This window comes from Duncaniella freteri (genome assembly GCF_004766125.1).
Lineage (GTDB): Bacteria > Bacteroidota > Bacteroidia > Bacteroidales > Muribaculaceae > Duncaniella > Duncaniella freteri.
In genome coordinates this window covers 2,183,641-2,271,962 of the sequence record NZ_SJSA01000001.1, presented here as the reverse complement: position 1 = coordinate 2,271,962, position 88,322 = coordinate 2,183,641, and the positions used below count along the sequence as shown (strand labels likewise).

Genomic DNA, 88,322 nt, shown 5'->3' with positions numbered 1-88,322 from the left:
GTCCGAGACATGCATACGTATACCCAGCTCCAAAGTGTCTGCCCTTCCATCGAGCGAGTCAATGCTCATCTGCTGGTCTCCTGTCCGTATCATGCAGTGCTGAGATCTCTTTGTCCTGTGACGAGTCCTTCTATGGATGACCTCAACTTCGGCATTCAGTGAATCAATCTCCGTTGTTGCCTCTCATTCTCGGTCTCCAGATCCTCGATCACACCCGGATATATTGTCAAAACGGCTCATCCCGATGTCTTCTTGTGCGTCTCATAATCTCCCTTTAGTTCAATGTTTGCCGTTCCAGCTCATGCCCTTCCGAAGCGACATACTTCTGTTGAGCTGCTCCGCTAGCCCCCTCCACCTGTATTACGGGGATAATGCTTTCCTCCTTGTGCACGTAGCTATCGAGCCAGTCGGCGAACTGCTCCTCCGTCGGGTACTTCCCACGACGGAACCACGCTTTTAGCTGTGCTATTGTCCTTATTGCCATAATCTCGGGGTATTATTTATGTCTACTTAACGCGCATTTATGTATGCCAGCACATATATTGGGGGGCGGTTCTCGTGAGCTCTCACCCTTGCCATAGTCCAGTGTGTTTATCCCATGAGGTGAACACTCGAATATTGTTGTGGCATTAGGCCAGGAATTGCTGCCGTGCCCTTTCCAGTCTCCGCTTCCCCCTTTCCACAGCATTCTCCTCATGGCTGTGACGGGGTATTGTCTCCTCCGTGAGCGTCACTTTCTTCAGTCCGCCGCCGGTCCCGGGGCTCTCATAGTCCCGTCACTGTCATGGAGACCGACAACGAAACGTCCCCTCAGGTCAGTACCCTGAAATAACCATCCTGGGTCGTGTACCTTACGCCGTTCGCGTTTACCGCAGTGTGTTGAATGTCGAGCCAATGGCATTGAACAGCTCCGGATGATCGGACTTCCTTAATGGCTGTCCGTCACATAGCACATAGCCTTGTGGCACCCGGAACCGGCCCACATCTGGACTATCCCCAACGGGTGCCGGCTGAACGGCCGCCCAGCTCATTGCGGAGCGACCGGTTCTCGTCCATCAGTCCCTTTATGCTCTTAATGTCTGTGAAGCTCTCCCAGTGTAGTTTTCCTCTCCTATGCCGGGCGCAAGACTCCGGCGCGTGTAGGCTTTCGGGTAGTCCGTATTATTGCACTTACCGGGATTGCTTCTTGTTTCACATACATGCCGCTTGTGGTCGGTCCGCCATCCCAGGGCAGAACCTCACCCTCCGGCGCGTTCTTGGTCCTTACGAATACATAGCCAGCCCCCTGCGGTCCCCTCGCTGTTGGGCTCGCAACCCCAGAGAACCACACGGTCGCCTCCTATGTTGCCGGCAATGGCTGCAAGTGCCACCATTTTTTGCAATAGTCCAGCGTCTCGCAGTCCAGAGGAAAATCTTTGTTTGCCTGTGTCAGAAAATTACCTAATATTTTGTCCATTGTCATTTATGGTTTTATAGCGTAGCGTTTGCCCGCCAGTTTATACATGTTCAATATTGCCCGTAGTCTCTTTCCGTCTCGGCCGTCCACAGTTCCTCCGGCACCGTCACCCAGAAGTCATAACCGCTCGTGCCGTTGAATCCCTCCCGGTGTATGCTCACCCGCGCCCCGCGCCTCCCGCGGCACCATCACCCACCCGTCCATATCGCGAAGCCATACCGCCGCAGCTTCCCGGTTTCCGACACTGTCGCTGTCCTCTATCTCTATGCGGCGCAGTCCCGGGTCAAACTCATCATTAAGTGCCCCGCACAGCTGCACACCTGCCCGTTATGTCTCAGCCGGTAAGCTTGTTGCGCTCCTGTATGCGCGCAGCTCCTGGAGCAAACGCCCCAGCGGGCTGACCCCGGCATATATCAGAGCCCCGGAAAGCGGGCGCCGTAGCCACGTCGGCAATGTCAGCAGCGCCAGCCGCTTGATATTTACGTTATAGGTTCTGTCAGCCTTGTTCGTCATACGCTTTCATGTTTACAGTTATCGCCCCTGGTCTGAAATAGCCCGCTGCGGGGGTCAGACGCGCGTTAATCTGTGTCGTTGTACTCTCGTTTACGGCCTGCGCGGTGCTACCCCGCAACTCCACTATTTTCACCCCCTCTACCTCTTGCAGGCGGTCAACGAGGGCCATATTCGTATATTCGCCGTTAAAAGGCAAATTCTCAATATAATCGCAGATCACATCACGGCATGCGGTTTGAACAACGGCAGGATCCAGCATAGCATTGTAGTAGATATCCACAGTACAGTCGAATGTATCCGCCTCCATATTCACAAGTGCGGTGCGCACGCCGGCATCCTTAATCTCGTTTATATAGGCTTTCAGCTGCTTTTCCTGTTCCGCTGTTATCGGTTTGCGCACTCCGCCACTCTCTCCGGCTACTTTTATTGTCAGCAGACTGGCATCCTTGCTCTCCATAGCGACCGCATGTTTTACGACACACGCCGCCGCTATATCCCCCTCAGTCATTCCGGTAGTGTCGTATGTGTCGCTGTCCTGTTCAAGCTCGTGGCCTGCCATGAAGCGGAGCACCTTATCGCGGTACCATTTCGGGCGGTGGGCTATAAGTTCCTCCAGTTCCGCCGTTACCTCCGCTTTGTGCCTGCTTACAAGCTGCTCGACGCTCCAGGCACAGACCGCCCAGACATAAAGCAAAATATTTTCAACACTTGCCGCACCGAATATGTCGCCGAACTCTGAGCCCGGGGTAAACCCGTACAGTTCCGCCGCAGACTCATTGCGCATAAACTCGCGTGCGATCTCTGTTTTAATTTCGTTAATATTGCGTGCCATTTTACTACTCATTTAATAGCTGTTTAATCGATTTTTAATCGCTCTGCCTAAGCAGAGAAATGCTGTTTAACTCACGATAAAATCTATTTCAATGCCCATAAAGCCAATACCGCCGTAAGGGCAAGCCGCCATATCTTCCGGGCTTATTTCGGTTGCCGGCTCCACCTTGTGCGCCTTGTAAAGTTCAACGGTTCGGGTGTCTCCACCCTCCACCGGTACCGGAACTATCAGCACACTCCCATCCTCCAGCCGGTCGGTTATGCTCATACCGTTAGCCTCTGCCAGTGCGAGCACCGTTTCAATGTGTCCGCCCGTTTGCAGGGCAATATCAAGCAGTGTTTGCCTCTCTTTCGCTGTCGTTCTCATCGTTCTATGCTGATAGTTCCGTCAGTCTCCATTACTACACGCTCACAATCGACCCCGCAACCGCGTAACATCTGGCGAACCTCACCGGGCCACATTACATCGGGCTGACCGGCGCGAAGTCTGCCGGCTTCACCGCCTAAAAGGGGGTGCTCCTTAATGTCTCCGCGCATGGTGGTGACAACCGCCTCGGCGGTTTGCCCCTCGGTGTCTCCAATCGCTATGCGGCCGTGTTCGGTCAGCAGGTCGCCGGTGATACTGTCAATTAACATGCCTTTCATCGCTGTTGTTATTTTTTCGGTTGCTCATAATCGGTGCTGAATATCTCGTAATCTTCATCGCTGACCGCGCTGATTTCAACTACCTGATAATTGGCTTCTGTCATTTGGCTGAGGGAATAACTTCTAATCACAAGCCGCCCGATATTCAAAGCGTCTAAAAATTCGCTGTGAACTCTCAGAGCCTCATTTGCTTCCAACAGCTTGCGAACTTCCCGCACCTCATTGGTCGGCCATTTATCGGCTATCTCTCCACCCTCGACACATTGCAAGCCCAGCACGATATTAACCGCCCAATCGCCGGCGTTTATATACTCTTTCACCGTGCCGTCTCTACCGGTCAGAGCCGTGCTTATAATCCTATGTTCTCGGCTGGCTGCTGCCACTGCATCGGCAAATGTCAGCCCCACGCCGTTTTCTCGCTCCAGTCTGAGGGGGCAGAGTACCCAGCGCCCCTCCCAATATTCCGGGTCGGTGATAGGCTGCCCAATCTCGTGCACGGTTATGCCGTCACGCTCAGGACTTCCGCCCAGTTCCTTGAAGCGTATAAGTTTTTTAGCCATGTGCTGCCCCCAGCTCATAGCTGCAAGATCTATGCTGACAGGTAATTTTTTACCTCCTAAGCTCGGTTGTGGAATTAGGCTCATGACATTGCTAATTGTGTGTCGTTTAGCGCTCCCATAAGGGTCTCCAAAATAACAGCCTTGACCTTTTCGGTACTTTCGCCGACGGTCGCGGTGTGTATCTCGAAGCGCTCGACAAGTTTGTCAATATTTACAGTTATGTTTCTTATTTTTCCGCCTCCGTCACTGCCGGATCCTTTGCCGCCTGTTCCACTCGCACCGCTCAGAGTGTTGCCGGTGGGGTTGACTTCCGGAACAGTCACCCCCGGAACCGTCGCACCGCTTCCGTTGGTTGTTGGCTTGTTTCCTTTGGGACTCTTTTTGCCCTCTTTTTGGGCGGACTCTGCCATTTCGGCATTGTAAGCCTCATTAAACGCCTGACCCACCTGTTTGCCGTAGTCACTGAAACCGGCTTTTAACTTTTTCAGGGCTGCATCTATTCCGGAGGGGGATAAATTGAACGCTGCTTTTATCAGGTCGCCGATTGCTCCAAAAGTGTTTTTAGCAAGTTCGCCGATACCGGTAAAACAAGCCTTGAACGCCGCCCATGTCCCTTTGAGCACTGCCCGGAATTTAGCCGACGTGTTCCAGAAGTAAGCACCTATCGCTATCAATGCAGCAATGGCCGCAGCTATCCAGCCAACAATCGGAATGCTCATAATTGCGACCGAAACGGCGCGACAAGCTGCCGAGGCAGTAGTGGCAAAAGTTCCGAAAGCTGTTGAAGCAATGCCGGAGAATGTGGCGGACGCTGTGCCACTCGTCACAAGTGACAATATGAGTGCGCCCAGACCTTTCAGAGCGTTAAAAACTCCTACGGTGGCAAATCGAATTAACCCTATTGTTGCGCGTCCCATATTACCGATAAAGCCCAGTGATACCATGTTGGTAGTTGAGAGTGTGCCGTTCATCAGCGCGAAGTTAACGCCGGCTGCACGAACCCAACCCACAACACTGCTCCACATACTTGCCCATTTGAGATTTTTAATTAACAGCATTAGTCTCCAGCCTGCTGTAAGTAATGGGGCAAGTTGAGCAATCGGCACAAGTGCAGAAGTCAGGACACCGCACCATAACGAAAAATCGCCGGTGGCTTGGAATATGGTAATTTTGAAGTCCTCAAATTGTTGGTTTACTCGTGCCTGTCGCTCGGCATAGCTGTCCATGACAATAGCGGCCTGCTCGGTCGCGCTGTTGGTTCCAGTTACGGCGGTCGTGAAGTCTTGCAGGCTTTCGGTGCCTTGTATAAGGGCACGGGCGGCGTTGGCATTTTCCACACCAAAGAATTTTGACAACAGCGCGGAGTCGTTAAGCATCGGTTTCAGCATCTCGAGGCGCTCTTTAAGGCTCTTGGAGTTGTCGCCCAGAGCCACAACATCAATGCCGGCCTTTTCAAGCTCCTCCCGTGCCTGCTTCTCGACGAAGCGGCCTTTGCTGAGCTGGCCCAGAACGTTTCGCAATGCGACACCTCCCTCGCTGGCTTTTTTGCCCGCCTTGTCAAGTACCTGGATTGCGGCGTTTGTTTCCTCGAAGCTCACATTTGCAGCCTTGGCAGCCATACCGCACTGCTGGAGCGCCGCGCTTATCGCCGGAAGTTCCGCCGATCCTGCCTGTCCGGCTGCCGCCATTACGTTCATCATGCGCGCCATTTCCCCGGCTGCCGCCGTCGGGTCCTCCATGCTCACCCCGTACTGGTTCATCGCCGTGGTAAGCACCTGAGCCGCCGCCACGCCGTCCCCGCCCATCAGCTTGCTGGTCGTCTGTATGCAGTCGCCCATCTCCCTGAGCGCGTCCGGGTATTTGCCCAGCTCCGGCGTCAGCTGCGAGAGCAGCAGTTTGTAACCCTCAACCGCCACGGCGGCGTCAGTGCCGAACGCCTTTGCGCTCTGCCGCGCGAATGTCTCGATCTGTTTCAGACCCTCGCCCGTAACGCCAGCAACAGCGCTTAAATCGTGCATCTGGCTGTCCAGCTTTATGCCCGCACTGCTCAGACCGCCTATTGCCTCGCTTAGGTTCCGCGCCATGTCCGTAGCGTATGAGAACGTGGCAAGCGACGCAGCAAAACTGCGCCCGCGACTTTCGGCGACCTCCGCCCTTGCGGAAAATTCGCCGGCCGCTGCGCTCATGCCGCTTATCTGCGCCACAAAATTGCCGCCTATCCTAAAAATGTAGTCAAATACGCTTGCCATGTCGTTTTTATTCGCTATATTTGTAGCACCTTACCAAAGTAACAAGACCATGTTTACCAAAATAATCATATCAGTTTTGGCCCTGCTGTGGAAACTCTTCGTAGTCCTTGGCTTTATCGGCTTGTTCATCTGGCTGTGGCGCGGGTTTCGGAGCATGGTTAAGGGCGACGGCCCTGGCTCGCTGCCCTGGCTTTAGGGCTTCTCTCCGAACAATGACGCGATAAGTTCTGCCCGGTTCCGGTTCCTCCATCGCTCCAGCCATAGTGCCTCGCAGTAGAGCCGCGCCCATTCCTCCTCCGTCTCAATCTTTTCAATATCAATGTGCAGGTTAGCCCGGATCAGGGCGCACCCCTTGGCGAAGCCGTCCTCCTCGTCAGACTCCGCCAGTGTGTGCGCCTCTACAAGTTTTTTATTAGACCCTGGAAGCCGTTGAGCACTTCACCCAACTTCTTTTGAACAGCCATGAAGAGCAGCGCATCGGTGCGCAGTTCCTTACTACCGCCCAGCCAGCAGTTGTCGAACATCACTTTACCGGCTTCCACTTCGTCGCTTTTTGCAACCTTGGTTACAGCCTTGAGAGTCTCCAGAGTGGGACGCTTGAAATAGCCGATATGCACCTCGTCGCCGTCCTGAATTTCAACTGCGAAACTTTTGCGGTGCTGAGCCTTGAAAGCGTCAACCTGTGCTTCGGTCAAATCGCCGTTAAATACTTTAGGGGTGTTGTTAACCTTTTCCATGCTTTTTAATCGGGGGTTAAATGGTTTTTTAATCGATTTTAAATCGCTCTGCCTAAGCAGAGAATAACTGTTTAAGTTTGATTATTAGTGACCGTTAAGGGGGTCAGCCCTTAACGGCCTTAAAAGGGTGCGAAATGGGGATTATGCAGCTTTGCCCCATTCGATATGTGAGGGAACGAGCGGAAGTTCTACCTCCTGCCCGGTGTCTCCCTCTTTCCACTTGCGAGTATTGCTTGAAATATGGCAGTTGCGGATCTTGTCAGTTACCACGACCCCATTTTCAGGCAAATAACTCACCTGTATTTCAATGGGTGGGAGGTCTTGCAGTCGTCCGTTCACGCTCTGGGATTGAAGCGCCACAACTTCCTCGTGGTAGAGGGTAATTTTAGCGGAGGGGGTTATACGTCCTTTTGCACGTCCCACCGGGTGACGCCCTGCGCCCCACTTGTTAACGATTTCCTGCTCATCGCCATACTCCACACCTGTAATGCCGGTAACAGGCACACCGCCGACAAGTACGACAATATCAGCCCACGCAACTAACATGCCGTTAACCATAGGCACGCCGTTTTTAATGCTTACGTTCATTGCTTTTGCCTTTTGTGTTTAGGTTATACGGATTTAGCGAACCCGATTTTAATTCTCACATGTCGCATAACCGGGACTGCAACATTCTTGATTACGAACTCTACCAGGCTGGTGCTTGCGACATCCTGCTCCGGGTCTATCTCAACTTTGTAGCCGCTAAGTTCCCCGGCTCGTTCCATAGCCTCGAGGGCTTGGTTTGCCACAGTTTCCAAATGCGCCACGGTATAGCTTGCCAACTGTCCGGTGGAAGCGTCAACATATACGTTGCCGCCGAGTTCCGGCTTTACGTATGTGCGTATGCCGCGCACAGCCTTATCCATAGTTCGCACGCTCTCAATGGCTGCGTAGTCGCTGATTGCGGAGTCCATTGTGTGGCTGTCATTCATATAGCTTCCGGCTTGCCCGGTATGAGTGATAAAGAACAGATAACGCGCCGTGTCAAGTGTCTCGAGCAATGCTTTATCCACATCGCGCAACAGTGTACCGTCACCGAAAGCCGGGAGACTTACACCGGTGGGGAACTCTTTGATCCATGCAATACACTGGTGAACCTTTGCGCTGCTAAGCAAGCCCATAACGACACCCAGACCGCTGACGCTTGCTTTCCCGGTGTTGGTCTTGTCGTTAAACAGGTCTGCTCCTTTGCCGCTTCCTGCCTGACCTATCACCACGCTGACGCGGCTTTTATTCTCACCCGCAAGGTTAACCGGCATTGTGTTGAGCGTGCCCACTTTCGGGGCGTACACGACAGACAGTTCCGCCTCCTCCCCGGCAAGTGCGTCCGCGACACCCTGCAGGGCCGTGAGGTCGTCACCGCTAAGGGTGCGGTCGCCACACCATACGCCGATCTGACGGATACGGCCGGCCGCAAAGTTCTGCACTGTCTTAAGCTCGGCGAATGTCTGGGACTCACCCTGCGGCTTCTCGAAGATCGCCACATACAGGCTTACAGCCGGGTTAATTCGGTAAAGTTCGCTGAGCTGATAGTGAAGCACACGCACGCCCCAGCTTGCTGCATCCTCCTTAATACCCGCAGCCTCCGCCGCGTCAATGGTGCTGAGTGGCTGCACGTGGTCGGTTTTGAACGCGGCCGGAATATCTGCCGCCGGAAGATAGACCACAAAACCGGTTATATGGTCCTCACCGGGCAGAGACTTGGGGACATTGCCGTTCTGTCTCTGTATATTCAGACTTGTTGCCATTACGCTTCCACTTTTAAGGGTACTGCCGAAAATCCCAGACTTTTGCCGTGGTTTCGGGCGTCAGTTTCCTGTTTGAAACACTGGCCGTCGGCTGTCACCCATACTGCCGGGAGACTGTGACGCCGGCACGCTGCTTTACCCACAGCAGTAAGGGCGTCAGTTTCCGCCTTTGCTTTGGCGCGGGCTGCTTTCAGTTTTGCGACCAGTTCCGGCTCGGGCTGGTTCTTGCCTTTGCCTGACTTTTTCGCCGAAGCTGTCTCTAAGGTTGCCGCGACGTGTGCCATCTCCTCCGCAGTGACGGCGCCGGCTTCATTAATCGTTGCCAGATTTTCCGCTGCGATTTCGGCTGTGGTCTTTTCTTTTGTTTCGTTGCTCATATCTTTTTACGTTTTAGATTATATATTTTCCACCCTGCTACTGACAGGATCAGAACTGCAGCCAATATCAGGGTGGCGACTTTCAACCGTTCCCACAGGCTCGGGGCTTTGGTAGCTGTTACCGTCACTTCGTCAAGCGTGCCGCCGTCAATGGTCTGCACCGCTTCGGTTTCGGTCTCGGCTTTCTCCTCGGCGGTAATATCTGCCGCCTCATTACTCTGCTGCTCCTCGCCGTGGGTCTGCCGGATCTTGGCTTTTAACGGTCTTTGTCCGGTGTCCGGGTCGGGTTGCTTTTCAGTGTCGTAGACCTCAATCTCCGTAACCGTCAGCCCCCGGGTTTGGGTCTCCCTCGTCAGGGTCGCCTCTTGGTGTTGGGTGTGCACCTCGCAACCTTTGGCGCTCGTCGTCACATGCTCCGTTGTTTCCGTCCTGGTGTGCTCCGCGACCTTTCGGTGTGAGCAGCAGCTCGAATTTGACAGGGCAGCTATCAATATGACGACAGCCCCAAATGCGCTCCAGTGCGTTGTTGAGTCTTTGCACATCTTTGCGTAAGTTAGTTATTTCGGCTTTGAGCGGCGGCACAATACTTTCCATCAGTATGTCCGCAGCCTTTCGCACGTTTTCAAGCTCATTGCTTTTGACCTCTGCGAGCTTATTATTCATTTCAGCCCTCAGCGTCTTAAGTTCAATGCGGTATTTAGTGCGCTCCAGTTTGCGGCCAACCCATGCCCCTACGGGACCAGATACCGCCGCAACAAGCGCCGATACTATGATTGTTATTATTTCGCCGCTCATTCATTGTTCCAATGCTTTGTCGGCTGCGCTCGGCATAGCCGGAGCAAGCTCCGCTCTGCTCTCACTGGCACGACAATTCATATTGTTACTGTTTAATACCCACTTTTGTGAGCCATTTTTTTACATCGAAGCCGGGGCACGGTTTATTAGCAAATTCGTTATGACCGTGAACAGTAGCGCCGGGGTATTTCTTGAGAAGTTCTTTAACCAACTTTACAAGCGTAGCCTCTTGTGCCGGGGTTCGTGTGTCCTTCCCGATATTTTGCCAATTCGGGGTCTTACGTGGCGGACATCCGCCAACGTAACACACACCGATTGACCGCGTATTATGTCCGGTGCAATGCGCTCCGGCCACTGCCTCGGACCGCCCGGGGCGGATTTCCCCGTTTAGTCCGATAACATAGTGGTAGCCTATATCAGAAAAGCCACGCGCCAAATGGCTTGCTTTTATCCGGGTATTTGAAAACTCCTCACCCTCCGGCGTTGCCGTATAGTGCAGAATGATTTCATCGACCTTGCGCTTTCCGGGTGTCGCGCCCATAGCTGCAAGTGTCTGCGCTCCGGCTATTCCGTCAGCCGTTAACCCCTTACGCTTCTGAAACTCTTTGACGGCTTCCTCGGTCAACGGTCCGAAAATACCGTCAGGTATGAGGTTTAACCGCTGTTGCAGGGCTTTTACCTCCGCGCCTCTGCTTCCTTGTTTCAGTGTAGCCATAGGTTTTTTACGCTTTTGCGCTGACTATTGCCATACGACAATTGGTCTCAGACAAAGGCAGACAAATGCCGTACTGGTCAAAGTTAACGAGGTTGCGGTGGTTCTGAGGGTCGTTCTCGGCTTTACTCCAGTAGAATGTTGTTGAGCCTGCGGCTTTCATCATTCTGCCGGCATAGAACGCAACGGAGCTCTGCGAGTCGGTCGCACCGGGAACAGCACCCCATGCAAGTTTTTTACCTGCCGAGTTGTAATAGGGTGTGCCGTCATATTCGTAAATGTCAAAACCATACAGGCGGCCGATTTTGCCCTCGGTCTGGTTAATGTTGTAATGGTCTTTGAAACGCTGCTCTGTCTGGAGCAGGTCGTTCACATGGTCGGAACAGAGCACCAGCACGCGATCCTGCTTGGGTATACCCATTTTGTCAAAGCTCCTTTTGACTGCCAAAAGGTCAGCCGAAGTCATGAGCTTGCGACCCTCTACAGCTTCGCCGGTAGTGAAAAGCACAGGCACGCCGGTTTTATTCTCATCCGGGGCAATGGCGTGTATTGCACGCTGACCGAACGCCTCGACCAATACATCGCGGTGGCGTTCCTGAACGCTTGCCATTTTGTCGTAACTGATAGCGTGCAGCTCATCATTGGTCACAGGGGTTGCCTCGGTTGTGAACTTGTCAAGACTCACAGGCTTGTCCGCATCCTCCAGAGCAGTAACAGGAATTGGGTAGGTGGTATTATTTACAAGCACCGTGGGGTCACCGCCGATTTCAACGAAGTGGATAACGTCGTTATTTACATACTGGTTATAACTGCGGATTCTTGCAAGCCAGCCCCACGACTCCAGGGCGGTGCGGAACTGTTTGATCTGCTCACCGGTCCATATCTCTTTGAGGACACCGGCACGGAATGAACCCGCGGGGGCTGCCTGACCTAATGCAAGTGCCAGAACATTGCCGGCGATTGCTCCGGTTTCAGGGGCGCAGCCGATTGCCACAGCACAGGTAGCGCCGGCGGCGGCATTGAACGCAACGGCCATAATCATGCAGCTGACTATGCCGAGCAGCTTCTTAAAAAAATTGCTTTTCGATTTCATTGCTGTTGTTGATTGTGTTTATAGGGTTTATTTATTCGCTTAGGGGCGGGCAGTCTACGCCGTACTCTTCTTTATACAGGCGCATATATTCCGCGGGCTGGTCTTTGCGGAGTGCAATGAGTTCGCTCTGCGGCACTTCGCTTAACTTGGTGTATTTCTTAGGCTGTTCACCTGCACCGGGGGCACTCTGTTTGTTCAGGTTCAGTGTGTCGGTGGGCTTCTGCTGTCCGGGCATAGCCTTGAATGTGTCTGCGAGCATTTCTGCGCCGGCGGCTTTACCGAGCTTAATGTAATGTTCACGCTGCGCCGCTAAAATCTTTCTGTCGGCAATAGCCTGATCCACGTACTGAGTTACGGACGCAAGCTGCAAAGTTTCGGCGCTGTCCGCCTTGGTTTTCATCAGCTGGAGCGCGGCTGTTACCTGCTCGTCGGACGCATCCTCGGGAAGTCCTAAGAGGATTAACTGGTCTTTGTTCATCGCTGTTTTTATTATTTTATTATTGTTATTGATTTCCTCCCCCTCGCCGGGTTCATTCTCCGGCGCGGGCTTGGGTTCGTTCAGTTTCAAGAGCGGAAGTGTCGGGGCATCCTCACCGGCGGCGAGCTTCAACTGCTTGCCGTCTGCTCCACAGAGTTGCAGGGCTTCATCATTGCCGCCAATATCCACAATGCTAACCTCGATAAGTTTGCACCGTGTCACCGTTGCACGTGTCTGCCCTTCCAATGCTAAAGCCGGGTCTGGGTTCACTTCGGTAGGCTCCAGGGCTGCCGAAGCCATGCGCAAAAATCCGCTTTCCCATTTGCTCTCTATCTTCCGGGCAAATTCATCGTTTTGGTCAAATATCGGGGTGCCTATCAGCTTCCCCTCCTCAACTCTGAGGTTGTCAATTTTGCCGATAGGCATTGACTGACCGTCGAAAGCACGGCGGTGCATCCATAGCAAAACCGGGTTGCGCTTGAACTGCTCCAGGTCTATGCCCGAAGTCAGCACACGCGTGCCGTAGCTGTTTACTGCCTCAGTTGAGATTATTACTTCTTTCATTGTAGTTGTCTCGTTTCACTTATCGTGCTTGCCACGCTTTGTATTTTAAAATATTAACTCTCGCAAAGAAAATGCCCGGGGCACTTAGGGGCTTGGTCCGGAGGTGGTGGGTGTGTCCCCTGTGCCCGGGGCGGTTGTCCTAATCTTTTTTACCTTGGTGGCGGAGGCAGGACTCGAACCTGCGACCTTTGGGGAATGAGCCCAATGAGCTACCGGCTGCTCTACTCCGCTAATCGGCTTGCCGCTTTGCTATGCAAAGAATGTATTTAAGTCGTTCAGCGGTGCAAAGTTGAGCATTGTTCACAACCCTAACAAAAAGAGTGTAAAAGTTTTACACTCTTTTTTACCATAGCACTTTTTTACCCCAACTTTGCAGTGTGAATTATCGTGCAAACCGAACGCAGAGCGGAGTTTACTCCTGCTATGCTGAGGTGCCGCCGATAATGCGAAATATCGAAAACGCCCCCGCAGTGTGGGTGTTAACTTAAATTCTCGGTTTATTATGAATGGCAACTAAAACCAAAAAGGAACGCGAACAGCAACGCGAACACGCGCGCCTCCTATATATGCAGGGGGAGCCTCAGAAGTCTATTGCTGAAAAAGTCGGCGTATCTGCTCAGACTGTCACAAAATGGGTTGCGGAGGGTGGCTGGGAACAGGCACGAGCCGCCGCCAACATTACGAGACAGGAACTGGTTAATAAAATTTTTAACTCCATAAATGTGTTACTGGAGGATTTGGCAAATGACCCCAGCCCGGAGAAAACAGCCGCCAGCGCTGACAAACTTGTGAAGTTTGCCGCCACTGTTGAACGCCTCGACAAAAAAACTTCCGTGGTTGACATTATAGAGGTATTTATGGCTTTCAGCAAATGGCTGCAATATCGTATGAGCTTCGACCCGAATGTCACCCCGGAACTGCTCAAAACCATTAACCATTATCACGACCTTTTCATCTCTGAAAAATTAAAAGAGTCTTTCTAAAGTATGACAAAAGCGGAATTAAAAAAAGCGATTGAGGAATGGAAACAGCACTGCGAAACGGTGCAGGCTGCCACTTCCATTAACATCATAGAATCGCCGGCACAGCGTCTCGCGCGCATTGCCCGGCTGCGCTCTGATTATACCGCTTTCGTTGATTACTATTTCCCACACTGGACTATTAACCCCGAAACCGGGAAAGCTACCCCTTGCGCTAAATTCCACATTGACGCGGCCAATAAGATAAAAGCCAACCGAAACCTCAAAGCCGGTTTTGTCTGGCATCGTGGTGCGGCTAAGTCTACCAATATGGACGTATTTGTCCCTATGTGGCTAATGTGTCAGGAACGCCGCGAAATTAACGTTATGGTCATCGTCGGCAAGTCTGAGGATAACGCTAAAACTCTGTTGGGTGACATTCAGGCGGAGTTACAGTACAACCAGCGTTATATTGCCGATTTCGGGGAACAGTACAACGCCGGATCCTGGGAGGAGGGAGAATTTGTAACGCAGACGGAAGTCGCATTTTTTGCCCGTGGTCGCGGTCAGTCTCCGCGTGGTCTGCGCTACCGCTCACACCGTCCGGATTACATCGTTATTGACGACCTCGACGACGACGAACTGGTGGAAAGTCCGGCGCGTGTCTCTAAGCTGTTCGACTGGGTGCGCTCGGCTCTGTTCGGTACTCTCGACGGTGGGCGCGGCCGCTTCTTTATGGTCGGTAATATGATTGCCAAAAATTCAGTGCTGGCGAAGTGGTGCGATATTAAGAGCGTACACGTTACCCGTGTAAACATCTACGACAAAAACGGCGATATTTCCTGGGCTGCCAAATGGACCCCGGAGGAAGTGCAGGCAATTGCCGACGTCGCCGGTTATCGTGCATTTCAAAAAGAATACATGAATAACCCGATAATTGAGGGTGCAGTGTTCCGCAACGAGTGGATCCGCTGGGGTAAGCGCCCTGCCTGGTCTAAGTTCTCGGAAATTGTGCTTTATATCGACCCCAGTTTCAAAGGCTCAAACAAAAATGACTTTAAGGCGGCGAAACTCTGGGGGAAAGCCGGGACTCAGCTCTGGCACCTCCGTGCTTTTGTCCGTCAGTGCTCCGTTGCCGAAATGGTACGCTGGTGTTACGACCTTTACGAATGGGCGCGCGCTCAGGGTATCGCCGTGCGCTGGTACATGGAGGCGAATTTTATGCAGGACACCATCCTCGATGAATTTATGCGAGAGGGTGAACTTCGCGGCTACCAGCTCCCAATGACCGGCGACAAGCGCAAAAAGCCTGACAAGTTCCAGCGCGTTGAAGCTGTTTCGCCACTGTGGGAGCGTGGGTTCGTCTATTACGACGAGAGCCAGCGAGACGACCCCGATATGCTCGCCGGCATCGACCAGACCCTCGCATTTGAAAAGGGTATGCGCGGACACGACGACGCACCGGACGCCGACGAGGGCGCTATATGGATTTTACAGAGAGATACCCGACAAAAGAAAATTGTTTCATCCACTTCAATAGGGTTGCGACCTAACGCAAAAAATGTATCATGGTAATATTTGAATACTTCCGCGCCCTCCTGTTCGACTGGCGCAAAAAACGCGCGATCCGTGAAGCTCAGCGCTCCGCTGACCTCCACCGTAAAAAATTCCTGGTGCTTGTGCTTCATGGGCGCCCGGTCTGCGTATCTATGCAGGGCGTTAAAAAAATGATCCGGCAAAAGCGCCTCCCCGGCCTGACTGCCGAAAAAGCCCGCGAAATTGCAATTTATGAAGCTATGCCCAAAACTTCCGGCCTATGTTCCTGACTCTTGACGACTACCGGGGCGTGTGCGACGAATACGAGCTCAAGCAGATAACACAGAACGAAGAAACACGCCTGACCGCCGAAGCCGCCGCCCTGGAGCAAATCGGTTCTTATCTGCGTTATCGCTACGATATGACCCGGGTATTTGCTTCTGAGGGCTCAGAGCGTAACGCTATGCTCGTACAGTGCGCCGTAAATATTTCCCTTTGGCTAATGGTTCACCGTCTCCCTCAGAATATGGGACACGAACGCCGGGAATGTCTCTATAACGACGCTATCAAATGGCTTCGCGATATTCAAGCCGGCAAAGCCTCCCCCGACTTACCTCTCTATGAGAGTGAGGACGGGGACGACGCACGCAACCCGGTGCGCTACGGCTCTATGAAACCAAACAGATACGACTATTAAACACCCGTTAAATACCGTTTAACCCATGTTTAAGCTGTGTGCTAAAATTGAGATAACCGGCGAGCGCTGCTGGGACATCGGCTTTGTCTCGGCGGTGGAGATTGTACGCGACACTGAGAAGCTCACAGCCGAAGCCAAAATAACACTCCCTAAAAAAATGAAGTGGAACGGCTCGGCTGAAATTCCTGTGCATCGTGGCGACTCCGTGCGTATTTATCTGGGATATAACGGTAATTTACAGCTTGCTTTTGTGGGTTATGTCCGTGACGTAGGCTTCAAAACTCCGGTTGTCATTACCTGCGAGGATGATATGTTCAAACTCAAACAAATGCCGGCACAGAAAAAAGCCTACCGCTCTGTTACTATTGAAACGCTTCTTAAGGATCAGGGCATAACTTACCGGCTCAATGTTATGGGCGAACAGTCGCTCGGTGCTTATCGTGTCACCGCTGACACTGTGGCCGCTTTGCTCGGAAGATTATCAGAACAGGGCATCCGCTCATTTTTCCGATATGAGAACGGCGAGCCGGTTCTTTACTGTGGCGTGCTCTTTGACCGCGACAGTACTCCCTCGCAAGTGTTCCGCTCCGGGCTTAACATCATTTCAGACCAGAGCCTCCAGCAGCAAAAGGCTGAAAATATGCGCCTGCGCGTTAAGGCGGTCAGCCTTATGCCGGATAATAAAAAAATCAAAGTTGAGGTCGGCGACGCCGACGGCGAACACCGCACGCTCCACACCTACAACAAAACCGAAAGCGAGTTAAAGGCGTGGGCCGAACAGGAAATTAAACGCCTTAAACGCGACGGCCTCACCGGCTCTTTTACGACTTTCGGGGCTTCGCTTGTTGACTGCCTCGACGCTATCGGGCTAATTATCGACGGCAAAAAAGCCGGAGTCTATCAGGTCAAAAAGAATGTAATTAAATACGGCACGTCCGGCTACCGTCAGGAAATAACGCTCGGGCTGCGTGTCGGCGACTAAATAAACAGTTATGGCAGATTTACGAAATATCATCAGAGAACTGGCAAAGACCGACGGCGAGACTGTCGCGCTGGTCTGCACCGTGGACGCCGTGGACGAAAAAGCCCGCACAATCGACTGCACCCCGCTTAATGAGGGCGCCCCGTTGCTCGGTGTCAATCTACAAGCAAATCAGGGCGCGAATTACGGCTTTTGGCTTTATCCGGAAGTTGGCAGTTTTGTTATTGTCGGCTTCGTCGCAGACGGTGCCGCCGGGGTGGTTCTGAGCACTGAGAAAATAAAACAGGCCGAAGTCGTCATCGGTGACACCTCCGCCGTCATGGACGCTGACGGCTGCCGTATTAAAACCGCCAATATGTCCGCCAACATCAACGCCGACAATATAATTTTTAACGGTGGCAAACTCAACGGCCTTGTTAAAATCGACGACCTCACAAAGCGGCTTAACACAATCGAAAACGAGATTAACAAGTTAAAGGGTATTATGGCCGGTTGGGTCCCTGTTGCTCAGGACGGCGGCGCAGCTCTTAAAACTGCCGCTGCCGACTGGAGCGCCGACACCCTTTTGCTGACAAAGCGCAGTGATTACGAAAACGAAAAAATTAAGCAATGAACGGACTGCAAATAGACACAACAACCGGCGACCTCCTTGTCGCACCCTCCGGCGCGCTCATCGCCCCGGCTGACTCTTTCATTGCTGAATTTGTCATCCGCTCCCTCCGCGGCGACATCAAGGAACACCCCCTCCTCGGTGCAGAAGCGCCCCTAATGCTCGCCGGCACTCCCGACCCGTTCTGGCCGGGCAACACTAAAAAAATGCTGCAAGCCTGCGGCCTCCCTGTCTCTAACCTCACACTATCCCCCGACGGGGTGGTTATAATCTCTTAGCCTATGCAGTTTATTGTTTCAGACCGTCAAACACTCCTCGACGCCGCAGTTATCGCGCTTGGCTCGGTCGCCGGTGTGTTCGCCCTCGCTCAGCGCAACGACATCAGTATAACGGCCACACTCGCCGACGGCCTCCCGCTCATCTTTGAGCTCGAGGACGTTGTGGCCCCGGCTGTCCGCTCGGCCTATGCCGTGCAACACATCAGCCCTGCCACCGACATACCCCGCGCCGATTATCTGGAGTTGCTCTACCAGACCGGAACACGCCGCCCGCCTGTCGCCCAGAAGTTCGACCCCGATAACGTCGGCATTGTGGTTGACAAAATCGACGAAGTGATCGCCGACCTTAACGCCGGCCGACCGCTCAACATTCAGAGCAAAAACGAACTTACACGAATTTTTCAGGACCCTTTCGACGAGGTGTTCTCTTAACTCTTTTAATCCCTCAAAATGGAACCACTCACCCAAAACGACCTCAAGCAGCTTGACACGGCCGCGCTGCTGCTTCAAGCTCAGGCCATACGCGACGCGGTGGCCGCTAAAACCGTGTCGGCCCGTCAGGTTGGCGAGCTGTTCTGCGGCCTCATTGAAGCCTGCGACGACATCAACGCTGCCGTCAGCCTCTTTTTATCGGTCAACCTCCCGGAGATTTTGGCCGACATCGACAAACGGCTCGCCGGGGCTGACACTGCCGCAGCCGACACACGCGCGGAGCTCCAAAAGTCCGAAGCCGCCCGCGCCCGTATCGACTCGCTCATCTCCCAGCTATCCGGCCAGAGCCTCGCGGCTCCGCTCCGTGTTGACATCATCAGCGCGCCCCGTACTGTAACGCTCGCCAATCCCGTGCGCCAGCAGATACGCGCCCGCCTGTTCCCCAGCTTCGGCCTCGGCTCTGTCCTCTGCATGGGCGACCACCAAGCCCTCGACGTTTCGCCCGACGGCTTCATCACCCCGCTGCGTCTCGGCCGCTCTTATGTCAATGCCGTGGCTACCTCCGACACATCGGTTTACAAAACACTTTGCATCGATGTTGTGCCACCGCGTTGCCGTCTCACGGCCTCCGGCGCGCTACGTCTCGACGGCAAAGGTAATTTAAGACTCACATAATGGCAACCGAAACACGACATATAAACTACAAAAGCGACTTTGTCCTCCGTGAGCGCTTCCGCGACGCTGCCGGCAAAATCGTGCCACTCCCCGACGGGGTGGACTTTGTGCTGACATATACAGTTAAGCACGGCCATACTTTCACGGCCTCGCGCTCCGGTGACGCTTATAAAAATTGCCTGCCCGACGGTGACGCCCTGCTTGTCATTTTCAAGGATCACGGCTTATGTGAGGGCACGCTGCGCCGTGAACTGCATTTGCAGCTAATTAACGACCTTATGCCCGACGGCCTGCAAAATGTATATTACCCCGCCGACCCCGGCGTAGAGCTCTGGCAGTTCGCCACCGACTCCCCGGGCGTCGTGGAGTGCGACCTGTTGGCGGCATACACCCGCGGCCTGCCGTTCACTTATGAGGATTTCACGCCGGAGCAGTTGGCCGCCCTCAAAGGCGACAAGGGCGACCCGTTCACATGGGCCGACTTTACCCCCACACAGATTGAGATCCTGAAAAAGCCGGCGACCGAAGCCGCCGACCTCGCCAACACAGCAGCCAAAAAAGCAGACACCGCCGCAAATGAGGTGCGCGAACAGGCGCAAAAACTTGCCGACACATCGTCCGAAGCGGTCAAGACTTGCAATGCTGCCACCCAAGCCTCAAAAGCCGCCACAGGGGCCGCAGAAACAGCCACAGAGAACGCCCGCAACGCTGCCACGGCAACCAATGCCGAGCGTGAGCTTACAGAACAGAGCCGCCAACGCCTCGAAGCCGTGCCCGACCGTGCCGAACAGGTAGCCGCGCCAATTCCCGACGGGCTGCGCGTCATCAGCCCGGGCGTTGTCACTCTTGGCAACGACGTGCCCCAATATATCCGCGCCCGGGTGCTTCCCGCCGGTGCGCTTCAAAATGTAATTTTTCAGGCTTTCGGCGGAGCTGCCGGAGTGGAGCCCGACGGGCGTGTGCTGCCATTCCGCCCGGGTGTCGCCCAGGTGCATGTTATCCCCACGCTCGGCACTCGCTTTTACCAGACTGTTGAGCTGCGCGTTGTCGCTCCCTCCCTGCGTCTGGCCGCCCCGGGCGCGCTCCGCCTCGACTCTGCCGGCAATATTCGTTTAACTTGACATTTCACCGCAATGGCTAATTTTTTAGATAACATCCGCGACTATTTCAGCCGCCCCACACGCTCCCAGCTTCAGACGCTGGCGCGCGCCGTCGCCTCCAAAAAGGGGGTGCAGATTTCGGCAATGCTCCAGCAGCAGTCCGACTCCCTGACAAAAAAGGACATTGCCGACTGGCGAGCCGCTAACCAAATGGCTATCGACTACGAAAACCCAAACCGTTGCCGCCTTTATGATATTTACGCCGATTGCGTCCTCGACGCCCACCTCTCCGGCTGTATCGCCCAGCGCAAGGGCAAAGTGTTGCAGAAAGATTTCCGCCTCGTGGACCAGAACGGCAAGGAAAACACCGCCGCCACCGAACTGCTGCAAAGTGAGTGGTTCGCCGATTTCCTCAGCCTGTGTCTGGATTCTATCTACTGGGGGCCGACCCTCATACAGTTGGGCGACATCATACGCGACGGCGGCCCGCTCCGTTTCAATAATGTGGAGCTTGTGCCGCGTAAGCATGTCATCCCTGAATATGGGGTTGTCGTGCGCTCCCCCGGCGACGACTGGCGCGGCGGCATTTCCTACCGTGAGGGCGACGTGGCTAACTGGTGCGTGGAAGTGGGCAAGCCGCGAGACCTCGGCCTGCTACTGAAGTGCGCCCCCTCATGTATCAGCAAAAAAAATATGCTGGCCTACTGGGACGTATTCGGCGAGATCTTCGGTATGCCTATGCGCATAGCCCGCGTTAACTCTCTCGACGAAGCGGAGCGCGCAAAGGTGGAGGCGTCTCTGCGCGACATGGGCGCGGCTCAGTACATCGTGGCGAGCGACGGCACCGAAATTGAAATTAAGGAAAGCAGCCGCGGCGACGCTTACAACGTCTATGACCGCCGCGTGGACCGCTGTAACTCCGAACTGTCTAAGGTGGTGTTAAATCAAACAATGACTATTGACTCCGGCTCCTCGCTCTCGCAGTCAGAAGTGCACCTTGAAATTTTTGAGCGCACCACCGAAAGCGACGCCACAATGTGCGCCCACATCATCAACGGCCGGCTCCTCCCGCTCATGGTCCTGCACGGCTTCCCGGTCAAGGGCCTGCGCTTCCAGTGGAACAATGCCGCCGCGTTCTCTCCGGCTGAAAACCGCGAAAACCTGCGCCTCGTACTTGAATATTTCAACGTGCCGGGCGAACACATCACCGAAACACTCGGCATCCCGGTGGAGTCTCCGCGCGAAGCCAAAACACAGCCCGACCGTTTTTTCGACTGAGCCGCACCCGGTCGCTTCTGGGAGTGGCCGGGCTGCGGCGCTCATATCTCGCGTTTAACGCCGCTTTGGGCGATTTGTATAGCGACGACCTCCTGCGACTCGCAGACGCGCCAGACAAGCCCGATTTTGACGACACGGCATTTTTTGACGCTGCCGGCATGGTCTATAATGCCGGTGGCTTCGACGCGTCGCAACTTTCCACCCCCGAAGCGCGCCGCCTCATCGCAGAGACTCTCAAGCAGATTAACCGCGCCATTTCCTCCGGCGTCTCCTATGAGGTGCCGGAAACGGTGCGCCATGCCCTCGAAAACAATGCTTTTATTTTCTCCGGCTTCAAGGCTTACCACACGCTCCGCGAGGTGGGCTTGTCGCTCACTACCGACACCGGCGAAATAAAGCCCTTTGAGCAGTTCCGCCGCGACGTGGAAAAAGTCAACAACCAATATAACCACAATTACCTTTATGCGGAATATAACCACGCGGTCGGGGCTTCTCTTATGGCTGAACGCTGGCAAAAGATTGAAGCCGACGGCGACAAATACGACCTGCAATACCGCACGGCCATGGACGACCGTGTGCGTGAGGATCACGCCATTCTACATAACTTGTCGTTATATATAGTGATTATCTTTCTGATATTTAAGAGCATAGTCCTATTGCTTTGTACGAAATATGTACGATTTAGATAAAATGGGGATAACGAACGAAAGGGATTTGGGAATTTTTAGCAGTTGTTAGGGATTATTATTTGCGGTTGATTTCGTCTTTTGATGGCCTGAATAGGTCGATTGATGTGTCATATTATTACATGGACTGGGGAAAAGAAACAGAATTGTGAGGTTCGGATGCAGATTTTTCTTTTGCCCCGCCATTCTATGTATGTGCGTTGGAACGTGAGTATAGTTAAGTATGGATGTATATACATAGACCTATATTATAATCCCACTTTGGGCTTAAAATATTCACCGGACAGCAAATGGAAGATTACAAATTTACTTTCATATTCTGTGGCAAGTCCTCAGAAATACAGTCCTGTATGGCAGTATTCTCAAAGATTTTTTGTAACTTTGCATCGCAATACCTGTACGCGGAAGCCCGATAAGGTTGGCTCAGGTGCAAGTCTGAGCTACTGAAGGGTAATGCGGGCGGGGTTGTTGACATATTTTAATAGAGCGTCTTTGTGCGCTTTGTTCTTGACTCTGAGAAACTTTCCACAATCTCAATTCCAGTCAAAGACAAAGGCAACTAAGTCGCTCACGGATGGTAATAGTCCGCCATGTGTCATTTTGATACATGGTATTACTATATACCTATACGTGGGCTTCTGCGTTGCTCGTCTCGACTGGATAGGCACGTGGAAAGGCCGCTCGGAGTGGGACGAGCAAGGAAAGTGGATCCCACGTTTCTGTTTCTATATGCCATGACATTGTAAACCAATCAACCGAATAGGGATTCTTCGGGCGGACGATACACCGAAGATGAAATTAAAAAACAAGATAATATCTTATAGCGCAATCTCATGTTTGATGTTTTGCGTTGGAGTGTTTATGCAAAGTTGCGGCTCCAATGTGAACACTAATATGAATGAGCATTTCACTGAAGATGGATTCCTAATTACAGATAGTCTTGACACAAATTTCAACCGGGCGATGCCCTCGTCCGTTAAATTCTATGTTGAGGTTTCTGGGAGCATGAATGGATTTTTCAGAGCAAATAAGCCAACGCAGTTCAAATCCGATGTTTGGAATGTGTTGAATTCTTTTTCATCTCTTGCTCCTAATGTTTCGATTCTAACAAATGATGGCTCTCAAGGTGCAACACTTCTATTAGGAGACTTCAGAACCAATATGAACACAGGTGCTTTTATATCATCGGCCTCTACAAAAGTTCCCCTAATGCTTCAAACCATTATTGAGAATCTGAACACTGATGCGGGCGAGGTCGCTGTACTTATATCAGATATGAAATATAGTCCGGTTGGAGCAGCTGCCCCTTCTGTCTTAATGTCTCAATACACAACGGACATAAATGGTATCATTGGCAGATTTGGCAAGGCAATAAGTATTATTGGTGCCACTTCTGATTATTTAGATAAAGGCGGCAACGAGGTTTGCAAGAGATCTCCTTATTATTTCGTTATCCTCGGAGAACAAGAAAATGTTGCGGAGATAAGAAACTATATATCGTTGTTGCTTAAGAAAAAGGGGCATTTGGTTGATAATATTGAGAGTGGTTTTAATTACGGACACCCGGATTATTCATTCGGAATTTCCAACAAATGTTACCAATTCGAGAACGAACCTACATTTATCGGTTATGAAGAAGCCGATGATGTTGATACTTGCACAATAAAGCTAAAAGTTCCCCTTGAAAATTATCGTTGGCTAATGGCTGATGAAAATATTTTTCGGGATGCGCTTAAAGTAAGGTCTCTATACGGCTCCACCGTAAATATTGGAAAAATTGATATTGATGTCAAAGATGTAACCGGCTCTGACAAACAACTTAACCGTGAAGCAACTGCTACTATTGATTTGAAGATTTTCAATATGCCAACTGATTCGGAAGTAATTGAATGGAATCTCGAGTTACCCATTACAAATTACGCATTATTTAATGAATTCTTTGATGAGGCTGATGACGAGAATGACCCGAATAAATCATACTCTGTATTAGACTTTCTAACAGGAATTTTTCAAGGAGGAGTTGTAACACACGATATGAAACCGAACTATATACTCGTATCTAAAAACGATTAAAGTATGAAACTACTACCATTATATAAGTGGATTGTCGGCTCGCAAAACGATTTCACAAGACAGTTCCAAAATAATGACCAACTATTCAATCAAGCAAGGTCCTTTTGGAATAAGCTTGATGGATCAATGTGGATTGTGATTATTTGTATGCTCGTGTTAGGTATTGGTGTTGCAGCCTATTACTATACTTCATACAACAATGCTCCGGGACGACATTATAAACCTATAAAGTGGATTTATTTCTTAATAGCTACTTTCTTTTTAACATTGCTTTTCACATATGGTATTGAGTACCTTGTGTGTGAACCCAAATTAAACGGTTCTTCCACATTAGAATTTATGGTTGCCATCGGAAATGCACTATATGCCTGTATAGTTTATTTCATAACTTCTGTGATATGGTGTAATGCATTGCCAACTAACGCATATCGTCTCTTCAAATTCTAAATGACATGAAAAAGGTATTTGTTTTTTGCATAGGCGGAACAGGAATAAGGGTGATGAAAAGTATCACTATGCTTATGGCCGGAGGCATGGACACAAACGGATACGTTGTGGTTCCTATCATTCTTGATCCTCATCTTGATTTGGAAGAGAAGAAGAATCTTCATTCTTTAATTGCCGAATATCAAGAGATATATCGTCGTTCGATAAATAATGGCAATCAGACATTAAATCCTTTGTCTGGATTCTTTGGCTCGGACATTCGTACAATAGACGATTTGAATAACCAGACAAATGACACTCAGGAAACTGCCGGTAGTAAAGAGAAATTCAGATCATATATTGAGCTTGCCAATCTTGGGACAACCGACATCAATAATTTTTTAGTTGAGACCTTGTTTTCAACTAAAAATCTAAATAACCCCTTATCTGTCGGATTTAAAGGCAATCCTAATGTTGGTACTGTTGTCCTCGGCGAGATGATTGAGGGTGCTGAATGGTTCAAGTCGTTCAAACAACACTGTGAAAAAGATGACCGTGTGTTCATTATCAGTTCAATCTTTGGAGGAACTGGAGCATCTGGTTACCCCCTCCTTGAAAAGAAAATCCGTCTTTCTGAAAATGAACCCGCAGTTAAAAACGCTCTTATGGGGGCTGTTACTGTCCTGCCTTATTATGGGCTTAAGGATCCAGCGACTACTGGCAGTGACATTGATTCTGCGAACTTCTATACCAAGACCAAAGCGGCATTGGCATACTATCATGGGACAGTAAAAGCAGACTATCTATACTATGTAGGAGAAACGAGCCTTAAGCAAGTGTACGAAAATGATGAGAAGAAGCAAGATGACAAGGCAAATTTCATTGAACTTGTAGCAGCATCTGCTCTTTTCGATTTCCTGAAAAGAGGTGAGCCAACACGTCAACAGTTCCTTTCAAGAGCAATTGACGATGATAAAGAATCCTTGGATTTAGTCTCAATGGGGGCTGGTTATAAGGAACTAATCAAAAGTGTGGCTGATTTTATGCTCCTTAGATTACTTGTAGAGGAACTTCCGGAAGAAAGTTTCTTCCCGTTGAGTAAGAATAGAGGATTCAACTCATCATTCTATGGAGATTCCGCTTTCCAATCATTATTACGTTTTTGCAACGGTTATTATAATTGGTATTTGGAACTTGCACAAAACAAAAGAGCTTTCGCTCCTATCAATTTTGACAACCCAAAGAAAATGAGCGGATGGATAAAGACAATTGAGCTTGATGCCAAAGATGATTCTTATTATTTGCTTGAGATGACAAAAGTTAGTAATAAGAACAAGTCCAAGGACCATGAGAACAAATTCAGATTCTTTCTGCAATTTGCCTATGATGCCATAGATAAATACACCAAGAAGATTTACAAATAGAATATGTCAAGAATAGACCTAAACATAATAGACAGAGGAATCAAAGGCACGGAATGGATTGCCGAAGATGTTAGTCTTACGCCCGAACATCTTGATGAAGTGATGGAGCAAAAGACTGACAATAGCGGTGCTCTTAATTCTTTGCCAACACCTTTCGCTCGTTTCTTTGTAGCCCGCGAGGCATTTCGTCGTGCAATGGAGGAACATACGAATCCGAAAAAAGAAGCTGGTTTTGCATATCGTCAAATGGTTTCGGACATTCTTGATGTGTACGAATTACTGTTTAATCTGAAGTATCATAAGAACACTTGGACTGCTGGACAGAAGCTTGAGCTTCGAGAGTGGAACAGTGCCGAAAATCTCAAGAAGATAAAGAAGCTCATGCCAGTCTTATATAGTTCGATAAACGAATATTACAAGACGGACATTGGTGAGGACAAATTGTATTTTCTTGTCTTTACAGAGAATGGTAAAGATTTGCTTTTGGCAAGCACATCGCCAATGACAGGTTTCATCACTCCTCCTGATATGGACAAAGCCATCATAAAGGAGAATGGAGCAAATGTTGTCCATATTGCAGGAGAACAATATGCAGATCTGCACATACATCGTAAATCAGGAGGTGAATACTTTCGTGACATCAAGATGTTTGAAGAACGTGATGAAGACTTCAAGAATTACATGTATAATGAGGTCTTCGGATCAGAGACCGTAGATGACAAGTTCAAAGCGATTAAAGAATACATCAGAAGTTTCAAGAATGATACAGAAATTCGTAATGACTATCAATTACGACTAACAGGTGTAACGACAGATCAGAACGATGAACTTGTCATAAATGGGCTAAGAATCATGACGTCTGACGAAATTGATGTCAATAGTTTCTTTACTCCAACGCTAATCAAGGTTCCTTACAGAATTTCCAGAGACCACTTCGTTGCCGTAACTTATCAAAATGACAGTAGTGATCGTGATTATGATTATTTGCTTCCGTTTAAGCCCGAAGTCCTATCTCTTTTCCCTGAGAATAAGATAGATTCTGATGTTCATATAAACAGGAACTCTGTAACTGTATATCTTAGATACAATGGAAAAGAATACAAAAAGGAATATGGGAAAGAGGCATTAAATCAGGCATGGGGAACCATAATAGACTATAAAGCAGACTCAATCTCGTTTGATTTAGGAATATTCCCCAATATTCTCTCATCTAAGGCCAGCGAGAATAACTACTTTAAGGTAATGGTAATTGGTGCGGACACAGATCCCGAACCTCCATATTTCAACATAGATGAGATTTCTCTTCAGTTCTATAAGGATGGAGAACTTGTGAGAGAACAAGACAATCTTTCATCTGGTGTTAGATTTGGAGTTCGTCCCGCAGTAGTGCGTTCCCGGCAAAAAACAGACAATACTGAGGGAGGCACAAAATTCTATGAAGTATTCAACACCGATTTCAATGCCATAGAGATAGAGGTGCTGGGTAACACGGGGCTTGTTATACCTATATTCAAGCGTAGTACAGAGACAAACGACACGTTTACATATGCTATCGACCTTGGCACTTCTAATACGTTCATCTCGAGATGCAAGAATGGCGAAAACAATATGCCTGAATTGTTTAAGATGGAACGACCTATGGTTAACTATCTCCATGAAGTCCCATCAGATAAGCAGGTCTCATTGACCAATAGAATAGAGGGAACAATCTTTGATTTGGCTAAAAACCGCATCAAAACGGAGTTTATGCCTGCATATATTGATGGCGTTGATTACAAGTTCCCGATTAGAACTGCATTATGTGGTCTCTTGAAGAAGACTGATGACCCTGAGTTGTTTGACAATCATAACATAGCTTTCTTCTATGAGAGGGTTATGCCTGATGAGGATCAGAGAATTCTCACTGACATCAAGTGGGTTGAAAATGATGCAATGCTTCGTGTTTTCATTCGAGAGTTGTTACTCATAATAAAGGCTGACGTTCTTCAGCACAACGGTGATTTAGACCGCACAAAGTTGGTGTGGTTTAGACCATTGAGCTTTATGGGGAATATGAGAGAAACATATAAAGACGTATGGAATAGCGAGGCTGAGAAGATTTTAGGGATTCAGGCTAATCAAATTTCTTGTTTCTCAGAATCAGAGGCTCCCTACTATTTCTTTAAGAAGAAAGACTATATAAAGGACTCCGAAGCTGTAACAGTAATAGATATCGGCGGCGGCTCAACCGACTTTGTGTATTTCCGCAACAATCAACCCTTGATGGCTAATTCAGTACATTTTGGGTGTGATGTACTTTGGGAAAATGGTTTCATGGAATTTGATAATGAGAGGAAGAACGGAATCTATCGAAAATACGCTGATACTCTCAGGTTCAAGCGACAAGATCTTGAAGAGCTGAACATCAATTTCAAAGATATCGAAGCAACTAAAACAAAGGATATTATAAATTTCTGGTTAAGTAATTCAGAATTTTGTGATATTAAGAAGTTGTTAAGTCGTGATTTCAAGGCGGTATTCATATATCATCTTACATCCATATTGTTCTATATGGCATCAATGTATAAGGACTATGGATATGCCGCTCCACGTTCCGTGATTTTCAGCGGCAATGGTAGTAAATATATCGACAGCTTCATTAGTTCAGACAAGAAAATACTCAAGAAGATTATTGACCTTACTTTTGCAACTGTGTTTGGTGGAGATCATGATGTCAAACTGGAATTACCGGCAGAACGTAAGGAGGCAACTTGCTATGGAGGCTTGTATCGCGATTCAAATGCTCTTGATGTACCGAGTAAGACATATCAAGGGGATTTGTCGCAAAACTACAATACAGTAGGAGACATCAATAAGAACATGCAAGAATTGCGCAAGGAGTTATTGCATAAGTATGATGTCATGAACTCACTCTACAAAAGAGTCTTGGATTTATTAAAACAAGAACATATAATCGACAATACAGCCAATACAAAGGTATATGTGGATGCTGCCATGAAAGATTTAGGTACTCCATTTAAGACCTATTATCAATCACAAGTAAAGGAAGTCTATCAAGAAGAAGTGCCTTTATTCGATACAGTATTCTTCTTGCCTATTATTGACAGGATATTTGATTTAACTAATTTGAAAGCATAAATGAGCTTCATTTTCACCATACTCATTTCGATACTGGTATCGCTGATATTTGTCGGTCTTCAGATTCGATTCTTCAATGAGACCCGAAAGTATCGTATTCTTTTTGAAAACTTTTTCAAGAAGAAAGAACCTTACGGCACGTTCTCTAAGAAGGTTGGGGATGAATACATTCCACAACTGACGGAGGTCGGGGAGCCAAATTCTGACCTTAATAATCTCATTATGGAAATAAACCATTATATTGAGAAGACTAAAGGCACGACTGACTTTTCCGTAATACAAAATAAGGTTGAAAGAAAGCTGACCATGAGGTATGACCAATCTACCGCAAGGCTGTCATTTCCAACTTATCTTGGCCTCATGGGAACATTCCTCGGAGTATTCATGGGAATATTGATGTTTATCGGTGGCTTTGATGGAGCCGGGAATATATCAGATGATTCCATAAAGAATCTTTTGATTGGAGTCTTGGTTTCTATGTTTACAAGTCTAATTGGCTTGGCTCTAACTACGTACAATACCGCGGAATCCGGTGGAGCAAGAAAGAAAATAGAAGAAGATAAGAACGAATTCTTTGATTTTGTACAAACCGAACTCATGCCTTCGATTGACGTAAGTATGGTAGTCGCAATAACAAAACTTCATGAGACCGTAGATAAATTTGAACCGGCATTTGATAAAGTAATCAATCGTTTTCAAAATACGTTCGATAGATGCACAAAAGCATTTGGTGAAGATTTTGAAAAACACGTTAATGCTGTATCCAATGCTGTTGAAGTTATGGGTGAGAACATGGATAAAATCAATCAGAACATACGATTGCAGGAGATGCTTTTATCCACTCTGAAAAGCAACGAGATTGTACGTGGCTTAGATAGATATGTCGAAGCAGCCAACCATTTCATTGGAATTACTAAATCACTTGATAAGTTTGAGGAAGCAAGACGCATGATGCTCGCAGCAGCACAAGAGGCGATTGTTATTCAAAATAAATACAATGACTCACTGCGAGTGCCAAGAGAGATAGCACTGAAAGTCAACTCAATACTTGACCGAATCACAAAATTTGAACAGTCTATAAATGATGTTGGTGAATCATTGGCTAATCGACATGTGTTAGGGAATCAGGTTATTGAGGCGATACAGCGTCAAGTTCAAGGTATTTCGAAGAAAGGAAAAATTGCCGACAAGTTCCTTGAAATGGCAGATGGTAAACTTGAGGACTTATTCAGAAGACAAACGGAAGTTCTGGAAAGTATGAACGATCGATATAAAGATGCAATCGAAGGTCATATAGAAGGATTCGAGAATATGATTAAGGCTCAAACTTCACAACTTGAATCGCAACATGAAGAATTCATAACCGCGATTAAAGAAAAATTCAATATTGAAGATATTCGTGAGGAATTTACCAACCTAAGGAAATTAGAGATCATAGAGAAGCGATTGTCTGAAATTATAGGAGGAATCGTGAGTCCCAATAATGTCGAGGACATTCAAAAAGAGATTAAATCAGTGGAAACACAACTCCAAGATTTGAAAGTAGAGCTTGAAGCCATCAACAAGAATACCAGAGATAAAGAGAGTAATGGAGGTGGTGGTTTCTTCGGATTTGGACGACGTTAAAAATTGACTAAATATGGACGGTAAGAATAACGGTTCATTCTGGCCAAGTTACGTTGATGTTATGACGACATTGTTCGCCATAACATTGGTATTGTTCGTTGTGTCATTCGCCCGATTTAAGATAAAGGAAACGGAACTCAAAGAAAGCAACGAGATATTACAGACTCTCGTTGATGAATACGAAAATATCATTACTGTCTATTCTACAGTAAGTAAAATTGACTCAACGGAATATTTTGGGTACAATGAACAATATCTAAAACACTTGTTTACTGTTGATGTTGAGTATCAGACAAAAGAGTTCCATATTGACAGATTGAAGTTAGATAAGACGGATACTGTTGCTGCTAATAAGGTCAGAAGAGATATTCTTATAGCCGGTAATCTCGTAAAGTCAACAATTCAAAGTATTGAAAAATCAGATTCTGTAGATAGTAACATCAAATTTCTTGTTGTTATTGAAGGTCAATCGTCAAGAATTAGATTTGATGAAGGCCCATGGATGAATAATTACACATTGTCGTATCTAAGAGCACAGTATCTTAATAAATTTTGGAAAGAAAACGGAATAGATATAGATGCGATACCACGATGTGAGTTGATTATATCTGGCAGTGGAGAACAAGGCGTTCCTCGAAATATCCCAAATGAATCTAAACTACGTAATTCTTTCCCAAATCAAGCAGACTATCAGAAAGCCTGGAATGAAATTGAAATGGGGAATCAAAGATTTTTGATTCACATTGTTCCGGTTATCGGCAATATTGATGTTTCAAAAGAAAAAATAGACCATCTAAAAGGGAAAAGACTGTAATGGAACAACAAGATTTAAATGCTGAATATGGACGGATATTTGGCGTTGTCCATTATCCAACCCTTTTTGATAAGGATGATTCGGCATACAGCGAACTTCGTAAAGAAATCATTGATACACCTCGGTTGTTTACCTCGACAAATAAGTTGCCATTTGAAAGCATCTACGATTTTTCTATTGAACAAGAAATTGATTGTAATAGAGATTATCTTGAACAAAAACCGGGTAATACTGACCTATATGATGTCATTGTTGGGATTAGGAATCATGTCACAACAATTATTACCGGCATCTTATCTGTTTTAGGAGGGTACAAGCAAGCTACTGAAACATCTCAGTTCACGAATCCTTCAAAAAACAATCATGTATTTTGGATAACGAAAGCTGGTAGATGTAGAGCCTATGGATACTTTGACAAAGAGACTAAAAACTTTTATATTGGAGTAGGTAGCTTAATTTCAATAATTGATGATTCTGATTATATTGCATCTTCATCTTATAGGAATAGACACAGACTCATTGATAAATATGGCGTGAATATCGGAAACTATGTCAAAATTAAGAAGGATGTTAAATGCCGAACAGCGGTTGCCGCAGCAAGATATACTTTAGGAGCAATGGTTAATCTTGACTTATGGAAAGATTCGCAAGGCAAAACGTTATATGAAGTATATCCAGACTATTTCTTTCGTTAAAATGAATACCGAACCACAGAATTTAATTCCATTCTGCGGTTCGGTCTTGTTCTATTCAGATATTTGTGCTTGCTCTTGTTTGATGATTACGTTTCTGAGGCTATCCTGCTTATGTGTATTGTTGCCGAACATTATCTTTTCACGTGGAAGGATATAGTCATTCATATATTCCTCTGACATGATAGAGCGGTAGTTTCGGTAGAGCCATTCGACTTTTTCAAGCCGGGTGTTGTTGAGATACTGGCGGCGGTTGAAGTGTAAGGACGCTACGGAGATACCTATGAATGCCACCATTGCCAGTATCCATATTTTCGGACGAAGACCCCATACGGGCATATTGATATGATACTTCCCGTAATTGCGGAGGTCATGGGCCGCATCCTTCATGAACTGTACTTCCTTTGTTAGTGCGGCGTTTGCAAGATTCGCCGATCCTTTTGCCAGAGCCTCGTCAATCTCCTTGCCCACGTTGATATTTATTGCACGGCTGATTTGTTTTGCAATTTCTTCAGCAGGCACAGACACACTTATATTCGTTTTGCGGAAACTAAGGTCAATCGCTTTCATCTGATTTATCAGAACCTCCTTTATATCCTCATAAGAAGGAATTTGGCTGACAGTCTCGCCGATTTCGGCGACTTTCTCGCATAGCGGGACTATGTCGGATATGCGTGGCAGGTCTGTGGGCAATCCAACGTGTGCGGAGGTGTTTTGCGACTGCACATATTGGACTGAGCGTATCTGCCTGACAGCATCATCCATTATCTCACGGAGCGTTTCGGGAAGATTCTCAAACTGCGCCATTGAAGCTGCAAGTTTCTCATACTTGCGCCTGAGGATGGCGTAATCCTCTTCAAGATTCTGTTTAGCCATAATTTTATCTTCTCATTGATTTGCCATTTTTTCTTTTGCGCTTCGCTTCCTGCCGATCCATTTCGTTCTTGAATGCCATTTCCTCGGCATTTACTGACGGGCCAAGTGTAAACAGGTCTGACAACAAGCATCCTCCGACATTGACAGTTGCTTCCGCAACACTTCCAAGGGCGTCAACAATAGATGATGAAGGAGCATCACGTCTTGTCGATGCCTGATGAAGACCAATACCTGAATGATTATTCCGTAGCCGTTCAAACCGAGCATTGAGCCTGCCGTAACTGTAATCACGAGAAATATCGGAGGCCTTGAAGCGATGGTCACCCATTCGGAAAGACACTCCCTCAATGACATCTGAATTTCTGCGCTGCTTGAACTCCACCGAGATATTTCTCACAGCAAGGTTTCTTATCAGGTCATTCCAACTTCGGGATGAGGAAAGTGCATCTGATACCGTCATGCGAATTTCAGCCTTGGCGAGTTCCTTACCATGAAGATTTTCGGTCGACTGATGTTGGTTCTCACCGCCAAATGTCAGACCATATTTCAATTTCAGTGACTTGCACACGGCTATATTTCTACGGTAGTTATGCCCCGATGTTATACGCTTGCCGTCCTTGCCAATCATGTTATAGATGATATGGAAATGTGGCGAGCCTGTTTCAAGATGCCGCACGATGATGTGCTGTGTCTTATCAAGCCCCATGCCTTTGAGATAATCTCGAGCAATTTTCATCATCAGTTCATCGGTCAGCCTGTCTTTGTCGGCGGAATGAAAACTCACCGAGATGTGTCCGGCAGGAGACTTCACTCTCGGATTCAGCGAAGCCCCGGCTTCCATGCTCGCTATAATCTGTTCACGTGTCTCACCGATTATACCCTGCGAACCGATGATGCGCCATGTGTCGGAAGTGTAGATATTATGGTCATGGTTAACACGCATGACGTAGTCGACACATCCGGCAAAAGAGCGGCTTTTGAGATTTTTCGCTATCATTGGATATGTTGTTTCAGAATTTGATTTTGTTGAGAAGCCGTGAAAGCTGCCCGATTATACTCTCAATTTTCGGAGCCATTGACACCAATCCGACCGTATGGGCGAGCTTCAAAAGTTGGTTGAAGTTCACTCCGATTTTTAGAATCTGACGGATGTATTCCTTCTCATCGGGCGACAGCCTCGGAGAAATTTTAGCGTTTAATGTCGCTTCGCGGATGTACTCCGTCACCGTCATTCCTGCGAGTTCGGCACGGAATATCAGACGCTCGTCCTGTTCCTCGTCAAACCTCACCATGTGTGGCTTGCTCTTCTTCTTTTCGCCAAGAGAGGGACGGCCTGTTGTCTTCGGCTTCCTAATCTTTATGCTTGTATTATTTCTCATCTTCAATAAAAAATTGTTGATAAAATATCGACCATCGGGAGCGGAGTGGCAAGCCGTTCGGATAGTTGCTCCGAACCCTTTTTGATTTCAAAAAGGTTACCTTGCCACTCCCTTAAAACTTATTGTTTCAGTGAGTGTCGGCTACGCCGTGCACTGACGGTTTTGCTCCCTGCGGTCGCTATAGTGGTACACCAGTTTGATTGGCTGATCAGTCAGGACTTCAACTGATTGAGACTTCAGTTATCTGCCTAATCAGGCAATCAGCATTGTGCATGATTGGGGTCGTGATTGGTTGACTAATCAGTCATGCAATTCTCCACTCACAGACGCAATCCGTTCTTATAGTTGTGCCGGATGAGATAGTCATTGAAGTCACTAAACTGGCTATACTCAGTAGAGCGGTCAATCACTCGCTCGCCGAATGCTTCTGACAATACTGATAGCACTCGATGCCCTGCATCATCGTTATCAAGATAGCAGTTGATAACTTCGTACCGACTGAGATGCGACATCGCCTTGTTGACATTGGCAACCGAGTTCAGCACGATAGAATCTGTATCTGGAATTGCCGATATTGTCAAAGCAGAGAGGTAATCCAAGAATCCCTCGAACACGGCACATTCGATTGACACGGTGTTGCAATAATCAGGATTGTTCGGAATGCTGATATTTTTGGGTGAGATACAACCTTTGAAGTATCGGTTGCGCAACTCAACTCCGCTGGATATATTCGGGAATGCCACAGCAAAATACGGTCTGCCATTGAGGGTGTAATGAGCCTCCTTGCAATTCGCCTTGGCGATGTGTGCCGGGATACCCCGCTCTTTGAGGTAAGCGAGAAGTGCGGGATTTCCCAATGGCACGATTTTTATGTTCTCAAAACTCGGAGCATAGTGTCGCGGGGCATAAGAGGAAGCGACTGTCTGCGCCGATGGTACAGGGCAACACTTGACAATGCAGTCCATGAGATAGCGGATATCTTCGGAATGGTAGAGTTCCGCTGCAAGGTCAATTATGGTGCCTCCTTTTGCGATTCCGAAATCATACCAAGTGTTCTTATCAAGCTGCACTTTGAACGATGGTGTGTTTTCCTGTCGCAAAGGTGAGCGATACCACAATCCGTTGCCTCGTCTGTAAGCCGGTTCATAGCCGAGTTGGGACAAGAAGGTGGCTAAAGGGATTTTCTTAATCTCTTCTATCATGAGGGGTAAAATATTTTAGGTTGGATGGATATTGTGTGCTTCCGCAGTATAGGCCTTATATATACACTTCTGAACTATACTGTACTAATTCAATAGTAATATTGTGGGTTGAAGCGATAGGCCTTCGTTGCCTCGTCAATCTCAATCATCCGCTTGTTTGTAAGGAACCTTTTCAACCGTGAGATGATTGAATAACTGCGCTTGTAGCCGATTGAGGCATATCCATCGGTAAGTGCTGCTATCACAGCCTTGTATCCTTTAATGTCGCCATTGGCAAAGGTCGCCTCCAATGCCTGACGATGTTGCGCATCCGACAGTTCTCCATAGTTGAAGCCACGTTTGACCGTCTTTTTCCCGAATTCATGATCGTGTTCCTGTTTGGGCAGTCCTTCGTCATCAACCGAGAACGCCATAGGCTCCATGTCTATTGAGCGTATAAGAGGTGCGGTTACTTCGCTGATGGAGTTGTCATCAATGCTCTTGGCTATCTGGAGCACAGTCTCAGCCTTGTTGTTGAGTTCCGTGCCGATATGACCTCGCACATTATCGTCCGCCTTGTTCTGGTGAAGCACCGTGTGGATGTGTATCTGATAGCGGTCAGTCCATGACATGAGGCGAGTTATCACGTTGGTGGCTTCGGTGGCATTGTTGATGTCATACATCAGATCCCGGATACCGTCAATTATTACCAATCCTATGCCGGGAGTTGTGGATATTGCATATTCAATCATCGCCAATCTTTGCTCCGGAGAGTAAGGACGCAGGGAAGCAAACTTGAAATTTTTAGGGTGGCTGTCAACCGGAAGTCCGGCAAGCCGCAAAATGCGCCATATCACACGCTGGCAATGGTACGGACTCTGCTCAGTGTCAATGTAGAGGATTGTTCGCTTGTTCTCCGGCAATTCCCCGATGTATGCCATCACTTCGCCGTTCTTCAATGCCGCCGCGGTCAGTGCGGTCACGTTGAAAGTCTTTCGGCTCTTGGCTTTCCCGGTGGACGCGCTGAAATTGCCGAGAGTGCCGATTACCGCTCCATTGCAGTACAATACCTCCGTATCAGCCTTGCAGTTGTCGGTTATTTGCAACAGCGAGTTCTCCCACATCTCCGCCGGGGTCGGCGGCTGTGGCTGTTGTGTAGTGACAGGTTTCATCGGCGGGCGGCTTTGGACGTTGATACTGGCTCAAGTATGCCAATGGTGTTGCCATTAAGCAGTTTGCTCTGCGCCCAGTCAGCGAGTTCGGCAATACGGAAGTGGAGCTTAGTCCCGAACTTATAGAACGGCATGGAGCCGGATGAAGTCAGCTTATAGACCTGACTTTTCTTGATTTTGTAGCCGTTGGCATTGAGGTACTCCACCGCTCCGTCTATGTCAACGGAGTCGGCATCGTTGTAGGGCTTGGCGAGTGACATTATTTCGGTCATGCACTCCTTGACCGCCGATTGAATCATGTCCTTGACCTGATGAATCGGGATGACGATAATCTCGTTCATTTCGCAGATATTTTAATTTGAATTTTCTTAATTTTGTTAATACCTGCCGCGATTCACGGCCTCGGAACTATTCCGACGACCATATAACAACATAACTCATGTCGTTGGTTTTCTCCTTTTTGCGAATGGCAGAAGATTGGCAAATGAATGTCAGTATTCTGTCTGCAATCGGGAAAATCGGGGCAAATATTGGAATTTATACGTCAACCTCTGTTGACTTTGCAAAGTTGGCGATTCCAATCTTTGCGGATTGTAGAGTATATGTAGAGTCTATAATTGATTTTGTAGATTATCTGTTATGGCTCAGTATTTTCTCTACCGCCTTGACCTCTGTCGATGTTGCAAAGTTCGTGATGAAAATATCCACGGATGGGGTACTACCCCAAAATATCCCAAAATTGTATGGTTCATGGGATAAAAAATATCGGTACGACCTCGTAATTTGTTGAGGTTGTACCGATTAACTATTGGCGAAAATTTTGTCAGTCTCTCAATTTTGGGATACTAAATTGCTTAAAGATCTGACAATCACAATGAAAAGATGCGTTTAAACGCTGATTTCAGTGATCACAACGTTATTTCCCCAAGGCTGTCTATCGCCTGTTGCTTTCTTGAATCAACCACATGGAGATATTTCTCCGTCATTTTCAAACTCGCGTGTCCCATCAGCGATGACACGGTCTTGATGTCAGCTCCATTGTCAAGGATATTCACTGCGAAACTGTGACGGGCGCAGTGCCACGTGATATGTTTGTTGATTCCTGCGGCTCTCGTCCATTTATAAAGATGACGGTATATGGTGCGCCCCTCCGATGTTAGAGGGAAAATCAATGTACTGCGGTCTTCAGGCAAGTCTCCGATAAGTTTCATCAGATGTTCGTTCAGCGGCATTGTCACTCCACTATGTGCGCTCCTCCATTCGATTTTCTTCTGATTGAAGCGCAGTGTCATGGTCGTGAAGTCAATGTTGGAGTAAGTCAACCTCTCGATGTCACACTTGCGTATGCCTGTAAAGCAACTGAACAGGAATGCACGTCTTATCATCAGATTCTCTCCGGGATAATGCGTTATCATCATTCGCCGTATCTCGTCCATCGTCAGAATGTCCTTGGTCAAAATATTGACATCAAACTTGATGGACACGCCCTTGCATGGATCTTTCTTCATATATCCGGCATCAATGGCGTTAAGTACGACTCGATGAAACCAATGAAGGGATTTCTTCGGGCCCTCGCCAGTGCCGACTTTCTTGCAATATTCAGCAAATGCCATCACCATTTCTGTGTCTATCAAGTCCATTCTCAGAAATGTTGAGAATTTCTTGTATTTTGGGGAGGATTCCAAGAAACCTATAAGGCGGCTGTAAGACGTCTTGTATCCAGACTTGACGCCTTTAGTGAATGTTGTCGAGTTGCAATGCTGCTCACGGAAGTATTTGAGGAAGTCAATCTCAGTTTCGCCTTTGAGTCGATAGCCCTCACGGGATTCAAGAAACTCTTGTTCTTTTTCAAAACGTATTTTCTCCGCAAGCTGTAAGGTGTTCTTGTTCTGCAACCGCTCCTGGGCGTTGCGTGGTTTCAGCCAAATATAGAGATTCAGTTTCTCCCGGCGGCGCACATGTTTGATAGAATATTTCACACGACCTTTTGACGGGCCAGACTCGTAGATTACCTGCTCACCATTCTCATCAAGAACAGGAGTTTCGGAGCGACCGAGATAATATTCGAGAGAGAGACTTGCCCTGCCGTCCTGAAGTTCCAGTTGGACAAGTTTCGGATTTTGTCTGCTTTTATTTTCGACTTTCGCCATAAATCATTAAATTTGTGGTGTTAAGCAAAGATAGCGACAACTTGCCGAACGCAAAAATCGCCCTCAATATCTATTAACACTTGAATTGTACGAAATGTGTACGATTGGCGAAAAATAATCAAAAACAACGAAATTCACAGCAACGTCCAATTAACCTAACTGCCTAATACTCATTGCTGTTATCTTCCTATCGCTTTCTTGACTTTCCTCCTGCATTAACATAACACGACGCTGCCACCCTCTGACCCGTTCTGGGAAATGTATCTGCCGCCCAATGGCTGGAATTGTCGCTGTACGGCGGTACAGGTCCGCAAGGGCAAATATCCCCAGAGCGACCCGGCCCTCTCCATGCTCCGGGGCAACAACTGCACCGAAGCGGCCAAACAGCAGATTTTCCGCTTCAATCCCGGCAAAACATTAGAACTGTTTCCAGCCAAGCACCCATATTTCAAAGGGCCGAAGCCGCAGCAGGTAAAGCAGGCCATTGAGGGCTACACACCTGCGGAGTGGACCCCTAAAACAGTGGCCGAAGCTGAGCAATTTTTCCGCGACAAACTCGGCGTTAACTGCTCCCTAAAAGGCTTTACTAAAACCAATATGGCACAAATTGAGTCTATTTTCCGAAGCGTGGAGCGCCATTTTCAATGTTGGCCGGAACTAAAAAAAGAAACGTTGTTTGTCGGTACCATTCGCGGTCGTACTGAGTTAATGACCTCCGCGCTGTTTGAGGAATACAAACGACTATACCCGGGACAACGTGAAAGCCTCCTGCTGGATATGGCTAAAAAATACGCCCGCAAAGCCTGTGCAAGTCCCGGTTGTTATGCCTATTCTCACGGATATGGCAAGCAGTACGGTTTAAGCGGTATTTGTTTTAACACCTCATGGGCTGGCGAAAAAATAGATAAGTCACTCGCCAGCGATGTTAAAAGCAAGTGGCACCCGCCCGGCTGCGGTACTCTTAAAGCGGTTTTTGACCATGAGCTGGGCCATGAGATTGACCGCCTGCTGGGCCTCCGCTCAAATGCAGACTTTCTCAAGCTGTTCAATCAGGAACACAGCAAGGGCAAAGCGCACATTACCGAGGTACTCTCAACCTATGGCAATAAAAATGCCGCTGAGTTCATCGCTGAGGCGTGGTCCGAATATCTTAACAACGAAAAACCGCGGCCAATAGCGGTCGCGGTGGGTAATATCATTAAAAAACTATATGAAGAAAAACATCAATCTTCATCAAGCAAATAAACGCGCATTTTCTCGCGCTCCCCCTTGGGTTCAAATACAAAATTGCCCTTTTGTCCGGGCAATATATGGTCGTGACTCTCTGCCCCGTCCTCTATGATTTCAGACGGGATAAAGTCAAAAGCGGCACAGGTAAGCCCACGCCGAAAATGCTTGCAGTCCTCACACATGTAAGGTTGCGTTATTTCCTTATCGATAATATGTCCCATTGTAGCCGCAAATTTAATAATTTATTCTGGTATAACAACACTTAAACACCAATTAAATGCTCGACCCCAAGCAATTAAAGGCCGATATTCTCGAAGATATGCGCGTGGAGCTCTCCGACGAGTTCGACCGCAACTTTGAACGTAAGGGCTTTTTCTCCGACAAGTGGAAGCCTCGCGCACACGATTACGCGCGTGGCTCGCTCCTCATGCAGTCCGGGGCAATGCGCCGCTCCACACAGGGCGAAGTGTCCGGCGACGGCGTGCGCTTTACCTCCTCGGAGCCTTACACGGCCCTGCACAATGAGGGCGGGACAATCACCGTTACCGGCAAAATGAAACGCTTCTTTTGGGCGAAGTTCAAGGAAACAGGCGAGGTCGGCTGGAAATATATGGCCCTTATGAAAGTGGGGCAGGTTATCAAAATCCCGCAACGCCAGTTTATCGGCGACGGCCCGGAAACGCAAAAATTGATCCGCGACGTTATCCAGAGCAACCTCGACAAATTCAATTTACAACTAACTAAATTTTTAAGACAATGAGAAAAGCAATTTTTTACGCTGTGGCCGAAGCCGTGGCCGCTGTTCCGGGCGTGGAGTTCGTGGACCTCTGGAACGACGACGGCTCGCACTTTTCCGGCGGTGCCGTCTATCCGCTCCCGGCGGTGTTCGTGGAGTTTGAAGCTGTGGAGTGGAAGCAGCAGGGAATGGGCGCCCGCCGTGGCTCGCTCGCCCTCCGGCTTCATGTCCTCACCCGTGCCGTGCTGACACACGGCCACAACGACCCCCACATTCCTGAAGCCTTTGAGGTGTTCGACCTCCTCGACCGTATCAACGCCGCAATGCAAGGACTGCGCGGCCCCCATTTCTCCGGCTTCATGCTCACCACCTCGGCGACAAACCACGCACACACCGAAATATGGGAAAATGTGGAGCGTTACATCTGCGGGGTGCAGGACATCACCGCTATGCGGCCGCCCTCGCGCGTTCTCGGCCTCTCTGCGGCCATTAAACAGACCGACTAATACAACAACACCCCCGGCGGCTCTTGCGTCCGTCAGGGGTGTTTATTTTCACCAATCATCAAACAGGGAGGGGGCGGTGTCGCGGTTTCGTTCCTCTTTGTCCGGGTCAACGCCCAGCAAATTTAGATAAGTGCGGTAACAAATGCCAAACTCGGGCTCGATATAGCGCCGCCACACTGCCGCGTAACATTTGGCTTGGTTGCCCGCTTCGTAATGCAAGGCCGTGACAGCCTTGATTTTTGCAGCTCGCGCCAGCGTGCTTTTATGTCGCTTTTTGCTTGTCATTCTCACCGATTTTTACTAACTTTGCACTGTCCTTTTACATCAGGCTCAGCGCTGGCGGTTAGCGGCTTCGGTTCGCACGCTGGCGCGGCGTCTTTTTAAGGCTCTGCCTTTGCCTCGGTCTCGTCCGCCTCTGCGGTCGCTTCCGGGGCTTTTTCTTCCTCGGTCAGAAGATCCACGTCTGTAATGCCAAGCGGTATGTTACGCCAAGCGCCGGTCCCTTTGTCGCGGTACTGGGCGCGGATATAGCGCCGTGTGGCCGTCGGCTGGTAACTCTCGCGAATAATTTTCACACCCTCTTTGAACTGGTCGTCGTCGCTCTCGTCGGCAAGTTTCTGCAACTGGAGCACACGGCTGGCGTTGAGGTTGCCCTGCTTGTCAGTGCTCAGCAGCCGGAGAACGGTCTGCACAAGCGTTTTGGTTTTCGCGTCGGTCGCAAGGCTTTCAATGTACTTGCGTACCATTGCAATGCCGGCCGTTACCATGTCGCCCCAGCCGTCAACGGTGTTAACGCCTAATGTCAGGCGCATGGTGCTGTCTTGGTTGGTGAATGTGTGCGACCATTGCCCATCCTCCTTGAAGCCCACGACCTCGGCTTTCATTTTGAGCACAGTGTCAAAATTGCCGAATACGGTATCTTTTACCGTCTTAATCTGTTCGCTCAGGCTGCGGAGCTCGGGGAGCGCGGTCTCCAGCTCTTGGTCCACTAATTGCGCGTAAGTCTCGCGCTGCTGTTTGCGGCGCTCTGCCGCTTCCTTTTTCTTTTCGGCTTCCTGAAAAGCCTCCCACTTGGCGAGCTGTTCCGCCGTCATGGTAACTTGGGTCTTTTCACTCATCGGTAAATGGTGTTTAAGTGGTTATTAAATTGTGTTTAACTGTTTCGGTGTTTGTCCTTTTACACCGGCCCAGCTCCTTAGTTGTCGTAGTCCTCGGCGTCGGGACTCTCGAAGTTGAGCGACCCGGCCTCTTGCGAAGCCCACCACGCCAGATCATCCAGCAGCTCGGCCCGGGCGTTCTCGCTCATGTGCGCCGTCTGCTCTTTAATCATCTCTTTAATCTTTTCAAGTTCTTTCATTGTTTCGCTTTTTGAATTGCGCTTTTATTAGTTTGCCGGCTTCTCCGGGCTTGCCTACCAGCAGCCACGCCACCATCTCCAGCAACAGACCGCCCATGAGCACCGCAACGGCTATTGCTATCCATGCCCACCAGAATGGGAGGCATACTTTGCGCAGGTTCTTTTTAGTTTTCTCTTTCATTCTCTTAATTGTTTGAGGGGTCAAAACTGCCGGGGGTCGTGTAGTGCTGCATGAGCAGCGCGTCGGTCAAAGCGTCAACCGCCCGGGCGTCTTTTACCTTGTTGTTAAATGTCGCTATGAGGTTGCGCAGCCTCTCGCGGGGTATTTTGTTGAAGTCGCTGTAACCACTCGCACGCTCTGCAATACCTTTGATCTTCGCCACGTTCTCGGGCTGCCCGGTCTGCCGAAGCCAGCCGCCAATCGCGGCAATTACCTGCTTGCGCAGTTTGTCAAGTCTGGCCGTGCCCTGCTTCTCGTCCACCTGCTCGCTCAGCTTGGCGCAAATGTCTATGAGCTGGTGTTGGCTCAGGTCGCGGCTGCTCTCAACGCCCCAGCTTGTCAGGATCGCGCGCTTGGCTTCATCATCAAGCCCCAGCACCGTGCAAAGGGTGTGATAACGCTTTAATAGCCCTTTGTGGATTTGGTCCATTGTTTTATTTTCCTTTTTCGCCATTGTCATTTACTTTAATTGTTCTGCCCAATACTCTGCCGCGCCCTGCTCCCAGATTATGAAGTCCGCGCCGCCCTCGCCCCGCTCTGCGTCCTCGTAGCGTGTCGTAACAAATGCCTTGAAGCCCTCAACCTTGATTTTTATCTCGGCGTCATAGCGGATTTTTCCGGCCAACTTGCCGTCCGGATCCTTGCCTGCCCGGTCGGCCTGACTTATGAAAATAAACAGTTTATCGGGGTACTCTCTTTTGAGCTTCTTAAAGCTGGCCCAGTTGAAGCCGTCCAGATATTGCACGCTGTCAATTATGATTATTTCAGGGCTTTTGCGCTTGTTCAGACGCGCCCGGAGCTCGGGGAGTTCCTCTTTGTTCAGCAGGATCACACTGTTGCCGGCTTCGCCCATTCCGACGCGCTCCCATGCCTTTTGCAGTGATAGGCTCAACCCCTGCTCGAGGCTGTTGTAGGCCACGCGCCCAAAGTTCGCCAGATACTTGCAGAGCATGAGCGTAAACGTGGTTTTGCCGGAGCCGGAGCCGCCCCATATTATCCACGTTCCGCGAAGCTCGGGACGGCCGAAGCTCGCCAGCCATTCACCGGCAAACTCCACCGTCTCAAACCGCGCTGCAAGCACATTTTGATTGCTTATCGCTCTGCTCATTCTCTCGTTATTTCATCTTTGGCCGAAGTCTCAGCACATTGGGACCGTACCCCTTGGCCTCAATCATCTTGTTTAATGCTTTTCGTTTTGCCGCCAAATCCTCGGAAGTGCTGGCGGTAATTTTCACTACAAGCACCCGGCGACCTGTAAGCGGCTGCGTTGTCCGTTTAACTGTTATGTCGCACGTCCAGCCCTCCTCGAGCCATGTCTGCAACACCTCGGGCACCCACCCGGGCATTAGCTCGAAAGTGCTGCTATATTTCAGTGTTACGGGGTAAGGTTTCATTTTTGAATTTGTTTTTTATATTCTCTTAGTCGCCGTATGCAAGCGCCCATTATGAGCGCTTGGTCGGTCTTGCCTTTGATGTTTCCGGCAATGGTTGCCACGATTGTGTCGGTTAGCACCTCCAGAGCCTGCCCCATGTCGTCACACTCGCAAATAGTGTTATAGACCTTGTAGCTTATCTCCGTGCTTTTGTTCTGCTTGCTCATTTTGCACCTCCTTTCACCTTGGCCCATACGGAGCGTTTAACGCGCCGCAGGTCGCCGTCGGCCTCGTCTATAATGCTGTTAATTGTCTTGGTGTCTGTCACACCGTTGGCGACGCATACGGCGGCCACGTCCTCACTGTTGTGGAGGGGCAGTTCCACAAACTTGCGACCCAAGCGGCTGAAGATCTCCGCATAGCCTTTGCGGTTCAGGCGCAGCCCCTTTTCAATCCGGGCGCGCAAGTAGCTGGTCGCGGTCAGGATAATGCCGCAGTGGTCCTCAAGCTGGTTGTAAAGGCTTATGAAAAAGTAAAGCACTTGGTCGCTCAGCTTGTCGGCCTCGTCCAGAACTATGAGCGGCGTTTCTTTGCGCTTCAACGTGTCTACAATAGCGTCCATCATGTCGGCCACGGTGTTGCCGCTGTATGCCACGCCCATTGTCTGGAGCACCTTTGCCATGAACGTGCGCCGGTTCCAGTACTCGGAGCAAACAAGGTGGTACACGTTGCGCCCGGCTGCCGTGTAGTTCTTTACGGCCTCGGTCTTGCCGCTCCCGGCTTCACCGATTACAGCCATCACCAGGGCGTCGCGCTGCGCGTTCTCCAGGGCAAAGGTCATGGCGTTGTAGGCACGGGTCGGCACCAACTGCCACCCCTCGGCGCCGCGCCCGTTTATCTGCCCGGCTATGCTGCGCCACATCTCGTCGGCTATGGTCTCCCAGTTGCCGGCCAATATCTTGCTCACGGTCGCGCTGCTCACCTTTAACGCGGTGGCCGCTTTGTTCTGGCTCCCTTTTTGCTCGCAGTAGGCGCGGAGCTGGTCGCTGATCTGTTGTTTCTCTTGTGTTGTCATATCCTTTTACGTCTTAAAAATTACTGTAATTAAATTCTTCTGTATCACTGTCGCCGTGCGCCGTTATCGGCACTTCTATTGCCTCGACCTCCAGCGCGTCAATGTCGGCGGCGGTCAGCCGTTTGCGGCTCCGGTTATCTTTGTGCTGTCCCCGGCTGTCGGTTATCAGCAGCCGGTCCTCTATGCTGCCGCGAAGCGCCGGGGTGCCGGCTATGATTTGCTCGGTGGCGGTGTAGGCCAGTGCCATGCGCTCGGCTGTCCGGGTCTCCAGTTGCTTGTTATAGTCGCGCACTCTCTGCAACTGCTCGGCATCCCCGGGCTGCCGGTCGGCTAAGGCCATCGGCTGCACATACTTTTCCTCAAGCATGTAGCGGCGTTGCCCGTTCTCGCTCACTGCAAGCACCTCCCGCAGGTCGTCGGGGTCATACTTCACGGTCCACCGCTCGGCGGCATGGTCGCGGAAACTCAGGTCAAAGCAGTCATAATCACGCTTAACGCCCAATATTGTGGGGCGGAGTCCGCAACCCTCGAGCACGTTCTTAAAGCCGGTTTCTACTCCGAAGTTAAGCAGGTAGGTTTCACGGCTCAGCGGTAGCCGGTTTTCGGGCTTCAGTTTCGCATATCCGGCCATCATTTCCTCATATTTGGCCATGCGCTCCAGTCTCATCATCTCATCAATCTGGGCGCGGAGTCCGGCTTCGTCGGGGAAGTCGTGGCGCATCCGGTTAAGCGCGTCGCTGTTCGGCTGCCGCTTGGGGTCGCTGGTTATGCCGAAGCCCGACCAGTTGTTGCACCGTATGCAGTAGCGTGTATTGAGATAGTTGAAGTAGGGCTCCACGGGCTTGGCTTTGGCATTGTGCGCCTGTGCCGGCGTTACCTTGCCACCCATCACGGCATAAAGGTCGTGCATGGTCTTTATGGCGTAGCGGTCGCTCTGTACCTGTGTGGCTCGCAGCATTTCGCCGGTAAGCTCACGACTGTGGCGCGCTGCGTCCCGTAATGCCTGCTTTATCAGTTCGGGGCTTTCGTGGCTCCCTACGGCATAGCCTATCGGGTAGTTATTGAACACGTCCAGCACTACAACCATGGTCAGGCGGTTGGTGTAGGTCGTTATGTTGTGCCCCTTTTTGTCGGTCTTGGTGGCCTGGTACAGCAGCTCTACAGTCCAGCCGTCAAGCGACCACATCAGGAACGGAGTGCTCGGGCGGCTGCGCTTCACCTGCATTGTTACATGGTTCCGGAAGTTCGACACTCCCAACCGGCCGGCCCTTATCACTGTGCCCAGTTTCTCGCGCCATACGGCCACGGCGCCCGGGGTTATAGGTTTCCACCCCTTGGCTGCTGCAAAGCGGTTGTAACCCTCGCAAACCAACGTGTCGGGCAGATTGTTGTGGTGGGCCAGCAATGCGGTCAACACTTGCTCCTGCTGCTCGTCGGCTACCTTGGCGGCGTTCCCGTTCAGATATTTGCCGCTTATAAAGCATTCATAACCCTTTTGCAGATACTCGGCAAACTTCATTTGCAGCCTCCGGGCACTCCCGGGCAGTGAGTGAGGGAAAGCGTCGGCCAGTCTCGGCAATGCCGCCGCGGCTCGCGCCCAAAATTCTTTAGCCGCCACCGCCTTTTTACCGGTACGCTTCCGCTTGCTTACATGAGCCTCCCAACATCTGCGGAAAGCGTTCATAACTGCCGCGTTGCTCGCATACTCCAGCACCTTGTCCTCGGGCAGGTTCCTGCCGTCGGCCAGCTTGTAGGTCTGGAAAAAGTCAAGCGCCTTGGCGTCCGGCTCTATCGTGTCGACAAACTCTTTGCTCTCGGCCTGCTCCTGCAAGTCAGGATAACGCCGGTAAACCTCCGTGCGCCATTTCAGCGGTAGGCTATTGACGTCAAACAATGCTTTGCGCCCGTTGCCGCCTCTTTGCACCTGAACGACCTGACCTTTGCGCACTAACGCCTTCAGGTTAGAAGTCGTTATAATGCGTCCCGTCAGTTCCTCGTGGCTTATACATACTTTTCCGTCGATTACCTCCATAGCTTCAAAGATTTTCGGCCATGACCTGCAACTTGTAAAGGTCATCAAGCAGGGTTATACGGTCGCGGCGTTCCACCACGTTGCCCCGGCGGTTAGTGATCCACGCTTCGCCGGTGCGCTTGTCGGCTCGGAGTATAGCGCCGTTATTGAACACTTGCCGCATTATCTGGCGGCCGTCCTCGGTTGTGTCGTGCAGGGTCTCGCACTCCGGATAATGAGCCATCGGCGTAGCTCCATACTCATTAACCGCCGTGTAACGAATTTTTCGGGCGGTCTCGCTGTTTTTCCTGTAAGTGAGGCACAGATATACAAACTTATCTGTAACCCTGAACGCCTTGGCAAGTTTTGCCGTGGCTTCTCTGCTTGCGTCTATGTAACGCGGGGAGGTTGTTCTCATATCCTTTTACTTTTTTGTGGTTTCTGTCGTTTCCAGCTCTTGCCTATCCGGTCATTTTTTTGTACCTTTGAGGCCGTTACTGTGGTAATACGCTGCAAAGATAGGACAATATTTTGACCTATCAAAATTTTAAGAGCAAAAAAATGACTATAAAAGAGAAAATTTTGTCCTACCTTGAAGCGACGGGCAAGGTTAAAGCGGACTTTTACAAGGCGATAGGTGCTTCGCCCTCTAATTTTAAGGGGGCGGGCAAAAACAGTGCTCTAAGTAGCGATAAAATAGCCGAAATACTAAAATTATACCCGGATTTATCCCCCGATTGGCTCCTTAACGGAGTGGGGGAGATGCTAAGGTCAACAACCCCAATAGAAACGCCTGTCCCACCGCTCACGTTGGAGGACAAATTATTGACCATGCTAAACGACCGGGAACAGACCATCCGACGACAAGCAGAGGAACTCGGGCGGCTTCGCGAACAACTGGAGCAAGCCCGCCACACCATTGAACGCCTTGAAGCCGGAAAAAACGCCTCTACTCTCCGCCATGTCCCGGAACCAGTCGGAGCTGCAACATGATCCAGCTCTGCAAAAAGTACCGACTAACCACATGCCCACTAAACTGACATGATTACAGCCCTTATTATATTTTTTGTTTTCTGCGTTGTAATGGCTATTGTAAAGAGCCGCCAGCCCAAACAACCCAAGCAGTCAACAACTACAAAGCACACACGCAAGATTATAAATATAACGATAGACCCCTCCGAACCGGTCAAGCCACGCGAGTATTACGAACAGCGCCGAAAACGCCTGACTATTCGTGGGGCTCGATTGGATAGGCACGGCCGAATTTGGAGTGTCCTTTTCTTGGTCAACACCATCTATCAACTTGAAGAGTGCAAGAACCGCGGCTATATAGATAGGCAATTATTACGATACCTTGAAAGCGCAAAAAACGAAGTCATCGAACGCAAGCCCACACGTTCAGATATTAAAACGGCCATTAAATTTTGCAAAATAGAACATGCACGCGGAAAATGCCCCCGTATGCTTACTCCCGAAGATATTAAGAACATCATGCACATTTACAAAGTGGCTTGCAACCCCTCCGCATACGTCCCAAAATAGCCGTTTTTCGTGTTTTTTACTCGTTTTTTGAGCCGATTAACGGATTATGCGCCTAATATCAGTAAGTTACACACTCCGAAAACACCGATTTTAACGGCTAATTTTTGGTATTAAAGGGGTGTTAAAACCTCAAAAAACGCCTTTTTAAGCCGCGATTTTGACATTATGGGGGTCGGTAGGGTGGTGCGTATGTACCCCCAAGTGTATCCCCAACAGTATCCCCAACCCGATTTAAGGGTACGAAACGAGCACAATCTCGACCACTCCCCCCACCCCTGTTTTACTCCTCCCGGAACTGGGCGCAGCGGCCACCATTTAAGGGGCCATTAAACACCGTTAAACACCCGCCCCTCCCCGTCGGTCATTCGCCGCCATGGGCGCGCTGCCTTGCTCTCTCCCCTACCCCTCTGCCCGGGCGATAGAATGAGCCACAGAGCCGCCAAACGCTTGAATTTAGCCGCTTTTGAGCCTCAGGCGGCCATTTATCAGGGCGCGACGCAGCAGCGGCCACACAGCCGGCGAAAACCAGCCATGCAGCCGCTCAAAATTAAAGCCGGTTAAAGCCCGGTTAAACCTCGATTAAAGATATATTAAACGCTCGCGCCCCAAAATTCAACCCGGATTAAAGCAATTTCAACTTTTTGCACGTTTCGTTTTTCCGGCGCGCCCGACCACTCAACCCCTCATCACGCTTGCAGTCAACCAATTAAGCCACCGACCGACATTCACACCGTTGCTCGCTTCGTTTTTATGCCCGTATATAGGTGTATATCAATATAAAACAACGATAGCCACACCTATATTTTTAATGGAAACCAAACTATACTCAAATACAATTGAATGGCGCATCATTGCAAATAAGCTAAATAAAAAGCCTATTACATACAACGAAGAGCAACAGCTGAAAAGATGGCTTGATGCATCTCCGGACCATGCTGAATATTTCAACCGTGCAGCAAAAGCCTGGAAAGAAAAACCATTAAATGCCCCAAAAATCGATATTACTCATTTTATATCCGAATTTGACAGTGTTACGGAATATTACGTTACTCGATCACACAAAAGACATCTCCGCTTTACAGCATATTCGATAGCCGCATTAGTGGCTGGCGTATTGATAACACTGGCAGCATACTTAACCGTCAACTCCAGCCAAGATGTCCGTTCCGTATCTGACACAATGTTTTCACATCAGTCAATACACCCTGGCTCATCCCGCGCATGCCTCATCCTTCCCGACGGAGACACTCTCGAACTAAACGCAGCCACCAATCGTCGACTGACACCTGATCCAAACAGTGGTTTTCTTTCAATTGCCGATGGCACAGTGACATGCTCATATCTCATCAATAACACAAACCCAATCAACACCGTCAACACAATCGTAATACCACGAGGCGGTGAATACAACATAACCCTCTCTGACGGTTCGCGCGTATGGCTCAACGCCAACACACGAATGCATTTCCCTACCTCATTCTCCAGCGACAGCCGTATCGTAGAACTCGACGGTGAAGCCTATTTCGAAATAGCCAAAGATCCTCAACGTCAATTCATAGTAAAAACATCAATATCTGACATAAAAGTCTATGGAACAGAATTCAATGTCAGGTCCTACACACGCGACCATTCCCAACAGGTGACACTCCTGTCAGGAAGCATAGCTGTGGAATATGATGACTCTACTTATATGCTATCACCTGGACAGCAGGCAAGGATCACACGCGGCTCCGACCAGATGCGCACACTCGATGTTGACCCCGACACATATTGCTCATGGGTCAATGGACTATTCGTATTCGAGAACCGCCCACTGCATGAGATACTATCACAGCTCTCCGACTGGTACGACACCGATTTCATATATACCGACACTTCACTACGACATCTTCATTTCACAGGTGATCTGGAACGCTACTCTGACTTTTCAGAAATACTATCACTGATAGAAATGACGACATCAGTACAATTCACAATCAAGGGACAAACAGTGAAGGTAAGCCCCAGAAAGTAAGCTCCACCAAAATCATTCACATCTTCTAATCTTATTTTTATCACATGGGAAAAGTCTTTATCAGGCTGCAGTCTCCGCTATCCATCATAAAAATGGTCATAATAGCCATTGCATCATTGATGTGTGCGACAGTGTCAGCCCAGACCAAAAATGTCTCCTTGCATACCAAGGAAATGAAACTTGAAAACATCCTTCAGAAAATGCGGAAGGAAAACCCCGGCTACAAATTTCTCTTCAACCATGAAGAAATCAAAAACCGAGGACAAAAAGATATCGATCTTCACAACGTGCCGATTGACTCGGCACTGTCTGTAATACTTCAAGGCACAGGCCTGACTTACAGTATCGAAAAAAATATCATTGTGATCAGACCTATCACATCTGCAAGATCTGAAAACACCCAACTCACAGTATCTGGAAAAGTGATTGACTCGACCGGAGAACCACTCGCTGGTGTTTCAGTCATAATTGCATCCACCCATGAAGGGTGCGCCACTGATGTGAACGGACTATTCAACATCAAAGTGCCTGACGCCCATTCTGTGCTTATGTTCTCCATGATCGGAATGGAGCCGCAAGCCCAAATGGTAGGAGAACAACGAGTCATGAACATCATAATGCATGAAATCACCAATATGATAAGCGAAGTTGTGGTGACCGGTTATCAGGACATAAAGAAAGAAAAGATGACAGGTTCGGTAACCACCATAAATGCCGAAAAACTGAAAGATCGATACACCCCAAACATCCTTGACAATCTTGAGGGTCGTGTAGCCGGTCTATCAACCTACGGCGGCAGACCCATCATACGCGGCACCGGAACTCTGCATGCTTCTACCTCACCTCTGCTTGTTGTGGACGGATTGCCTATCGAGGGGTCCCTGTCCGATCTTAACCCTTACGACATAGAGAGCATCAACGTTCTCAAGGATGCCGCAGCCGCTGCAATATACGGAGCACGAGCCTCTAACGGCATCATAGTAATCACTACAAAAAACGCAAGAAAAAACGACAAGATTGACATAGACTTTTCAGCCAACCTCACCATATATGAGAACCTGAATGTCGATTATGCCGACAATCATTATATGACACCTGAACAACAAGTCGATCTTGAATCAAATTATTATGATTACTATTTCTTTAACAATGACGGCGAAATTTCCGATCCTATAAAGAACACAGCCTCGGCAATCTCATTGGGACATATGATTTCTCCTGTAAGGAACGCGTATTATCAACGAGCTCTCGGCAATATATCTCAGACAGATCTCGAAAGCACTCTCAGCTCATTAAAAAACAACAATTTTGCACGAGATTACGCCAAAGCCGTATTGCGCCGACAAGTGCTACAACAATACAATCTCGCGCTACGAGGATCAACAGAAAAGATGCACAATAATCTTGTGATCAATTACAAAAAAGACAACGCCGGTCGTATCAACAATTACAATAACTGGCTCAACATATATTATAAGGGAAGCTACGACCTCACATCATGGCTCACAGCAACAGTAAGCATCAACGGAATATACAACAAAAAACGCGACCTTGGCTCCAATGCAACAGCCGGATATGACGATATCTGGAGCATGCCTTCATACACTCAACTTTATAACGACGACTCCACAATCCGCCCCATATATTACAGATACAGCGGAAATGAATACTAGACTCTCCAGAACGGCATGGAGGACTTAGGAGTCAATATCATAGATGAGCATTATAAAAATTACGTTGACACAAAACGTCAGAACATGCGCTATCATGGTGAATTGCTTTTTAAGATTCTACCCGGACTCACAGCCTCAGCCCAAATCTCCTATGAGAATGAAAACACCGAGAAAAAATGGACTATAGAAAAATCAAGCCACGCCGCCCGTTCGTTGCGCAACGCATATGCTTATGAAGATGGAGGCTCGCTCAAATACTATATCCCAAAAGAGGAGGCATGCTACAGACCACCAACAACAAAGGCGAGTTTTGGACAGCACGCGGTCAGGTCAATTATTCACGCTCATTCTTTGACAGACATGAGGTATCAGCCATAGCTGGTCTCGAATTCAGAGAGACCACAACCAACGGCACCCAGTCAGTGATCCTCGGTTATGACGAGAATCTACAGACTGGCGTATCCCAGACAGTGGATTTCGGCATAATGAGCACCCTGGCTAATTCACCGTACTTCATATGTACGACACGAGGCAGAAACGAAGCGACTTACCCTGCAAATAGTTATGGCTATTCATACTATTTCAGCGATTATATGGGTCTTGTACTTGAACAGCACCACCGTTATGCTTCGGGATATGCCAATATCACCTATACTTACGACTCACGTTACAACATATTCGGTTCGTTCCGCAAGGACTATGCTGATGTCTATGGGCTGAACTCACGGTTCCGAGGCAAACCTCTATGGTCGGCAGGAGCCGGGTGGAATGTGCACAATGAAAATTTTGCACATGATCTTACATGGATGAATTTCCTTAAACTCAGGATTTCCTATGGTGTCACAGGTAATATCTATCAGGGAGCCACAAGCTATCTGACAGCAAAAACCGACGGTGTGAATATCCACACGAAACTGCCATATGCAACAATCAGCAATCCGGCAAACCCCAATCTCAAATGGGAACAGAACCGAACCACTAACATAGGCATGGATTTCAGTCTGCTAAATTACCGTTTGCGCGGATCATTCGACTATTATAATAAAGTTGGAAAAGACATCTTCTCACGCAAGACTCTTGACGCCACTGCCGGATTCCCATCCATGAACGCAAATGTAGCCTCAATACGCAACCGTGGAATAGAACTTGCCGTATCCTACGACTGGGTCGCACCACATGGACGTAACTGTTTCGGATGGACAACAAGCATGACTCTTGCCCATAACAGGAATATAGTGACCGATGTAGAGACTCCTGCCACCAAAGCTTGGGAACAGATCTCGACTCCGTTTAAAACAGGCTATCCTGTATCAGCAATATGGAGCTACAAGTTCGCCGGGATAAGTGAAGCTGCCGGACAAGAAGGACAGACACTATGGGAAATTGAGAATGGTGGTACCGCACACAATGCGAGCACCCATAGCGTTGAAATTCTCGAATATTCAGGTCAACGTGACCCTAAGATCAATGTCGGCATGGAGAATTCTTTCCGATGGAAAGGCATGACACTCAGTGTACTGATGGCATATTACGGCGGACACAAGATGCGTGCGCTCGCTGAATATGATGTATATGGTATCCCCGACAGCTCCATAGCCTCCTATTTCCTAAATGCCTGGACACCTGAAAATAGGACTGACACTCCAGGCATAGGCCGTTACGGATGCCAGTCATCATCATCGGTAGGGAGCGAGGCGGCCAGCTCCAATAAAGCAGTGCATGATGCCGACTTCATCAAGATACGCAACATCGTGCTCGGTTATAATCTGCCTGAGGCATGGCTCAGAAAATATGGCATCAACAACTGTCAGCTGCAATTCCAGATCAATGATCCGAAAGCAATATGGGTGAAGAATAATATCGGCATTGATCCGGAGACTCTTGGTCACAGAGGAAGAAGCTCATATGTTTTTGGACTCAACATCAATCTCTAATGCTGAAAATATAAACGATCATGAACTATAATATATCCAAATATTTCATGCTTGGAGCAGTATCGTTACTGTGTTCATGCGCCAATTTCACTGAAATAGAACCTAAAGGTCAAAATATACTTTCTACAACTCAGGAACTTGAAATGATCCTTAACAATGACTATGATTGCTGGGTCACCGATACCAGAGTGTTGAGCGGAGACTGTATATACAATGAATCAGAAAATGTTATAGACCTGCTGAACAGATCAGAAAAGACTCGCTGGTCCATTCTGCTGTCATGGGACGAAGATGGACATGACTCTCAGCTTGCCGATTTGATGGCAGATGATGAAGTGTACTCACGATGCTATAACCGCATAAATCGCATAGCCAATCCTATATTGTCAAGAGTGGACTTTGTGACAGGTAGCCAGGACCAAAAAGACCTCATAAAATGCGAGGCTCTTCTCAATCGCGCAATATTCCATTATATTGCGGTTCAGAAGTTTGCAAAAGCCTATGATATCTCCTATGCTGCTACTACTCCGGCAATACCATATGTGCTTGACACCGACAACATCCTTGAGCCACAACCTAAACGCTCATTACAATATGTCTACGAGCATATCCTTGCCGACATAGATCTGGCATTGACCATCAACGGACTTCCCGATAGAGCCATCAATCGCATGAGATTGAACAAAGCCTGTGCATATGCTGCAAAAGCTATGGTACTTATGTCAATGCAGAATTCCGATGAAGCGACAAAAGCTGCCCGCAATGCTCTTGACATAAATGATGTCATAGTAGATTATAACACTATGACCACCACTTATAATTCAATGCTTCTTAATCTACCCATTGAAATCCTATATCGCCCCCTTCTTGATTGTGAGGAAGATTACTTCTCGCTAATCACACTTGAGGCAGGGAACGGAATCCCATATGAAGCCTGGGATTTTCTGGAAGAAGGACATGCTATCCAAGAAAAGTTCCTCACCGAACATACTGCATGGGACGGACTTATGAGCCCTGTGGCAACATCATTAGGCATGAATTTAGTCGGCACATGGGATCTGACCTCTTCTTGGAACTCTATTGGACTCAAAACAACCTACATGTATCTGATTCTTGTAGAAAACGCAATCAACAACAATGATTACGACTCAGCAATGGGATATCTCGACAAAATAAGAGAGAAACGCATCGATCCTCAGAAATACAGTCCGCTACAAGGCTCTGTTTCCGACAAGGCCGAAGCAATAAGACATCTTAAACAGACATCCCACGGAGAATGCATTTTCACCTACTATAACTTTGTAAACAAAAAGAGGTGGTCGCGCCTGGATGACTATAAAGAGACTTACAAAAGGGAGATCGGAGGTGTCACCTACACCCTCTCTCCCGAATCAAACCTATGGATCTTCCCATTCCCTCAGAATGTGACAGGACTCAACAACAATATAACCCAGAACTACTGACACACGTCATGTCTGTAGTTCAATTCTAAAAATAAAGAGATAGAGGATGCTCATACATCCTCTATCTCTTTATTTTTAGACAGGGCTGACGCATGAGATTTAACTATCCTTAAAGACTTTGTACAGATATTCAGTGCTCCACATACATTTTTTGCGTCTTCGTTTAAGGCTGAGTTTATCGTTCTGCTTTTTAAGCATTTCCAATGCATACTTGCGCATCGCTGAAAAATTGACAGCGCCATTCTTGGCGCGTACGCGGCACATATCTTCCTGAAACGTCACGTCGAGATGCCAGTGTAGTTTGTTCTCGATACCCCAATGCGCACGAATACGCATCGCATAGTAAGAAGCCTCATCTTTCTCCACGCTGCTGAGATAGTAGATTGTTTCACGCGAGCGGGCACCGTTCTCAGTACGCTCACGCTCCATCTTTATGATACGTTTAAGACCGGGCCACTTCTCGTACATTCCCTCCTGTTCCAAAAGTGTCGTATCCATAATTGAACAGGTTCTCTTCTCAACTCTTCCGTGCCCCTTTTCCTCGGTTGTGTATACCGATATTGGAGTAGTGCTACTAAAGATACTCTCCGTCAGGCCCTTGAGTATCGGCTGATTGTCTTTAAGCGCCATCAGATAGTCGCCGCCCTGGAGTATGATCTGTTCTGCGATATTACGGTGGGTCCCCATTGCGTCGACTGAAACCAATGCCCCTGTAAGCCATAAAGAGGACAATACGGACGGCAGAACCGTAAGTTCGTTGGTCTTGCCATCCACCGGCTTTTCGGCAACGCAGATTTCTGTTTCAGATACCCACGCATTGAGGATATACAGTCCGTGGCATCCGGGACTCCTGGGATTTTCACCCCGCAGTTTCTTACCGTCAATGATGACCTGATTGCCGCACAGGGATTCGATTATGTGGCCTCGGCAGCAATCAAGACTTGCCCGGAGCTGAGCGGGATTGACAGACTCTACAACACGAAGTATCGTGTCACCACACGGGACACCGTTGCTAAGCTTCAGCAATCCGGCGGCCTTGAATTCTTCCTCTCGGTCTGTAACCATATCCGATATGTCGTCACAGTCCTCACAATCACACAACACGCCGATGAGTGCCATTCGGAGCACATCCTCAAGCTCATGTTTAACCTTGCCCAAGTCGCGCGGGTCTTTTACTTTGCTGAAAATTTCTATTTGCATACCTCTAATATAACCATTTTCAGCAACATATGCAATATCTGAAAGTTTATTTCACATAATCAGGTGAATTTTTGACTGAATTTGAGTTAAATCTCATGCGCCAGCCCTGATTTTTAGAGTCTATACGTGGGATTATTGCAGGGAAATCATTAACTTTGCATCTGCATTCATTAAGAAACAAACACAGCACATGAAATCCATATACCGTATCGCCCTCCTCGGCATGGCTGCCATTGCAGCTGCATCATGTTCAAACAACGGTCCACAGTGGCATCTCAACGGCACTATCGACGGTCTCGGAGAGAATGACAATGTAATACTCGAAGGCAACAACCAGGGATACTGGTACGTGATCGACACAATCAGCACCTCAAAGGACGGTAAACTCAAATATGCAGGAGCCGCACAGGATTACCCCGACATCTATCGTCTGCGTGTAGGTGAAAGCTCAGTGTACTTCCCTATCGACAGCATTGAGACTGTGACAATCAATGCCACAGCCCCCGACATAGCAGCGAACCACACTCTATCCGGGACTCCTCAGGCTGTCAATCTCGCTAAGGTTGACAGTATGCTCACAGCATCGGCAGCGCACAACGGCGTGAATGCAGTGGTGAATGACGAGAACATGAAGCGAGAACTCGGAGAAATGATTCTCGCTGATCCATCATGTGTCGTAAGCTACTACATCATAAGCAAGAGTATAGGAAACATGCCATTGTTCAATCCTTCCGAGACTTTTGACCATAGAATAATCGGGGCGGTAGCAAACTCATTCAACCAGTTCCGACCCAATGATCCACGCACAAAATATCTTTCCAAACTATATCTGAGCAACCGCAAACCGAGTCAGATAAAAGTTGAAGGACCTAAAATCGAGGCAAAACTCATAAAGGCATTTGAAATAGAACTTTTCGACCATACAGGGAAAAAACACTCACTCCTTGAACTCACTGAGAGCGGACGCCCTGTAATACTCAGTTTCACAGCATATGCAGCAGAATGGTCACCTGCATTCAATGTGGAACTAAACAAAGTGTATGAGAAATACCACCCACAGGGACTTGAGATATATCAGGTGTCTGTTGACGAAAATGAATATGCATGGAAACAGACAGCCAAGAATCTGCCATGGGTAACCGTGCTCAACAATGTAGCCGAAGGTGGCAAGGTGCTACAGCAGTACAATGTAGGATCACTACCGACAACATTCGTATTCAACCGCAACGGTGAACTCGTACAGCGCGTGCTTGATATCGCCGATCTTGACTCCGCAGTGGCAAAATGCCTCTAAAGTCAGCCATAACAACCTGTCGCACATACTGTTGTGAGGACATTTTATAAAATTCTTCGCTTCATATTAGTAATATTGCTGGTGCTGCCTTTGGCAGTACCGGCTTTGCTGTATATACTACTCTCCATACCAGGCATACAAAATGCTTTAGGACATCGTGCCGAGAAGGAACTGACCACACTACTCGGTACGGACGTAAGCATAGGAAAAGTGGAATACTCCCCTTTCACTCGTATTGTCCTCAAGGATGTGACTGTCAACGATACTACCGGACAGCAAGCACTCAGCATAGGTAATCTCGGAGCCGGAGTCAGCATCAATGAGTCACTCTGGAACAAACGCTTCGTAATCACTTACGCCGAGATAATCGACCTTAAGGCACGGCTATGGCGCGACTCAATAGGAGCACCTCTCAATATCGACCCAATAATCGCACGATTCAAGAAGAAAGAGCCATCCAAAAACTCATCATTCGATCTGGCTGTCAATATGGTGGTGATCAGAAAGTCATCAATATCCTACGACATCCTTTCGGAACCATACAAAGGGAAAGGGATATTTGACAGCAATCACATAGCATTAAGCGAAATCCGCGCCGACCTAAGGGCACCCCGCATCTCTAATGAAGCTATTGACGCCCAGATAAAAAGAATGGGCGCAATCGAGCAATCGGGACTCGTACTGAGCTCGCTTTCAGGAAAGCTATATATGGATACCAAAAAGGCAATACTTGCCGACCTCTCAATCCATATGCCACAATCGTCACTGGCTTTCGACAATATTGAAATAAACAGTTCCCCTCTTGCAAAAGGATTTGACTACAGGGACATAAACACCCAAATAACACTTCTTCCTGACGCCCACATTTCTACAGAAGATCTCTCCCCTCTCATTCCTGACCTTGAAGGGCTTGACCTTACGGCCGATCTGGAACTTGACACTGAAGGCGATGCCAATGAGGTCAATATAAATCGTCTTGACGTATCTCTACGCGAGAACAATTCCCATATCCACATGTCAGGAATAATAAGCGGATACAATCATGGGCGTGATTCCCTGGCATTCGACTTTGACAACATAAACGTCAGCTTAAATGTCCCGTCAGTTCTTGCTATTATAAGCAGATTCGGCGATAAAGGAGCTGATCTGACCCACCGCCTCAAACCGTTATCAAGTCTCGGTGATATCAATTTGCTTGGTCAGATAGCTGCCACAGAGAGGAATCTCGATTTCAAAGGATCAATAATCACATCAAACGGAAGTATCGACCTCGACGCCGGAGTGATGCGCCAGTCCGATCAGACTCCACTGAAAATTGATGGCAAACTTGTTGCATCAGGCTTCAACCCTTCCGGACTGGATCCCAAGCTGGCACCACTCACAGAACTGACACTTGAATCGTCAGTCGATCTTTCAATCGGACATAACAGAACCATAGATGGCACCGCCGAATTAAATATAGCCACAGCCATATGGAAAGATATGGCATACAATGACATAGCAGGTACAGCCAATTTTGCCGGAAAACATATCGATATCACTCTTGACAGCAATACACCGGATGCTGATTTCTCCCTGCGCGGAGAATATGACAATGGAGGTGACCAGCCGCTCACCGGACTTTATGCCGATATACGCAACATATCCTTGTCACCTTTCATATCGAACGGCGCATATAGGGATTATAATGTCTCAGCCGGGATTGACGCCTCGGTAAAGGGAAAAAGTATAGACCTTATGGAAGGATGGCTGAACGTAAAGGACTTCCACCTTTCTAACAACCATGACAACAGGCATCTTGATCTCGACCTTGTAAACATCTCATCCGCCATCAAGGACTCGATCCGCACGGTATCTGCCGCCGGCGGACCTATCAATCTCTCTTTACAAGGCGACTTCACTTTCCCTAATCTCGTGAAAGACATGAAGCAGCTTACTGCCAAAATATTCCCATCACTGCTTCCGAATGAGCATGGTTCAGAAAACATCAGCACTCATGCCGATCTACACCTTACTATAAATCCGGATACCGCTATATCACGATTCTTCAAACTTCCAGTCGAAGTAATCCATCCGATAAAACTTGAGGCCTCCACTAATGACAAGGATAATATGGCGCGACTACTGTTGAGCGCACCATATCTCAAGCAGAAAGACAAACTGATTGAGGAGACCTCCCTAACAGCTGCGATCGATGCCAACGACAGCACTTGCCATGTAGGCTTCAGTACCCTCGTCCCAACCAAAAACGGACAGTTGGATCTTAGAATCAAATCGACAGGTGCCGACGACAGGATTGCCACTGACATCAATTGGCGCATAGACCGAAAAGCGGAATTCAGCGGAGACATCTCATTCGTGTCATCATTCTCAAGAGATGATGACAATGCCCTACTCACAGACATTAAAGTCGCCCCGGGAAAAGTGGTGTTCAATGACTCCATATGGAATGTCACCCCTGCTGAAATAACCGTGAATCCAGGCAGAATCAATATCAGCAATCTCGGAGCATCACGCAGCGGGCAGACCCTTGCCATCAATGGGGTTGCAGGAGTTGACTCCCTGAGCCGGCTCGAAGTGGTGCTTGATCATATTGATCTTGACTACGTGTTCGAAACTCTCGCACTCAGCGACGCCGTAAAATTCGGAGGAATAGCCACTGGACGGATTTTCGGAGAATCTCTGCTCTCAAAGGACCCGATACTCTACACTCCTCGCCTGCTCGTGGAAGGGTTGAGCTACAACAACTGCAACTTCGGACTGGGAGATATCCACAGCTGGTGGGACAACAATACAAAAACAATCACAATTGGAGCCGACATCACACAGCTCAATGGGAAGCACTCAAGAATAACAGGCAAAATAATGCCTATGAGCGAAGAACTTGATTTCAATTTCTCTGCCGACGAAGCCCCATCGGCTTTCATGCTACCGTTCATGTCGGCATTTACTTCAAAAGTTGACGGCTTCATATCGGGAAACGCACGTCTGTTCGGCACATTCAAGGACCTTGACCTCTCAGGGGACATATATGTAAAGGACCTCGGGATGAAGCTCGATTTCACCAACACGGTCTACACTGTATCCGACTCAGTTCACATAACCCCGGGTGTCATTACATTCAATGATGTTATACTCAAGGACAAATATGGCAACCAGGCAAAACTATCCGGAGAGGTAACTCACAGATATTTCCATGACCCGGCATTCAGATTCAAAATAACCGATGTAAGGGATATGCTCGTATACGATGTCGGAGAACATGACACTGATGATCCTTGGTACGGACGCATCTACGGTTCAGGTTCGGCAGAAGTGAAAGGTGTGCCGGGAAAGATCGACATAGGTGTGAACATGCGTACTTCCGCTAAATCAACTTTCACCTTCGTGCTCAGCGATGCCGCACATTCGGTAGAATATGATTTCATAACCCTGCGTGACCGCGACAAAGGGAAAAAAGACTCTGTCGCCGCTCTCGATCCGACCCAACTTATAATAAAGCTGCTGAGAGAACGCATCAAGAAAGAGGAGCAAGGCGCACCCACTGTCTATGCCATGGAATTCAATGTGGACATCACGCCCGATGCCACACTCAATCTCATAATGGACCCAATAGGCGGAGACAAGATCACAGCCCATGGCTCAGGGCATCTACGCATGAATTATGCCTCGGACGGTGAATTAGAGATGTACGGAGAGTACACTCTCAACCGCGGCTCTTACAATTTCACATTACAGGACATTATTATCAAGGATTTCACTATCCTTGAAGGAAGCAAAATAACATTTCTCGGGGACCCCTATGCAGCACAATTGAATATCCGTGCAGCATACTCCCTTAATGCCAATCTGAGCGATCTTGACGAATCATTCCTTGAGGACCGTGAACTGACACGCACCAATGTGAAAGTAAACGCAATAATGATTGTGACAGGGGATATGCGACAGCCCGACATAAAGTTCGACCTTGAGTTTCCGACACTCACCGCCGACACTTACCGCAAGGTGCGCTCAATCATTTCGACTGATGAAATGATGTCACGACAGATTATATACCTGCTTGCACTCAATCGATTCTATACACCTGAGTATATGGCTACAACACATGGCAACGAACTTGTGTCGGTGGCATCCTCTACCCTGTCGTCTCGATTGGGCTCAATGCTCGGACAGCTTAGCGACAACTGGAGCATAGCACCTGCCATACGAAGCGACCGCGGCGACTTCTCTGACGTTGAAGTAGATGTAGCACTGTCAAGCCAGCTGCTTGACAATCGCCTGCTCTTCAATGGCAATCTCGGATACCGTGACAAATCGCTCAACAACAACAGTTTCATTGGCGATTTTGACATACGCTATCTCCTCAACCGCCTCGGCACCATACAGCTCAAAGCCTACAACCGCTATAATGATCAGAACTACTATCTGAAAAGCGCGCTCACCACACAAGGCATAGGAGTTGTGTTCAAGCGTGATTTCGACAACATATTCTCATTCCTGCGTCCTATAAAAAACAAGCTAAATAAGCGGAGACAGGAGAAGAATGATCCTTCAAAGGCTGAAAACGATTCAACGAAGACAGCAATCCCAAACGACTCCATCAATAAAAAGTCAACACGCTATGAAGTAAAATTAGACGAATAATCAGAAACCAAACAATAAAAGCAGGCTAAGGGCTCTTCACCCCACCTGCTTTTATCAGTCAATCTCACTTATACCTCTATTGTAAGCGTTTCACTTTATAGACTTTCCCAGGTAAAGTCTCCATGTCATATTCATACGTACGCAATACCACAGGATATCGTACCATTGTCTCGGGAGACACTTCCGTAGCCTTGACTTTTACATTCCGTAGCAATGGGTTGCCGCATTCTCCTTCAGCCTCACGCAATCCGTCACCCATGAGCGGAACATACGAACGGATACGCAACTTGCCACCTATATTTGATTTTATTGACGCTTCCGAGAGTTGCCCTCCGTTCCATGACATATCCACCTCAAAATTGCCGCGAGCCTTAAGTCCGTCCACACGCCCTTCCGACCACGAGTCAGGAATAGCGGGAAGCAGATGCAACGCCCCGTCGTGACTTTGCAGAAGCATCTCTGCCACACCTGCCGTAAAGCCATAATTGCCATCTATCTGAAACGGCGGATGTGCATCAAACAGATTCGGATAAAGCCTCCCTTCATCCTCGCCCGAAGCAAGAAACTGATTTTTATCACCTGAAAGTAGGGTTATCATATTACGTATGATACGGTCGGCATGATTACCGTCAAGCAATCGCGCCCAAAGATTGATTTTCCAGCCTATGCTCCAGCCTGTAGCCATGTCGCCACGCTGGATTAGTGTAGTCTCCGCAGCCTTGAATGCCGCCGGAGCGGTATAGGGAGTTATCTGACTGCTCGGATACAGACCGTACAGATGGGAAACATGACGATGCTGATTACGAGGATTATCAGCATCAGCGAGCCACTCCTGCAATTGTCCGTGACGCCCCACGCGCATAGGTGGCAGACGGTCGATAGCATCCTGTAATTTTTCCCGGTACTCCTTATCTACCCCAAGAGCCTCTGCCGCCAATCTGGTGTTGTTAAGCGCATCATAGGCAATCTGATTATCCATTGTGCATCCGGCTGTAATGAACGACTCCGTATATCCATGCTCGGGCGACATAGAAGGAGACGTCACAAGATATCCCAAAGAAGGATGTTCCACAAGATGACTCAGATAGAAATCAGCGGTACCCTTTATTACAGGATAATACTTGGTAAGGAATTTTTTATCTCCGGTGAAAAGATAATGTTCCCACAGGTGGGTGGCAAGCCATGCCCCTCCATTGGGCCACATGCCGAATGCAGCAAAATCGATCGGACCTGTCACTCGCCACAGATCAGTATTGTGATGAGCCACCCATCCGTCAGCACCATAAAGCACCTTGGCGGTTTTTGCACCGGTCTTTGACAGGTCCTCAATCATATCGAACAATGGTTGATGACATTCCGACAGATTGGTCACTTCAGCAGGCCAGTAATTCATCTCTGTATTGATGTTTATAGTGTATTTACTGTCCCATGGCGCATGCTGGCTCGCATTCCAGACACCCTGCAAGTTGGCAGGCTGGCCTCCGGGCTGTGATGCGGAAATAAGAAGGTACCTTCCATACTGAAACAACAGTGCCACAAGCGACGGATCGTAATCGGAATTGAAATTCAGCACTCTCCGATGGGTCTCATCCGCTGAATTAGATGCGGATGGAAGCTCCAGTTTAACACGGTCAAACTGCTCTCTGTAAGCACTAATATGCTCATCCAATGCTTTCGGAAAATCCTTTTTACTTGCAACAGAAAGAAGGCGCTCCACCTCTCGCTCCGGTTTCCCGCTTATGTCGCTATAGTTCACATAATTCGTTGCAGAAGCAATATATAGCGTAGCCTCTGTGGCATCCGAAACGTCAACCGAGGATCGAGTGCCTGAAAGAGCTCCGTCAGTCACAACCCTTATGCCACACACAGCCCGCAACCCGCCTGGTATGCCTTCCTGCTCAGCTCCCGGGATGGTCACAAGCATGTATCCACGTTTAGTCTTTACCGATGATCCTTCAGGAGCGTCATAACCCAGTCTGAAATTCAGAGCACCAGGCTTATCGACAGCGATATTTATCATCACCACACCATCAGGCAATGAAGCTATAGCCTGGCGTGTATAAGTAACACCTCCTGACTTATAACATACTTTTGCCACAGCCCTGTTCAAATCAAGCTCACGGAAATATCCTGACACAGAATCATTGTTGGAGAATGTCAAAGTCGCCTCTCCCAACGTAAGATAACGCATCCCATGCTGCGGGGTCATATAATATTTAGCTATAAGATCCTCAGCTTCCTTTGTCCTGTCCTGGAAAACAAGGTCCCTGATCTCTTCAAGATGAGCAATACCGTCGGGATTATTATTGTCATATGGACGCCCGCTCCAGAATGTCTCATCATTGAGCTGGATACGTTCTTCAGAAATGCCGCCATATACCATAGCTCCCATATGGGAATTACCCAACGGCAGAGCCTCGACCCATTCATTCGCAGGAGAGGAATACCATAAGCGCATCTCATTATCGTCTGCTTTTGCCGAAATCGAAACAGCAAGAACAGACAACATCATAAAAACACGTGTAGTCAACATATTATTCATGCATTGTTATTTTTTTGACAAAAATAGCAATCTTTATTCATATACCAACCAACATGCGCCAAATCAGAATCTAATTGATATACTATACCCCAACGGACAGCATGCATGTTACAGATATGAATAAAAATGAGCCATGGGATAGACGAATAGGCATATTACTGAAACTATTGAAGACACATATCCTACAATAAATCACTAATTTTGCATACAGACAAATCATCATTCTCACTATAATGAATCCAGTAAAATTAATTTGCAGTGTATTTGGCATGCTACTTGCCACAAGCACTTGTCCGGCAAGATGCGCAGCCTCTACAATAATAGCTGAAACCACCTATCCGGCAAGCGATCTTGGCAACGGAACATTCCGCAACCCGGTAATATGGGCTGACGTGCCTGACCTGTGTGTCATTCGTGTCGACAGCACATACTATATGGTAAGCACCACTATGCACATGTCGCCCGGCATTCCTGTAATGAGAAGCTACGATCTGGTGAACTGGGAAATAATCAACTACTGTTATCCACAACTTGAAACCACTGATGCTTTCGCCCTGAAAAACGGCAAGAATGATTATGCAGCAGGCTCATGGGCATCAAACATCCGATATGACAAGACTCTTAAACGTTTCTTTGTAATAACAGCATGCCAATCAACCGGAAAGTCCTACATATTCTCCACATCCGATATTGTAAACGGTCCGTGGCACCGTAATGACATTGAAAAATGCTATGATCCCGGACTTCTGCTCGAAGGTCCGGAACGAGGCAACCGCCGATGGGTTCTATATGGGCAGCAACGCGAATGCTATCGTGAAATATTTGTAGATGAAAAAACTTTTGACGTGACCCTCGGTCCAGAAATGCTATGGAAAGAGGACTGCGACCACGAAGGACGCCCGGATGTATGGGTAGAAGGAGCCCAAAGCCTTATGATAGGCAATGAGATATATCTTTTCATGATTTCCCTGCGTGACGGCCGCACACAGATAGTGTGGCGAGGAAAAGACATAAACGATCCCGACTCATGGCAAGTAAGACGAGTGTTCTACAAAGGTCAGATCATCAACGTATACGGGACTGAAGTTATGCCATCAAGCGGTATAGCGCAAGGTGCCATTGTTGACACTCCCGACGGAAAATGGTATGCCTTGCTGTTTCAGGACAATGGAGCTGTAGGACGCATCCCGGTACTTATCCCTGTGACATGGACCGATGACGGGTGGCCTGTATTGGGCAATAACGGAGAAACTGTGAACGAAATACTTCCCAAGCCAGGTGATCGAAATGCCGTCGGAACAACCGACATAGTTACATCCGATAATTTCGACAATGGGACCAGGAGACTTATAATCCGTGAGGAGGACACAAACTCTCCGGTCACATCAGGCATAACAATAAAGGATCTGAATAAAATAATATCAGATAATGCCGGAAACACAACAGCTATAGACTCAGTTATAGCCATGAATGAATACGGCTATAACGGATCAAACCTGAAATTGCAATGGCAATGGAACCACAATCCCAACAATAATTTATGGTCACTCACCGATCGCAAAGGATGGCTCAGACTGAAAGGAGGCATCAGAGCCAACAATATACGTGAGGCACGCAACACACTGACGCAACGCACATTCGGCCCGCAAAGCTCCGCTGTCACATATATTGACGCATCAGGGATGAAGGATGGCGACTATGCAGGCTTGACTCTTTTCGCCAACCGATACGGATATATAGGAATAACCATGCGCGACGGCACAAGATACATACAGATGAGACGTGCCACCGCAAAAGATGATGCCGGAGGTAAAGTTATAGCAGAATCACCTTTAAAAAGCGACAAGGTATATCTTAAAGCTGACTGCGATTTCGGTTATGACAAAAGAGACACAGCAACATTCTCCTACAGTATGGACGGAAAATCATGGACCCGGCTCGGCGACACACTCAAGATGGTATATGAATGGCCCGACTTCATGGGTTACCGCTTCGGTCTATTCTATTATCCTACCTGTAATCTCGGGGGGCATGCCGACTTTGACTATTTCCGTGTCAGCTATTGACCCTCTGACAGGACATATCTACTTTCCATCGATTATAGCGAGCGCCTCCTCTCGTCCCGCCGTGATACGTGAAGAGTAATGGGCATCACTGTTGACAGCCAACGGTATTCCGGCTGACACAAGTCTCCTTATCACGTTGGGGGAAGGAAACAGTCTGGACACATAACCGGCGACCTCTTCTGCCGATGCTCCTACTGGAGCCGGATAAGCCTTGGTATTGATCTCCACAATGATATCGGTGTCCCTGACAGCGTCAATGACATCATCTATGTGGCGACGATACCAAGGCTCATCTTCTATGCCGGGAGAGAACGAGGATGCATTAAACCCGATCTTGTCAAAATGACCGAGCATATGGAATCCTCCTTTTTCAATCATCTGCAATGTACGCTCATAGAAACTGTCGACAACATAGCGGATATCATTGTCGAAATAAGTCTCCATCTTTCCTTTGAACTGCCCCGGCCGCCCATCGACATCCACCTCTGTGCCGTCAGGAGAACTGATGAAATGAACCGAACTCAAACGGTAGTCGAGTGGCACAGTGTCAAAATAAGGATCAGAAGCACCCCATTTATCTCCGAGGAAATCAATCTCCATTGACAGATACAGATTGATACGTCCGTCATAGAGCTCTTTTAGCCGATTGAACTCAGCAACATATTCGTCAACGCTCAGAGCCGACATATTGCACGGCGACGGTAGCGGTATCGGTGAATGCGGAGAGAATCCATAATGTTTCATCCCACAAGAGATAGCCTGCTGCACCATTGCAGCCATAGTCTCTCGCCCATCGCAAAATTGAGTGTGGGAATGAAAATTATAATCACGTGTCGAAGCAATAATTTCATGTAAATCAATCATATATACCTGAGTTGTCTTATTGGAGTGAGGATTAATCTTTAGGGTCGCGGCTCGCCGCGACCCTAAAGATTAATCCTATGGCACATTTACATTTCACATGTACCACAGTTTCGTTGACATGTTCTTTTATTTCGCCGGAGCCGGAGGATTAGCTATGTTCTGACGCATGTTAGTATCCGACTCTATATTCTTCATCTTATAGTAATCCATTATACCGAGATTGCCATTGATGAAAGCCTGAGCCATAGCACGAGGGAGCTCAGCCTCAGCCTCTATCACCTTTGCACGAGCCTCCTGTGCCTTTGCACGCATCTCCTGTTCAAGAGCTATCGCCATGGCGCGACGCTCCTCGGCTTTAGCCTGGGCGATATTCTTGTCAGCCTGTGCCTGATCGATCTGCAAGGCAGCACCGATATTCTTGCCTATGTCAATATCGGCGATATCGATTGACAGTATCTCAAATGCTGTGCCTGAGTCAAGACCTTTACGAAGCACAAGCTTGGATATATTGTCAGGATTCTCAAGCACCTGTTTATGGCTTTCTGATGAACCGATTGACGAAACAATACCCTCGCCGACACGAGCCAGGACCGTATCCTCACCGGCTCCACCAACGAGCTGGCGTATATTGGCACGTACAGTCACTCGGGCTATCGCTATAAGCTGAATGCCGTCCTTAGCCACAGCTGTGACATGGGGAGTCTCGATCACCTTAGGATTAACCGACATCTGCACAGCCTGGAACACATCGCGTCCGGCAAGGTCGATTGCAGTAGCCATCTTGAAACCAAGATCGATATTAGCTTTAGATGCTGACACAAGAGCGTGAACCACCTTCTCCACATTGCCCCCGGCAAGATAATGAGCCTCAAGATCGTCACGGTTGACGTCATTAAGACCTGCCTTATGGGCTTCAATCAACGCTCGTACTATCACTGATGCAGGCACCTTACGTATACGCATGAGGAAAAGCTGCATAAGAGAGATGTGCACACCGCTTACCCGCGCCGATATCCAAAGGAAAAACGGCACATAGTAAAAGAAAACACTCAATGCTATCAACAGAGCCACTGAGATGAGAACTATTGTCGTTACAACCATTCTTATTAGTTTATATAAAGTTATTAAAGTTATTAAAGTTACGGACTTTTATCATTAAAGGGCAAAGACTGCTTCGCACTATATTTCAGAATTAACCACTTGGTTGGATAGCATACGCATATCAGCCGCTTTTGACTCAATATACTCCTCCCGCTGCAATATCTCATTGGCAATCGACTTGTCGCCACTGGCATATTTACGGCGCAACTCCTCAAGATAGTCCTTTGCCTTTTCCAAAGCCTTCTTCTCCTTGAGATATTCCTGCATAGCCGAACGAGCCATTGCTGAACGGAAATCACTCAGGCGATGAAGCACACGCCCATCGGGCAGTGCAAAATCAAAATCGTATGCGACACTTTGACGGCGAGCCTCTGCCGCATTCTCTATACGGCGTTTGAGAGCTGAATAATCGGCTCCTTCCGCCCATGTCGATGCAATGGACTTAATTCTTGCAAAATCGGCAAGTCCTTCGGAACCGACCTCGTAATTGATGCGTAAATCCTGTGGGATGAAAGTATAGACAGTTACCATACCTGGAATCCTGTTTCTATCTGTCGCCCACCACCCTACTCCATTCTGCTCGTCAACGGCATACATATAGTCATTGTATGGGGAATTATAAGGCATTCCTATATTTGAAGGCTGTAGGAAACCATCTTCATCGCGACGTGAAATAAATATGTCAAGACCGCCGAGCGACTCTTCACCATCCGCTGCAAAATAGAGCGAGACCCCATCTGCCATCAGGAACGGATAAGCCACACTCGTACCCTCTTCTGTTCCAAATACTGTAGCGTAGTCAAACATTCTGCGGGGTATGTCCCAACTGTCGTCAGCCAATCGTGATGACTCATACATAGTAGAGCCACCATTAGCATCGACACCTACCCATATCATATCGTCGCCTGATTCGGTAACATAGGCAGGCGACATTATATCTGACAGCTTCAGCAGATCAAGCACCTCATTATTGATCACCCGCTCCACAACCGGAACACCCTGAAGAGATCCTGCATTGCGCGCTATCTTTATGAAGTCAAAAAACTCCTCGGCTGGAACGTTAACACTATCTATCACCTGTATCTTCTCAACACGGTCAAGCATAGACCGTCCGAGATCAATACGAGTAGACAGATAGTCCGCCCAATCGATAGGCTCAGATTTCAGACCGTAGGTATAGTTGACGTCCTTTTCAGCCTCCGACGGAGTGCGTTTTTGTATATATTTGTCAAGATAGTTGCGGGCACCCTCAAAATCGTACATGTAATACGCAGCCTCGGCAGCACCAAGATTGCCAAGATTTCCACCCTTCATATAGAACTGGATAGCCTCGGCATATCGTCCCGCCTCCTTTAGCGCATCACCGGCAGCACGGTTGAGACCTTGATTGCGAGGTGCACCCTTTGCAGCCTCCACAGCATCAGCCACCGGGTCCTGAGCCATCACCAATGGGGAGAAAGCTACAGGAGCCGACAGCAGTACAGAGATAAATATTTTGCGAAAAGTTTCCTTCATATACAGGTTACTTGGAAAGAGCCTCGTGCATCGACTGGGCCGCATGGCGACCGTCGCCCATCGCGAGAATCACAGTAGCACCACCGCGAACAATATCGCCTCCGGCATAAAGATCGCTCAGCGACGAACGCATAGTGGCATCGTCAACCACAATAGTACCGCGACGCGACACCTCAAGCTGACTGATTGCATTAGGAATCAACGGATTGGGGGAGACACCTACGCTGACTATCACAAGGTCAACCGGAATCTCCTCGACCGCACCTGGAATCGGTTGCGGCGAACGACGTCCTGACTCGTCAGGCTCGCCAAGCTCCATACGCTGAATTTTCATGGCTCGCACACGACCATTCTCGTCAGACAGGTACTCGACAGGATTGCAAAGATTCATAAACATGATACCTTCCTCCTTTGCATGTGCCACCTCTTCGACTCTGGCTGGCATCTCGGCTTCACCGCGACGATACACAATCATTGCCACTTCAGCACCCTGACGACGAGCGGTACGCACAGAGTCCATAGCGGTGTTTCCGCCTCCGATCACTGCCACACGACGCCCCTTTAGCACAGGTGTATCCTCTCCAGGGCGTCCGGCACCCATAAGATTGATGCGAGTAAGATACTCGTTGCTTGACATCACTCCGATGTAATTCTCTCCCGGGATTCCCATAAAACGCGGAAGTCCTGCTCCGGATGCAACAAATATCCCTTTATATCCAAGTGTGTGAAGATCATCGTAAGATAGAGTCTTTCCCACTACACAATCCTTGACAAAATTCACACCCAATGCGCGAAGACCATCAATCTCAGCCTCGACAACACTGTTAGGAAGACGGAACTCGGGAATACCATACTTGAGCACTCCGCCTATTTCATGGAGAGCCTCATAGACAGTGACGTCATAACCGCGTTTCACCATATCCCCAGCAAAGGAGAGTCCGGCAGGTCCTGATCCGACAACTGCCACCCTGATACCGTTGCTCTCAGGACGCACTACCTCTACAGGATGCCTGGAGTGCTCCACACGCTCATAATCAGCTGCAAAACGTTCCAGATAACCGATGGCGACTGCCGGCTTTTTCATCTTATTATATATGCAACGCGACTCGCACTGCTTCTCCTGCGGACACACTCGTCCGCACACTGCTGGAAGAGCACTTGTGTTCTTAAGCACAGCGGCAGCCTCAAGAAACTCTCCGCGCTCCACATTCTTAATGAATCCGGGGATATCCACAGCCACCGGACATCCCTGCATACACTGAGGATCAGGACAGTCAAGGCATCGGGAAGCCTCTATGAGAGCCTGCTCGGCTGAAAGACCTTGATTGACCTCTTCATTACAAGTGACACGGTAGCCGGGTTCCAACTGAGGCATCACCACACGAGGAGTTGCAGTACGCTCCTTGGCTGTCTTGGCATTGCGAAGGGCAATACGCCATGCCGCATCGCGATTATTATCTTGGTTCATTTTTTCTGTGTCTCAAATGAATAACTCTTCAATCGCATCATCATCTCGTCGAAGTCCACTTTATGGGCATCGAACTCAGGTCCGTCAATGCACACAAACTTGGTTTTGCCATCCACTGTGACCCTGCATGCACCACACATCCCTGTGCCGTCAACCATAATAGTGTTGAGAGAACACATGGTGGGTACATCATATTTCTTAGTGGTGAGCGCGACAAATTTCATCATCACAGCAGGTCCTATCGCAACAACAAGATCAACCTTCTCACGCTCTATGACTGACTCGACACCGGCAGTGACAAGACCTTTGCGTCCGGCAGAACCGTCATCGGTCATCACAATCACTTCATCGCTGTACTTAGCCACCTCTTCCTCAAGAATTATAAGCTCCGAATTACGTGCTGCAAGTATGGAGACTACACGGTTGCCAGCCTCCTTCATTGCCTTGATGATCGGCAGAAGGGGTGCCACCCCCACACCGCCGCCACAGCATACTACTGTGCCGACCTTTTCAATATGAGTAGCCTGACCCAAAGGCCCTACCACATCGGTGAGTGAATCACCAGGCTCAAGGGCGCAGATCTTCTTTGTGGAGACACCGACTTCCTGAATAATCAGGGTGATAGTGCCGCGCTCTGTATCGGCATCGGCAATAGTGAGGGGAATACGTTCGCCGCCTTCACCTGCGCGCACAATCACAAAATGCCCAGGGCGACGTGAATGCGCTATCATAGGAGCCTCGACCACGAGTTTGACCACATGTTCGGAGAAATGCTCCTTGGATACAATCTTATTCATACTTATGTGAAGTGATATGATCGGTAATTAGATTCACAAAGATACAATTTCTTAATAGAATATCCTCAAAAAGAGGATAAAAAAAGCGAGAGAACCGAACGAAACTGTTCGATTCTCCCTAATAATATTGAAAGCCTGAGCATTACGTCATGATTATGCCACATGACATCTGTGACTTCATAACATCTGCAATGATCAAAACCTTTAGAATTCAGCCTTGCCAGGAGTACGAGGGAACGGTATCACATCGCGGATATTGGTCATACCTGTAACGAACAACACAAGGCGTTCGAATCCCAGACCGAAACCTGAATGAGGCACAGTGCCAAAGCGACGTGTATCAAGATACCACCACATATCCTTCATGGGGATATCAAGCTCCTTGATACGTGCGAGCAACTTGTCGTAGCTCTCCTCTCGCTCCGAACCTCCGATGATTTCACCTATGTTCGGGAAGAGCACGTCCATGGCACGAACTGTCTTGCCATCCTCGTTCTGCTTCATATAGAAAGCCTTTATCTCCTTTGGATAGTCAGTCAGGATCACAGGCTTCTTGAAATGCTCTTCCACGAGATATCGCTCATGCTCACTCTGCAAGTCGGCCCCCCAGTAGACCGGGAACTCAAACTTGTGGGCTGATTCCTCAAGAATCCTGACACCCTCTGTGTAAGTGAGACGGACAAAATCATTGTCAACCACAAAGCGCAGACGCTCCTCAAGCCCTTTGTCGAAACGCTCCGACAAGAAACGTATGTCGTCAATATTATGCTCAAGAGCGTAGTTGATACAATATTTCACAAACTCCTCGGCAAGGTCCATGTTGTCGGATATGTCATAGAAAGCCATCTCAGGCTCTATCATCCAGAATTCCGAGAGGTGTCGAGGCGTGTTGGAATTTTCCGCACGGAATGTGGGCCCGAACGTGTAGATCTGACCGAGAGCGGTCGCACCCAACTCACCTTCAAGCTGCCCTGACACAGTCAGAGCGGTAGGCTTGGCATAAAAGTCCTTACTGTAATCGACGCTTCCGTCCTCATTCTTTGGCAGGTTGTTGAGGTCGAGAGTAGTCACCTGGAACATTGCGCCGGCACCCTCGCAATCGCTGGCTGTGATAAGCGGAGTGTGGAAATAATAGAACCCACGCTCATTGAAGAACTTATGGATAGCAAAGGCGAGAGAGCTGCGGATGCGAAGGACCGAACCAAAGAAGTTGGTGCGGGGACGCAGATGCGCAATCTCACGCAGAAACTCAAGGGTATGCCCCTTCTTCTGCAAAGGATACGATGCCGGATCGGCAGTACCGTACAGCTCTATGCTGTCAGCCTGTATCTCGGAGGTCTGGCCTTTGCCCATAGATTCTACGAGCTTACCGGTGACACGGACACTTGAGCCTGTAGTGACAGGCTTAAGCTGGTCCTCGGTAAAACGCGCCATATCAAGGACCACCTGGATATTATTGACCGAAGAGCCGTCATTGAGTTGCACAAACTGCACATGCTTGTTGCCTCGACGGGTGCGAACCCATCCTTTGGCCTCGACTTCAGTGCCCATAAGCTCCGGAGTCGAAAGAAGGTCCTTTACGGTAGTTTTTTTCATAATGATTGGTAAGTTTTATTCAAATGATCCCATCTTGAGGTAGTTGACCTCCTCCTGGGTAAGATAACGCCAGCGACCGCGCGGAAGATTCTTCTTGGTGAGTCCGGCGAAATACACACGGTCAAGTTTTGTGACATGATATCCGAGGCTTTCGAAGATACGGCGCACAATACGGTTGCGACCTGAATGGATCTCTATGCCAGCCTGGTTGCGGTCGGTATCGGTAGCATACGAAATGGCATCGGCATGTATGGGTCCATCCTCAAGCTCTATACCGTCAGCGATGCGCTGCATGTCATCCTCGGTGATATCGTGGTCGGTCCATACGTGATAGATCTTCTTCTTGACAAATTTCGGATGTGTCAGTTTGGATGCGAGATCTCCGTCATTAGTGAGAAGAAGCACACCGGTCGTGTTGCGGTCAAGACGCCCTACAGGATATATACGCTCGTTACATGCACCCTTTACAAGATCCATGACTGTGAGTCTGCCATTTGGATCATCGCTTGTGGTTACACAGTCCTTAGGCTTGTTGAGAAGTATGTAGCACTTCTTCTCAAGAGTGACCACCTTCTCATCGTACTCTACCACATCGCTATGGCTGATCTTAGTGCCGAGTTCGGTAACGACCTCTCCATTAACCTTTATAAGCCCCTGAAGAATAAATTCGTCTGCTTCACGGCGTGAGCACAGACCGGCATTTGCCATATATTTGTTCAGGCGCACCTGTTCGTTTGGATCAGGCAGCGGGGTCTCGTACTCGATACGCTTGGGACGCGGAGTGAAACTGCGACCGCCTTGAGGCATGCCATACTGATTCTGACGAGGACCTTTGTTCTGATAACCACCTTGACGGTTGTTCTGATAACCGCCCTGCTGACGTGGCTGGTAACCGCCCTGCTGACGCGGCTGATAACCACCCTGCTGACGTGGCTGATAGCCGCCCTGCTGACGTGGCTGATAACCGCCCTGCTGACGTGGCTGATAACCGCCCTGCTGACGTGGCTGATAGCCGCCCTGCTGACGCGGCTGGTAGCCGCCCTGCTGACGTGGCTGATAACCACCCTGCTGACGTGGCTGATAGCCGCCCTGCTGACGTGGCTGATAACCGCCCTGCTGACGATTATAATTGTTACGTGGCTGATAACCGCCATTCATAGAACCGGAATTCTCATCACGGCTGCTTTCACCTTCGGCTCCCTCTACAGGTGCTCCATCGGTCTGCGGCACATGAGGACGTGGCTGATAACCGCCTTGGCGATTGTAGCCTCCCTGATTGCCATAACGGTTGTTCTGATATCCTCCCTGATTGCCGTAACGATTATTCTGATATCCTCCTTGACGATTATTGTAAGGTCTTGGCTGATATGGGCGTTGCGGACGTTCTCCATAGGAATTATTATTGTAGGAATTCTGATGTTCATGCTGTCCCTCTGAATTGTTCTCCGAGCCGGATGTAAATTCACCGGAAGTGTTCTCCCGACCGTTGTCATGAGAATCTACAGGATAAGGGCGTGAACCAATGCGGGGTCTTTTGCCTTTTTTTTCGTTGCTGTCCATGATAGCTTTTTAGAATTGGATGTGAAGTGATTAGAGTTACCGGTCTCGCGACTGGTCAATTGTAATAGAATAATTAGATGAAAATGTTTCTTAGTTTATTAATGGAAACGATTATATATGTCTTTTAGTTGACTTAACAATGTGTGAATGTTTGGCGCAAAGTTAACAATTATCATATAAAATAACAAGCATTATGCATTCAAATAATCTCAAAAAACAGAAGTTTGAATTTCATAAAGAATGTTAAATCAGCAAATGGATATTTAAACTATTCCATTTCATCAACGTCTTTATAATAAACTGACCGCCTAACGGCAAAATGACACAACAAACGAACAATAACCAAATGCGCGGACACGTCTCTCCGATCCGCGCTTTCTAAGAAACAAACAACAAAACGAACGAACAAATGAAAAAGAAGATCTTCAGCATCGCGCTGGTACTCGCAGGAATGATGGGCACAACCGCTATCGCACAGACACCATCATCAAACACCACCCCGGCAGCCAAGGAGCAGGGCTGTCCCGCATGTCCGCGTGGCAAACAGTATAATCCGTTTGAAGGACTCAACCTTACCGATAAGCAGCAGAACGATCTCAAGGCCCTTCGCGAAAGCCGAAAAGCTGACATCAAGAAAGAGATGAGCGACAAGAAAGCGGATAGAAAGGCTATGCGCGAACAAGCACAGAAGAACCGTAAAGATTATCTCGCAAAGATCAAAGGTATCCTCACAGCTGAACAGTATGTCCAGTTTCTTGAGAACTCATACCTCAACAACCGTGCCGGGGTAGGGTCCAATAACCGCAAGGATATGCGCAATAAAAAAGATGGCAAGAAAGGGATGCGCGGCAACCGCCAAGGCGGACAGCGTCCAGCTGCAACCCCCAATGCCAACTAACATCATTACCAGAGCATAAATCTATCCAAATCAAGTCTTTTATTTATTGATAAATAGTAAAGCGGACATTTCGCGCGATTGGCGAAATGTCCGCTTTAATTATTTCGGGTATATCAACAGATATTAACGCTGAACACGGCCGTTGGCATTGCCGCCGGCGAGAGAATTAACCTCCTCGGTAGATACCAGATTGAAGTCGCCCGGAACAGTGTGCTTAAGAGCTGACGCTGCAACGGCAAATTCAAGGGCATCGCCCTGATTAGGCATAGTGAGCAGACCATGGATCACACCTCCGGAGAATGAATCGCCTCCACCCACACGGTCAATAATAGGATTTATGTCATACCGCTTTGACTCATAGAATTCCTCGCCATTGTAGATCATAGCCTTCCAGCCGTTGTGAGTAGCGGAGAATGACTCTCTGAGAGTAGAGATCACATACTTGAAATCAAATTCCTTAGCCATAGCCTTGAAGATTCCTTTGTAACCTTCGGCATTGGTCTCGCCACCTTCGACATCTGCATCAGGCTTGAAGCCGAGACACAGCTCAGCATCCTCTTCATTACCTATGCACACATCTACATACTTCATAAGCGGACGCATGATGGACTGAGCCTTCTCCTTAGTCCAAAGTTTCTTACGGAAATTAAGGTCCACCGACACAGTAACGCCGTGACGCTTTGCAGCCTCACATGCAAGACGTGTGATCTCAGCAGCCTTGTCAGAGATAGCAGGTGTGATACCGCTCCAATGGAACCAGTCAGCACCTTCCATGATAGCATCAAAGTCGAAATCCTCAGGATCAGCCTCTGAGATAGCTGAATGAGCACGGTCATATATAACCTTTGACGGACGCATGGATGCGCCGGTCTCACAATAGTATATGCCTACACGATCACCGCCGCGTGCTATATGGTCGGTGTGCACACCGTAACGGCGAAGAGCGTTCAGCGCAGCCTGACCAATCTCATGCTTAGGAAGCTTTGACACGAAATATGCTTCATGACCATAATTGGCACAGCTCACAGCCACATTAGCCTCACCGCCGCCCCAGATCACGTCAAAATTATCCACCTGGACGAATCGGTAGTTCCCTTTGGGAGAAAGGCGAAGCATAATTTCGCCTAAAGTAACAACTTTACTCATGGTTTAAATACAAATATAATAGGTTATAGAATTGATTTTAAAATATTCTCGGGAATCCTCCCTATGCATCCGCACGCCTTGCGTCATCGGCATCGAGGCTTTCCATCAGCCTCTTCGCGTCCACATATTTGACAATCTCCTCCGCGACTTTCTTGGCATCCTGCATTGCGTGAACAACAGTGGCAGGGCGATTGGTGACATCCCCTCCGGCAAAGACACCACGACGCGTTGTCATGCCATAAGGAGTCTCTCTGGTAAGCACATACCCCTTATGGTCAACATCAATGCCATCAGTCGTGGATACGATGCGTGATGCAGGAGCACTTCCTACAGCAAGTATCACACGATCCACCTCCATGCGTGAGCGCACGCCATCAGTCTCAACAGTTATGCTGCGCAGACGGTCATCATTTCCACCCTCGATCTCCACGACCGATGATTTCCACATGAACCTGACACCCTCAGCCACCGCATCGTCATATTCGGCTCGCAATGCACTCATCTCATTGATGGTACGATGATATATCACCGTCACTTCACCGGATCCCATGCGTAAAGCCGTACGAGCTGCGTCTATGGCAGTGTTACCACAGCCGATGACTGCAACCTTGTCGCCATTGCCCACAATGACCTCTTTACGGTCCATCAATCCAGACTGATACAGGCTCACACGACGGAGGAACCATATGGCCTGGCGCACTCCGGGATGCTCTATTCCATGAATCGGAAGCTTTTTTGGCTTCCCTGTGCCGGTGCCCATAAAGATCGCGTCAAAGCCGCGGGCAAACAGGTCGTCGATCGTGAAGTCTCGTCCGATGGTGGTAAGAAGATGAAATGTGACACCGAGATTCTCAATCTTCTTGATCTCACGACGCACAACCTCCTTAGGCAGACGATACTCCGGAATACCGAACATCAACACGCCACCCGGCTCCGATTCCATCTCGAAGATCTCGACTCTGAACCCTTTCCGTGCTAAGTCGCCGGCGATAGTGAGCCCGGCAGGCCCGCTACCGATCACCGCCACCGAGCCGCGCTTCTTTTCAGGAATCGCTTCATGAGTCAGATCGGCCTCGCAGTCAAAGTCAGCGACAAAGCGTTCAAGTTTTCCGATATTGATATGCCTGCCAGTCTTATTGAGCACACAACTCCCCTCGCACTGACGTTCGTGACCGCACACACGGCCACACACAGCCGGGAGATTGCTGCGTGCATTTATTATCGACATGGCATTCCCGAAGTTGCCCTTGGCAAGCTCGGCAATCCATTCAGGGATATCATTGCTTATAGGGCACCCTTTCTTACATAGGGGCACCTTGCAATGCAGGCATCTCTGCGCCTCACGCACAGCCTCCGGAAGAGTGTAATTTTCGGATACTTCCTTAAATTCATTCATGGATACGCAGGCTCTTACTTCATTTCAAGGTAGGTCACCTTATCCATGTCGCCATAATTGAGGTTTTCTCCACCCATGCCCCAGATGAACATATAATTGGATGTGCCTGCGGCAGCATGGATTGACCATTCCGGAGAAATTATAGCCTGCTCATTGTGAAGCCATACGATACGGTTCTCCTGAGGTTCGCCCATGAAATGGCACACGGCATTTCCTTCAGGAACATTAAAATAGAAGTAAGCCTCTACTCGACGGTCGTGAGTGTGAGCAGGCATGGTGTTCCACACACTGCCGGGCTTGAGCTCGGTGAGTCCCATCTGGAGCTGGCACGGACCCTCCTCAAGCACATTGTTTACTATCAACTGATTGATCACACGGTCGTTGCTCTCCTCCATCTTGCCGGCGGCAAAACTGTTTGCCTTGAGAGAGCCTTTGCGTCCGTCAATAGTTATGAGCTGTGTCTTGTATGCCTTGTGGGCCGGGGTCGAATTGATGTAGAATTTAGCAGGATTGGCTGCATCCTTGCTACGGAAAGTCACTTTCTTATTTCCTCTTCCCACGTAAAGGGCATCCTTAAAATGGAGCTCATAATCCTTTCCGTCGACATTGACAATACCGTCACCACCTATATTTATTACACCAAGCTCACGACGCTCCAGGAAATAATCGGCCTTGAGCGGATCAATGGTTTCAAGTTCCATCACTTTGGTGACCGGAACCACTCCGCCATACACGATACGGTCATATAGAGAGTAGGTAAGATTGATCTTATCCTGCTCCATTACTTTTGGCATCATAAAGCGTGAACGGAGCTGATCGGTGTCGTAATGCTTGACATCATCGGGATGGCATGCACGAAGTATGGTATATTCAGTCTGAGCCATAGCTGAGATAGAGGCTAATGCGAGTGATAATGTAAGAAATAATTTCTTCATGATTTGTTTATTCTGTTGTTTCGATTGTATCGGAATTCTTGGCAATCATATTGTTCTGATTGCGAATGATAAGAATACGGTTCAATATCATAAGTGCACATGTGATTACCACAAGCACACCGGCTCCAATCCATTTGAGATTGATCGAACACTGATATATCACCCATGCGAGCGGACTGGAAGCGAAATCAAGGCTTCCTCCGTCAAAATTGGCAGGAATAGCAACTGCGGCATCACCTGTGGCGGCAAACACATCCTTTGCAGCAAGAGTGAAAGCAGGGGCAAGATTGGTGACCATATACAGACCGACGGTAATCACTACCAGACCCACTATGAAAGTTTTCACCACACTTCCCTTAGTGAACGGCAGCACAAGGGGGAACACGTAAAACATACCTGCAAGTGATGCAAGCGGCAGGAACTGATTGCCAGGAAGTGCCACAGCAAGCACAAGGGTCACAGGAATAAGAAGGATCGACACCACAAGTGTGGTAGGATGACCGATCACGAGTGCAGGAGTCATTCCGATGCTAAGGCCGTCAGCCCCCTTGAACTTGCGGGCTATGAGGTTGCGAGTAGCCTCACTGATAGGCCGTAGACCTTCAATGAACAGCACAGTGACACGAGGTATGAGCTCCATCACAGCACCCATCTTGATTCCAAGCCCAAGTATATATGGTATCTTATCCACAATCTCGTTCAATGTCTCGCAGGTGAGACAACCTATCACTATGCCCACTACCACGCCAAGGAAAAGGGGCTCGCCAAGCAGACCGAACTTTTTCTTCAGCCCTTCGGCATCAATCTCCACCTTGTTCATTCCAGGAATCGCATCAAGCCCCTTGTTGATTGCCCATGCAAAGGGAACGAAGCCTGCGCAGAATGGCTGTGGAATGGATATGCCATCCATATCCTTATAGAAACTCTGAAACTTCTTTGCAGTCATATCCGCTATTATAAGCGTGATGATATAGCAGATGATCGCGCCAAAGAAACCCCATGCAAGGGATTCGCTGGCAAAGTAGATCACCGCACCTATGAATGCGAAGTGCCAGTAATTCCAAAGGTCAATATTGACCGTACGCGTAGTCTTGGTCAGTAGCATAAGAATATTCACTCCGAGACACACAGGGATGATGAATGCTCCGACAGCAGTGTTGTAAGCCACCGACGCAGCAGCAGGCCATCCCATATCAAACACCTTGAGCTGAAGGTCAAAGATATTGACCACTGTGTCAAGGGCCGGACCGAGAGCCGATGTGAGAAGAGCGGTGACGATCGACAGTCCGATAAATCCGACACCGACCTTAAGTCCGGACCTGAGTGCGTCACCGAACTTAATGCCTATGCACAGTCCGAGCACAGTGAAGATGATAGGCATCATCACTGCCGCACCAAGACCTATAATATAACTGAATACCTGCTCCATTATTTAGGCTGTTTTCCTATATAAGCGAGGATACCTCCGTCGACGTACAGGACATGACCGTTTACGAAATTGGACGCATCGGATGCAAGGAACACAGCCGGCCCCATCAGATCCTCAGGTGTGCCCCAACGCGCAGCCGGGGTCTTGGAGATGATGAACTGGTCGAACGGATGACGGCTTCCGTCAGGCTGTATCTCTCGCAGAGGTGCAGTCTGGTCAGTGGCGATATAACCGGGACCGATGCCATTACACTGTATATTGTGCTCTCCGAACTCCGAACATATGTTGCGGGTCAGCATCTTGAGGCCGCCCTTGGCGGCAGCATACGCGCTTACAGTCTCACGACCGAGCTCGCTCATCATTGAACAGATATTGATGATCTTTCCGTGACCTTTCTTGATCATGCCAGGGATTACAGCCTTCGAGCATATGTAAGGAGCCACAAGGTCAACATCCACCACTCTACGGAAATCCTCCACACTCATATCGGTCATAGGAATGCGCTTTATGATTCCGGCATTGTTGACAAGAATATCTATAGTGCCCACCGTAGCTTCTATATCAGCTACCATTGCCTTTACAGCCTCTTCGTCAGTCACATCACACAGATACCCTTTGGCATCTATGCCGAGTTCCTTATAAGCCTTCATGCCACGGTCGACAGTCTCCTGACGTGAACAGTTAAACACGATTTTTGCTCCTGCTTCAGCAAATGCCTGAGCGATAGCAAGGCCGATGCCATAGGCTGCGCCTGTCACGAGGGCTACTTTGCCCTCAAGTGAGAAATTTATCATTTTCAGTATAATTTAAAGTATTATTTTAAGGTAGACAGGTAACAGGTGACAAAGTTACTCAATTTTACACTAAACTCCACCATAACCCAAGTAAATTTAAACATTTTTTCTTAAAAGCTAAACAGGAATGAGTTTTCTTTGTACATTTGCGAAACCAAAACACCTTAAGTTTTACAGCCATGACACTTCACACCCAGAATGTCACACATGAAAAAGTAGAAAACGATCGCCGAATCCTCGAACTGCTGTCGCACACATTCCCGAATATCAGTGCAGCAAGCACCGAGATAATAAATCTTGAAGCGATCCTTAACCTTCCGAAAGGCACAGAGCATTTCGTCGCCGATCTGCATGGTGAACATGAAGCATTCCTGCACATACTTAAAAATGCGTCAGGCAACATCAAGCGTAAAGTCACTGACCTGTACGGAACATCAATGCTCGACAGCGAGATACGCCAGCTATGCGCTCTCATCTATTACCCTGAGGAGAAACTCCAGTCCATCAAAGCGGCACAGGAGGATCTTGAGGATTTCTACAACATCACACTCCACAAATTAGTGACTGTATGCCGGAGCGTATCATCGAAGTACACTCGTTCAAAGGTCAGGAAAGCCCTTCCAAAGGAATATTCATATATAATCGAAGAACTTCTTCATGAATCCGGAGGCGAGTATGACAAGCAGGCTTACTTCAACCGCATCATCGAAACCATAATATCCACAGGACAGGCCGAGCCGTTCATCATCTCCATATGCAATGTGATACAGAAACTCAGTATCGACCAGCTGCACATACTCGGCGACATCTACGACCGCGGTCCGGGCGCACATATCATCATGGATTCCCTTTGCCATTACGGCAACTGGGATATCCAGTGGGGCAACCACGATGTGGTGTGGATGGGGGCTGCCGCAGGAAATGACGCATGCATAGCCAATGTGCTCCGCGTCTCGCTCCGGTACGGCAACCTCGCCACTCTGGAGGACGGTTACGGCATCAACCTTATGCCGCTTGCCACATTCGCTATGGAGACCTACGCTGACGACCCTTGCAAGGAATTCGAGCCACGCTCTGCCGACGAAGGCAACACCCACACCATAAAGACCCTGAAAATCATGGCAAAGATGCACAAGGCAATTGCTGTGATACAATTCAAGTTAGAGGGGGAGATGATAAAACGCCATCCAGAATGGGGGATTGACAACCGCAGGCTCCTACACAGGATTGACTTCAAGAATGGCACTGTAGACATCGATGGGATCACCTATGACATGAATGACTGCCACTTCCCTACCATAGATCCAGCCAACCCATACAAACTGACACCCGAAGAGCTGCATCTAACTCACAAGCTCCATCATTCCTTCACTGTCAGCACCACACTCAAACGCCATATTGAAGCACTCCTCTCGCACGGATGCATGTATGGAATATACAACAGCAATCTGCTCTATCATGCCTCTATGCCGCTCAATCAGGACGGCACACTAAAAGAGGTGGATGTGAAAGGCAAAAAATGCAAAGGCAAAGGGCTGATGACCGAGATCGGACTTATGCTGCGCTCCGCTTTCAACGACGACACCCCGGATGCGGACCGTGAATATGCCCGTGACTACTATTGGTACCTGTGGTGCGGCCCCGACTCCCCTCTCTACGACAAGGACAGGATGACAACCTTCGAACGATACTTCATAAAGGATGCCGCCGCTCATAAAGAGGAAAAAGGATGGTACTACAAGCTCCGCTCCAAACCTGAAATATGCGACATGATACTCAACGAGTTCGGCGTCGACGGCTCAGACCGGCACATAATCAACGGTCACGTGCCTGTGAGAACAGGGAATGGCGAAAGCCCGATACGTGCCGGAGGGAAGCTGATGGTAATTGACGGAGGTTTTGCAAAGGCCTACCACAAGACTACCGGCATTGCAGGATACACCCTCATCTATCACAGCAGCAACTTTGAACTTGTGGAACATGAGCCATTCAGTTCTGTAGAGGAAGCCGTGAGCAACGGCACCGACATTGTACGCTCAAAAAAAATGATAGAACAGACAGCCCGACGCAAATGCGTGCGCGACACCGACAAGGGCAAAGTGCTCCAAGGTCAGATCGACGAGCTGACAGAACTGCTATATGCATTCCGCCACGGAATCATAAAAGAGGTAACCCTCCGCAACCGATAACAACACAACCCCATACCGAAATAAAATAGAATGCGTCCCTATGTTGAGCTTAATGCTGACATAGGGACGCTTGCAAGCTGGAGTTAGGAATTTTATATAAATAGTAAATTCAGAACGAGCTATTAGTACTTGCGACGCTTCTGCTCATAAACGAGAGTCAACGACGGCTGATCGCAAATTTCGGCAGGACCGAAATACTGGATAGGACCGGGATATGTATAGCAAGTACCTACCTTCCACTCATCGCGCTGCTTGGCAAACTTAAGGAATGGAGCACCGTCAAGCTCTACAAGAGCCTTGCGGATAACAGGCTTGACGTGACCGTTGCGACGCTCCATGTTCATCATCATAGTGATGGGGATACCGCCAGCCACCCAGTTGACCGGAGCAAATGTGAGATTCCGGAGGCTTGACATATATCCTGTCACGCCAGAAGCTATGAGACAAGCAGCAGTGTAGCCGAGCCCATAGCAGTAGTTGGCATCAAAGTTGGACGGATCGGCACAACGTCCCTCATATCCGAAGAAGTGATGCATAGTGGAATACTTGCCTTCATACTTGCCTTCGGCAGCAAGGACCTCAAGACGCTTGCCAACCATTTCGGAAAGCAGCTTCTCAGTCTCTATGAGCGAAACCTGAACGTTGCCGTGGGGGTCGCGGTCAAGAGTGAGCTGACGGGCCACTCCCGCAGGAAGAGACTGATAAGTGGCAGCACAGTCAGGAGTAAGATTGCTTATAACCCAATCACGCTGATCCTCAGATGCGATTTCAGCAAACTCGGATGCTTTTGCTGCAAGAAGATCATTAAGTTCTGCTATAAGTTTCTTCACAGCAGGAATGAACTCGATAAGCCCCTCCGGAATGAGGACCACACCATAGTTGAGCCCCTGCTCGGAACGAGCCACAACAGCATCAGCGATATAATCGACAACCTCCTCAAGAGTCATATCCTTGGCTTCTACCTCCTCGGAGATTATACATACGTTCGGCTGGCATTGCAGTGCACACTCAAGAGCGATATGAGAGGCAGAGCGTCCCATGAGCTTGATGAAGTGCCAGTATTTCTTTGAAGAATTACAGTCTCGCTGGATATTTCCAATCACCTCGGAATACACTTTGGTTGCAGTGTCAAAACCGAAAGATGTCTCAATGACATTGTTCTTGAGGTCTCCATCGATGGTCTTGGGCACACCGATCACCTGAACACCTGCACCGATTGCCTTGTAATACTCTGCAAGAATGGCGGCATTTGTGTTGGAGTCATCACCTCCGATGATAACGAGGGCTGTGATATCAAGCTCCCTAAGTATCTCCAGACCTTTATCGAACTGCTCCTTGGTCTCAAGTTTTGTACGGCCAGATCCGATTATATCAAACCCGCCTGTATTACGGTACTCGTCAATTATATCGGCAGTAAGCTCTTTATACTGGTGATCCACAAGCCCACCGGGACCCATAAGGAATCCATAGAGCTTGCTATCCTTATGCAAATGCTTTATTCCGTCAAAAAGACCGCTTATAACGTTGTGACCGCCGGGTGCTTGACCGCCAGAAAGTATCACACCTACATTGACAGGCTTGGCTGAACCGGTTGCTGATGTCTTTTCAAAAATTATCTCAGGCAGACCATAGGTGTTTGGGAACAGTTTCTTAATTTCTTCCTGATCGCCGGCCGACTGAGTAGGCTCACCTTCTTTCATTTTTACACCTCCAGTGAGAACAATGGGAAGCTGAGGATGATAAGCCGCACGGGCAATCTGCAACGCACTTTTTTTCATTATCTTAGAGATTGATATTGTTTTTTGGAAATATGATTGCAAAAGTAACAAAAATAAATCAATTATCAAGAAATTTAATTGTCAATATTTATAAAAAGGGCTTATAATCAGACAATGATAACCACACACTCCTCCACGCAACAATGACAACAAGTATACTTGTACAACCAGCCAAATAAAATTCGCAGCAAATATGGTTAAAATATATAAAATATTGTAAAACAAATAATCGAAGCTCAATCTATCATATCATTAACTATCAAATCATTATCACATAATACCTCAAATTTGATTTAACAGTTGTTTTAACGATATTCTGTTTGCAAAAATAAATTTTAAGATATACCGACACAAAACACCATCCTCAATTGCAAAATTATGCAAAATATTGTAAACCCACCACTAATTCCGAGCCATTTTATTAACAAATTGCACACTAAATGCTAAAAGGAGTTATCAATCGTAAAGGTTACTTTCCCTGAATACAACACAGGGATTGTCAGTGCATTGCAGTTTGCCAAGTTGCATAATTATTTTTAACTTTACATCGCAGACCAATCAAAAGGCTGCTGCAACAAAGGAAGGCTAAAATTAATAATTGTCAACACAGGCAATCATTACAAACACCGGAAATATCAAGATGAACAGATACGTAATAACTATCATCACTTTCATATTGGCTCTTTTAGGAATAGCATCAGTTAATGCTGCTCCCACACTTAGCAACTACCCTGTCCCAGCGAAACATTTCAAAAGTGTTGTAGACACTTCAGAGGAACTGGTGAAGAGCGCGTTCAAGAGTGCGCGAGAGAACTCACCTTTTGCCGCCATAGAAGCAGAGATCAGCAAGAGCCAGGACGAGGAGCACAGCGAGCTTGTGGACCAGATGAAAGAGTTTGCCGCAAAGTATCTTGGTACACGCTACCGTCTCGGAGCCACAGGCCCCAACCAATTCGACTGCTCAGGATTCATCGGATATGTATTCCGCAATT

84 protein-coding genes and 1 tRNA gene (1 of these 85 running past the window's edge) are annotated in these 88,322 nt (G+C 48.4%); 33 read left to right on the top strand and 52 right to left on the bottom strand.

All coding sequences use genetic code 11. The features are described 5' to 3' along the window. Window positions 1–274: 274 nt before the first annotated feature. The 19 genes from EZ315_RS09865 to EZ315_RS09775 form a co-directional block, all read right to left on the bottom strand. A complete protein-coding gene (locus EZ315_RS09865) occupies window positions 275–484 on the bottom strand; it encodes a hypothetical protein (RefSeq protein WP_135471866.1) in 210 nt (69 codons plus the stop codon). A gap of 382 nt (window positions 485–866) precedes the next feature. Beyond that, complete coding sequence (locus EZ315_RS16985) at window positions 867–1,031, bottom strand: phage tail protein (RefSeq protein WP_135471865.1); 165 nt, start codon at window positions 1,029–1,031, stop codon at window positions 867–869. Between the two features lie 207 nt (window positions 1,032–1,238). Continuing rightward, window positions 1,239–1,373 carry a hypothetical protein gene (locus EZ315_RS16865; RefSeq protein ID WP_262709754.1) on the bottom strand — a complete coding sequence of 45 codons (135 nt, stop codon included), beginning with the start codon at window positions 1,371–1,373 and terminating at the stop codon, window positions 1,239–1,241. A 200-nt stretch (window positions 1,374–1,573) separates the two neighbouring features. Beyond that, window positions 1,574–1,774 (bottom strand): hypothetical protein, encoded by a 201-nt coding sequence (locus EZ315_RS09855; RefSeq protein WP_135471864.1) that lies wholly within the window; start codon window positions 1,772–1,774, stop codon window positions 1,574–1,576. A gap of 178 nt (window positions 1,775–1,952) precedes the next feature. Continuing rightward, a complete protein-coding gene (locus EZ315_RS09850; protein ID WP_135471863.1) occupies window positions 1,953–2,801 on the bottom strand; it encodes a hypothetical protein in 849 nt (282 codons plus the stop codon). A 66-nt stretch (window positions 2,802–2,867) separates the two neighbouring features. Beyond that, window positions 2,868–3,167: a LysM peptidoglycan-binding domain-containing protein gene (locus EZ315_RS09845; protein WP_135469417.1), complete on the bottom strand. Its 300-nt coding sequence runs from the start codon at window positions 3,165–3,167 to the stop codon at window positions 2,868–2,870. Further along, complete coding sequence (locus EZ315_RS09840; RefSeq protein WP_135469420.1) at window positions 3,164–3,445, bottom strand: hypothetical protein; 282 nt, start codon at window positions 3,443–3,445, stop codon at window positions 3,164–3,166. Before EZ315_RS09840 ends, EZ315_RS09845 begins: the two co-directional genes overlap by 4 nt. Before the next feature lie 8 nt (window positions 3,446–3,453). After that, window positions 3,454–4,089: a DUF6046 domain-containing protein gene (locus EZ315_RS09835; protein ID WP_135469422.1), complete on the bottom strand. Its 636-nt coding sequence runs from the start codon at window positions 4,087–4,089 to the stop codon at window positions 3,454–3,456. Beyond that, complete coding sequence (locus EZ315_RS09830; RefSeq protein WP_135469425.1) at window positions 4,086–6,254, bottom strand: phage tail tape measure protein; 2,169 nt, start codon at window positions 6,252–6,254, stop codon at window positions 4,086–4,088. Before EZ315_RS09830 ends, EZ315_RS09835 begins: the two co-directional genes overlap by 4 nt. A gap of 398 nt (window positions 6,255–6,652) precedes the next feature. Beyond that, on the bottom strand, window positions 6,653–6,991 hold the full coding sequence (locus EZ315_RS09825; protein ID WP_135469428.1) for a hypothetical protein: 339 nt from the start codon (window positions 6,989–6,991) through the stop codon (window positions 6,653–6,655). 141 nt (window positions 6,992–7,132) lie between these two features. Further along, window positions 7,133–7,579, bottom strand: a complete 447-nt coding sequence (locus EZ315_RS09820) for a hypothetical protein (RefSeq protein WP_135469431.1) — start codon at window positions 7,577–7,579, stop codon at window positions 7,133–7,135. 23 nt (window positions 7,580–7,602) lie between these two features. Next, a complete protein-coding gene (locus EZ315_RS09815) occupies window positions 7,603–8,781 on the bottom strand; it encodes a DUF2586 family protein (protein WP_135469434.1) in 1,179 nt (392 codons plus the stop codon). Further along, the gene (locus EZ315_RS09810) at window positions 8,781–9,158 is read right to left on the bottom strand and encodes a hypothetical protein (RefSeq protein ID WP_135469437.1); all 378 of its coding nucleotides are present in this window, start codon (window positions 9,156–9,158) and stop codon (window positions 8,781–8,783) included. The genes EZ315_RS09815 and EZ315_RS09810 overlap by 1 nt, the downstream gene beginning before the upstream one ends. Beyond that, complete coding sequence (locus EZ315_RS09805) at window positions 9,155–9,541, bottom strand: hypothetical protein (RefSeq protein ID WP_135469439.1); 387 nt, start codon at window positions 9,539–9,541, stop codon at window positions 9,155–9,157. The genes EZ315_RS09810 and EZ315_RS09805 overlap by 4 nt, the downstream gene beginning before the upstream one ends. Then, the gene (locus EZ315_RS09800; protein ID WP_175577975.1) at window positions 9,468–9,953 is read right to left on the bottom strand and encodes a hypothetical protein; all 486 of its coding nucleotides are present in this window, start codon (window positions 9,951–9,953) and stop codon (window positions 9,468–9,470) included. The genes EZ315_RS09805 and EZ315_RS09800 overlap by 74 nt, the downstream gene beginning before the upstream one ends. An 85-nt stretch (window positions 9,954–10,038) precedes the next feature. Then, complete coding sequence (locus tag EZ315_RS09795; protein WP_135471546.1) at window positions 10,039–10,668, bottom strand: peptidoglycan recognition protein family protein; 630 nt, start codon at window positions 10,666–10,668, stop codon at window positions 10,039–10,041. 7 nt (window positions 10,669–10,675) lie between these two features. Further along, a complete protein-coding gene (locus tag EZ315_RS09790; RefSeq protein WP_135469442.1) occupies window positions 10,676–11,758 on the bottom strand; it encodes a hypothetical protein in 1,083 nt (360 codons plus the stop codon). 31 nt (window positions 11,759–11,789) lie between these two features. Next, window positions 11,790–12,800 carry a hypothetical protein gene (locus EZ315_RS09785; protein WP_135469445.1) on the bottom strand — a complete coding sequence of 337 codons (1,011 nt, stop codon included), beginning with the start codon at window positions 12,798–12,800 and terminating at the stop codon, window positions 11,790–11,792. A 155-nt stretch (window positions 12,801–12,955) separates the two neighbouring features. Next, window positions 12,956–13,031, bottom strand: a tRNA-Met gene (locus tag EZ315_RS09775). A gap of 275 nt (window positions 13,032–13,306) precedes the next feature. Here EZ315_RS09775 and EZ315_RS09770 point away from each other — a divergent pair. The 18 genes from EZ315_RS09770 to EZ315_RS09685 all read left to right on the top strand — a co-directional run bounded on the left by EZ315_RS09770 (window position 13,307) and on the right by EZ315_RS09685 (window position 32,229). Continuing rightward, window positions 13,307–13,783, top strand: a complete 477-nt coding sequence (locus EZ315_RS09770; RefSeq protein WP_135469447.1) for a terminase gpP N-terminus-related DNA-binding protein — start codon at window positions 13,307–13,309, stop codon at window positions 13,781–13,783. 3 nt (window positions 13,784–13,786) lie between these two features. Further along, window positions 13,787–15,334, top strand: coding sequence for a hypothetical protein (locus EZ315_RS09765; protein ID WP_135469450.1), 1,548 nt, complete (start codon window positions 13,787–13,789; stop codon window positions 15,332–15,334). Next, window positions 15,328–15,585: a hypothetical protein gene (locus EZ315_RS09760; protein WP_135469453.1), complete on the top strand. Its 258-nt coding sequence runs from the start codon at window positions 15,328–15,330 to the stop codon at window positions 15,583–15,585. Before EZ315_RS09765 ends, EZ315_RS09760 begins: the two co-directional genes overlap by 7 nt. Continuing rightward, window positions 15,576–15,992 carry a phage protein Gp36 family protein gene (locus tag EZ315_RS09755; protein WP_135469456.1) on the top strand — a complete coding sequence of 139 codons (417 nt, stop codon included), beginning with the start codon at window positions 15,576–15,578 and terminating at the stop codon, window positions 15,990–15,992. The genes EZ315_RS09760 and EZ315_RS09755 overlap by 10 nt, the downstream gene beginning before the upstream one ends. Before the next feature lie 25 nt (window positions 15,993–16,017). Continuing rightward, the gene (locus EZ315_RS09750; protein ID WP_135469459.1) at window positions 16,018–16,974 is read left to right on the top strand and encodes a hypothetical protein; all 957 of its coding nucleotides are present in this window, start codon (window positions 16,018–16,020) and stop codon (window positions 16,972–16,974) included. A gap of 10 nt (window positions 16,975–16,984) precedes the next feature. Continuing rightward, window positions 16,985–17,587 (top strand): hypothetical protein, encoded by a 603-nt coding sequence (locus tag EZ315_RS09745; protein WP_135469462.1) that lies wholly within the window; start codon window positions 16,985–16,987, stop codon window positions 17,585–17,587. Then, entirely contained in the window at window positions 17,584–17,862 is a 279-nt protein-coding gene (locus EZ315_RS09740; protein ID WP_135469464.1) for a hypothetical protein, read from the top strand. Before EZ315_RS09745 ends, EZ315_RS09740 begins: the two co-directional genes overlap by 4 nt. A gap of 75 nt (window positions 17,863–17,937) precedes the next feature. Further along, window positions 17,938–18,294 (top strand): hypothetical protein, encoded by a 357-nt coding sequence (locus tag EZ315_RS09735; RefSeq protein ID WP_135469467.1) that lies wholly within the window; start codon window positions 17,938–17,940, stop codon window positions 18,292–18,294. A gap of 114 nt (window positions 18,295–18,408) precedes the next feature. Then, window positions 18,409–18,969: a hypothetical protein gene (locus tag EZ315_RS09730; RefSeq protein ID WP_135469470.1), complete on the top strand. Its 561-nt coding sequence runs from the start codon at window positions 18,409–18,411 to the stop codon at window positions 18,967–18,969. After that, window positions 18,969–20,090 carry a hypothetical protein gene (locus tag EZ315_RS09725; RefSeq protein WP_135469472.1) on the top strand — a complete coding sequence of 374 codons (1,122 nt, stop codon included), beginning with the start codon at window positions 18,969–18,971 and terminating at the stop codon, window positions 20,088–20,090. Before EZ315_RS09730 ends, EZ315_RS09725 begins: the two co-directional genes overlap by 1 nt. Before the next feature lie 12 nt (window positions 20,091–20,102). Then, on the top strand, window positions 20,103–21,347 hold the full coding sequence (locus tag EZ315_RS09720) for a phage portal protein family protein (RefSeq protein ID WP_135469475.1): 1,245 nt from the start codon (window positions 20,103–20,105) through the stop codon (window positions 21,345–21,347). A 65-nt stretch (window positions 21,348–21,412) separates the two neighbouring features. Then, complete coding sequence (locus EZ315_RS09715) at window positions 21,413–22,036, top strand: hypothetical protein (RefSeq protein WP_135471862.1); 624 nt, start codon at window positions 21,413–21,415, stop codon at window positions 22,034–22,036. An 891-nt stretch (window positions 22,037–22,927) separates the two neighbouring features. Then, window positions 22,928–24,106 carry a hypothetical protein gene (locus tag EZ315_RS09710; RefSeq protein WP_123399948.1) on the top strand — a complete coding sequence of 393 codons (1,179 nt, stop codon included), beginning with the start codon at window positions 22,928–22,930 and terminating at the stop codon, window positions 24,104–24,106. Window positions 24,107–24,558: 452 nt separating this feature from the next. After that, on the top strand, window positions 24,559–25,956 hold the full coding sequence (locus tag EZ315_RS09705) for an FtsZ/tubulin family protein (protein ID WP_123399952.1): 1,398 nt from the start codon (window positions 24,559–24,561) through the stop codon (window positions 25,954–25,956). Window positions 25,957–25,959: 3 nt separating this feature from the next. Beyond that, the gene (locus tag EZ315_RS09700) at window positions 25,960–29,094 is read left to right on the top strand and encodes a Ppx/GppA phosphatase family protein (RefSeq protein WP_123399954.1); all 3,135 of its coding nucleotides are present in this window, start codon (window positions 25,960–25,962) and stop codon (window positions 29,092–29,094) included. After that, complete coding sequence (locus EZ315_RS09695; RefSeq protein WP_123399956.1) at window positions 29,095–30,720, top strand: hypothetical protein; 1,626 nt, start codon at window positions 29,095–29,097, stop codon at window positions 30,718–30,720. A 13-nt stretch (window positions 30,721–30,733) separates the two neighbouring features. Beyond that, window positions 30,734–31,534 (top strand): hypothetical protein, encoded by an 801-nt coding sequence (locus EZ315_RS09690; protein WP_123399958.1) that lies wholly within the window; start codon window positions 30,734–30,736, stop codon window positions 31,532–31,534. Continuing rightward, complete coding sequence (locus EZ315_RS09685) at window positions 31,534–32,229, top strand: DUF4357 domain-containing protein (RefSeq protein WP_123399960.1); 696 nt, start codon at window positions 31,534–31,536, stop codon at window positions 32,227–32,229. The genes EZ315_RS09690 and EZ315_RS09685 overlap by 1 nt, the downstream gene beginning before the upstream one ends. A gap of 51 nt (window positions 32,230–32,280) precedes the next feature. Here the strand turns inward: EZ315_RS09685 and EZ315_RS09680 are convergent, their stop codons facing one another. The 7 genes from EZ315_RS09680 to EZ315_RS09650 form a co-directional block, all read right to left on the bottom strand. Next, entirely contained in the window at window positions 32,281–33,102 is an 822-nt protein-coding gene (locus tag EZ315_RS09680) for a hypothetical protein (protein ID WP_123399962.1), read from the bottom strand. Window positions 33,103–33,106: 4 nt separating this feature from the next. Next, on the bottom strand, window positions 33,107–34,099 hold the full coding sequence (locus tag EZ315_RS09675) for a relaxase/mobilization nuclease domain-containing protein (RefSeq protein ID WP_123399964.1): 993 nt from the start codon (window positions 34,097–34,099) through the stop codon (window positions 33,107–33,109). Window positions 34,100–34,112: 13 nt separating this feature from the next. Next, window positions 34,113–34,481, bottom strand: a complete 369-nt coding sequence (locus tag EZ315_RS09670; protein WP_123399966.1) for a plasmid mobilization protein — start codon at window positions 34,479–34,481, stop codon at window positions 34,113–34,115. A 320-nt stretch (window positions 34,482–34,801) separates the two neighbouring features. After that, window positions 34,802–35,683: a toprim domain-containing protein gene (locus EZ315_RS09665; protein WP_123614186.1), complete on the bottom strand. Its 882-nt coding sequence runs from the start codon at window positions 35,681–35,683 to the stop codon at window positions 34,802–34,804. Between the two features lie 89 nt (window positions 35,684–35,772). Next, a complete protein-coding gene (locus tag EZ315_RS09660) occupies window positions 35,773–36,834 on the bottom strand; it encodes an AAA family ATPase (RefSeq protein WP_123400133.1) in 1,062 nt (353 codons plus the stop codon). Continuing rightward, a complete protein-coding gene (locus EZ315_RS09655; protein ID WP_123400135.1) occupies window positions 36,831–37,175 on the bottom strand; it encodes a helix-turn-helix domain-containing protein in 345 nt (114 codons plus the stop codon). The genes EZ315_RS09660 and EZ315_RS09655 overlap by 4 nt, the downstream gene beginning before the upstream one ends. A gap of 567 nt (window positions 37,176–37,742) precedes the next feature. Then, window positions 37,743–38,984 (bottom strand): site-specific integrase, encoded by a 1,242-nt coding sequence (locus EZ315_RS09650; protein WP_123400139.1) that lies wholly within the window; start codon window positions 38,982–38,984, stop codon window positions 37,743–37,745. A 258-nt stretch (window positions 38,985–39,242) separates the two neighbouring features. On the opposite strand from EZ315_RS09650, the gene EZ315_RS09645 reads away from it, so the two are divergent. From EZ315_RS09645 to EZ315_RS09635, 3 genes are all read left to right on the top strand, one after another. After that, window positions 39,243–40,229, top strand: a complete 987-nt coding sequence (locus tag EZ315_RS09645) for a hypothetical protein (RefSeq protein ID WP_135471861.1) — start codon at window positions 39,243–39,245, stop codon at window positions 40,227–40,229. Between the two features lie 262 nt (window positions 40,230–40,491). Then, window positions 40,492–40,974: a phage virion morphogenesis protein gene (locus EZ315_RS09640; protein WP_135471860.1), complete on the top strand. Its 483-nt coding sequence runs from the start codon at window positions 40,492–40,494 to the stop codon at window positions 40,972–40,974. Then, window positions 40,971–41,456: a hypothetical protein gene (locus EZ315_RS09635; RefSeq protein WP_135471859.1), complete on the top strand. Its 486-nt coding sequence runs from the start codon at window positions 40,971–40,973 to the stop codon at window positions 41,454–41,456. Before EZ315_RS09640 ends, EZ315_RS09635 begins: the two co-directional genes overlap by 4 nt. 48 nt (window positions 41,457–41,504) lie before the next feature. Here the strand turns inward: EZ315_RS09635 and EZ315_RS09630 are convergent, their stop codons facing one another. From EZ315_RS09630 to EZ315_RS09585, 11 genes are all read right to left on the bottom strand, one after another. Beyond that, a complete protein-coding gene (locus EZ315_RS09630; protein ID WP_135469487.1) occupies window positions 41,505–41,741 on the bottom strand; it encodes a hypothetical protein in 237 nt (78 codons plus the stop codon). A gap of 95 nt (window positions 41,742–41,836) precedes the next feature. Further along, entirely contained in the window at window positions 41,837–42,445 is a 609-nt protein-coding gene (locus tag EZ315_RS09625; protein WP_242452455.1) for a DUF3164 family protein, read from the bottom strand. Between the two features lie 206 nt (window positions 42,446–42,651). Then, the gene (locus EZ315_RS16365; RefSeq protein WP_170957411.1) at window positions 42,652–42,813 is read right to left on the bottom strand and encodes a hypothetical protein; all 162 of its coding nucleotides are present in this window, start codon (window positions 42,811–42,813) and stop codon (window positions 42,652–42,654) included. Further along, on the bottom strand, window positions 42,800–42,994 hold the full coding sequence (locus EZ315_RS09620; RefSeq protein WP_135469493.1) for a hypothetical protein: 195 nt from the start codon (window positions 42,992–42,994) through the stop codon (window positions 42,800–42,802). Before EZ315_RS09620 ends, EZ315_RS16365 begins: the two co-directional genes overlap by 14 nt. 4 nt (window positions 42,995–42,998) lie before the next feature. Then, window positions 42,999–43,487 carry a phage protein GemA/Gp16 family protein gene (locus tag EZ315_RS09615; protein ID WP_242452456.1) on the bottom strand — a complete coding sequence of 163 codons (489 nt, stop codon included), beginning with the start codon at window positions 43,485–43,487 and terminating at the stop codon, window positions 42,999–43,001. Between the two features lie 6 nt (window positions 43,488–43,493). Then, window positions 43,494–44,141 (bottom strand): ATP-binding protein, encoded by a 648-nt coding sequence (locus EZ315_RS09610; RefSeq protein ID WP_135469496.1) that lies wholly within the window; start codon window positions 44,139–44,141, stop codon window positions 43,494–43,496. A gap of 7 nt (window positions 44,142–44,148) precedes the next feature. Beyond that, window positions 44,149–44,427, bottom strand: coding sequence for a hypothetical protein (locus tag EZ315_RS09605; RefSeq protein ID WP_135469498.1), 279 nt, complete (start codon window positions 44,425–44,427; stop codon window positions 44,149–44,151). After that, on the bottom strand, window positions 44,424–44,633 hold the full coding sequence (locus tag EZ315_RS09600) for a hypothetical protein (RefSeq protein WP_135469501.1): 210 nt from the start codon (window positions 44,631–44,633) through the stop codon (window positions 44,424–44,426). Before EZ315_RS09600 ends, EZ315_RS09605 begins: the two co-directional genes overlap by 4 nt. Next, window positions 44,630–45,481, bottom strand: a complete 852-nt coding sequence (locus EZ315_RS09595) for an ATP-binding protein (protein ID WP_135469504.1) — start codon at window positions 45,479–45,481, stop codon at window positions 44,630–44,632. Before EZ315_RS09595 ends, EZ315_RS09600 begins: the two co-directional genes overlap by 4 nt. Before the next feature lie 13 nt (window positions 45,482–45,494). Beyond that, window positions 45,495–47,513, bottom strand: coding sequence for a hypothetical protein (locus tag EZ315_RS09590; protein ID WP_135471858.1), 2,019 nt, complete (start codon window positions 47,511–47,513; stop codon window positions 45,495–45,497). 4 nt (window positions 47,514–47,517) lie between these two features. After that, the gene (locus tag EZ315_RS09585; RefSeq protein ID WP_135471857.1) at window positions 47,518–47,910 is read right to left on the bottom strand and encodes a hypothetical protein; all 393 of its coding nucleotides are present in this window, start codon (window positions 47,908–47,910) and stop codon (window positions 47,518–47,520) included. A gap of 413 nt (window positions 47,911–48,323) precedes the next feature. Between EZ315_RS09585 and EZ315_RS16360 the strand changes: the two genes are divergently transcribed. The 6 genes from EZ315_RS16360 (at window position 48,324) to EZ315_RS09560 (ending at window position 56,118) form a co-directional block, all read left to right on the top strand. Then, complete coding sequence (locus EZ315_RS16360; RefSeq protein ID WP_170957507.1) at window positions 48,324–48,485, top strand: hypothetical protein; 162 nt, start codon at window positions 48,324–48,326, stop codon at window positions 48,483–48,485. A gap of 90 nt (window positions 48,486–48,575) precedes the next feature. Continuing rightward, on the top strand, window positions 48,576–49,034 hold the full coding sequence (locus EZ315_RS09580) for a hypothetical protein (protein WP_135471856.1): 459 nt from the start codon (window positions 48,576–48,578) through the stop codon (window positions 49,032–49,034). 1,180 nt (window positions 49,035–50,214) lie between these two features. Continuing rightward, window positions 50,215–51,048: a FecR family protein gene (locus EZ315_RS09575; protein ID WP_170957506.1), complete on the top strand. Its 834-nt coding sequence runs from the start codon at window positions 50,215–50,217 to the stop codon at window positions 51,046–51,048. A 44-nt stretch (window positions 51,049–51,092) separates the two neighbouring features. Continuing rightward, a complete protein-coding gene (locus EZ315_RS09570) occupies window positions 51,093–52,721 on the top strand; it encodes a SusC/RagA family TonB-linked outer membrane protein (RefSeq protein WP_135471854.1) in 1,629 nt (542 codons plus the stop codon). Window positions 52,722–52,999: 278 nt separating this feature from the next. Further along, window positions 53,000–54,655, top strand: coding sequence for a TonB-dependent receptor domain-containing protein (locus EZ315_RS09565; RefSeq protein ID WP_135471853.1), 1,656 nt, complete (start codon window positions 53,000–53,002; stop codon window positions 54,653–54,655). Between the two features lie 20 nt (window positions 54,656–54,675). Next, window positions 54,676–56,118, top strand: a complete 1,443-nt coding sequence (locus tag EZ315_RS09560; protein WP_135471852.1) for a RagB/SusD family nutrient uptake outer membrane protein — start codon at window positions 54,676–54,678, stop codon at window positions 56,116–56,118. 99 nt (window positions 56,119–56,217) lie between these two features. Here EZ315_RS09560 and EZ315_RS09555 read toward each other — a convergent pair whose 3' ends face one another. Further along, entirely contained in the window at window positions 56,218–57,318 is a 1,101-nt protein-coding gene (locus tag EZ315_RS09555; RefSeq protein WP_135470077.1) for an ISAs1 family transposase, read from the bottom strand. Window positions 57,319–57,508: 190 nt separating this feature from the next. Between EZ315_RS09555 and EZ315_RS09550 the strand changes: the two genes are divergently transcribed. Then, the gene (locus EZ315_RS09550) at window positions 57,509–58,612 is read left to right on the top strand and encodes a TlpA disulfide reductase family protein (protein ID WP_135471851.1); all 1,104 of its coding nucleotides are present in this window, start codon (window positions 57,509–57,511) and stop codon (window positions 58,610–58,612) included. A 105-nt stretch (window positions 58,613–58,717) separates the two neighbouring features. Further along, window positions 58,718–63,256 carry a translocation/assembly module TamB domain-containing protein gene (locus EZ315_RS09545; RefSeq protein ID WP_135471850.1) on the top strand — a complete coding sequence of 1,513 codons (4,539 nt, stop codon included), beginning with the start codon at window positions 58,718–58,720 and terminating at the stop codon, window positions 63,254–63,256. Window positions 63,257–63,332: 76 nt separating this feature from the next. On the opposite strand, the gene EZ315_RS09540 is transcribed toward EZ315_RS09545, so the two are convergent. Next, window positions 63,333–65,798, bottom strand: coding sequence for a glycoside hydrolase family 95 protein (locus tag EZ315_RS09540; protein ID WP_135471849.1), 2,466 nt, complete (start codon window positions 65,796–65,798; stop codon window positions 63,333–63,335). 269 nt (window positions 65,799–66,067) lie between these two features. Between EZ315_RS09540 and EZ315_RS09535 the strand changes: the two genes are divergently transcribed. Further along, window positions 66,068–67,864 carry a glycoside hydrolase family 43 protein gene (locus EZ315_RS09535; RefSeq protein ID WP_170957505.1) on the top strand — a complete coding sequence of 599 codons (1,797 nt, stop codon included), beginning with the start codon at window positions 66,068–66,070 and terminating at the stop codon, window positions 67,862–67,864. Window positions 67,865–67,882: 18 nt separating this feature from the next. Here the strand turns inward: EZ315_RS09535 and EZ315_RS09530 are convergent, their stop codons facing one another. The 7 genes from EZ315_RS09530 to EZ315_RS09500 form a co-directional block, all read right to left on the bottom strand. Next, entirely contained in the window at window positions 67,883–68,728 is an 846-nt protein-coding gene (locus EZ315_RS09530; RefSeq protein WP_135471847.1) for a histidinol-phosphatase, read from the bottom strand. A gap of 126 nt (window positions 68,729–68,854) precedes the next feature. Further along, window positions 68,855–69,829, bottom strand: coding sequence for a flotillin-like protein FloA (gene floA, locus EZ315_RS09525; RefSeq protein WP_135471846.1), 975 nt, complete (start codon window positions 69,827–69,829; stop codon window positions 68,855–68,857). Window positions 69,830–69,907: 78 nt separating this feature from the next. Continuing rightward, window positions 69,908–71,344: a hypothetical protein gene (locus EZ315_RS09520; protein ID WP_135471845.1), complete on the bottom strand. Its 1,437-nt coding sequence runs from the start codon at window positions 71,342–71,344 to the stop codon at window positions 69,908–69,910. Window positions 71,345–71,351: 7 nt separating this feature from the next. Further along, window positions 71,352–72,812, bottom strand: coding sequence for an NADPH-dependent glutamate synthase (gene gltA, locus EZ315_RS09515; RefSeq protein WP_135471844.1), 1,461 nt, complete (start codon window positions 72,810–72,812; stop codon window positions 71,352–71,354). Further along, window positions 72,809–73,609, bottom strand: a complete 801-nt coding sequence (locus tag EZ315_RS09510) for a sulfide/dihydroorotate dehydrogenase-like FAD/NAD-binding protein (protein ID WP_135471843.1) — start codon at window positions 73,607–73,609, stop codon at window positions 72,809–72,811. The genes gltA and EZ315_RS09510 overlap by 4 nt, the downstream gene beginning before the upstream one ends. A 204-nt stretch (window positions 73,610–73,813) precedes the next feature. Beyond that, window positions 73,814–75,205 (bottom strand): asparagine--tRNA ligase, encoded by a 1,392-nt coding sequence (gene asnS / locus EZ315_RS09505; protein ID WP_135471842.1) that lies wholly within the window; start codon window positions 75,203–75,205, stop codon window positions 73,814–73,816. Window positions 75,206–75,220: 15 nt separating this feature from the next. Continuing rightward, complete coding sequence (locus EZ315_RS09500) at window positions 75,221–76,765, bottom strand: pseudouridine synthase (protein WP_135471841.1); 1,545 nt, start codon at window positions 76,763–76,765, stop codon at window positions 75,221–75,223. Between the two features lie 409 nt (window positions 76,766–77,174). Here EZ315_RS09500 and EZ315_RS09495 point away from each other — a divergent pair, with 409 nt between their 5' ends. Beyond that, window positions 77,175–77,663 carry a Spy/CpxP family protein refolding chaperone gene (locus tag EZ315_RS09495; RefSeq protein ID WP_135471840.1) on the top strand — a complete coding sequence of 163 codons (489 nt, stop codon included), beginning with the start codon at window positions 77,175–77,177 and terminating at the stop codon, window positions 77,661–77,663. Window positions 77,664–77,786: 123 nt separating this feature from the next. On the opposite strand, the gene EZ315_RS09490 is transcribed toward EZ315_RS09495, so the two are convergent. From EZ315_RS09490 to EZ315_RS09470, 5 genes are all read right to left on the bottom strand, one after another. After that, window positions 77,787–78,809: a sugar kinase gene (locus EZ315_RS09490; protein ID WP_135471839.1), complete on the bottom strand. Its 1,023-nt coding sequence runs from the start codon at window positions 78,807–78,809 to the stop codon at window positions 77,787–77,789. A gap of 61 nt (window positions 78,810–78,870) precedes the next feature. After that, window positions 78,871–80,205, bottom strand: a complete 1,335-nt coding sequence (locus EZ315_RS09485; RefSeq protein WP_135471838.1) for an NAD(P)-dependent oxidoreductase — start codon at window positions 80,203–80,205, stop codon at window positions 78,871–78,873. 14 nt (window positions 80,206–80,219) lie between these two features. Beyond that, a complete protein-coding gene (kduI, locus tag EZ315_RS09480) occupies window positions 80,220–81,140 on the bottom strand; it encodes a 5-dehydro-4-deoxy-D-glucuronate isomerase (protein ID WP_135471837.1) in 921 nt (306 codons plus the stop codon). A 7-nt stretch (window positions 81,141–81,147) separates the two neighbouring features. After that, entirely contained in the window at window positions 81,148–82,569 is a 1,422-nt protein-coding gene (locus EZ315_RS09475; RefSeq protein ID WP_135471836.1) for a PTS galactitol transporter subunit IIC, read from the bottom strand. Then, window positions 82,569–83,363 (bottom strand): gluconate 5-dehydrogenase, encoded by a 795-nt coding sequence (locus EZ315_RS09470; RefSeq protein ID WP_135471835.1) that lies wholly within the window; start codon window positions 83,361–83,363, stop codon window positions 82,569–82,571. The genes EZ315_RS09475 and EZ315_RS09470 overlap by 1 nt, the downstream gene beginning before the upstream one ends. Before the next feature lie 179 nt (window positions 83,364–83,542). On the opposite strand from EZ315_RS09470, the gene EZ315_RS09465 reads away from it, so the two are divergent. Then, window positions 83,543–85,552 (top strand): fructose-1,6-bisphosphatase, encoded by a 2,010-nt coding sequence (locus tag EZ315_RS09465; protein WP_135471834.1) that lies wholly within the window; start codon window positions 83,543–83,545, stop codon window positions 85,550–85,552. 122 nt (window positions 85,553–85,674) lie between these two features. Here the strand turns inward: EZ315_RS09465 and EZ315_RS09460 are convergent, their stop codons facing one another. After that, entirely contained in the window at window positions 85,675–87,330 is a 1,656-nt protein-coding gene (locus tag EZ315_RS09460; protein WP_135471833.1) for a diphosphate--fructose-6-phosphate 1-phosphotransferase, read from the bottom strand. A gap of 640 nt (window positions 87,331–87,970) precedes the next feature. Between EZ315_RS09460 and EZ315_RS09455 the strand changes: the two genes are divergently transcribed. Beyond that, a protein-coding gene (locus EZ315_RS09455; protein ID WP_135471832.1) for a C40 family peptidase crosses the window boundary here: on the top strand, window positions 87,971–88,322 show its 5' portion. 287 nt of this gene lie beyond the right edge of the window; 352 of the gene's 639 nt are visible here — the first part of the coding sequence; the start codon lies at window positions 87,971–87,973; its stop codon lies off the right edge, out of view.

What these genes read in the sequence shown, in the direction of transcription:
- EZ315_RS09865 (WP_135471866.1), bottom strand. Translation starts at nt 484, where the DNA reads ATGGCAATAAGGACAATAGCACAGCTAAAAGCGTGGTTCCGTCGTGGG.
- EZ315_RS16985 (WP_135471865.1), bottom strand. Translation starts at nt 1,031, where the DNA reads ATGAGCTGGGCGGCCGTTCAGCCGGCACCCGTTGGGGATAGTCCAGAT.
- EZ315_RS16865 (WP_262709754.1), bottom strand. Translation starts at nt 1,373, where the DNA reads ATGGTGGCACTTGCAGCCATTGCCGGCAACATAGGAGGCGACCGTGTG.
- EZ315_RS09850 (WP_135471863.1), bottom strand. Translation starts at nt 2,801, where the DNA reads ATGGCACGCAATATTAACGAAATTAAAACAGAGATCGCACGCGAGTTT.
- EZ315_RS09845 (WP_135469417.1), bottom strand. Translation starts at nt 3,167, where the DNA reads ATGAGAACGACAGCGAAAGAGAGGCAAACACTGCTTGATATTGCCCTG.
- EZ315_RS09840 (WP_135469420.1), bottom strand. Translation starts at nt 3,445, where the DNA reads ATGAAAGGCATGTTAATTGACAGTATCACCGGCGACCTGCTGACCGAA.
- EZ315_RS09835 (WP_135469422.1), bottom strand. Translation starts at nt 4,089, where the DNA reads ATGAGCCTAATTCCACAACCGAGCTTAGGAGGTAAAAAATTACCTGTC.
- EZ315_RS09830 (WP_135469425.1), bottom strand. Translation starts at nt 6,254, where the DNA reads ATGGCAAGCGTATTTGACTACATTTTTAGGATAGGCGGCAATTTTGTG.
- EZ315_RS09825 (WP_135469428.1), bottom strand. Translation starts at nt 6,991, where the DNA reads ATGGAAAAGGTTAACAACACCCCTAAAGTATTTAACGGCGATTTGACC.
- EZ315_RS09820 (WP_135469431.1), bottom strand. Translation starts at nt 7,579, where the DNA reads ATGAACGTAAGCATTAAAAACGGCGTGCCTATGGTTAACGGCATGTTA.
- EZ315_RS09815 (WP_135469434.1), bottom strand. Translation starts at nt 8,781, where the DNA reads ATGGCAACAAGTCTGAATATACAGAGACAGAACGGCAATGTCCCCAAG.
- EZ315_RS09810 (WP_135469437.1), bottom strand. Translation starts at nt 9,158, where the DNA reads ATGAGCAACGAAACAAAAGAAAAGACCACAGCCGAAATCGCAGCGGAA.
- EZ315_RS09800 (WP_175577975.1), bottom strand. Translation starts at nt 9,953, where the DNA reads ATGAGCGGCGAAATAATAACAATCATAGTATCGGCGCTTGTTGCGGCG.
- EZ315_RS09795 (WP_135471546.1), bottom strand. Translation starts at nt 10,668, where the DNA reads ATGGCTACACTGAAACAAGGAAGCAGAGGCGCGGAGGTAAAAGCCCTG.
- EZ315_RS09790 (WP_135469442.1), bottom strand. Translation starts at nt 11,758, where the DNA reads ATGAAATCGAAAAGCAATTTTTTTAAGAAGCTGCTCGGCATAGTCAGC.
- EZ315_RS09785 (WP_135469445.1), bottom strand. Translation starts at nt 12,800, where the DNA reads ATGAAAGAAGTAATAATCTCAACTGAGGCAGTAAACAGCTACGGCACG.
- EZ315_RS09770 (WP_135469447.1), top strand. Translation starts at nt 13,307, where the DNA reads ATGGCAACTAAAACCAAAAAGGAACGCGAACAGCAACGCGAACACGCG.
- EZ315_RS09765 (WP_135469450.1), top strand. Translation starts at nt 13,787, where the DNA reads ATGACAAAAGCGGAATTAAAAAAAGCGATTGAGGAATGGAAACAGCAC.
- EZ315_RS09760 (WP_135469453.1), top strand. Translation starts at nt 15,328, where the DNA reads ATGGTAATATTTGAATACTTCCGCGCCCTCCTGTTCGACTGGCGCAAA.
- EZ315_RS09755 (WP_135469456.1), top strand. Translation starts at nt 15,576, where the DNA reads ATGTTCCTGACTCTTGACGACTACCGGGGCGTGTGCGACGAATACGAG.
- EZ315_RS09750 (WP_135469459.1), top strand. Translation starts at nt 16,018, where the DNA reads ATGTTTAAGCTGTGTGCTAAAATTGAGATAACCGGCGAGCGCTGCTGG.
- EZ315_RS09745 (WP_135469462.1), top strand. Translation starts at nt 16,985, where the DNA reads ATGGCAGATTTACGAAATATCATCAGAGAACTGGCAAAGACCGACGGC.
- EZ315_RS09740 (WP_135469464.1), top strand. Translation starts at nt 17,584, where the DNA reads ATGAACGGACTGCAAATAGACACAACAACCGGCGACCTCCTTGTCGCA.
- EZ315_RS09725 (WP_135469472.1), top strand. Translation starts at nt 18,969, where the DNA reads ATGGCAACCGAAACACGACATATAAACTACAAAAGCGACTTTGTCCTC.
- EZ315_RS09720 (WP_135469475.1), top strand. Translation starts at nt 20,103, where the DNA reads ATGGCTAATTTTTTAGATAACATCCGCGACTATTTCAGCCGCCCCACA.
- EZ315_RS09710 (WP_123399948.1), top strand. Translation starts at nt 22,928, where the DNA reads ATGAATGAGCATTTCACTGAAGATGGATTCCTAATTACAGATAGTCTT.
- EZ315_RS09705 (WP_123399952.1), top strand. Translation starts at nt 24,559, where the DNA reads ATGAAAAAGGTATTTGTTTTTTGCATAGGCGGAACAGGAATAAGGGTG.
- EZ315_RS09700 (WP_123399954.1), top strand. Translation starts at nt 25,960, where the DNA reads ATGTCAAGAATAGACCTAAACATAATAGACAGAGGAATCAAAGGCACG.
- EZ315_RS09695 (WP_123399956.1), top strand. Translation starts at nt 29,095, where the DNA reads ATGAGCTTCATTTTCACCATACTCATTTCGATACTGGTATCGCTGATA.
- EZ315_RS09690 (WP_123399958.1), top strand. Translation starts at nt 30,734, where the DNA reads ATGGACGGTAAGAATAACGGTTCATTCTGGCCAAGTTACGTTGATGTT.
- EZ315_RS09685 (WP_123399960.1), top strand. Translation starts at nt 31,534, where the DNA reads ATGGAACAACAAGATTTAAATGCTGAATATGGACGGATATTTGGCGTT.
- EZ315_RS09680 (WP_123399962.1), bottom strand. Translation starts at nt 33,102, where the DNA reads ATGGCTAAACAGAATCTTGAAGAGGATTACGCCATCCTCAGGCGCAAG.
- EZ315_RS09675 (WP_123399964.1), bottom strand. Translation starts at nt 34,099, where the DNA reads ATGATAGCGAAAAATCTCAAAAGCCGCTCTTTTGCCGGATGTGTCGAC.
- EZ315_RS09670 (WP_123399966.1), bottom strand. Translation starts at nt 34,481, where the DNA reads ATGAGAAATAATACAAGCATAAAGATTAGGAAGCCGAAGACAACAGGC.
- EZ315_RS09665 (WP_123614186.1), bottom strand. Translation starts at nt 35,683, where the DNA reads ATGATAGAAGAGATTAAGAAAATCCCTTTAGCCACCTTCTTGTCCCAA.
- EZ315_RS09660 (WP_123400133.1), bottom strand. Translation starts at nt 36,834, where the DNA reads ATGAAACCTGTCACTACACAACAGCCACAGCCGCCGACCCCGGCGGAG.
- EZ315_RS09655 (WP_123400135.1), bottom strand. Translation starts at nt 37,175, where the DNA reads ATGAACGAGATTATCGTCATCCCGATTCATCAGGTCAAGGACATGATT.
- EZ315_RS09650 (WP_123400139.1), bottom strand. Translation starts at nt 38,984, where the DNA reads ATGGCGAAAGTCGAAAATAAAAGCAGACAAAATCCGAAACTTGTCCAA.
- EZ315_RS09645 (WP_135471861.1), top strand. Translation starts at nt 39,243, where the DNA reads ATGTATCTGCCGCCCAATGGCTGGAATTGTCGCTGTACGGCGGTACAG.
- EZ315_RS09640 (WP_135471860.1), top strand. Translation starts at nt 40,492, where the DNA reads ATGCTCGACCCCAAGCAATTAAAGGCCGATATTCTCGAAGATATGCGC.
- EZ315_RS09635 (WP_135471859.1), top strand. Translation starts at nt 40,971, where the DNA reads ATGAGAAAAGCAATTTTTTACGCTGTGGCCGAAGCCGTGGCCGCTGTT.
- EZ315_RS09630 (WP_135469487.1), bottom strand. Translation starts at nt 41,741, where the DNA reads ATGACAAGCAAAAAGCGACATAAAAGCACGCTGGCGCGAGCTGCAAAA.
- EZ315_RS16365 (WP_170957411.1), bottom strand. Translation starts at nt 42,813, where the DNA reads ATGAAAGAACTTGAAAAGATTAAAGAGATGATTAAAGAGCAGACGGCG.
- EZ315_RS09620 (WP_135469493.1), bottom strand. Translation starts at nt 42,994, where the DNA reads ATGAAAGAGAAAACTAAAAAGAACCTGCGCAAAGTATGCCTCCCATTC.
- EZ315_RS09615 (WP_242452456.1), bottom strand. Translation starts at nt 43,487, where the DNA reads ATGGCGAAAAAGGAAAATAAAACAATGGACCAAATCCACAAAGGGCTA.
- EZ315_RS09610 (WP_135469496.1), bottom strand. Translation starts at nt 44,141, where the DNA reads ATGAGCAGAGCGATAAGCAATCAAAATGTGCTTGCAGCGCGGTTTGAG.
- EZ315_RS09605 (WP_135469498.1), bottom strand. Translation starts at nt 44,427, where the DNA reads ATGAAACCTTACCCCGTAACACTGAAATATAGCAGCACTTTCGAGCTA.
- EZ315_RS09600 (WP_135469501.1), bottom strand. Translation starts at nt 44,633, where the DNA reads ATGAGCAAGCAGAACAAAAGCACGGAGATAAGCTACAAGGTCTATAAC.
- EZ315_RS09595 (WP_135469504.1), bottom strand. Translation starts at nt 45,481, where the DNA reads ATGACAACACAAGAGAAACAACAGATCAGCGACCAGCTCCGCGCCTAC.
- EZ315_RS09590 (WP_135471858.1), bottom strand. Translation starts at nt 47,513, where the DNA reads ATGGAGGTAATCGACGGAAAAGTATGTATAAGCCACGAGGAACTGACG.
- EZ315_RS09585 (WP_135471857.1), bottom strand. Translation starts at nt 47,910, where the DNA reads ATGAGAACAACCTCCCCGCGTTACATAGACGCAAGCAGAGAAGCCACG.
- EZ315_RS16360 (WP_170957507.1), top strand. Translation starts at nt 48,324, where the DNA reads ATGCTAAACGACCGGGAACAGACCATCCGACGACAAGCAGAGGAACTC.
- EZ315_RS09580 (WP_135471856.1), top strand. Translation starts at nt 48,576, where the DNA reads ATGGCTATTGTAAAGAGCCGCCAGCCCAAACAACCCAAGCAGTCAACA.
- EZ315_RS09575 (WP_170957506.1), top strand. Translation starts at nt 50,215, where the DNA reads ATGTTTTCACATCAGTCAATACACCCTGGCTCATCCCGCGCATGCCTC.
- EZ315_RS09570 (WP_135471854.1), top strand. Translation starts at nt 51,093, where the DNA reads ATGGGAAAAGTCTTTATCAGGCTGCAGTCTCCGCTATCCATCATAAAA.
- EZ315_RS09565 (WP_135471853.1), top strand. Translation starts at nt 53,000, where the DNA reads ATGCTACAGACCACCAACAACAAAGGCGAGTTTTGGACAGCACGCGGT.
- EZ315_RS09560 (WP_135471852.1), top strand. Translation starts at nt 54,676, where the DNA reads ATGAACTATAATATATCCAAATATTTCATGCTTGGAGCAGTATCGTTA.
- EZ315_RS09555 (WP_135470077.1), bottom strand. Translation starts at nt 57,318, where the DNA reads ATGCAAATAGAAATTTTCAGCAAAGTAAAAGACCCGCGCGACTTGGGC.
- EZ315_RS09550 (WP_135471851.1), top strand. Translation starts at nt 57,509, where the DNA reads ATGAAATCCATATACCGTATCGCCCTCCTCGGCATGGCTGCCATTGCA.
- EZ315_RS09540 (WP_135471849.1), bottom strand. Translation starts at nt 65,798, where the DNA reads ATGAATAATATGTTGACTACACGTGTTTTTATGATGTTGTCTGTTCTT.
- EZ315_RS09535 (WP_170957505.1), top strand. Translation starts at nt 66,068, where the DNA reads ATGCTACTTGCCACAAGCACTTGTCCGGCAAGATGCGCAGCCTCTACA.
- EZ315_RS09530 (WP_135471847.1), bottom strand. Translation starts at nt 68,728, where the DNA reads ATGATTGATTTACATGAAATTATTGCTTCGACACGTGATTATAATTTT.
- floA (WP_135471846.1), bottom strand. Translation starts at nt 69,829, where the DNA reads ATGGTTGTAACGACAATAGTTCTCATCTCAGTGGCTCTGTTGATAGCA.
- EZ315_RS09520 (WP_135471845.1), bottom strand. Translation starts at nt 71,344, where the DNA reads ATGAAGGAAACTTTTCGCAAAATATTTATCTCTGTACTGCTGTCGGCT.
- gltA (WP_135471844.1), bottom strand. Translation starts at nt 72,812, where the DNA reads ATGAACCAAGATAATAATCGCGATGCGGCATGGCGTATTGCCCTTCGC.
- EZ315_RS09510 (WP_135471843.1), bottom strand. Translation starts at nt 73,609, where the DNA reads ATGAATAAGATTGTATCCAAGGAGCATTTCTCCGAACATGTGGTCAAA.
- asnS (WP_135471842.1), bottom strand. Translation starts at nt 75,205, where the DNA reads ATGAAAAAAACTACCGTAAAGGACCTTCTTTCGACTCCGGAGCTTATG.
- EZ315_RS09500 (WP_135471841.1), bottom strand. Translation starts at nt 76,765, where the DNA reads ATGGACAGCAACGAAAAAAAAGGCAAAAGACCCCGCATTGGTTCACGC.
- EZ315_RS09495 (WP_135471840.1), top strand. Translation starts at nt 77,175, where the DNA reads ATGAAAAAGAAGATCTTCAGCATCGCGCTGGTACTCGCAGGAATGATG.
- EZ315_RS09490 (WP_135471839.1), bottom strand. Translation starts at nt 78,809, where the DNA reads ATGAGTAAAGTTGTTACTTTAGGCGAAATTATGCTTCGCCTTTCTCCC.
- EZ315_RS09485 (WP_135471838.1), bottom strand. Translation starts at nt 80,205, where the DNA reads ATGAATGAATTTAAGGAAGTATCCGAAAATTACACTCTTCCGGAGGCT.
- kduI (WP_135471837.1), bottom strand. Translation starts at nt 81,140, where the DNA reads ATGAAGAAATTATTTCTTACATTATCACTCGCATTAGCCTCTATCTCA.
- EZ315_RS09475 (WP_135471836.1), bottom strand. Translation starts at nt 82,569, where the DNA reads ATGGAGCAGGTATTCAGTTATATTATAGGTCTTGGTGCGGCAGTGATG.
- EZ315_RS09470 (WP_135471835.1), bottom strand. Translation starts at nt 83,363, where the DNA reads ATGATAAATTTCTCACTTGAGGGCAAAGTAGCCCTCGTGACAGGCGCA.
- EZ315_RS09465 (WP_135471834.1), top strand. Translation starts at nt 83,543, where the DNA reads ATGACACTTCACACCCAGAATGTCACACATGAAAAAGTAGAAAACGAT.
- EZ315_RS09460 (WP_135471833.1), bottom strand. Translation starts at nt 87,330, where the DNA reads ATGAAAAAAAGTGCGTTGCAGATTGCCCGTGCGGCTTATCATCCTCAG.